The sequence below is a fragment of the Rhodococcus sp. GXMU-t2271 genome, assembly GCF_041414735.1.
In the GTDB taxonomy this organism is placed as follows: Bacteria; Actinomycetota; Actinomycetes; order Mycobacteriales; family Mycobacteriaceae; genus Rhodococcus; species Rhodococcus indonesiensis.
The window spans coordinates 1-115343 of record NZ_JAUIZP010000004.1; the positions used below are offsets into that span (position 1 = coordinate 1).

Sequence of the window (115343 nt, forward strand, 5' to 3'; positions counted from 1 at the left end):
CCGTGCGCGTTTCTGGTCGTCGGAGCTACCAGAAACGCGCACGGGCGGCGGGGGCGTCCTGGAGTTCGTCGGGCGCGCCGACCGGCAGGTCAAGATCCGCGGCTACCGCATCGAGCCCGGCGAGGTCGAGGCGGCGCTCACTGCGCTCGACGGCGTCGCCAACGCGGCCGTCGTCGTCCACGGCGACACCCTCGCGGCCTACGTCGTCGGCGACGTCGCGCCCGACGACGTGCACGCCCGCCTCGCCGAACGCCTGCCCGCCTACCTGCGGCCCGCGACGATCACCGTGCTCGACGCGCTGCCGCTCACCCCGGGCGGCAAGATCGACCGTCGTGCGCTGCCCGCCCCCGCCGTGGACACCGCCACCGACTCGCGGGCGCCCGCCGGGCCCACCGAGACCCTCGTCGCGCAGCTGATGTGCGAGATCGTCGGCGTCGAGACGGTCGGCGCCGACGCGAACTTCTTCGCCCTCGGCGGACATTCGCTCGGCGCGGCCCAGCTCGCCGCGCGCCTCGGGGCCGCCCTCGGCCGCGACGTGCACCTGCGCGACGTGTTCGACCATCCCACCGTCGCCGACCTCGCCGCCGCCGTCGACGCCGGACCGGCGGCGACCGTGCCGGCCCCGGTGCGCTCGGCCGACGACACGCCCGCCCCGCTCGCCCCCGCGCAGCGCCGGCTGTGGCTGCTCGCGCACGGCGACACCGCCGCCTACCACCTGCCGTTCGCGCTGCACCTCGACGGCACCCTCGACACGGCCGCGCTGCGCGCCGCGCTCGGCGACGCCCTCGACCGGCACGAGATCCTGCGGACGGTGTTCACCGAACCCGGCCCGCACCAACATGTCCGGCCCGTCGCCGAAGTGCTGCCCGACCTCGACGCCGAACCCGTCGACCCCGCTGACGTGGACGCCCTGATCGCCGAATGGGCCGCCGCGCCGTTCCACCTCACCACCGACATCCCGCTGCGGGCGCGGCTGCTGCGGGTGGGGCCGGATCGGCACGTGCTCGCCGTCGTCGCCCACCACATCGCCATGGACGGCGCGTCGTTCGTGCCGCTCACCCTCGACGTCGCCGCCGCCTACACCGCCCGCGCCGCCGGGCACGAGCCGCGGTGGGAACCGCTGCCGCTGCAGTACTCCGACTACGCCCGCTGGCACCACACCCTGCTCGGCGACGAGGACGACCCCGACAGCGTCGCCGCCCGCGAACTCGCGCACTGGACCACCGCGCTCGCCGGACTGGGCGAGGCCCCCACCGTGCCCACCGACCGTCCCCGCACCGGCAGCCCCGGACCGGCCGAGTCACTCGAATTCGCCGTCCCCGCCGCGCGGTTCGAGGAGCTGCGGCGCCTGGCCGCCGCGCACGACGCCACGGCGTTCATGGCGGTGCACGCCGCCGTCGCCGTGTGGCTGTCGACGTGGACCGGCGGGCGCGACGTCGCCGTCGGCTCCGGCACCGCCGGCCGCGAACACCCCGACCTCGACGCCCTCGTCGGCATGTTCGTCGGCACCGTCGCGCTGCGGCTCGACGTCGACCCGGCCGCGTCGTTCACCGACCTGCTCGCCGCGGCCCGTCGCACCGACCTCGACGCGTACGCGCACGCGACGGTGCCGTTCGACCGCGTCGTCGACACGCTCGGCTTCGCCCCGTTCCAGGTGATGCTCGCCTACGACAACGTCGCCGTGCCCGACCTCGACCTGCCCGGCCTGCGCGTGCGCGCCGAGGAAATCCCCTCCGGCCTCGCCCGATTCGACATCGAACTCGCGGTGCGGGAGCTGCCCGACGGCTCACTGACCGGGCGGGTGATCTACGACGGCGGACTGTTCGAGCGTGCGACGGTGGCCGCCGCGGTGGCCCGGCTGCACGCGGTGCTCGACGCGGCCGTCGCCGCGCCGAATGCCCCCGTCGGCGACCTCGACCTCGGCGCCCCCGACATCGTCATGGCGCCGTCTGGGCCGGTCGCGACGCTGCCGGAACTGCTCTCCGCGCATCCGCTGCACGTCGTCGCGCCGGACGGTGAGCCGATCGAGTTGATCCCGGCCGCAACACCGTTGGCGTGGCACCTGCTCGAGCATGGGCTCGGGCCGGAGGACCGCGTCGCGATCCTGCTGCCGCGGTCGGTGGACTCGGTGCGTGCGGTGGCGGCCGTCGCGCTGACCGGGGCGGCGTTCATGCCCGTCGACCCCGCCCAGCCCGCCGCACGCATCGCCCGTCTACTGGCCGACGCCGAGGTGCGGTATGCCGTCGCCCGGCCCGGCACGTCGCTGCCCGACGGCGTCGCCCGCATCGACCCGGACGCCGGATCCGCGCGGTCGGGGCCGATCACCGACGCCGACCGGGTGCGCCCGCTGCGACCCGACCACGCCGCGTACCTCGTCTACACCTCCGGCTCGACGGGCACGCCGAAGGGCGTCGTCGTGACCCACCGGGGGCTCGCACCGCTCGTCGCGGCGCTGCGTCGTCGCATGGACCTCGACGCGCAGGCGCGGGTGCTGCACTTCGCGTCGCCCGCGTTCGACGCGTCGGTGCTCGAATACCTGCTGGCCGCCGCGGCCGGCGGCGCCCTCGTCGTCGCGCCGGCCGACGTGTACGGCGGCGACGAGCTGCTGGAACTGCTGCGGCGCGAGCGGATCACGCACTGGTTCTCCACTCCCGCCGTGCCGACCCTGCTGGACCCGTCGGGTCTGGACGCGCTGCGGGTGCTCGCCGTCGGCGGGGAGGCGTGGCCGGCCGAGACCGCCGCCCGGTGGGCGCCCGGCCGGACCATGCTCAACGTGTATGGGCCCACCGAGACCACCGTCCTCGCCACCGCCAGCGCGCCGCTGGTGCCGGGGGAGCGGCTGACCATCGGCACCGGCCTCGACGGCGTGACCGCGATCGTCCTCGGTCCGCGGCTGCGGCCCGTGCCCGTCGGCGTCGTCGGGGAGCTGTACCTCCTCGGGCCGGGCGTCGCGCGCGGCTATCTCGGCATGCCGGGGCTGACGGCGAGCCGGTTCGTCGCGTCGCCGTTCGGCGGTGGGCGCATGTACCGCACGGGCGGCGGAGCCGCCCTGGACTTCGTGGGGCGGGTGGATCATCAGGTCAAGCTGCGCGGGTTCCGGATCGAGCTCGGCGAGATCGAGGCCACCCTCACCGGGCACCCGGCGGTCGCCGCGGCCGTCACCGTCGTGCGGGGCGACGCGCTCGCCGCGTATGTGCACGGACCCGACCCCGCCCGCCTCGACCCGGCCGAGCTGCGGGAGTTCGCGGCCGCGCGGCTGCCGCGGCACATGGTGCCCGCCACCGTCACCGTCCTCGACGCGCTGCCGCTCACCAGCACCGGCAAGATCGACCGCGCCGCGCTGCCCGAGCCCGTCGTCGCCCCCGGCGCCCCGGCCGGATACCGCAGCGCCACCGAGGAACTCGTCGCCGGGGTCGTCGCCGACCTGCTGGACCTGCCCGCCGTCGCCGCCGACGACGACTTCTTCGCGCTCGGCGGCAACTCGCTGCTCGCCACCCAGCTCGCCGCGCGGCTCGGCGCCGTCGCCGGTCACCGGGTGGGCGTGCGGGAGATCTTCGAACACCCCACCGTCGCCGGCCTCGCCGCCGCCGTCACCGATCCACTCACCGGCGAACGGCTGCCGCTGCTGCCGACCGGCGACACCGGGCCGGTGCCGCTCGCACCCGCCCAGCAGCGGATGTGGCTCGCCAACCGGTTCGACGTCGCCGACGCGGCCCCCGGCGACCACGTCGCGTTCGTCGTCGACCTGGACGCCGGCACCGACCTCGACGCCCTCGCGGCCGCCGCCGCGGACGTGATCGCCCGGCACGCCGTGCTGCGCACCGTCCACCCCGACGGCCCGGACGGACCTACTCAGCAGGTGCTGCCGCGCATCGACCTCGACCTCGAACCGCACGCGGCGCCCACCGACCTCGACGCCGCCGACTTCGCCCGCGCCGGTTTCGATCTCACCGTCGACCCGCCGCTGCGCACCCGCCTGTACCGCACCGCCACCGGCTACACCCTCGCGGTGGTGCTGCACCACGTCGCCGTCGACGGGCTGGCGCTGCTGCCGCTCGGCCGCGACCTCGCCGTCGCCTACGCCGCCCGGCGCGACGGACGCAGCCCCGCGTGGCCGCCGCTGCCGGTCACCTACCGCGACTTCGCCCGCTGGCAGCGCACCCTGCTCGGTGACCCCGCCGACCCCGAGAGCCTCGCCGCCCGGCAGCTCGCGCACTGGACCCGCACCCTCGCCGGCGCCCCGCCGCTGCTCGCCCTCCCCACCGACCGGCCCCGCGGCGACGGCGACTCCACCGCTGGACGCGTGCGCTTCTCGGTGCCCGCCGAACTGCACGCCGCCGTCGACAAACTCGCCCGCGCCCACGACGCGACGACGTTCATGGTCGTGCACGCCGCGCTGTCCGTGCTGCTCGCGACGCTCGCCGCCACCGAGGACGTCACCGTCGGCACCCCCGTCTCCGGGCGCATCGACCCCATGCTCGACGACGTGGTCGGCATGTTCGTCGGCACCGTCGCGCTACGGCTGCCCGTACCCGCCCGCGCGACGTTCGCGGAACTGCTCGCCGACGCCCGCCGCGTCGACCTCGACGCATTCGCCCACGCCGACGTGCCATTCGACCGGGTCGTCGACGCGCTCGGCGCCTCCACCGCCGGCCACCACCCGATCTTCCAGGTGATGCTCGCCTACGAGAGCTTCGCGCTGGACGGCCTCGACGTGCCCGACGTCACCGGTGTGCGCGAGCTGTCCACCGGCACCGCCCGATTCGACCTCGAGGTGACCGTCCGCGAGAACCGCTCCGACGCGGGCACCCCCACCGGGCTCGACGGCGTGCTGACCTACGACCGCGGCCTGTTCGACCACGACACCGTCGCGGGGTGGGCGCCGTTCCTGCTGCGCATCCTCGACGTCGTCACCGCCGACCCGGCCGCCGCCGTCGGCGACATCGACCTGCTCGGCCCCGACGGCGACACCTCCGTACCCTCGGCGGACCCGGCGACGGCCACGCTGCCCGCGCTCGTCGCCGAGCAGGCGCGGCGCCGGCCCGACGCGATCGCGCTCACCCACGGCGACGACACCCTGACCTACGGGCAGCTGCACGCCCGCTCCGGGGCGCTCGCCGCGCTGCTCGCCGAGCGCGGACTCGGCGTCGAGGACGTCGTCGCCGTCGCGCTGCCCCGCTCCCTCGACCTGGTGGTGGCGATCCTCGCCGTCGCCCGCGCCGGCGCGGTGTACCTGCCGCTGGACGTCACGCACCCGCCGGCGCGGCTGCGTGCCCTGCTCGACGACGCCGCCCCCGTTGCGGTGCTGTGCGACACAGACTTCGCGGTCGATGTGGAAGTACCTGCGCTGCAGATCGATTCGACGGAGATCCGGGAACGCCTGGACGCCGGCGGCGAATGCGACGCGGCAGTCCCGGCCGGGGCGGGCGCGTACCTGATCTACACCTCCGGGTCCACCGGCACCCCCAAGGGCGTGCTCGTCAGCCACGAGGCCGCCGCCGCGGTGTTCGCCGCCACCGCCGACTTCGGGTTCGGGCCGCGCGACGTGTGGACGCTGTTCCACTCCCCGGCCTTCGACTTCTCCGTGTGGGAGATGTGGGGTGCACTCACCACCGGCGGCCGGCTCGTCGTCGTCGACCACTACACCGCCCGCGACCCCGGCGCCTTCGCCGCGCTGCTCGACAGCGAGAATGTCACCGTCCTCAATCAGACCCCCACCGCGTTCCACCAGCTCGCCACCGTCGACACCCCGCTGGACACGGTGCGGCTGCTGATCTTCGGCGGCGAGGCCCTCGACCCCGAACAGGTCCGGCCGTGGCTCGCGGACCGGCCGCACGTGCGCGCGGTGAACATGTTCGGCATCACCGAGACCACCGTGCACGTCACCCGCGGACCCGCCGACCAGCCCGGCGTCGGCCGGCCCCTGCCCGGGCTGGACGTGCAGATCCTCGACCGGTCGCTGCGCCGCACCCCGCCCGGCACCGTCGGCGAACTCTACGTCGCCGGAACGCAACTCGCCCGTGGCTACCGCGACCGCCCTGCCCTGACCGCTGCGCGGTTCGTTGCCGCGCCCGGCGGCGCCCGCCGCTACCGCACCGGCGATCTCGGCCGTCGCGGCCGCGACGGCGTGCTGCACCACCGGGGCCGCGCGGACGACCAGCTCGAACTGCGCGGTTACCGCATCGAACCGGGCGAGATCGAGGCCGCGCTGCTGCGCTGCGACGGCGTCACCCAGGCCGCCGTGGTGCTGCGCGACGACCGGCTCGTCGCCTACCTCGTCGGCGGCACCCCCACGGCGGCGCTGCGCGAGCTGCGCCGCACCCTGCCCGACTACCTCGTCCCTGCCGCCGTCGTCGCGCTGGAGGCGCTGCCGCGCACCGCCAACGGCAAACTCGACCGGTCGGCGCTGCCCGCGCCCACCGTCGCACCCAGTAGTGGCCTCGCCCCGCACGGGCCGCTCGAGGAACTCGTCGCCGAGGTGTACCGGGAACTGCTCGCCGTCGGGTCCGTCGGCGCCGGCGACGACTTCTTCGACCTCGGCGGCAACTCGCTGCTCGCGACCCGTCTCGCCGGGCGCCTCGCCGACATCGCCGACGTCGACGTCACCGTCCGCGACGTGTTCGCCGCCCCCACCGTCACCGACCTCGCCGCCCTGCTCGCCGCCCGCGCCGGCACGCCCCGCCGCCGCGCCCCGCTCGTCGCGGCCGGCGACGACACTCCCGCGCCGCTGTCCCCGGCGCAGCAGCGGCTGTGGTTCGTCAACCGCCTCGACCCCGAATCCGGCAGCTACAACCTGCCGTTCGCGGTGCGTCTCGACGGCCGGCTCGACGTCGCGGCACTGACCACCGCCGTCGCCGACGTCCTCGGCCGGCACCGCACCCTGCGCACCGTCTACCCCGACCCCACCGCGCAGGTGGTGCGGCCCGTCGCGCGACCCGCCCTCGAACCCGTCGCCGTGCCCGCCGAGGGGCTCGACGAGTTCGTCCGCGAGTTCGCCGCCCCCGGATTCGATCTCACCGACGAGCCGCCCGTGCGGATGCGGTTGTACCGGCTCGGGCCGCAGCGGCACGTGCTCGCCGTGGTCGTGCACCACATCGCCGCCGACGAGTGGTCGCTCACCCCGCTGCTGCGCGACATCGTCGACGCCTACACCGCCCGGCTCGCCGGGCACGAGCCACGGTGGGCGCCGCTGCCCGTGCAGTACACCGACTTCAGCCGCTGGCAGCGTGCCGGCGCCGACGCGCAGCTCGAACACTGGACGGGCGTGCTCGCCGGCCTGCCCGACGAGGTGACCCTGCCCGGCGACCGGCCCCGGCCCGCCCGCCCCACGGGGCGCGGCGCCACCCATCGCACGACCGTGGACCCCGTCGTCGCCGAGGGTGTGTCGCGGCTAGCGCGGGAAGGTCGCGCGACGACGTTCATGGTGCTGCACGCGGCGCTGGCCGTGCTGCTGGCCCGGCACGGCGCCGGCGCCGACATCGCCGTGGGCACCGTCGTCGCCGGGCGCGGCGACCCGCAGCTCGACGACCTCGTCGGCATGTTCGCCGGCACCCTCGTCCTGCGCACCCCCGTCGACCCGGACGCCGGTTTCGCCGACCTGCTCGCCGACGTCCACGCCCGCGACCTGGCCGCCTACACCCACCCGGATGCGCCGTTCGAGACCCTCGTCGAGCGCCTCAACCCCGCCCGCAACCCGGCCCGGCACCCCCTGTTCCAGGTCGCGCTGTCGCTGCGGCGCCCCGCCGTCGACGCGTTCGAGCTGCCCGGCCTGACCGCGCGGGTGCTGCCGGTGGCCGACGAACACGCCAACTTCGACCTCCAGCTCGTCGTCACCGAGACCGGCACCGGCGTCGACCTCGAATTCGTCTACGCCACCGACCTGTACGACGCCGGCACCGTCGCCGCGTTCGCCGACCGCTACGTCGCGATCCTGCGCGCCGCCGTCGCCGACCCGGCCGTGCGGATCGGCGACATCGACCTGCTCACCGAGCCGGAACGGGCCGCGCTCGTCCCCGCCGCCGGACCCGAGCCCGCCCCGGCGCGGACGCTGTGGCAGTGGCTGGCCGACGGCGCCTCCCGCGGCGGCGGCGGTGTTGCCGTGCGCGAAGGCTCGACGGAATTGACATACCCGCAGCTGGTTTCGCGTGCCGACGCGCTCGCCGCCCGGCTCCACGCCGTCGGCGTGCGGCCCGGCACGGCCGTCGCGTGCGCCCTGCCCCGCTCGCTCGACGCCGTCGTCGCCGTGTGGGGGATCGCGCGGCTCGGGGCCGCGCCGATGCTCGTCGACCCGGCCCAGCCCGCCGCGCGGCTCGCCGCGATGCTCGCCGACACGAGCGTCGGCGTCACCGGCGCCGCGCACCTCGGGGCGCTGCCCGCCGCCGTGACCTGGCTCGACGTCGCCGACACCTGCGACGGCGCCGTCGCGGTGGCCGACCCGGATCCGGGCGCCCCCGCCTACCTGGTGTTCACCTCCGGCACCAGCGGAAACCCCAAGGGCGTCAGCATCACCCACCGCGGCGTCAGTGCCCTCGTCGCGGACCTGGCGGAACTGTTCGCCGCCGCGCCCGGCGACCGCATGCTGCACGTCGCGTCGCCGAGCTTCGACGCGGCGATGCTCGAGCTGCTCGTCGCCGGTGCGTCCGGCGCGACCCTCGTCGTCGCCGGGGCCGACGCCTACGGCGGCGACGCCCTCGCCGACCTGCTCGCGCGTGAACGCATCACTCACGCCTGCCTGACCCCGTCGGCGCTGGCGACGGTGCCGTCGCGCGCGCTGCCCGACCTGCGGGTGCTCATGCTCGGCGGGGAGGCCGTGCGCGACGAGCTCGTCGCGCGGTGGGGCGCGGGCCGTCGCCTCTACAACGGGTACGGTCCCGCCGAGGCGACCGTCTTCGCGACCTGTTCGTCGCCGCTGACGCCCGGCGCGGACGTCGTGATCGGCACCCCCGTGCGCGGGGTCGAGGCCGTCGTGCTCGACGAGCGGCTGCGGCCCGTGCCCCCCGGCGTCGCGGGGGAGCTGTACCTGGCGGGGGAGCGGCTCGCCGACGGCTACCGCGGCGATCCCGGCCGCACCGCAACCCGGTTCGTCGCCGCGCCCGGCGGCCGTCGCCGGTACCGCACGGGCGACCTGGCCCGCTGGGCCGGTGTGTCCTTTGGGCGGCCAGGGCAGCCCAAAGGACGCACCGGCGGCGGGGGCGCGTTGCGGTTCGTCGGGCGCGGCGACGATCAGGTCAAGCTGCGCGGGGTGCGGATCGAGCCGGGAGAGGTCGATGCCGCGCTGCGCGGGGTGGCCGGGGTGCAGCAGGCGGCGACCGTCGTGCGCGACGGGGCGCTCGTCTCCTACGTCGTGCCCGCGACCGTCGACGCCGACGACGCGCGACGGCAGCTGCGCCGCAGCCTGCCCGCCCACCTCGTGCCCGTCGCCGTCGTCCCGCTCTACGCGGTCCCGCGCACCGCGCACGGCAAACTCGACGTCGCGCGGCTGCCCGCACCCGACCTCGGCGGGCGCGACGAACCCGGCACCGAGACCGAGAGTCTCGTCGCGCGGATCTTCGGCGAACTGACCGGCACCGACCCGGGCCGCGGCGACGACTTCTTCGCCGTCGGCGGCAACTCGCTGCTCGCCACCGTCCTCGTCGGCCGGCTCCGCGAGGAGACCGGCACCGCGGTGCCGCTGCGGCTGATCTTCGAGCACCCCACCGTCGAGTCCCTCGCCGCCGCGCTCGACGCCGGCGGGCTCGACGCCGAGACCGGGCCGGTGCCCGTCCACCCGCGCCCCGGCCGGATCCCGCTGAGCCGGGCGCAACGTCGCCTGTGGGGACTGAGCCGCCTCGACCCCGACGCCTACCGGCTGCGCGCCGACGTGCACCTGACCGGGCCCCTCGACGTGCCCGCCCTCGAGGCGGCGCTCGACGACGTCGCGGCGCGGCACGAGATCCTGCGCACCCGCATCGTCGTCGACGAGCACGGCCCGCACCAGGTCCTCGCGGACCGTGTTGTCCACTGGGACCTCGAGGGGACCGACGGCACCCGGCGGCTGCGGCTCGCGGTCGACCATGCCGCGGCGGACGGGGCGTCGCTCGCGCCGCTGCTGCGCGACCTCGCCGTCGCCTACGCCGCCCGCGCGGCCGGGCAGCCGCCGCGGTGGGAGCCGCTGCCGCTGCAGTACACCGACTACGCGCTGTGGGAACAGGCCCGCGGGATCCCCGAGCCGGACGTCGCGCACTGGCGACGCGCCCTCGACGGCCTCGACCCCGTCGAACTACCCACGAGCACAGAGCCTTCCGAGGTCGTGGCGGAGACCGTCGCGTTCGAGGTGCCCGCGGACGTGCGCGCCGGGATCGCCGCCCTCGCCCGCGCCCACGGCGCCACCGAGTTCATGGTGCTGCACGCCGCCCTGTCGGTGCTGCTCGCCCGCGTCGGCGCCGGCCACGACGTCGCCGTCGCCGCCGTCGTCTCCGCCCGCCGCTGGGCGCAGGTCGAACAGCTCGTCGGCCCGTTCCTCGACACGCTCGTGCTGCGCGCCCGTGTGGAACCCGACATGCCGTTCGCCGGGCTGCTCGCGCAGGTCCGCGACTTCGACGTCGCCGCCCTCGACCACGCCGGGGTGCCCTACGAGCAGATCCTCGCCGGCCTGTCCGGCCGCGCCCCGCAGGTCGCGCTCGCCCTGCAAGACTTCGCCCTCGACCCCGTCCGGATCGGGGACCTCACCGTCGACGCGCAGGAAGTCCTCGCCGGCGCACCGAAGTTCGACCTGCAGTTCGCGCTCGCGCCCGCCGCGGACGGCTACACCGGCACCCTCGTGCACGACGCGTCCCGGTTCGCCGCATCCACGGCGCGCCGGCTCGCGGACCGGTTCGTCGCCGTCCTGCGGCACGTCGTCGCCGCACCCGACGCGCTCGTCGGCGACCTGCCCGTCGACCGGCCCGCCGCGCCGCTGACCGGAGCCGAACCCGCCCCCGCCCGCGCCCTGCCCGAGCTGCTGCGCGCCACCGCCGCGGCGCACCCGGACCGGGAAGCGCTGCGCGAGGGCGAGACCGCCCTGACCTACCGCGAACTCGACGCCCGCTCCGACGCGCTCGCCGACGAGCTGCGCGCCGCCGGCGCCGGCCCCGGCACCGTGATCCCGATCGACCGTCCCCGCGGCCTCGACCACGTGCTGCGGCTGTGGGCGATCACCAAGACCGGCGCCGCCTTCACCAGTTCCGACCTCTCCGGTGCCGCCGACGAGCCCGCCCCGGCGAACGTCGCGTACGTGGTGTCGACGTCCGGCTCGACCGGCGCTCCCAAACGCGTCGCCGTCACCCACAGCGGTCTCGCGCCGCTCGCCGCCGAGGCCGCCCGACGCTACCGCGTCGGACCCGGCGACCGCGTGCTGCAGGGCTACCACCCGGCGTTCGACGCGGCCCTGCTCGAGCTCCTCCTCGCCCACACCACCGGCGCGACCCTCGTCGTCGCCCCGCCGGAGGTGTACGCGGGCGCGGACCTGCAGCAGGTGCTGCGCGCCCAGCGCATCACCCACTACCTGTCCACCCCCGCGGTGCTCGGCACCCTCGACCCGCAGCAGCTGCCCGACCTGCGGGTCGTCGCCTCCGGCGGCGAAACCCTGCCGCCCGCGCTCGCCGCCCGCTGGACCCGGGGCTCGGGTGCGGCGGCCCGCCACATGCTCGACGCGTACGGACCCACCGAGGCCACCATCGTCGCGACCCTCGCCGACGTCGACGGCCGCGGCGGTATCGGCCGGCCCGTCCCCGGCACCGTCGCGCACGTCCTCGACGCCCGGCTGCGCCCGGTGCCCGACGACGCCGTCGGCGAGCTGTACCTGGCCGGGACGTCCGTGGCGCTCGGCTACCTCGGCGCCCCCGGCCTCACCGCGCAGCGGTTCGTCGCCGCCCCCGGTGGCACCCGCCGCTACCGCACGGGCGATCTCGTGCACCGCCGCCCCGACGGCACCCTCGCCTTCCGGGGCCGCACCGACCGGCAGCTCAAGGTCCGCGGCGTGCGCATCGAACCCGGGGAACTCGAGGCCGCCCTGCTCGCGCAACCGGGCATCCGGCACGCCGTCGTGCTGGCCTCGGACGGCGCGCTCGTCGCCTTCGCGGCCGCCGACGCGGACGTCGACGACACCCGCGTGCGTGCCGGACTCGCCGAAATCGTTCCGCCGCAGCGCATGCCGGCCCGGCTGCGGCTGCTGCCGGAGCTGCCGACCACCGTCAACGGCAAACTCGACGTCGCCGCCCTGCACGAGCTCGACACCGCCCGCGACGACGCCGCCGCCGACCGGCCCCTCACCGACGTCGAGGACCTCGTCGTCACCGTCGCCGAGGGCGTGCTCGGCGCCCGCCCCGACATCCACGCCGGGTTCTTCGCCGCGGGCGGTGACTCGCTGTCCGCCGTCGTCCTCGCCGCCCGCCTCGCCGACGCGTTCGGTGTCGACGTGCCCGCCCGCGCGGTGCTGCAGGCCCCCACGCTCGCGGCGCTCGCCGCGCACCTGCGCGACGGCGACACCACCCGGATCCCGTTGCGCCGCTACGACGACGACGCACCCACGCCGCTCGCCCCCGCGCAGCAGCGGCTGTGGCTGCTGGGCCGCGCCGAACCGCGCAGCGCCGCGTACACCGTGCCCGTCGCGCTGCACCTGAGCGGCGACCTGGACACGGCCGCGCTGGCCGCGGCGGTCGCCGACGTCGCCGACCGGCACGAGGTACTGCGCACCGCCTACCCCGACGGCATCGCCACGATTGTGGATCCGCCTGTGCTCGAGACGGTTCCGGGCACCGACGTGACCGCCGCCGTGACCGAGGTGCTCACCGCGCCGTTCGACCTCACCGCCGAGGCGCCGCTGCGGCTCCGGCTGATCGACCTCGGCGGCGGCGAACGGGTGCTCGCCACGGCCGTGCACCACATCGCGTTCGACGGCGGCTCGGTCGCGCCGCTGCTCACCGACCTGCAGCACGCCTACGCGGCCCGCGTCGCCGGTGCCGCACCGATCTGGTGGCCGCTGCCCGTGCGCTACCGCGACTACGCCCGCTGGCACCACGACCTGCTCGGCGACCCCGCCGACCCCGCCAGCCTCGCCGCCCGCCAACTCGACCACTGGGCAACGACTCTCGCGGGATTGCCCGACACGCCGCTGCCGCTGCCCACCGACCGGCCCCGGCCCGCGCGGCCCAGCCACGTCGGCGGCGCCGTCACCGCCCACCTCGACGCCGCCACCCACCGCCGCGTGCGCGACGTCGCGCGCGCCTACGACGCCACCGGCTTCATGGTGCTGCACGCCGCTCTCGCCGCGCTGCTCGCCCGTCGCAGCGGCCGCGCCGACATCGCCGTCGGCACCGCCGTCGCCGGCCGCGCCGACCCGCGTCTGCATGCCCTCGTCGGCATGTTCGTCGGCACCCTCACCCTGCGCACCACCGTCGACGGCGCCGAGCCGTTCGCGGACCTGCTGCGCCGCGTCCGCACCACCGACCTCGACGCCCTCGCCCACGCCGACGTCCCGTTCGATCAGGTCGTCGCGCGGGTCGCGCCGACCCGCGGCACCCACCACCCGCTGTTCCAGGTGCTGCTCGCCCACCGCACCGTGCCCGCGGGGCAGGACCTGCCGCAGCTGCCCGGGCTGCGCGTGCGCGAATTCGACGCCGGCACCCCGGCCGCCCAGTTCGACCTCACCGTCGACGTCACCGAACGCGGCGACGACGGCATCGACGTGCGCCTCGTGTACGCCACCGACCTGTTCGACGCCACCACCGCCGACGCGTTGCTGGCCGACTACCTCGCGCTGCTCGGCGCCGCGCTCGACGACCCCGCCGCCGCCGTCGGCGATCTCGCCGCCCCCGCGCCCGCGCCGCTGACCGCCCCCGCCGCGGCGCCGCGGACGCTGCCGCAGATCCTCGCCGCCACCGTCCGCGCCCACCCCGGCGCCATCGCCGTGCGCGCCGGAACCGTCGCGTGGACCTACGCCGGGCTCGACGCCCGCGCCGCCGCCGTCGCCGCGCGGCTGCGCGCCCGCGGGGTGACCGGCGTCGTCGCGGTAGCCGTGCCGCGCGGGGAGTACTGGCCGCTCGCGGTGTGGGCCGTCGCGAAGGCCGGCGCGGCATGGGTGTCCGTCGACCCGACGCAGCCGCCCGCCCGCATCGCGACCGTGCTGCGCGACAGCGGCGCCACCGTCGGCCTGACCGTGCCGGGCGTTGCTCCGGCAGGGGAGGGCATCGACTGGCTGGACCTGACCGCCGACGAGTCCGAAGACGACGCCCGCGATGTCACCGCGGAGCCGCACCCCGACGACACCGCGTACCTGATCTACACCTCCGGCAGCACCGGCGCACCCAAGGGCGTCGCCGTGCCGCACCGCGGCCTGACCGCCCTCACCGACGCACGCGTTCTCGGCGTCACGCCGGGCAGCCGGGTGCTGCACGCCGCGTCGCACACCTTCGACGCGTCGGTGTTCGAACTGCTCACCGCCCACGCGCACGGCGCAACCCTCGTCGTCGCACCCGACCATGTGTACGCGGGCGAGGCGCTGCAGGAGTTGATCGTCGCCGAGCACGTCACCCACGTCGTCGCCACCCCCTCCGTGCTCGCCACCCTCGATCCGGACACGCTGCCGCGCCCGGTCACCGTCCTGTCCGAGGGTGAGGCGCTCACCGCGCCCGTCGTCGAACGCTGGCAGCGGCACCGGCTGCTCAACGGGTACGGGCCCACCGAGTTCACGATCGCCGTGTCGTTCGGCGGGCCGTTCGCACCCGGCGCCCGGCCCACCGCCGGGACCGTCGTCGCCGGCGCCACCGCCCACGTCCTCGACGCGCGCCTGCACCCCGTCCCGGCCGGGGTCATCGGGGAGTTGTACGTGACCGGGCCGAGCCTGGCCCGCGGCTACCACAACCGAAGCGGGCTCACCGCAACACGATTCGTCGCCGACCCGTACGGCGCGCCGGGCGGGCGGCTGTACCGCACCGGCGACCTCGCCCGCGTCACCGCCGCCGGCGAACTCGACGTCCTCGGCCGCGTCGACGAGCAGATCCAGCTGCACGGCATCCGCGTCGAACCCGCCGAGATCGACGCCGTGCTCACCGCCGCCGACGACGTCGACGCCGCCGTCACCGTCGCCGTGCCCGGCCCCACGGGCGAGACCGTCCTCGTCTCCTACGTGCAGGGCAGCGCCGACGCCGCCGCGCTGCGGGCCCGCGCCGCCGCGCACCTGCCGCGGGCGCTGCGGCCCACCGCGATCACCGTCGTCGACGCGCTGCCACTGCTGCCGTCCGGCAAGGTCGACCGCGCCGCGCTGCCCCGAACCGACTTCACCGTCGCCGCAGATGATTTCGTTCCTCCCACCGGACCGACGGCCGAGGTGGTCGCCGAGGTGTTCGCCCGGCACCTCGGCCGGCCGGTGTCCGCCGACCAGGGGTTCTTCGACCTCGGCGGGACGTCGCTCGGCGCCGTCGCCGTCGCCGCCGACCTGCGGGCCGCGCTCGACCGCGACGTCCCGCTCGACTGGCTGCTCACCGCGCCGACCGTCGCCGACCTCGCCGACCGGATCGACCACGGCGGCGACGACACCGACCCCCTCGCCACCGTGGTGCCGCTCGCGGGACGCCCCGACGGCACCCCGCTGTTCTGCGTCCACCCCATCAGCGGAATGTCCTGGTGCTACACGGGACTCGCGCCGCACCTACCCGGCGTCGCGCTGTACGGGCTGCAGGCCACCCGGCTCGAGCCGCTGCCGCGCACCGTCGCCGAGTTCGCCGCCCGCTACCTCGACGAGGTCCGCGCCGTCGAGCCCGACGGCCCCTACCACCTGCTGGGCTGGTCCCTCGGCGGAACCATCGCGCACGAGATGGCCGTGCAACTGCACGAGGCGGGGGAGCAGGTGGCGTCGCTGATCCTGCTCGACACGCTCACCCCGGACACCCTCCCCGACGTCGCGGCCCTGCCGGACGAGCCCGTCGTCGAACTCGAGGTGCCCGGCCTGCCGTCGGCCTTCGTCGCCGAGATCCGGAAGCGGGCGCTCGCCGCGGGCGCCGCCCTGGAGGAGGCCGTCACCGCGCACACGCCCCGCGTCCTCGACGGCGACGCGCTGCTGTTCCGTGCCCGCCCCGGCGGACCGGCCGGACCCGACCTCGCGGCGAGCTGGCGCCGGCACGTCCGCGGCCGCGTCACCGCGCACGACGTGCCCTACCCGCACTCCGACCTGACCACCCCGGGCGCGCTGGCCGTGATCGGCCCCACGCTCGCCCGCCACCTGACCGAACGACAGATTTCCGCGCCCGTAGGGTGCACCGACAGTGTCACAGCAACGAGGGAGACACCGTAATGGAAGTACACGACTACCTACGCATTCTGCAGGCGCGATGGAAGATCGTTGCCGTGACGACCGTGGTGGCGGTACTCGGTGCGCTCGGCGCCTCCCTGCTCACCACCCCGATCTACCAGGCGAGCACCCGGCTGTTCGTCTCCACCTCGTCGGGGGCCTCGGTCAACGAGATCTACCAGGGCAACCTGTTCTCGCAGCAGCGCGTCGCCTCCTACACGAAGCTGCTCACCGGCACCACGCTGGCGCAGCGCACCCTCGACCGGCTGGGACTGTCCGACCTGACGCCGTCGCAGCTGGCGGAGAAGGTCACCGCCTCGTCGGCCCCCGACACCGTGCTCGTCGACGTCAAGGTCGACGACGCGTCGCCGGAACGGGCCCGGGACCTCGCCAACGCCCTCTCCGACGAGTTCGTCGTGATGGCCCGCGAGCTCGAGACCCCCGAGAACGGCGGTGAGCCCACCGCACGGGTCGTCGTCGAGCAGCACGCCGACACCCCGGCGACCCCGGTGTCGCCGAAGACGAAGCGCAACCTCGCGCTCGGCTTCGCCGTCGGCCTGCTCCTGGGCATCGCCCTCGCGGTGCTGCGCGACCGGCTCGACAACACGGTCAAGGACCGCAAGACGGTCGAGGAACTCGCCCACACCGGCCTCGTGGGCACCATCCCGCTCGACAAGGAACGGCAGGAGCACGCGGCGATCGCGTTCCAGGAGTCCAATTCCGGCAGCGCCGAGGCGTACCGGGAGATGCGCACCAACCTGAAGTTCCTCGACGTCGACAACCCGCCGCGCGTCATCGTCGTCACCAGCGCCCTGCCCGCCGAGGGCAAGACCACCACCGCCATCAACACCGCACTGGTGCTCGCCGAGGCCGGTCACTCCGTCGTGCTCGTCGAGGGTGACCTGCGCCGGCCGCGGGTGTCGAAGTACCTCGGCGTCGTCGGCGACGTCGGCTTCAGCACCGTGCTCTCGGGTCAAGCCGGTCTCGAGGACGTGCTGCAGCCCAGCCAGTACGAGGGCCTGTGGGTGCTGGCTTCCGGCGCGCTGCCGCCCAACCCCAGCGAGCTGCTCGGCTCCGACACCGCCAAGCACGTCATCGACGACCTGCGGGCGCGCTTCGAGTACGTCATCATCGACGGCTCGCCGGTCCTGCCCGTCACCGACTCCGTCGTGCTCGCCGCGGCCACCGACGGCGCCCTGCTCATCGCGCGCCACGGCAAGACCACCCGCGAGCAGCTCAGCCGCGCCGTCGGCAATCTCGGCAGCGCCGGCGCGCACCTGCTCGGCACCATCATGACGATGACACCGAACAAGGGCCGCGGCGCCTACGAGTACCGCTACTACTACGAGTCAGACGTGAAGAAGGACGCGCCGGCGCAGCAGCCCGCCGCGCAACCCACCGGCGGCCGTCGCCACCGCGGCGAGCCCACCCGGCCGGAACCGTACCGCCCGGAGCAGCCGAACCACGAGGATGCGCAGGCGGGACAGCACTACCGCGCCCCACAGGCGTACTCCGCCGAGCCCGCCTACCGCGAACAGTCGGTGCCGACGGCGGTGTCGCGACCCGTCGCGCCCTCGCCGCTGCCGGGCCCGCGCAACGGGTCAGTCGTGGATCCGGGCGAGCAGCGGTAGCAGCAGATCGGCGATCTCGGTCCCGACGGTGACGAACGTGTCCTCGTCGCGGCCGATCGGATCGGTCACGTCCTCCGGCCCGGGCGCGGGAAACTGCGCCCGGGCCGCTGCCAGTTCGGTGACCGTCTCGGCGCCGCTGAGCTGCTGCAGCCGAGCGGCCTCCCGCAGCGTGAACGTCCGCTTGAGCATCCGGGGTGCCGACTGCAGCACGGCCCCGCGGTGCGACTCGGCCATCGTGATCACCAGGTCGGCGTCCTGCGCGATGCGCGGCGACAGACGCCGGGCGACGAAGCCGTCGGGCTCGCCGCCGAGCTGACGCAGCACCAGCGCCGCCGTCGGTTCCATGGGCCGGCCCACCATGCCGCGGGTGCCGGCGCTGTGCGCCGACAGCTCACCCCGGCCCGCTTCCCGCGCGAACGCGGTGGTCAGCAGTTCGGCGGTGGGCGATCGGCAGATGTTCCCGGTACAGACGTACAGAACCCGCATCGCTCGATCCTAGGCAGCCCCCGGGCCGTTCGTCCGGTTGCCGGGCCGCATGTCCGATTCGCCAGGGGGTCTGTCCGGACCGTTCGGTAGCATCGGGCGGTCGGGATGCGCCGGGGGAGGCTGTGCGGCGCACAACACGATCAGAAGGCGGCTGATGAGTTCGGTTCTCGGGGTGACCGCAGGGACGAGTGCCGTCCGGATCGTTCGTCCGATCGATCCGGACGCACCTTCCGCGGGTTACCAGTTCCAGGTGGTCGAGACCAGGCGGGACGACCCGGCACGTCTCGCGGCGCAAACCGTGGGCGTGCTCGTACAGGCCGGCATCGCGGGCGAGAGCGTCGAGCGCGCGGGCCTGGTGTACCGCGACGCCGCCGAGGCCGGACGGCTCCGCGCCGCGATGGCCGAGCAGGGACTCGACCGGTACAGCCTCGTCGGCGAGTCCGAAGCGGCCCTGACGTACCTGCGGGCCACCGGCGAGCTCACCGCCGACGTCGCGGTCCTCTACGACCTCGGCGCGTCCGGACTCACCGTCACCGTCGCCGACCGCAGCACCGGCGCCGTGCACACCGAACGCACCGGGTCCGTGGCCGGGCGCCTGTTCGACGACGCGGTGCGCCTGCACCTGCTCGGCTCGGACGGCGTGTGGCGGCCCGACGACCCGCAGGACGAGGAGTTCGTCGCCCAGTGCCGCGCGGCGAAGGAACAGCTGTCCGGCAGCGACGCCGTCGCCGTGCCGGGCACCGCCGGCGTGATCCTGATGTCCCTGGAGACGTTCGAACCGCTGATCACCCCGCTCGTCGAGGCCTCGGCGCGGTTCGTGCGCGACGTCGTGCAGCGGTCCGGCGCCCGGCCCGAGACGATCGTGCTGCTCGGTGGGGGCGCCCACGTCCGCCTGGTGCGCCGGGTGCTCGAGACGTGGACGAAGCTGCCCGTCGTGGTTCCGCACGAACCCGAGCTCGTCCTGGCCAAGGGTGGCGCCCTGCGCGCCGTCGCCCCGGAACCGGCGGTCACCGAACTGCTCGTCGCGCCGGCCGTGACCGAACGCATCGTCCCGCCCGGTGGCACGGCGCCGCACCGCACCGAGCAGCTGTCGCGTGCCGAGACGCCCGCACCGGCCCCGTCCGGCGAGACCAGGACACCGAGGCGGAAGCGGGCGGCGACCGCTCACGAACCGCACGTGTCCAAACGGCAGATCAGCGGGGCCGGACTGGCCGGCACCGCCCTGGGCGTGGTCGCCATGATCGGCTTGGCGCTCGGCGCCCAGAACACCCTCGCCGGCGACGACGAGTCGGATATCCGGCAGACCGAGGTGATCGTGACGACGCCGTCGCCGACCCCGCAGCCGGCGCCCGCCGTCGCGCCGGCACCGGCACCGACAACGACCACGACCGTCCCGCCGGTCGAGGACCCCACGACCGCGCGCGTGGTGCCGCCTCCGCCGCCCCCCGCCACGGCACCGCCGCCGTTGATCCCCGGCCTGAACATCCCGGTGCCGACGCTGCCGCCGCTACCGCCGCTGCCGACGATCGAAGTGCCGCCGGAGCTGCGGTTACCCATCTGACGGACCCCCTCCGCCGCCGGGGACCCTCGAACCCGATGGCCCCCAACGCGACGGGTTAAAGTGAATGCGATGTTTTCGCCGCAGAACACCCCGCTGTGCGACTCGGTCACGCTTGCCTATCGGCGCGTGCGCGCCGAGCCCGGTCAGCTGACCGTGCTGCGACGAGCCCTGGAACGCTGGCTCGACGCGGTGCACGTGAGCCCCGAGCTGACCCGCGACGTGCTGCTGGCCAGCTACGAGGCCCTCGCCAACGCCGTCGAGCACGCCTACCGCGACGGTGCGTCGGGCACGCTCGACCTCGAGGCGACGCTGATCCCGGGCGACCGTCAGGTCGAGGTCGCCATCATCGACCGGGGCAGCTGGCTCGCGAACGACACCGACCCGAGCACGAGCTCGCGCGGGCACGGCCTCACCCTGATCAACTCCTTGGCGGACACGGCGACCGTGGCCCCGGCCGACACCGGGACCGTCGTCACCATGCGCTGGAGCATCTGACGCCGACCCGGCCGCCCGGGACTACTGGCGACGGCGGGGCAGCCGCACCACCTGGACGAAGAACTCGTCGATCTGCCGGACCGCCCCGATGAACTGGTCGAGATCCACCGGCTTGGTGACGTACGCGTTGGCGTGCAGCCGGTAGCTGCGCAGGATGTCCTCCTCGGCGGCCGAGGTGGTGAGCACCACGACCGGGATGTCGGACAGATCCGGGTCGGACTTGATCTTCTCGAGGACCTGCCGCCCGTCGTACTTGGGCAGGTTGAGGTCGAGCAGGATCAGATCGGGACGCGGCGCCTCGGTGTACGCGCCGCGCTGGTACAGGAAGTCCAGGGCCTCCTCACCGTCGCGGACCACGTGCAGCTCGTTGCCGATCTTGTTGTCCTCGAAGGCCTCGCGGGTCATCAGTTCGTCGCCCGGGTCGTCTTCGACCAGCAGGACGTCGATGGGCTCGGCGGGGGTCATGCGGGGGCTCCTTCGAGGTCGGCGTCGGCCGGGGCGGGCGCTTCGGGTTCTTCGTCGGGCAGGGAGGGGACCGTGAAGCAGAACCGGGTGCCCTCGGTGTGCTCGGTGTCGATCCAGATCCTGCCACCGTGGTACTCGACGATCTTCTTGCACACCGCCAGCCCGATGCCGGTGCCGGTGTAGACGTCGCGGCCGTGGAGACGCTGGAAGATGACGAACACCTTCTCGGCGAACTCGGCGTCGATGCCGATGCCGTTGTCCGTGACGCACAACGTCCAGGTTCCGGGCCCGTCCTGATCCCCCTCGTCCCGGTCGCAGGTGATCTGCACGGTGGGAGTGCGGTCGGGGTGGCGGAACTTGATCGCGTTGCCCACCAGATTCTGCCAGAGCATCGTCAGCAGGGTCGGATCGCCCGTGATCTCGGGAAGATTCTCGGGACGTTCGATGCGCACGCCGGACTCGTCGATCGCGGCGGCGAGATTGGCCACGGCCTTGTCCAGCGGCTGATCCAGGTCGACGCGCACGTGGTCGTCGCTGACCCGGCCGACGCGGGAGAAGGTCAGCAGGTCGTTGATGAGGACCTGCATGCGTTTGGCGCCGTCGACGGCGAACGCGATGTACTGGGCGCCGCGCTCGTCGAGCTTGTCGCCGTAGCGCTTCTCGAGCAGCTGACAGAACGACGCGACCTTGCGCAACGGCTCCTGCAGGTCGTGGGAGGCGACGTAGGCGAACTGCTCGAGCTCGGCGTTGGAGCGGCGCAGTTCCTCGGCCTGGGTGTCGAGGTCCGCCTTCTGCTGGGCGAGTTGCTCGTGCTGGGTGTGTGCTGCGGCCAGCGCGAACACGATGCGCCCGCGCATCGCTTCGACGTCCCGGGCCAGGATCCGGATGTCCTTCGGGCCCTGAGGGTGGATGTGCTGGTCGAAGTTGCCGTCTGCGACGACCCGCCGCGTCGCCGCGCGCAGGCTGACCAGGGGCAGCGCCACCAGGTTGTGCACGAGGACCACCATGAGCAGGCCGGTGATCAGGAAGCCCGCCACCATCGCCACCAGCACGGAGTTGCGGATCGTGCGGGCTTGCACGAGGTCGTCGAAGGCATCCGCGCGGGCCTGCGCGAGCTGGGCGTTCTGCTTCTCGAAGAGGGTGCGGACGGCGTCGAACGTCGCTCGGCCCCGATCGGTCGCTGCCTGGTCCTGAGGCTGCGGATCCCCGGGTACGACGCCTGCGACGAGGGGCTCGGCGTAGTCGGCACGCCACGCCTCCGCGGCAGCCTCGATCTCGTCGACATCAGCCAGCAACTCCGGATGACCGGCGGTCAGCTCGCGGATCTGCGCGACGGCCTCCTGTTCGACGCGCTTGCCCGACACGTACGGCTCGAGGAAGTCGAGGTCGGCGGTGAGGGCGTAGCCGCGAGCGCCGGTCTCCTGGTCCAGCAGCGCCGCCTGCAGCCGGTACGCCTCGGCGCGGGCCGGCTGGATCTGGTCGACCAGTTCGTCGGTGATCTGGACCGTGCGCTGGATGAAGTACCCCCCCACGATGGTGCCGAGCACGACGAACACTGCAAGGACCGCGAAGGCGACCTGGAACCAGCTCTGGACCGTCAGCCGCGAGCGCACCCGCTCGACCTTGGGTTCGGGCATCGACGGGTCTCTCATGTCTGCTCCGCTACTTTCTCGCTCCATCGCACGTGCACCACGGCCACGTCGTCGCCGAGTCCTCCGTGACTTTCCGCCAGGGCCTCGGCCCGGTCGATCAGGGTGTCGACGAAGGCCTCGGGCGCCAGGTGCCCTTCCTCGCGGGCCAGCCGCAGCAGCCCCTCCTCGCCGAGGCGTTCCCCGCCGTCGCCGACCCGGCCCTCGAACAGCCCGTCGGTGAACATCATGATGCCGCCGCCCTCCGGCAGCTCCAACTCGTGCACGGGCCACGTCGAGACACCGGGCAGCAACCCGAGCGCGGGTCCGCCGGGCGCCTCGACCCAGTCGACCCCCAGGGAGCTGTGCAGCAGCAGACCCGGATGCCCGGCGCGCATCACCTGCACCCGGCGCCGGTCCGGCGACATGACGAGAATGGTGAGGGTGGCGAAATGCCGTTCGTTCGCCCGCTCGGCGACCATGATCCGTTCGAGCTTCTGCAACTGGGCGACACCGGTGACGCCGGTGATAACGAGGGTGCGCCAGGCGATCCGCAGGCTCACCCCGAGGGCGGCCTCGTCGGGCCCGTGCCCGCTGACGTCGCCGATGAGCACGTGCACGGCGCCGTCCTCGGTCTGCACGACGTCGTAGAAATCGCCACCGAGCAGCGACTGGTCACTTCCGGGCCGGTAGCGCGCCACGATGTCCACGTCGCCGGCGTGGTGCAGCATCGGCGACGGCAGCAGTCCGCGTTCGAGGCGGGTGTTCTCCTGCGCCTGCAGCCGGCTGGCCTGCAACGCGACGGCGGCGTGTTCGGCCTGCTTGCGCTGGATGGCGTAGCGCACGGTCCGGCCGAACAGGTCCGGCTCCACGCGGCCCTTGACGAGATAGTCCTGGGCGCCGGCGGCGACCGCCGCCAGGCCCGTCTGCTCCTCGGCGAGGCCGGTGAGCACCACGACCGGGACGCCGGCGGCGTACTGCTGCACTCGCGCGAGGGCGTCCATGCCCTGGGCGTCGGGCAGATGCAGATCCAGCAGGATGCAGTCGGGCAGACCGGCGGCCAGTTCGGTGCGGGCCGCGGCCATCGTCTGGACCCATTCCAGGCGCATGCCCTGCGCGCTGTCCGCCACCAGCTCCTCGACGATGAGTGCGTCGCCGGCGTCGTCCTCGATCAGGAGGACCGACGGCTCCTCCCGGGCCCAGTCGGTGTCCAGAGCGACCGGCGAAGTGGTGGTGCCTATTCCTGGTGGTGCGCCGGCAGGCCTGTGCTGCTCGGAGAACATGGCCCCTGCCCTTCGATCTCGTGTGTCGTGACTCCGGTCCCTCGCACCGGACGACAACAGAGGAAGAATACCTATCGTTCGCACGTTCACCGACGCCCGCGGCCGTCGAACCGGTCACCGGGCATGCCGGCCCTTGCGGGCTGCGGGCTCGGGGGCGCCGGGGCGGGCCAGCAGCGCGGCGATGCCGGTGGTCAGCGGAACGGACAGCGCCAGTGCGATGCCGCCCACACACGCCCGCACCACCTCGATGGCGACGGCGTCGCCGGTGAGCACGTCCGACATGGACCGGCCGGCGACGCTGAACAGCAGCAACAGCGGCAGGGCGCCACCGGCGTACGCCAGCACGAGGGTGTAGACCGTGCTGGCAATGTGGTCGCGGCCGACCCGCATCGCGGAGGAGAACACCTTCCGGCGCGAAGCGGTGGGATCGAGCGCCGCCAGTTCGAAGGCCGAGGCTGCCTGGGTGATGGTCACGTCGTTGAGGACGCCGAGGGAGCCGATGATGAATCCGGCGAGCAGCAGACCGGTGATGCTGACCTGTTCGAGGTAGAGCTGGACGTCGGTGTTCTGTTCCTCGGACAGTCCCGTCAGATGGGTCATCCGGATCGTGACGTACGAGAGCACGGCGGCGAGCAACATCGACGCGAGGGTGCCGAGCAGGGCCGAGCTCGTGCGCAGGTTGACCCCGTGCGCGAGGTACAGCACGGCGTAGAGGATGATCGCGCCACCGACCAGGGCGACGGGCACGGCGGGTTTGCCGTCGAGCAACGCGGGGAGCATGAACACCACGAGCACACCGAACGCGATCAGCAGGCCGATCAGGGCGCGCAGGCCACGCCAGCGGGCGACGGCGACGATGACCACGGCGAAGGCGGTGATGATGAGCGCGATCGGGAGACCGCGGGCGTAGTCGTAGAACGAGTACTGGGTGGCGCCGGACGGGTCGACCTGCCGCACGAGCCGGATCTCCTCGCCGACGCGCAGGTCGGGCTGCCCCGGGCCGGGCCCGATCTCGAGCAGGGTGCGGGTGCCCTCGTTGGGGCCCGAATCGATCGTGACGATGCTGCGCTGGCACTGGTAGGCCTCGGTGGGAGGCGGGACGGGGTCGCCGGTGAAGGGGCGGCCGGCCGAACTGCTGCCGCACGCGCCGATGTCCTGTTCGACGACGGTGCCGGCTTCGGTGACGACGGCTCCGCCGCCGGTGGTCTGGAGCGGGGCCGGAATGTCGACGGCCTCCCGGCTCGGCCACAGGGCGACGGCGCCCGCGAGCACGGCGATGCCGATCGCGACGAGGAGTCCGACGACGACCTTCGCGGCGGTGGGTCCGACGGGGACGGGCCCGGAGAAGTGGCCGTGGCCGTGGCCGTGTCCGTGGCTGGGGCCGGTGGGCTCTGCTGGTGTCACTGCCACAGGGTAACGACGTGGTCGCGGCGAGGTCGCATCGCGGAATACGCGGTCGTTCGAGGGGAGAAGGGCTGGTGGTGGCGGGGAGCAGGGGGGGTGTCCCCGCCACCGTCGACCTGATCTCGCACAGGGGGGGTGGCGATGATCAGGGAGCCCAGCACGCTGAGGTGCCGTAGACAAACGTACTGCTTCTGTCGGGTCGCCGGGTAGTACCTACGGTGTGTCGGTCCTCACCGGAACCCGGCCGAACGCTCGTTCCCGGCCGCTCGGCCTGCGACGATGCGGTTTGTTCGCGGCAACATATACTTTCGACAACGCTCGGCGTGTCGCGCATCCCGGGCGTGTCGCAGCCGGCTCGTTGCCGGCCGCGATCACTGCTTGTAGCTGGACAGGAAGTTGCCGAACCGTTCGATGGCCACCGCGAGGTCGCGAGCCCAGGGCAGCGTCACGATCCGCAGATGGTCCGGATCCGGCCAGTTGAAACCGGTGCCCTGCACCATCAGGATCTTCTCCTGCAGCAACAGGTCCTGGACCAGCTTCTCGTCGTCGTGGATCTCGTATACGTCCGGATCGAGGCGCGGGAAGGCGTACAGGGCGCCGCGGGGCCTGACGCAGCTCACCCCGGGAATCGAGTTCAGGCGCTCCCACGCGACGTCGCGCTGCTCGAGCAGCCGGCCGCCGGGCAGGATCAGGTCTTCGATGCTCTGGTGCCCGCCGAGCGCGACCTGGATGGCGTGCTGAGCCGGCACGTTGGGGCACAGGCGGGTCGAGGCGAGCAGATCGATGCCCTCGAGGAAGCCGGCCGCGTGCTCCTTCGGACCGGTGATCGTCATCCACCCCGACCGGTATCCCGCCACCCGGTAGGCCTTCGACAGGCCGTTGTAGGTCAGGCACAGCAGGTCGGGGGCGAGGGTGGCCAGGGAGATGTGCTTGGCGTCGTCGTAGAGGATCTTGTCGTAGATCTCGTCGGCCAGGAGCAGCAGCTGGTGCCGGCGGGCCAGTTGCACCAGCTGTTCGAGCACCTCGAGCGAGTACACGGCGCCCGTCGGGTTGTTCGGATTGATGACCAGCAGGGCCTTGGTCTTGTCCGTGATCTTCGACTCGATGTCCTCGATATCGGGATTCCAGTCGTTGGACTCGTCGCACAGGTAGTGCACCGGCGTGCCCCCGGCCAGGGATGTCATCGCCGTCCACAGCGGGTAGTCCGGCGCCGGGATCAGCACCTCGTCGCCGTCGTCGAGCAGGGCCTGCATCGTCATCGTGATCAGTTCGGAGACGCCGTTGCCGAGGTAGACGTCGTTGATGTCGAGCTTCGGGAAGCCCGGCACGAGCTCGTAGCGGGTGACGATGGCCCGGCGCGCCGACGCGATGCCCTTCGACTCCGAGTAGCCCTGGGCGTGGGGCAGCGCGGCGATCATGTCCTGCACGATCGTCTCCGGTGCCTCGAACCCGAACGGCGCCGGGTTGCCGATGTTGAGCTTGAGGATGCGGTGCCCCTCCGCCTCGAGTCGCGCGGCGTGCGCGTGCACCGGCCCGCGGATCTCGTACAGCACGTTCTGCAGCTTCGCGGACTGCTCGAGCTTCCGGCTGATGCGGTGGTGAAGGTGGCCCTGTTCTCCTGTACTCACGGCGTCCATGGTGCCACCCGTCCGCAACCGGGTTTCAGCCGGATTTGGCGCGCATTGCCGCGTCCACCGCGACGTTCGGCCCGAAAAGTGCAATCATGACGACTTGTGACCGTTGCGTCGGGGTGACGCGCGGGTGGATTGAGGAGTCGTACGGTATGGCACAGGGAACTGTGAAGTGGTTCAACGCCGAAAAGGGTTTCGGCTTCATCGAGCAGGACGGCGGTGGGCCCGACGTGTTCGTTCACTACTCGGAGATCCAGGGTTCCGGCTTCAAGTCGCTGGACGAGGGTGCCCGGGTCGAGTTCGAGATCGGACAGGGACAGAAGGGTCCGCAGGCCCAGGGGGTTCGTCCCATCTGAGCGGGTTCGTCCCGACATCTCGGCGGCGCTGCACCTCGGGTGCGGCGCCGCTGCTGTTTTCCGGTCAGGTGGGTTCGGGCCGGGTCACAACGCCGTGGGCACTTCGTCTCTTTTGTCCTACCATTCGGTAACATTCCGGCGCGTCGCGGGCATATGAAGGTGAAAACCGTGATGTTCGGGGGACGACAGGTGAGACAACCAGGGGGTTGGTGCAGATGGTGGGGGACGGTGCCGCTGTGGCGCAGTGGCGGGACCGCAAACGGTACCTGTGGCTCTGCGGACTCGCCGTCCCGCTGAGCCCGTTCGTCGCGTGGGCGCTCGTGGAGTACCTGCACCTCGGGCTGTTCTGGGCGTTCGGGGCGCTGCTGATCGCGGTGATCGTGCCGCTCGTCGACCGGTTCACCGGCGTCGACAAGGCCAACCCGCCCGACGAGCTCGTGCGGGAGCTCGAGGAGGACCGGTACTACCGCTGGTGCACCTACCTCTACCTGCCGCTGCAGTACGCCGGACTCGTCTTCGCCTGCTGGGTATGGACCGTCGCACCGATGGGCTGGCCCGAGCGGTTCGCGATGGCCGCCACCGTCGGCGTGGTGGGCGGTGTCGGCATCAACGCCGCCCACGAACTCGGGCACAAGCGCACCGACCTCGAACGCCGGCTCGCCAAGATCGCCCTCGCCCAGTCCGGGTACGGGCACTTCTTCGTCGAACACAACCACGGTCACCATCTGCGCGTCGCCACGCCCGAGGACGCCGCGACGGCGCGGTTCGGCGAGTCGTACTGGAAGTTCCTGCCGCGCTCGGTGTTCGGGGGACTGCGGTCGGGCTGGCGGTACGAACGCGAACGCCTCGCCCGTCGCGGACTGCCCTGGTGGAGCCCGCGCAACAACGTCCTGAACGCCTGGGCGCTGACCGTCGCGCTGTACGCCGGGCTGATCGCGGTGTTCGGGTGGTCCGTCGCGCCGTGGCTGATCGTGCAGGCGGTTCTGGCGGTGATGTTCCTCGAGGCCGCCAACTACCTCGAGCACTACGGCCTGCTGCGGGAGCAGCGATCCGACGGTTCCTATGTGCGCGTGGCGCCGCGGCACAGCTGGAACAGCGACCACAGCTGCAGCAACCTGTTCCTCTACCACCTGCAGCGGCACAGCGACCACCACGCCAACCCGCTGCGGCGCTACCAGACGCTGCGCACGATGGAAGAGGCGCCGCAACTGCCCGCCGGTTACGCGGTCATGATCCTGCTGTCGTTCGTCCCGTCGTTGTGGCGCAAGGTGATGGATCCACGGCTGCTCGACCACTACGACGGGGACGTCTCACGCGCGAACCTCGATCCCGCACGTCGCGAGGAACTGATCGCCCGGCACAGCTGACACCGTGCATCCGCGGTCGCCCTCGAATTCAGGTGTCGGCACGTGGTTTCCGGTGCGGGCACGGTTGTCCACAACCGGGAGATCCATCCACAGATCGAGACGGTCCCGTCGTCGTCGCGGTGCGCGCCCGGGGTCGATACGGCACTGTGACCGCATGGGCGACGAACACGACATCATCCGGCGCGCCGCGGCACTCAAGCGGGGCGTCAGCGATCGCGAGATCCAGCGCCTGTGCGGGCGCGGTCACTGGCACCGCGTCCACCGTGGCTCCTACCTGCCGGCCGAGAGTTTCGCGCAGCTCGACGAATACGGCCGCCACCGGCGGCGGGCTGTCGCGGTGGCAGGCGGGATGCGGTCCGACGCCGCGCTCAGCCACGTCTCTGCCGCCGTCCTGCACGGCCTCGCCCTGTGGAACACCCCGCTCGACGACGTCCACCTGACCCGCAATCGCGCCGGGGGAGCGAAGCGCACGCCGGGACGGAACCTGCATGCGTCGCCGTTCGCTCCGGACGAGGTCACCGATGTCGACGGAGCGCGCGTGCTCACCGTCGCGCGCACGGTCGCCGACCTCGCCCGCACCCTTCCGTTCGAGCAGGCCGTCGTCACCGGGGATCACGCCCTGCGCACGTGCGGGATCTCCGTCGCCGACGTGACCGATGCGCTGGCGCGCAACGTCCGCCACCCCGGCCATGCGAAGGGCGTGCGCGCGGCGCAGTTCATGGACGGGCGGAGCGAGAGCGTCGGCGAGTCCCGCAGCCGCGTGCTGTTCGTCCGCGACGGCCTTCCGATGCCCCTGACCCAGGCGACGATCCTCGACGCCCGTGGACGGTGGCTGGCCCGGGTCGATTTCCTGCTCGCGGACCACGGGGTGATCGGTGAGTTCGACGGTCGTGTGAAGTACCGGGGCGACGGCGTGGCGCCGGAGGAGACGGTGTGGCGGGAGAAGCAGCGCGAAGACCGTCTGCGCGATGCCGGCTGGACCGTCGTGCGCTGGGTGTGGGACGAGCTGGCCACACCCGCCCTGGTCGCCGAGCGTGTCCGGGAGGCGATTGCGCGGGCCGCGCGAGGGCCGCGGCCCACCGGAACGTTCCGGCCCTGACGTCGAGCTTGCACCCGCTGTCGCGTGCTTGCCCCCGTTGCAGGGGGTGCAAGCACGGTAGAAACGGTGTCTGCTCAGGAAGACGACGACGCCCCCCACACGAGGTGGGGGGCGTCGCGGGTGTTACGAGCGCCGGCCGGGGGCCTTGGCGCCGGACCGGAAGCCCAGCGCGCCGGGCTTGGCCTGCGGCGGGGCCGGTGCCTCGGCGCCGTTGGCCGACGCTTCCGCTCCGTTGGTCGACGGCGTCTCCGGCTCTGGTGCCTTCTCCGGCGGGGCGTCCGGATCGGGTGCCTCACCCGGGGGTGCGTGCGCCGGTTCCGGTGCCTTCGCGGGGGCGGGCTTCTCAGCCGGCTCGGGCTTCTCCGCGGGCGGCTCGGACGTCGCGGCCGGAGCCGTCGGCGCGGCGGCCTTACGGGCGCCGGGAGCCTTTGCTCCACCCTTGAAGGCCAGGCCACCCGGCTTCGCCTTCGGCGGCTCGGGGGCCGCCGAAGGCTCGGCAGCGGGTGCCGCCGCAGCGGGTGCTTCCGTGGCGGGAACCTCGGCAGCGGGAGCCTCGGCCGCCGGGGCGGCCTTCTTGGCGCCCGGAGCCTTGAGCCCACCCTTCATCTGCAGCCCACCCGGCTTGGCCTTCGGGACCGACGGCGCGGCCGGTGCCTCGGCAGTGGGAGCCTCGGCGGCCGGAGCTGCCGGAGCGGCCTTCTTGGCGCCCGGGGCCTTGAGCCCGCCCTTCATCTGCAGCCCACCCGGCTTGGCCTTCGGTGCCGCCGGGGCCGATTCGCCCGTCGAGGCGGCGGCCGGAGCGGATTCGCCGGTGGGGGCGGCCTTCTTGGCGCCCGGAGCCTTGAGTCCGCCCTTCATCTGCAGTCCGCCGGGCTTGGCGGCGGGTGCAGCGGGAGCTTCGGCTGCGGCGCCGTCACCGGAAGCCTTCGCGCCCGGAGCCTTCAGGCCGCCCTTCATCTGCAGTCCGCCCGGCTTCGCGCCGGGAGCCTTGGCGGCGCCCTTCATCTGCAGACCGCCGGCCGGGGCCGTCTTGGAGGCTGCCGGCGTCGCGGCCGCCTCCTCGATCTCTTCGACGCGTTCCTTCTCCTCGGTCTCGGCGACGGCCTCGGACGCCACGGCGGCGCCCCTCGAGTCCGCGGCCGGTGCGGGAGCGGGCCGCTCCCGCGGGATCACCTCGAGGTTCTTGCCGAGCTGCGCCGGTTCGAGACGCGTGATCGAGTCGAGCATGAGCTGCGCGACGTCGACGACCTCGACGCCCTCACCCTCGCCCTTCTCCTGGCGAGCGGTGACACCGTCGTTGAGCATGACGCGGCAGAACGGGCAGCCGGTGGCGATCTTCGACGGACTCGTCGACAGCGCCTCGTCGACGCGGTCGATGTTGATCCGCTTGCCGATCTTCTCTTCCATCCACATGCGGGCACCACCAGCACCACAGCACATGGACCGCTCGCCGTGCCGCGGCATCTCGGTGAGCTTCGCACCGGACGCAGCCATCAGCTCGCGCGGCGCGTCGTACACCTTGTTGTGCCGGCCGAGGAAGCAGGGATCGTGGTAGGTCACGTCCTGGCTCACCGACGCCACCGGCACCAGCTTCTTCTGCCGCACGAGGCGGTTGAGCAGCTGGGTGTGGTGGACGACCTCGTAGTTGCCGCCGACCTGCGGGTACTCGTTGTTGAGCGCGTTGAAGCAGTGCGCACAGGTGACGACGATCTTGCGCTTGGAGTCCTCGACGCCCTCGAACACCGAATTCAGCGTCTCGATGTTCTGCATCGCGAGCTGCTGGAACAGGAACTCGTTGCCCGCGCGACGGGCCGAGTCACCGGTGCAGGTCTCCTCGGCGCCGAGCACCATGAACTTCACGCCGGCGGTTGCGAGCAACTCGGCGACGGCCTTGGTGGTCTTCTTGGCCCGGTCCTCGTAGGCACCGGCGCAACCGACCCAGAACAGGTACTCGTAGTCGGCGAAGCTGTCGGCGTCCTGGCCGAACACCGGAACGTCGAAGTCGAGCTCGGAGATCCAGTTGAGCCGGTCCTTGGCGTTCTGACCCCACGGGTTGCCCTTGTTCTCGAGGTTCTTGAACAGACCCGCGAGCTCGGACGGGAAGTCGGACTCGATGAGCACCTGGTAGCGGCGCATGTCGATGATGTGGTCGACGTGCTCGATGTCCACCGGGCACTGCTCGACGCAGGCACCGCAGTTGGTGCAGCTCCACAGCGTCTCCGTGTCGATGACGGGCGCGAGCTCGCCTTCGACGGTCTCACCGACGAGCCGGCGGTCGGTCTCGGCCAGCGCTGCGGCCGGGATCTTTCCGAGCTTGGCTTCGTCCGGGTTGCCCTCGGCGTCGACCAGTCCGATCTCGTCGCCACCGAGGTCCTTGCGGCCACCGGCGAGCAGGTAGGGAGCCTTGGCGAAGCCGTGGTCGCGCAGCGAGGTGATGAGCAGCTTGGGCGACAGCGGCTTGCCGGTGTTCCAGGCCGGGCACTGCGACTGGCAGCGGCCGCACTCGGTGCACGTGCTGAAGTCGAGCCAGCCCTTCCAGGAGAAGTCCTCGATCTTCCCGGCACCGAAGGTGTCGGTGTCCGGATCGGCCGTCTCCATGTCGATGGCCTTGCCCTTCGACGTCATCGGCTTCGCGGCGCCGAGGGCGACGCCACCGTCGTCCTCACGCTTGAAGTAGATGTTGAAGAACGCGGCGAAGCGGTGCCAGGCGACGCCCCACGTGATGTTGCGGCCGACGACGTACAGCCAGATCATGCCGGACATCAGCTTCACGAACGCGAAGATCGACACCATCACAGCACTCGCCGGCAGCAGCTTGGCGAGGTTCATCGTGAAGAAGTCGGTCCACGGGTTGGCGTGGCCGTAGGTCGCGATCTTGCCGGCCTTGACGAAGATCATGCCGAGGCCCTCGATGAGGACGACGGCCTCGACGAAGTACGCGGCCCGGAAGTCGGAGCCGGCGAAACGCGAGAGCCGCTCGGGCTTCCGCGGGTGGTTCAGCTGCCGGATGATGATCAGCGCGGTGATGCCGATCACGGTTCCGAGGCCGAGCAGTTCGTCGATCAGGTGGTAGACGGCGGTGTTGCCGATCAGCGGCCAGTGGAACGCCGGATCGAAGGTCTGGCCGTAGGCCTCGAACCAGACGATCGCGCCGAGCATGAAGCCGACCATCACCAGCCAGTGGGCCCAGCCCACGGTGCGGAACTTGCTCATCCGGGTGTGTGCGACGAACTCGACGAGCATCTGCTTGAAGCGCGGGAAGAACGGCTGCCACCGATCCGGAGCCGGCTGGCCGATCCGAACGACGTTCACCATCTTCATCGCGCCACCGATGAACGAGTACCAGCACACCAGACTGAGCAGCACGCCGATCGTGCCCAACGTGATCGTCAGGGCATTCATAGGTGGCCTTTCGTGTCGGGGGCGGCCGCGGCCGCCTGGTATAAGCCCACGCATCGTAACCCGAACTAAGTTACCAGCCGGTAGCTATAGGAAGTTACCGGCCGGTAGTCTAGTCTCGCGGTGCTGCGGCGCGGTGCTTGGTGGAGGTCGACCGCGTGGGGGGCGGCCGAATTGCCGCATCGCGCCGTAGCGTGAGTGTCCGCCTACGGTAAGCGTTAAACCTTTCGACTCATTGAGTCAGGCATACCTAACGTGCGGTAACCGGTCACGCTTCGATATCCCTACCGCCGAGTCGGGCAACGGACCGGCAACGGATTCGGCACATTCCGGACGCGACGATCCCTGTGATGTCGGTTATGATGCTGCGCGAGATGTGCTTCGCGCACCCGCGATCAGGGCCTACGGTGCGCAGGGGCGCATTGGTGTCATAACTTGGGGGGCGTCCGTCGGGGGCGTGCGCCGAAGTCACAGAACGGAATCGAATGAAGTTCAGGAAGCTCGCCGCCGTGGCGACGATGACCATCGCCGCCGTCGGCCTCACCGCCGGCACGTCCTACGCCGCACCCGCGGTCACGGCACCGGAGAAGATCAACTACGAGACCCAGGCGGAAGGCGACTCCGTCGTCACCGTCATCGACGCCGGTTCGTTCGCCGTGTCCGGCGACGGCAAAAGCGTGGAACTGCAGGACAGCGACGGCAACGCCGTCGTCAGCCTGCCGCTGGCCATCCAGCTCGGTGACCTGCAGCTGCCCTTCGAGCGGGAGATCAGCGAGGACGGCAAGACCCTGACCCTGACGCCGGTCGTCGACCCGTCGAAGGCCACTCCGGTCGACCCCGAGGACAAGGTTGCTCCGGGCCTCAACCCCGTCAGCCTGAAGCTGAACGACGTCGCGTCGCCCGAGGAGAACCTGAAGGCGCAGCAGAACTTCGCGTCGCAGCTGGGCATCGCCACCGCCGTCGGCGGACTGGTGGGCACCATCATCGGTGCGATCGCGGGTTGCATCGTGGGAGTCGGCGTCGGTTGCATCCCGGGTGCCACCATCGGCGGCATCATCGGCACCATCGTTGCCGGTGGTCCGACCCTGGTCGTCGCCGGTATCGGCCTGATCAACACCCTCATGGCGCCCCCGGGCACCACGGAGTGGGCCGAGAAGTAGTTCTCGCGCCGACAAGCCCCTGCGGCCCCGTCACCGTTCCGGTGGCGGGGCCGCAGTCGTTTTCTCTCGGCATCCTCAGGAGTTGAGGGTGATCAGCCGGAAAAGGTGCACCACAAGTTCGGCGGCATAGACCACCACATCGACCCCGACCAGCAACAGATCTGTTGACACCGGCCACTCACCTTCTGTCGAACCGGCCGTCGACGGACGCCGGGATATACAACAGTCCGGCTGCGGAGCACTCCACAGCCGGACCTCGGGACGCTCAGGATCCTAAACCGGTCGGATGGTTTCCGGGCGTCGCGAACGGCGCGACACGCCGCACAGCACGAGGGCCCACCTCCGGATCGGAGGCGGGCCCTCGTCAGGCTCTCAGCGTGAAGCTCTCACCCAGTGACGATCACCAGGTACGCACGCGCAGGCCGGGGTTCTCGGCGAGGATCGCGGAGATCGGCGTCGCGAACAATTCCGGCGACTCGCCGAGCAGTCCGCTGACCACGCCGGCGATCTCGCACATGCCGTACTGGCCGACGTTCGAGGCGCTGGAGATGCCCAGGGCGAGGGTGCCGGTGACGATCGTGCCGCCGCTGTCGCCCTGCAGGGCGCACAGGTTGGTGGAGAAGCCGTCCCGCAGCACGCGGTGGCCGACCTCGACGGTCTGACCCGACGCGGTCACGACACCGCAGCTGTAGCCCGAGCGGACGCCGGACTTGCACGCGGGGGCGCCGACGACGGGCTCGGCGATACCGGTGATCGGCAGCGGCGCCGCGAGCGGCACCCGCACCCCGTTGTTCTCGAACCGTCCCTGTGCCTCGCCGGTGGGCCGGATCAGGGCGTAGTCGTGACCGTCCAGGCTGGTCTTCTCGAAGGTGCCGACCTGCTGGCCGAGCTCCTCGCCGATCAGGTGGTACACCTTCGACGCGAACTCGGTGCCGGCCGACGGCCGGTTCGGGTCGCAGTGCCCGGCGGTGATGTTGACCGGCCGGTCCGAGCCGTCGACGGCGTTGAAGCCGAGCGAGCAGCGCAGACCCTCGCCGGCACCGAGAGCGGCATAGGCGTCGCCGCCGAACAGGGCCGTCGGGGCCGCGAGATCGGCGACGGGCTGCAGGTCTCCTGCGGCCGGCTCCGGGACGAGCGGTGCGGGCGCGAACAGCACCCGGGCGCCCTGCAGGAAGTCGGGCAGCTGGATCCCGGCGACGTTCTCGGTGCGCAGCACGACATCGTTGTGCACGACGTCGATGGCGACGCCGCGAACCAGGTCGGCGACGGCGGGCGGCTGGGTGGCCAGCCAGTCGTTCAGCGCCTTCAGCTCGTCGCGCAGCTCCGTCTCGGTCTGGTCGGTGTCCGCGACGGTGAATCCGGCGTCCTCGGCGGCCTCGCGGGCAGCGTCGTAGCCCTCACCTTCGGTCAGCCCCACCTTCGGCGTGCCGTCCTGCTCGAGCCACACCCCGGAGAACACGGCAGCGAACTTCTCCCGCGCCGTCTCGGCGAAGCGGGCCAGCTCCTGGCTGCGGGCAGCGTCCGTCAGGTACCGCTCGGGGCTCATCTGCAGGTCCCGGGCCAGCGCCTCCACGAGTTCGTTCGGCAGCGCCGTCGCCTCGATCGGGGCCGGTTCGGCCTGGGCGATGGCAGCGGCAGGGCCGAACAGCATGAGCGCTGCCGAACCGTAGACCGCTGCTCGACGGGCGAAGGAGCGTCGCATGGATGCCTTCCTCGTTGATCTCCGCGACGGTGCGTGGAGATACCGGCCCCGGGCGGGCCGGTGCTGGATGGGACGATCATATGGGGTCGGCCGCGCGAACACCCAGCCGTGCGGCGTGGCGCGGGACCGGTCAGGCCGCGGCGCCGGTGCGCACCCGCGCACCGGTCTCGGCCTCGATGTCCTGGATCGCGATGCCGAGGCTGGAGGTGCCGCCCTGCGGCGCGAGGACGAGGTTGGCTTCTACGCAGTCCGGGGCGCCGGAGCTGTTGGAGCCGCTGATCACCCCGAGTGCGAGGGTGCCGGTGACGATGGCACCGCCGCTGTCGCCGGAGAGGGTGCAGACGGTGGTCGCGAAGCCCCGGATCGTGGTGCTCGTGCCGTCGGCGCGGACCAGCTGGGTCTCGATCCGGTCGGCGGCGACGATGCCGCACGTGAAGTACGACGACTGCCCGGACTTGCACACCGGGGCACCGGCCACGGGCGCCGCGGTGCCGGTGACGGTGAGCGTCGAGCCGTTGCCGCCGCGGATCACGGGCCGGTTCAGGCCGACGTCCACGCCCGCCTGGTCGAGGCCGATGATGCCGTAGTCCAGGGTGCTGCCCTCGCCGACGGTCGAGCGGGTGAACGCGCCGATCTTCACGCTCTCGTCGATGTTCTCCCGGTTGGGCAGGTAGACGGTGGAGCCGCCCTCCTCGCGGGCGACCGCGTCGCAGTGACCGGCGGTGATGTTGACGGCCGATCCGTCGGCGTCGACGGCGTTGAAGCCGAACGAGCACACACCGATGCGGTCGAGCGGCGTCGAGCGGACGTCACCGTCGGCGGTGATGTAGGTGTCGCCTCCGAGCGGGCCCGGCTCGTTCGGCGGCTGGCCGGGGGTGAGCATGACCTGGACGTTGGCGATCAGCGTCGGCAGGTTCAGGGCGCGGCCGGCGGGGCTGTTGGCGATGTCGACGATCAGACGGTTGTTGAACACGTCGATCGACGTGGAGTTCACCTGGGAGGCCAGTTCGCGGGGCAGCGCGGCGACCCAGCGGTTCAGCTCGGCGAGGGACTGCTCGAGCCCGTCCGCGGACACCGGCGCGACGGTGGCGTGGTAGCCGTCGTTCTCGGCCTGCCGGGCCGCGTCGGGGTTGGTGACCGCGACGACAGGCCGGCCGTCGGTGCCCAGCCATGCCCCTGCGAAGTCGTCCGGCCGTTCGGCGCGGAAGGTGCGCGCGTAGTCCGCCAGTTCCTGGGCGCGCTCGGACCGCTCGAGGTACTCGTCGGCGCTGATCTTCAGGTCCCGGCTGATGGCCTCGACGAGTTCGGCGGGCAGCTGATCCGCGGGCAGCTGGTCGGCGTGAGCGGTCGCGGCGAGCGGCCCCGCCAGCAGCAGTGCCGACGCCGCAGCGACGACGACACGGCGGACGGTGGTACGAGCAGCGGCGCGCGACGCCGACGAGTAACGCATGGGGGCCCTTCGAGAATGAGTTGACGGGTTTCGTGCGTGATCGTGTCGCGGGAGCGAGCACGACCGTGTGACAGCGTACGGGACGGTGGGTATCACTCCGGCGCCTCCGAACTGGTGGTGTCCGTTGGGTCCGGTTCCGTGGTTCCGGTGGGGGTCGACGTGGACGTCGTGGTCGGCGCGACGGTCGTGGTGGCGGTGGGGGTCGTCGTCCGGGAGGGCCGGTTCCGGTCGCGGGTGGCCTCGCTCGTGGTGGGTTCGGTAGTGGTCGAGCGCGTGGTGGGCGCCGGGCGGGACGTGGTGGGCCGGACCGACGGTGCGACCGCGGCGGTGGATAGCGGTTCGGTGACGACGGGCCCGGAATCGACGGGGCCGGAGTCGACGTCGACCGGCACCGCGTCGGGGGTGGCCGCCGGGGCGGCGGTGGTGCCGGTCGGTGTCCCGGTGGTCGACGGCACCTGCACGGCGCTCGACAGCGACTCGTAGGCGGCGCCCGCCTCCCGTACCGGGGTGCCGGCCGGGGTGTCCCGCAGCGAGAACACCAGGGCACCCAGTCCCACGAGCAGCGCGACGGCTGCCGCGACGGCGCCGCTCACGACGAGCCGGTTGCGCGGGGCCCGGTCCGGCTCGGCGGGCGCCGTGACAGTCGCCGCGACGGCGGGGACGGCGTCGACCGGGGGCTCGGCGGCGACGGGCTCGAGCGGTGTGCGTGCGGCGGCGCCCGAGCGGACCGCCGGGATGATCCGGGTGGCGCCGACCATCTCCGCCGATCCGGCCGCGGCGGCGAGCGCCGCGCCCCGCACCACCGTGTGCTGCGGCTGCGGCGGCAGCACGCACCGCACGCCCATCCCGGCCTTCACGGCCTGCGCGACGAGCTGGGCCGCCGACGGGTCCACGGGGTCCTCGGTGCTGATCACGACGGCGTCGAGGTTGCTGACGAGCCAGCCGAACGCACCGAGCGCGGCCGACAGCTGCGAGGGCACCGACGGGGCGTCGCCCTCGGGATAGCGGAACGCGCGGCCCGCGGCGACACCGGAACGCACGAGCGTCACCGTCGATCCGCCGGCGTCCAGGTGATAGACGGCGACGAGCCGGCCGCTCTGCTGCGCGACCCGCGCCTCGAACCACGCCGCGACGGCCTCGGCGTCCGACACCAGGGCGACGTGCCGCAACCCGACGTAGTCGAGGGCGTTGCGCAGCACTGCGACGGTGGCCGGCGACCATTCGGTGGGATGCGCGGCGGCCACCGTCGCCGGGGCGTCGCCGACCAGGGGTGCGGCGTCGGCGAGGAGGCACTCCATCGCGGTCGCCACGAGGTCCTCGGCGCGGGAGAGCGCCCCGTCCTCGGCGCGCACCCCGGCCGAGTCGCCCACCCGGTCGACGAAGCCCGAGAAGGAGCTGCACCCGCCGGCGCCGGGATCGTTGGCACCGAGCGTCGCCGTGCCGTCGGAGTGCAGGTGCAGGCGGGTGAGGCGTTCGACCGGTTCGGGGTCGGGACGGATGCCCTCGGCGGAGGTGACGGCCACGGCGGACACGACGGTGCCGACTCTCAGGCCCACGCCTACGGACATGCGGAAGTCCCCCCGTTCCCACTGGTTGCCGGTTGCCGAGCCTCGGCCCCGTGCCCGAGCGCACGGAGCATCGAGATGAGCTCCGATCGCGAGCCGGCGCCGAGCCGCCGCCGGATGCGCGCGACGTGATGCTCGACAGTCTTCGCGGAAATGTACAGGCGGGACCCTACTTCGCGGTAGGTCAGTCCGGCGACGACGAGGTCGGCGACCTCCGCCTCCCGATCCGACAGGGGACTCGAGGCCGTCGGCGCCTCGGCCGCGGGTGCCGGTGCGGCGGTGCGCGGCCCGGCGGACGGGTGCCGCACGGCCCGCGCGACCTGCAGCAGGGCCGTCGCCGCCGCGGTGTCGTCCACCCGCAACGCGGCCTCGCCGGCCAGTCGTGCTCCGTCCCAGGGCAGGCCGATCGCGGCGAGCGACTCCGCGGCCGCCTGCACCCGCACGGGGTCGACGTCGCCCTGCAGCACCCGCAGCCACGCCTGACCGGCCCGCGCCAGGGCGGACGCGTAGGCGGTGGACTCCGCCGCCGCCCCGAGCGCGCGGGCGTGTGGCAACAGTTCCGCGGGCCGGTCCGCGGCGATGGCCGCCTGCACCCCGTACCAGTGCAGCGTCGCGCCCCACAGCGGCGGTTCGGCGAGGGTCGACAGGAGATCCTGCGCCTGAGCGATCAGATGGGCGATGCGGTCGGCCTCGCCGAGCCGGACCGCCGCGAGCCACAACTCGCCGAGGGGCAGCAGGCTCAGCAGGTCCACCGAGTACTCGGCCACCACGCCCTGCGCCGCGGTCCAGGCGGCGGTCAGCGCGCCGACGTCGCCGCCGCGGCGGGCCAGGCCCACCCGCAGCCCGTGCAGGAACAGCTGGTCCCGCTGCTCGGTGACCGCGGGGGCGAGGTCGTCGGCGGCGGCCGTGGCGACCGGCAGATCGCCGCCGACCAGCGCCGTCCAGGCCGCGAGCAGGCGGTGCCGCACGGAGGGCGCGGTGGTGGCGCGGCCGAGCACGGCGGCGGCATGGGCGAGTTCGCCGGAGTGCAGGCACAGCAGTGCCGTGACCGCCTCCGGGGTGTCCGGCAGCAGCCGTGTCCGGTCGCCGGCGCCGTGCACGGACAGGGCCCGCGTGAGGCTGTTCATCGCGACGCGCCCGTCGCCGCCGACGGACTCGCGCAGGCCGGCAGCCAGCAGCTGCGCGGCCGCCGCGGACGACGTCGGTGCCGGCGCAGCCGTGCCGAACCGGGCAGCGGCGCCGGGACGGCCCGCGGCGAGCAGCACCGTCGCGGCGATCGGCGCATCGGCACCCGCGCGTTCGGGACCGAGCCACTCGTACAGATCCGCGCTGCGGCCGAGCATGCCGCGGCGCGCGGCGACGGTCGCGGCGATGCGGGTCGCGGCGGTCAACTCGTCGCCGGGCACGGTCGCGGCGCGGTCGAGCAGCCGGTCGGTGAGCTGGGCGGCAGTAACGAGATCACCTGCGAGCCCGGCGGTCTCGGCGCGGCGCACCTCGAGCGCGTCGGCGTCGGCCCCGGCGCGGATCGCGGCGTCGTACAGCGCGAGGGCCTGCGCGGGCGCGGCCTCGGCGGCGAGCATCACGAGAAGGTCCGCGAGGCGGGCGTCGGTCACGCCCGCCTCGGCGAGGGCTCGGGCGGCGTCCGCGGACAGCAGCCCCGCGTCGAGACGCAGCGTCGCCAGCCGGTGCGCGAGCGTGCGGACGCCGTGGGACCCGAGGACGGTGGCGGGCACCGCGGCGGCCGCGGGGATCGGGACGTCGCCGTCGACGGTGAGCAGACCGCTGGCCCGCGCGGCGTCGACGAGTTCACGCGCGCGGTCCGCCTCGACGCCGAGGACGGGGGCGACCTCGAGCGGATCGAGGGTGCCGCCGAGGGCGGCGAGCACCAGTATTCGAGGCAGGTCCGGGTCGCCGCCGGCGAGCCGGTCCCGGACGCGGGCCGCGGCGGCCCGTCGGGGATCGGTGCCGTCGCGCAGTGCGACGAGAGCCGCGTCCACGACGTCGCGGGTCCCGCCGGTCAGGCGGTGCACCGCGCGGATCGGTTCCGGGCGTGGCGTGAGTCCGAGAGTTGCTGCCCGACCGGCGATTTCGCGAGGGCTGAGGGGACGCAGTTCGACGAGCGCCGAATACGCGCCGAACGCGGACGACAACGCGCGCAGATCGCTGCGGTGCGGCCGCGGCTCCGTCGCGACGACCACCGCCCGCTCGCCACGCCGCACCTGCTCGGCGAGCGCGAGGACGGACTCGGCGGGCAGGGTGTGCGCGTCGTCGACCACCAGCGCCGACGTCGCAGGCGAATCCGGATCGGTGCCGACGGTGAGGCCCCGATCGGCGAGCGTCTGCCGCACCGAGGACAGCAACGCGGACTTGCCGCTGCCGGCGGGACCGGTGAGCAGCAGCCGGGGTGGGCTCGCGGCGACGGCCTGCGCGACGTCGCGCGGCAGGGAAACAGGTTGCGGCATCGGTCAGTTGCCGAGGAGTCCGCCGACACCATCGACGACGCCACCGACGGCACCCCCGACCCCGTCGACGACACCGCCGACCGCGTTGCCGGCGCCGCCGACGACCGCACCGGCACCCTGACCGGCACCGCCGAGGGCGTCACCGACCTGCGAACCGTAGTTCGGCGCGGGCGCCGGGGCCGGGGCCGGTGCCGGAGCGGGTGCGGGAGCCGGAGCGGGGACGACCGTGGTCGTGGGGACGGGGGCACCCGGAGCGACGGTTCCGGGAGCAGGGGCTCCCGGCGCCGGCGCTGCCGGCGCCGCACCGGGTGCGGAGGTGCCGGCAGGAACAGACCCGGCAGGGGCGACGGTGCCCGGCGCCCCGGGCGTCGCCGCCGTGGCCGCGGCCCGGGTACCCGGTGTCGTCCCGGGCACGGCACTGCTCGTGCCGGACCCGGTGGTCGCGGTCGTCGCCGGCCCCTCGGCCGAGGCGGGGGTCGCGCCCGGGACGGTCGCGGAGGTGGAGACGCCCGCGCCGGCCTCCGAGGCGTCGGAGGTGCCGAGCGTTCCCACCGCGAGGCCACCCGCACCGAGCACGACGAGCGCAGCGGCCGCGGCCCCCGCGAGCACGTAGCGCCGCGACCGGGAGGGGGCTGGAGCCGCGGCGGCCGGAGTCGCGGTGGGGACGACTGCCGGGCGAACCGGCGAGATCGCTTCGGTCGGCCGGTCCGTCGTCACGGGCAGCACGGTGGTGGGCACATCGTCGTCCGCCGGGGCGGCGACCGCGGCTCCCGCCCGCGGCTGAGCAGCCCCGAGGGCTGCGGTGTGGGCCGGATGCGGCCCGGCCGCCACCGCGACGCCCAGCTCCGCCGAGAGCAGCTCGGCGACCAGGGGGATGGCGCCGCCGCCCCCGGTGAGCAGCACCCGCCCCACATCCGACGGCTCGACCCCGGCCCCGCGCAGGGCCTCGTGCACCAGCGCCATCGACTCCTGCAGCGGGCCGCGAGCCAGTTCCTCGAACTCGTCGCGGACTAGACGCACGTCCCGCCGCACACCGGGCAGATCGATCGCGACGACGGTCTCGGTGTCGGTCGACAGCTGCTCCTTCGCGGCCCTCGACCGGGTACGCAGCTCCGCCAGCGCCGCCGTCATCGGCGCGGCGAACGGATCGAAGTCGGGGACGTCGTCGCGCACGGTGTCGAGCAGATGGGTGGTGACCAGATGGTCGAGGTGGCCGCCGCACACGTCCTCGCTCGCGATCGGGCGGCCGAGAAGAACCGGTTCGGCGCCGGTGCGTACCACCGAGACGTCGAGAGTGCGGGCGCCCAGGTCGTAGACGACGACCACACCGTCGCCGAGGGAACCCTGGGTGGACTCGAGCCAGCGCACCGCGGCGATCGGCTCGGGCATCAGCGTCACGTCCGCGAGCCCGGCCTGCGCCAGGGCCTCGCGCAGCGCGTCGACGGTGTAGCCGGCCCAGGTCGCCGGATGCGCCACCGTGATCGTGGGGACCTCCGGCAGGTCGAGCGAGGCCTCGTGCACCAGGCAGCCGATCGCCGTCGCGGTCAGGTCCGCCCCGGAGTACGACGCTCCGTTGTCGGCGAGCACACCGACCGGATCTCCGACGCGGCTCACGAAGTCGGTGAACACCAGTGCACCCGGTGCGGCCGGACGGCGACCGAGGTGCGGCGCGTCGTCGGGGGGGAGGTGCAGTTCGCTGGCACGGGAGAGGACGACCGGGCGGTACGTGTCGGCGCGATCGAACGCGGTGGCCGCCACCGACTCCGCCGAACCGATCGTGACTCCGAGCCCTGCTGCCATGTCGTTTCGCTCCCTGTTCGGGGCGGACGTGTCCGCCGTGTCGCGTTGAATGTCGTCATCGGACACGATCTCGTTAGCCCGATACGAGACCTTCGACCCTGGTGCGGGGGCGATCCCCCTGTCCGCCCCGATCCCCTAACGCGCACCCCCGTACGGGCCCCGGACCGATGGGGGTCTCGGCCCCCTTGGGCGGGGGACCGGCCGTTCGTAGCGTGAATCGCAGAACACCGACCCCAGGAGATGCGATGTCCACCAACGCTGTGCTCGACTTCATTCTCAGCCTGCTGCGCGACGAGGAGGCCCTCGCCCGCTACTGCGCGAACCCCGACGCCGCCCTGGCCCAGGCCGGACTGGCCGACGTGTGCCACGCCGACATCGTCGCCGTCGCACCCCTGGTCGCCGACAGCGGACTGTTCGCGGGCACGGCCGCCGAACTCACCGCGGCACTCGGCGGGGCGGCGGGCGCGGCCGGCGCCATCGGTGCCGGTGCGGCCGGAGGTCTCGCCGGGGGTCTGGCCGGCGGTGCGGGCCTCGGTCTCGCCGGCGGTGCCGGCCTCGGTCTCGCCGGTGCCGTCGGCGGTGGACTCGGCGGCGGGCTCGGCATCGACACCGACTTCGCGGCCGAGCTGGCCGCCGGCCTCACCGGCACGCTGGGCGCGGCCCTGGAACTCGGCGGCGAACTCGGTGCCGCACTCGGCGCGGCGTTCGGCGCGGCCCTCGGTGCGGGCGGTGCCCTCGGCGGCATCGGTTCCGGTGCCCTCGACCTGGCGGGCGACCTCGACCTGGGCGCGGTGCTCTCCGGTGCACTCGCCGGCGGCCTCGGACTCGATGCCGCAACCGGCGTCGTCGCCGATCTGGGCGCGGCGCTCGATGCCGCGCTCGGGGCGACGGCGGGGACGGCGCTCGACCTGTCCGGTGCGCTCGAAGCCGCCTTCGGGGTCGGTGGCGAGCTCGGTGGCCAGCTCGGTGGGGCGCTGGGCGGGGTGCTCGACACGGCACTCGCCGCGGGCGGTGACTTCTCCGCCGCCGTCGAGGCGGCACTCGCCGGGGGCGCGGATCTCGCGACGGCCGTCGGCGCGACCCTCGGCGGCGCGCTCGGCCTGGGCACCGAACTCACCGCCCAGCTCGGTGGCGCCCTCGACTCCGTCCTCGAGCTCGGAACCGGCCTCGCCGGTGGTCTGGACCTCGACGCTCTCACCGGCGTCACCGCCGGACTCGGTGCCTCGCTGTCTGCGCTGCTCGAGGCCGGCGGCTCCGTCGCCGGTGATCTCGGCGGCACGCTCGGTGCCGTGCTCGAGGCCGGCGCCGACGGAGGGCTCGTCGGGGGCATCGACCTCGGGGCCCTCCTCGGCGGCGACGCCACCGGCGGCCTGGACCTCGGCACCGCGGTCGGCGGGCTGCTCGGCGGCGCACTCGGCCTCGAGAACTCTGCCACCCTCGAACTCGGCAACGCCCTCGACGTCGCGCTCGACCTGTCCGCATCCGTCGAATCGAGTGCCGACGGCACCCTGTCCGCGGTGCTCGGCTCCGCGTTCTCCGTCGGCGGGGAGGCCGGCGCGAACCTCGGTTCCGCGCTCGGTGGCGTGCTCGAGGCGGGCCTCGGTGGCACCGTCGACTCCACCGCGGACCTCGGTTCGCAGCTGGCCACCGCTATCGGCGGCGGTCTGGGCGTCGACGCCGACCTGACGGGTCAGCTCGGTTACGCCCTCGACGGTGCGCTCGACCTCGGCGGGCAGCTCGCCGGCGGCGGCGAGGCGGCGGGCGATCTCGCCGGTGGTCTGAGCGGTGGCCTGGATACCGTCGCCGACCTCGGCGCCGGACTCGGTGGGGGCCTGACCGGTGGTCTCGGCGGGGCGGCCGACCTGGGCGGGGAGCTGGCCGGTGGACTGACCGGTGGACTCGACAGCGCCGCGGATCTGGGAGCGGGTCTCGGTGGGGGCCTGACCGGGGGTCTCGGCGGGGCGGCCGACCTGGGCGGGGAGCTGGCCGGTGGACTGACCGGTGGCCGCGACAGCGCCGCGGATCTGGGAGCGGGTCTCGGTGGGGGCCTGACCGGTGGTCTCGACAGCGCCGCGGATCTGGGTGCGGGTCTCGGTGGGGGCCTGGCCGGTGGTCTCGACAGTGCCGCGGATCTGGGTGCGGGTCTTGGTGGGGGCCTGACCGGTCGTCTCGGCGGGGCGACCGACCTGGGTGGCGAGCTCACCGGTGGCCTGGACAGCGCGACCGACCTGGGCGGCAGCCTCGGCGCCGGCCTCGAAGGCGCCGCGGGCGGCGCGTCGCAGCTCGGGGGCGCCGTCACCGGCGGTGTCGAGGGCGCCGTCACCGGCGGTATCGAGGGCGCGGCCGACGCCGGCGGCTCGCTCGGTGCCGGCCTCGGCGGTGCGGTCGAGAGCACCTCGCAGCTCGGCGGCCAGCTCTCGGGCACCGCCGACGGCGCGACCGGTGCCTGGTCGTCGATCGACGCCGGCGACGTCTTCGGCAGCGCCGGCGGCACCGGCGGCCTGTTCGGTTCCGCCGAAACCGGCGCCGACTTGCACGGTGGGATCGACGCCGGCGCCGGCGCGGACACCGACCCGGACTTCGACACCTTCCTCGGCTGACTCACTGCACGGACCCCGATGCCGGCCCCGCGTGCACCACGCGGGGCCGGCGTTCTTCGCAGAGGACATAATCTCGGTGCAGCCCGCACTCCGACAGAAGGCGAGTCGAAGCGATCACCATGCACACGTCCTCCGCAGATGCCGCCGCTCGCCGCGCGGCCCTCGTCGACCTGATCGACGCGGCCGCCGAACACATCCGCGCCGCCGAGCGCGGAGACCTCGCCGCCAGGCTCGAGGCGGCGCGCACCCGCGTCGTCGACCCACGCCTGCGGGTCGTCGTCGTCGGCCAGCTCAAACAGGGCAAGAGCCAATTCGTGAACTCGCTCCTCAACCTCGAGGTGTGCTCGGTCGGCGACGACGAGACCACCGCCGTCCCCACCGTCGTGCAGAACGCGGACCGCACCTTCGCCGAACTCGTGCTCGCCGAGCCCGGCCGTGATCCCGTCCGGGTGGACCTGCCCGTCGACGAGCTGCAGCGCGTCACGCCCGCCACGCCGCGCGCGGGTGGCCGCGAGGTGCTCCGCCTCGAGGTGAACGTGCCGAGCCCGCTGCTCGCCGACGGACTCGTCCTCGTCGACACGCCCGGTGTCGGTGGGCACGGAAACCCGCACGCCGCAGCGACATTGGGACTGCTGCCGGCGGCCGACGCGGTGTTCGTCGTCTCCGACGCCAGTCAGGAGTTCACCGAGCCGGAACTGAGCTTCCTGCGGCAGGTGCTGCAGCTGTGCCCGGCCGCGGCAGTGTTGATCACCAAGACGGACCTGTACCCGCACTGGCGCGAGATCGTCGCCGCGGACCGTGGGCACCTGCAGCGCGCGGACCTCGATGTGCCCCTGCTGCCCGTCTCGTCGCTGCTGCGCAGTCACGCCCTGCGCCTCGACGACGCGTCGCTGCACGAGGAGTCGGGCTTCGAATCGGTCTACGGGTTCCTCCGCGAGCGGGTCGTCGCGCGCGGGGCCGACGTCGCCCGGCGTTCCGTCGCGCTGGACGTGAAGTCGGTCGTCGAGCACGTCGCCCTGAGTCTGGGCAGCGAGCTCGCGGCGCTGCGCGATCCCGAGACCGGTGCGGCGGCCGTCGCGGAACTGCAGCGGGCCAAGGCCGCCGCGGAGGCGCTGCGTACGCGGGCCGCCCAGTGGCAGCAGACCCTGGCCGACGGGATCGCCGACCTCGCCGCCGACATCGACCACGACCTGCGGGACCGGCTGCGCCGCGTCACCCGCGAGGCCGAAGCCACCGTCGACGAATGCGACCCGGGCGAGGAGTGGCCCCGGATCGGGGAATGGCTCGGGGATCAGGTCGCCGAGTCCGTCGGCGACAACTTCGTGTGGGCCCACGAGCGTTCGGTGTGGCTCGCCGAGGTCGTCGCGGGGCACTTCGCCGACAGCGGTGCCGTGGACCTGCCCGATCTGCACCTCGGCGACCTCGAGGGACTGCTCGAGCCCGTCTCCCGGCTCTCGGACCTCGAATCGGGCCGCATCGGTGTCGGCCAGAAGATGCTGGTGGGAATGAAGGGCTCCTACGGCGGCGTGCTCATGTTCGGGCTGATCACCACGCTCATGGGTATGGCCCTGGTCAACCCGATCTCCGTCGGCGCGGGAGTTGTGCTCGGCACCAAGGCCTATCGCGACGACAAACAGGCACGCATCGCCAAGCGCCGCGCGGACGCCAAGGTCGCCGTTCGCAAGTTCACCGACGACGTCGGGTTCCAGGTGGGCAAGGAGTCGAAGGACCGGCTCCGGCTGATCCAGCGCCAGCTGCGCGACCACTTCACCGAGCTGGCCGAGCAGACGTTGCGGTCGCTGTCGGAGTCGCTGCGCGCCGCGCAGGAGGCCGCGACGGTCGAGGAAGCGCAGCGGCAGCGTCGCGTCGCCGAACTCGAGACGCACGTGCGGGCGTTGACCACGCTGCGCGAACGGGCCGCACAGCTGGCCGGGGTCGACGCGTGAGTGTCGAGCAGGCCCGCGAACTCGTCGCGGCCGCGCGTGCCCGGTACGGAAGCGACCCACGCGCCGCCGAGCAGCTTGCGCTGTGCGCGGCGCGGCTCGAACAGCCACTGCGCGTCGCGCTCGCCGGATCCCTCAAGGCCGGCAAGTCGACGCTGCTCAACGCCCTCGTCGGGCAGGACATCGCCCCCACCGATGCCACCGAGTGCACACGCGTCGTCACGTGGTACCGCAGCGGCTCGACCCCCTCGGTCACCGCGCACTACGACGGCGACCGGATCCTGCCGGTGCCGGTGCAGCGCCGCGACGGCCGGCTCACCTTCGATCTCGGTGAGCTGACCGCGGACCGGGTGGACCGGATCGACGTCGAATGGCCGGCCAGTGCGCTGTCCCAGACCACGATCATCGACACGCCGGGCACGTCGTCGCTGTCCCAGGACGTCTCGGCCCGGACGTTCGAGCTGCTGACCCCCGACGACGACGCCTCCGGCGCCGACGCCGTCGTCTACCTCATGCGCACTCTCGGGGCCGCCGACGTGCAGTTCCTCGGCCGGATCGGCCAGCACGTGGGCGGCGAATCCGGCCCGCTCGGCGTGATCGGTGTGGTCTCGCGTGCCGACGAGGTCGGCGCGGGCCGGATGGACGCGATGATGTCGGCCAAGGAGGTTGCGGCCCGGTTCGCCGGCGAGCTCGAGCGCACCGGACTGTGCCAGGCCGTGGTGCCGGTCGCGGGGCTGCTCGCGCTGGGCGCGCGGACGTTGCGGCAGAGCGAGTTCGCCGCGTTCGAGGCGCTCGCGCGGGTGCCGTCGCAGGACCTCCAGGTGGCGATGCTGTCGGCGGATCGGTTCGCTCGTCCCGACATCGCGCTGCCCGTCGACCCGGGCACCCGGGCGCACCTCGTCGACCGGTTCGGCCTGTTCGGGATTCGCATGGCCGTCACGCTGATCGGTCTCGGCGTGCGGGACTCGCCGACGCTGGCCGCGGAACTGGTGGCGCGCAGCGGGCTCGACGAGCTGCGCCAGGTGATCGACGTGCAGTTCGGCCAGCGCGCCGATCAGCTCAAGGCCCATTCGGCGCTGATGTCGCTCGAACGGGTCCTGCGCGCCCACCACGACGGCCCTCTGCTCGCCTCCGTGCAGCGGCTGCTCGCCGACGTCCACGGTTTCACCGAGCTGCGCCTGCTCGGCCGTCTGCGCTCGACCCGGGTCACGCTGAGCGAGGACGACGTGCTCGAACTGCAGCGGCTGATCGGTGGTTTCGGTATCGGCCCGGCCCAGCGCCTTGGTCTCGCGCCGGATGCGACCGTCGCCGAGATCCACGCCGCGGGTGTCGCCGCCGTCCGCACCTGGCGCGCCCGCGCCGAGCACCCCCTGCTCGACCGGTTCACCGCGAACGCGTGCAGCGTGGCGGCCCGCAGCGGCGAGGGCATCCTCGCCGACGTCGCAGGCTGATGCGCGCGTCGGTGCCTCTTGCGCGCGTAAGAACCCGCGCAAGAGACACTTTCGCGCGCAAGGCTCGTGGGCTTCAACGTCGCGCCCGCTGTGCCGCCTGTTCGAACCGCGCCTGCACGATATGGAAACGGAACAGATCCGGCCACGTCCACCGGATCACCTCCAAGCCGAGCTGCCGGATGGCGTCCTCCCGCAGCTTTTCCCGGCGGACGATCTCGGCGGTCGCACCGGGCTCGTCGGCACCGTACTTTCCCATGCCGTCGAACTCGCCGGCGATTCCCTCCCAGTAGAAGTCGGTGCGCGCGACGAACTGGCCTTCGCCGGTCCGCAGCTCGTGCTGCAACTGCGGCCGGGGCATCCCGATTTCGAGCATCCGCAGCCGGCTGAGGGATTCACCCGGGCTTTCGCTACGTCCGTCCAGGAAGGGCACCACCCGCCGGGCGGAGGCGACGCCGGCCTTCGACCCCGCGGATGCCACCGCGGCGGACAGGGCGCCGGGGTCGACACGGCGCAGGCGCAGTGCCGAGTCGCCGATCACCGTGGCGCGGTCCGCGGGCAGGGTGCGGGCCAGATCGACGACGGTGCGGGCGGCGGAGGTGACCGGCAGTCCGTCGCACGTGGCGATCTCGTCGGCGGCACAGCCACCGACGTGGACGTGCAGGTGGGGGGTCCGGCGGCCCCCCGACGTGCGTCCACGGGTGACGTGCACGCGGGAGAGGTCCACGTTCCACAGGTCGAAGCCGTGGAGGACGGCGGCCGAGACGTGGCTGAAGACCGCGTCGGCGTCCAGCGTGGGAGCCACGGCCTCCAGGCGCAGCCGATGCCGGTCCACGTCGTCGAGGCCGTCGGTCTCGTCCCGGCGAAGATAGATGCCCGGAGCGATCTTCCGTAGTCGTCCCGTTCGCAGGGCGTGGCGTAGTTCGGCAGGTGTGTGTCCGGAGGCGATCAGGGCCGCGCGCCGTAGTGGAGTCGGGTTGTTCATACCGCTCAGCGTGCGGTCTACCTCCGTCCGTGATGCGCGCTCAGCGCGCGTGCGGGCGGGATCTGTGGACGAAGGCGCCGGTTGTGGACAACTCCTTGCGCGCGTCGGTGCCTCTTGCGCGCGTAAGAACGAGCGCAAACGGCACTTTCGCGCGCCACGAGAGGTGAGGTCAGCGACGCCAGGCCGCGACGGCGCCGACGACGGTGAGCCCGGCCCACAGCAGGGGAGCCCACAGCAGGACGCCGGCGGTGGCGTCGCCGGCGTCGGCGAGGACGCTGCGGGCGGCGACGGCCGTGGCGACGGTGGCGGCGGAGACGACGGCGAGCGCGGGGCGGGCCCAGGGCCGGCCGCGGCGCAGCAGTTCGAGGAAGACGGCGGCGAGCGCGACGAGGAGCAGGCCGGCGGCGGCGAAGCCGGCGAGGGTGAGGGTGACGGTGTCGGCGATGCTCTCGGCGGTGGTGCCGGGGTTGGCGCTGCGCAGGGACTGCTCGAGGGCGTCCCGGACGGATTCGCGGTCGAGGTAGACGGCGCCGAGGAGACCGGCGAAGACGACGAACGACAGGACCCAGGCCGAGACCGCGGCGCCGATGCGCGGGCCGGGTGTGTCGGCGGTGCGGAGCGGGGTGACCGAGAACTCCGGGCGCGGCGGCTGCGGACGTGTGCTCACCCCGGGATCGTAGCTTCCGGCATTTCGTGTGATGCGAATCACGATGGGAACAACCTGCGGTGGTGTGCCGTTGGAGAAGGCAGACAACTTGAGCGACTGCGACTCAACTTTGACTTGACTGGGGATTCCCAGCGGGTGCAAGCTTGAGTCGACTGCGCTCAGCTGAGTCGGATCGGCTCAGGTTGTGCATGAACACCCATGTGGCACGGACGTGCCGCAGCGAAGAATGGAGAAGCACTATGGCTCGTGCGGTCGGTATCGACCTCGGAACCACCAACTCCGTCGTTTCCGTGCTGGAGGGCGGCGAGCCCGTAGTCGTCGCGAACTCCGAGGGATCGCGCACCACCCCGTCGGTCGTGGCCTTCGCCAAGAACGGCGAGGTGCTGGTCGGCCAGCCCGCCAAGAACCAGGCGGTCACCAACGTCGATCGCACCATCCGTTCGGTCAAGCGCCACATCGGCACCGACTGGAGCGTGGAGATCGACGGCAAGAAGTACACCTCCCAGGAGATCAGCGCGCGCACGCTCATGAAGCTCAAGCGCGACGCCGAGGCCTACCTCGGTGAGGAGATCACCGACGCCGTCATCACCGTCCCCGCCTACTTCGAGGACGCGCAGCGCCAGGCCACCAAGGAGGCCGGGCAGATCGCCGGTCTGAACGTGCTGCGCATCGTCAACGAGCCCACGGCTGCCGCCCTCGCCTACGGCCTGGACAAGGGTGAGAAGGAACAGACCATCCTGGTCTTCGACCTCGGCGGCGGCACCTTCGACGTGTCCCTGCTCGAGATCGGCGACGGCGTCGTCGAGGTCCGCGCGACCTCCGGCGACAACCACCTCGGCGGCGACGACTGGGATCAGCGCGTCGTCGACTGGCTGGTCGAGAAGTTCAAGGCGCAGCACGGCGTCGACCTGACCAAGGACAAGATGGCACTGCAGCGTCTGCGCGAGGCCGCGGAGAAGGCGAAGATCGAGCTGTCGAGCTCGCAGTCGACGTCGATCAACCTCCCGTACATCACGGTCGACGCGGACAAGAACCCGCTGTTCCTCGACGAGCAGCTCTCGCGCAGCGAGTTCCAGAAGATCACCTCCGATCTCCTCGACCGCACCCGCGCGCCGTTCCAGCAGGTCATCAAGGACGCCGGCATCTCCGTCAAGGACATCGACCACGTCGTCCTGGTCGGCGGCTCGACCCGTATGCCCGCCGTCACCGACCTGGTACGCGAGCTGACCGGTGGCCGTGAGCCCAACAAGGGCGTGAACCCGGACGAGGTCGTCGCCGTCGGCGCCGCCCTCCAGGCCGGCGTCCTCAAGGGCGAGGTCAAGGACGTGCTGCTGCTCGACGTCACCCCGCTGTCCCTCGGCATCGAGACCAAGGGCGGCGTGATGACCAAGCTCATCGAGCGCAACACCACCATCCCGACCAAGCGGTCGGAGACCTTCACCACGGCCGACGACAACCAGCCGTCGGTGCAGATCCAGGTCTTCCAGGGTGAGCGCGAGATCGCGGCGCACAACAAGCTGCTCGGCTCGTTCGAACTCGGAGGCATCGCCCCGGCTCCGCGCGGCGTCCCCCAGATCGAGGTGACCTTCGACATCGACGCCAACGGCATCGTGCACGTCACCGCGAAGGACAAGGGCACCGGCAAGGAGAACACGATCAAGATCCAGGAGGGCTCCGGCCTCTCCAAGGAGGAGATCGACCGGATGATCAAGGACGCCGAGGCGCACGCCGAGGAGGACCGCAAGCGTCGCGAGGAGGCCGAGGTCCGCAACCAGGCCGAGTCGCTCGTGCACCAGACCGAGAAGTTCCTGCAGGAGAACGCGGACAAGGTCGCTGCCGACGCCAAGGGCAAGGTCGAGGCCGCGATCAAGGAGACCAAGGACGCCCTCGCCGGCACCGACATCGGTGCGGTGAAGACCGCCGTCGAGAAGCTCGCGACGGAGTCGCAGGCCCTCGGTCAGTCCCTGTACGAGTCGCAGGCCGCCGACGCGGGTGCTGCCGCCGGTGACGGCGCGGCTGCGGGCTCGGACGACGTCGTCGACGCCGAGGTCGTCGACGAGCCGACCGACTCGGAGAAGAAGTGACGGCGGGGCAGCCCGAGCAGGAGCCGGTGACCGTCACCGACAAGCGTCGGATCGACCCCGACACCTTCGAGGTGCGCGACCCGGACGCCGGGTCGCAGCCTGTGGAGGAGGCGGACACCGAAGCTCCGGCTGCGGGAGAACACGAGGAGGCCGCGCTCGCGGCCGAGCCGTCGCCCGAATCGGCTCAGCTGGCCGAGCGCACCGCGGACCTGCAGCGCCTCACCGCCGAGTACGCCAACTACCGGCGTCGGGTGGAGCGCGAGCGGGTGGCCACGACCGAGGCGGCCAAGGCCTCGGTGGTCACCCAGCTGCTCGACGTCGTGGACGACCTCGACCGGGCCCGCGCGCACGGCGACCTCGAGCAGGGGCCGCTGAAGTCGGTGGCGGACAAGCTGACCGGCGTCCTGTCGGGCCTGGGGCTCCAGGCCTTCGGTGACCCGGGCGACGCCTTCGACCCGGAGATCCACGAGGCCGTGCACATGGAGGGCGACGGCGCCAATCCGGTGCTCGACACGGTGCTGCGCAAGGGATACCGGCTCGGTGAGCGGATCCTGCGGCACGCGATGGTGACCGTGACGGACACGGTCCCCTCGGGCGACGCACCGGCCGAAAAGCCGGATTCCGGTGCGGACAACGAGTAAGTACAGAGAAGAAGCGAGAGGAGGAGACACCCGGTGAGCCAGAGGGAGTGGATCGAGAAGGACTTCTACAAGGAGCTGGGTGTCTCCTCCGACGCGTCGGCCGACGACATCAAGAAGGCCTACCGCAAGCTGGCACGGGACCTGCATCCCGACGCCAACCCCGGGGACACCAAGACGGAGGAGCGCTTCAAGGCGGTCAGCGAGGCGTACGCCGTGCTGTCCGATCCGGCCAGGCGCAAGGAGTACGACGAGACCCGCCAGATGTTCGCCTCCGGCGGCTTCGGCGGCGGATTCCGTCCCGGTGCCGGTAGCGGAGGGTTCTCCGGCGGCACCACCACCTTCGATCTCGGCGACCTGTTCGGCGGCGGGGGAGGTGGGGCCGGCGACCCCGGTCTCGGCGATCTGTTCGGCGGTCTGTTCAACCGCGGCGGCGGTGGAGGCGCGCGCACCACGTCGCGACCCCGTCGCGGGTCGGACGTGGACGCGGAGACGACGCTGGACTTCCGCGACGCAGCGCTCGGGGTGACCGTCCCGCTGCGGCTGACCAACCCGGCGCCGTGCACCACCTGCCACGGCAGCGGTGCCCGTCCCGGCACCAGCCCGCGGGTGTGCCCGCGCTGCAACGGAAGTGGCATCGTCTCGCGCAACCAGGGTGCGTTCGGATTCTCCGAACCGTGCGACGACTGCCGGGGCACCGGTTCGATCATCGACGAGCCGTGCACCGACTGCCGGGGGTCCGGTGTCCAGAACCGCACCCGCACCATCACGGTGCGGATCCCACCCGGGGTCCGGGACGGCCAGCGCATCCGGCTGGCCGGCCAGGGCGAGGCGGGACTGCGCGGCGCCCCGTCCGGTGACCTGTTCGTCACCGTGCACGTCCGCGCCGACAAGGTCTTCGGCCGCGACGGCGACGACCTGACGCTGGTCCTGCCGGTCAGCTACGGCGAACTGGTGCTCGGCACCACCGTCTCGGTTCCCACGTTGGAGGGACGGGTCGGGCTGAAGATCCCGGCCGGCACCGCCGACGGGCGGGTGCTGCGGGTGCGCGGGCGCGGCGTCCCGAAGCGCGGGGGCGGCGCCGGTGATCTGCTGGTGACGGTCAAGGTGGCCGTGCCCCAGCATCTGGACGATCAGGCGATCGAAGCGCTGCGGGCGTACATGCACGCGGAGCAGGCGAACGGCTTCGATCCACGGGCGGGCTGGGCAGGTGCATGATGAGCGAGAACCGCAACCGGAACGATTCGCCGATGGACCCCGACGCCCGGGTCTACGTGATCTCGGTGGCGGCGGAACTGGCCGGCATGCACGCGCAGACACTGCGCAACTACGACCGGCTCGGTCTGGTCACCCCGCACCGCACCCGCGGTGGTGGACGCCGTTACTCGCCCCGCGACGTGGCGCTGCTGCGTGAGGTGCAGCGCCTGTCGCAGGACGAGGGCGTGAACCTCGCGGGTATCAAGCGGATCATCGAGCTGACCAATCAGGTCGAGGCCCTGCAGCAGCGGGTGACGGAAATGGCAGCCGAGATCGCGCAGCTGCACGCGTCGCGCCGGGCGCTGGTGCCGATACCGCGCAGCAACGCGCTGGTGGTCTGGAAGCCGAAGCACCAGCGCGACAGGTAGCCCCGGTCAGCCCCTGCATTCACCCGATACCGTTGTGGCCGAATGTCACATCGCGTCGATTCGATCGACGCGATGTGACATTCGGTCGTTACGCGGTGCGGCCGTTCGGCTGTCAGGTGGGGTCCGGAAGCGACACCGAGTAGTGCGCGCACATGTGCGGGAAGCGCCGGTCGATCTGCGTGTGGACGACGTATCCCTCGTCCGGTTCGATGCGGGTGCCGTCGACGCTGCTGTCGCCGTATCGGTACGTCTGGGCGAGGAAGATCGCGCGGGCGCCGCCGGGTAGTGAATACGTCAGCCGGATCCCGATCCCGAGGTCGTCGCCGGTGCTCGCGGCGACGGTCGCGGCTTCGCCGGGCCGCAGCGACGGCGGCGGTGGAAGAATCCACCGGCCCTCGGGCAACGCGCTGTCGCGCAGCACCATCGGCTCGCTCGTGTCGTTCCTGATGGTGAGTGCGATGCTGGGGCACGCGACCGGGTTGCGGGTGTGCATCGGATGCTCGGGACCCTCCTGCTCGGGGATGCCCCAACTATGCGCCGCTTCCCGGCGCCGGTCTGTCCCCCGACGGGATGCGGCGAGGAGGAATTCCCGTGTCCCCCGACCGGGGGACACGGAAAGCGTGCCCGTGCCACGATGAGGTATGCCCGTGCGCGTGGTGGTCGGCGACGACCACCCCCTGTTCCGCGACGGGGTGGTGCGGGCATTGTCCGGCAGCGAACGGATCGAGGTGATCGGCGAGTCCGGGGACGGTGCCGCCGCCCTGGATCTGATCCGCACCCGTCGGCCGGACGTGGCCCTGCTCGACTACCGCATGCCGCACCTCGACGGTGCCGCGGTGGCCGCCGCCGTCCGGCGCGACGGGTTGCCCACGCGGGTGCTGCTGCTGTCCGCGCACGACGACGCCGCGATCGTCTATCACGCGTTGCAGGAGGGCGCGTGCGGATTCCTGCCCAAGGAGTCGACGCGCGCCGAGATCGTCGCGGCGGTGCTCGACTGCGCGGACGGCCGGGACGTGCTTCCCCCGGAGCTGGCCTCCGGACTGGTCGCGGAGGTGCGCCGGCGCAGCGAACCGTCCGGGCCTGTTCTCAGCGACCGGGAACGGCAGGTGTTGACGATGATCGCCCAGGGCCGGTCCGTTCCGTCGATCGCGGCGCAGCTGTACCTGGCGCCGTCGACGGTGAAGACACACGTGCAGCGCCTCTATGAAAAGCTCGGGGTGTCCGATCGGGCCGCGGCGGTCGCGGAGGCGATGCGCCGGGGAATGCTCGAGTGAGCGACCGGGACGCCGCGGTCGGGGACTACTCCGGCGACACGGTCCGCTGGGTGGCGATGCTGCGGTTGCCGCTGATCGCACTCATGGCCCTGGTGGGCCCGGTGATCGTGGTGGCGCACTGGCTGCCCGTCCTGTTCCTGACCGTCCTCACCGGCTACGCCCTCGCGGCGCTCGGGTGGCTCGTTCTGGTGCTCCGCGGGCCCGTCCGGCACTCGTGGTGGGCTCCCACGCTGGTCGACATCGTCGCGCTGCTCGGCCTGTGTGCCGCCTCCGGCGGTGCGACGTCGGTGCTCCTGCCGGTGTTCTTCCTGCTGCCCGTCACCGTCACGTTCCTGCACCGGCCCTGGTGGACGGCGGCGGTCGGCGTCGCCACCGCCACAGGCTTCCTGCTCGTGTGGTTGTTCTACGCGGTCCGGGACGACGGTGTCGATCTGCCCGCGGTGGTGTACCTCTACTTCGGTTTCATGGTGTGGCTGGCTGCCGCGATGACCGGTCTGTCCGTGGTGCTCGCGCACCGGGCGGACGCGGTTGCCGCGCTGCTGGCTACGCGGCGACGGCTCGTCACCGAGGCCCTCGACGCGGAGAGCCGCGAACGGCAGTTGCTCGCCGAACAATTGCACGACGGTCCGCTGCAGAACGTGCTCGCCGCCCGCCTGGACGTGGAGGAAGCCGGCGAGCGGCGTCCCGACGACGCGCTGCTCGCCGCGGACACCGCGCTGCGCGAGGCCGCCCGGCAGTTGCGCTCGACCGTGACGACGCTGCACCCGCAGGTGCTGTCGCAGCTCGGGCTCGCCACTGCGCTGCGCGAGCTGGCCGAGCAGAGCGCGCGACGCGGCGGGTTCGCCGTCGACGTCGTCGTCGACGGGTCCTTCCCGCGCGAGGAGGCGCTGCTGTTCTCCGTGGCGAGGGAGTTGCTCGGAAACGTCGTCAAGCATGCGAAGGCGACGTCGGTGCGGGTGCGGCTGGTGCGCCGCGGCCCCGACATGGTGCTCGAGGTGGCCGACGACGGCTGCGGGTTCGACCCGGCGACGCTTCCCGACCGGGTCGGGCAGGGACACATCGGACTGGCGTCGCACGTGCTGCGCGTCGAGTCCGTCGGCGGTACCGCCGTGGTGCGGTCGGCGCCCGGCGACGGGACGACGGTGATCGTCACCGTCCCGGCCGCCGAGCCCGACGGAACGGCCCTCAGGCCGGGACGAGCCCGCTGACCTGGGCCAGCAGTTCGAGCGAGCGCAGCCACGCCTTGCGGCCCGGCGCCGACGACACGACGATCAGTTCGTCGGCCTGCGCGCGCTCGGTGAAGCGGTCGAGATAGTCGCGCACCTCACCCGGGGTACCGACGGCGGTGTAGCGCAGCATCTGCAGCACCTGCTGCCCGGCGGGGGCGTCGAGCAGCATCTCGACTTCCTCGTCGGTGAACGTGCGGCCCCGGCCGAGCATCTGCCGGATGCGCTGCCGCTTGGTGGCCTCGAACAGGGCGTCCGCCTCGTCCGTGGTGTCCGCGGCGATCACGCCGACGCCCGCGACGACGTACGGCTCGGACAGTTGCTCGGACGGCTGGAACTCGCGCCGGTACAGCGCGACGGCGTCCTCGAGCGCCTGCGGCGCGAAGTGCGACGCGAACGCGTACGGAAGGCCGAGCAGCGCGGCGAGTTTCGCCCCGAACAGCGAGGAGCCGAGGATGTACAGCGGCACGTTCGTGCCCTTGCCGGGGACGGCGTCGACGCCCGGGATGCGGGACTGCCCGCGCAGGTAGGCCTGCAGCTCGAGCACGTCCTGCGGGAAGCTGTCGGCCGACGACGGGTCGCGGCGCAACGCCCGCAGCGTGTTCTGGTCGCTGCCGGGGGCGCGACCGAGACCGAGGTCGATGCGGCCCGGGTGCAGCGTCTCGAGGGTGCCGAACTGTTCGGCGATGGTCAGCGGCGAATGGTTGGGCAGCATGATGCCCCCGGCGCCGAGCCGGATGGTGGAGGTGTGCGCGGCGACGTGCGCGATCAGCACGCTGGTGGCCGACGACGCGATGGTCGGCATGTTGTGGTGTTCGGCGTACCAGATGCGGTGGTAGCCCCACTGCTCGGCGCGCTGCGCCATGTCCACGCTCGCGGCGAAGCTGTCGCGCGCGGTTTCGCCACGGCCGATGTGAGCCAGGTCGAGAATCGATAGTGGTGTGGTCACCGGGATCCTTCGCGTGTCCGGGGCCCGGTGTCGGGATCCGGGCACACGATCGGTCCAACCACCCCGGCCGGTCCGCTATTCCGTGACGTGCGCCTCGTCGCCGGTCACCGCACCGGGTTCACGTCGGTGGCGGTCTCCTCGTCGAGGATCGCCTCGGTCGTGTACCGCCCGAAGCCGCCGCGGTAGAACAGCAGCGGGCCGTCGTCGTGCAGCGCGGTGAGCCCGGTGACGCGGGCGACGACGATGGTGTGGTCCCCGGCGTCGTGCTCGGCCTCGACCACCGCCTCGATCCGGGCCAGGGCGCCCGCGAGCGCGGGTGCGCCGTTGTCCCCGCGCGTCCAGTCCACGCCGGTGAACTTGTCGCCGCCGCTGACGGCGAACGCCATGCACGTATCGCGCTGGTCGTGGGACAGGACGTTGATCGCGAGGGTGCCGATCTCCCGGATTTTCGGCCAGGTCTGCGACGTGCGGGCGGGGCAGAACGACACGAGCGGTGGATCCAGCGACACCGACGCGAACGACTGGCACGCGAATCCCAGCGGTTCACGGCCGTCGTGGCCGGTCACGACGGTGACGCCGGTGCAGAAGTTGCCCAGCACGTCGCGCATGGTCCGGGGATCGAGCACCGTGTGTTCCGCGGCCATCGAGGCTCCTCTCGGGTAGGTCTGTGTCCAGTGTCCGTCATGCCGGTGCGTGCGATGCAAATGCTCCCGGTCGGCGGGAGCGCGACGGCGGTGACCGGTCGGGTTCGGACGACGCGGTCAGTCGAGCCGGCCGGGCGTGGGGCAGCTGCGAGCGGTGATCGGCAGTTCACCGCGGTCGGCGAGCTCGTCGACGGTCTCGCGCAGGTCGGCGCAGGTGTGGAGTGCGGCGCGACCGTGCTCGGCGTCGGCGCGGAAGCGCGCGCACGACCGTGCGGCGTCGGTGAGCCACTGGATGCTCGTGTGGACGGGACTGTACTTCTCGGCGAGGACGCGGTTGCCGCAGGTGCGGCAGGTGACGGGGTGCACGACGGACCCTCTCAGTTCCGGCGCATGTCGGCCGGGGCCCAGAAGGCCCGCATGCTCGTGACGAGGCCGTTCTCGTCGAACGTCATGACATCGATGGGTTCGATCTCGTAGCGCTGCCCGTCGGCTTCGGTGACCACCCGGAAGTGGAAGGCGGCGCCGGCGTCGGTGATGCGGAGCGTCAGCAGCTCCGTTTCGTTCCGGGTCTTCTCCACCGCGCGGTAGAACGCCCGGATGGCCTCGTGACCCACCTTCGGTTCGCTGCCGGCCGGATCCTCGACGGTGGCGTCGGGCGCGTAGAGGGCGGTGATCTCGTCGGCGGTGCCGTTCGCGACGGCGGCGAGGTAGGCCGTGACGGTGGCGCGGATGTGGTCCGTACGGGTGGCGAGGTCGGTCATCGTGGACGCTCCTGTCGGTTCTCGCGGCTGCTCTCCCGGACGCTAACGGCGCGGCCGCCGCAGTGGGGGCTCGTCTCCCGCGGAGCGGGACATCGGCGCAGCCCGCGGAGCGGGAGGTCGGCGCAGCCCGCGGAGCGGGAGATCGGTGCAGCCCGCGGAGCGGGAGATCGGTGCAGCCCGCGGAGCGGGAGATCGGTGCAGCCCGCGGAGCGGGAGATCGGCGCAGGTGGTCGAGGGTGGCGGGGTTGTTAGGCTCGCGGGGTGTCCGATTCCGCTCCTGCCGCGTATCCCGGTCTACCCGCGACGAGTTGGGCGGTGCTGGGGGTTCTGGCACTGGGGGAGGAGATGACGGGCAACGACGTGAAGAAGTGGGCGGATTGGAGCCTGAGCTTCTTCTACTGGAGTCCGTCGGTCAGCCAGGTGTACGGGGAGCTGAAGAAACTCGAGAAGCTGGGATTCGTGCGGTCGCGATCGATCTCCGAGCCCGGGGCCCGCAGCCGGCGTGTCTACTCGATCACGCCGACCGGCGTGGGGGCGGTCCGGGCATGGTCGCGGGAGGCTCCGGTCGAGGCTCCGGTGCTCAAGCACGGGGTGATGCTGCGTATGTACCTGGGTCACCTCAACGAACCCGAGAAGCTGAAGTCGATCGTGCGGGATCACATCGCCAATCTCGAGGAGAACCTCGGGCGCGTCCGGAACTACGCGGACCATTCGGACGTCGAACCGAGCTGGGCGTTCCCGTTGCTGAGCCTGCGCTGGTCCGAGCGCTACTTTCGTACGGAGATCGCGCTGTTCGAGGAGCTGCTCGACGAGATCGACGAGGCGGCAGCGCGATTCGCGCGCAGCGACATCGACGAGAACGGTGTTCCGCAGCCGCGGCGGCGAGGTAGCTGGCGCACCGTGGAGCAGACGCTGAGCGCTCACGACGAGGACGGCGGTGACGGACCGGCTCCCGCCGAATAGCGGTCGGGCGCCGGGGGTTGGTCAGGCGCCGGGGGTCGGTCGGGCGCCGGGGGTGGGTTGGGCGCCGGGGTTTGGTCAGGCGCCGGGGTTTGGTCAGGCAGAGTGCAGCCGGGGGCGCCGGGATGCGGCAGCGAAGCGCTGCCGGTCGTACCCGCGCCAGGTCGCGGTGGCTGCCATGCGCACGCGTCCGCTGAGCCGGTGGTCGAACGGCATGTGCTGCAACGGCCCGCACACGGAGACCGCGGCGGGAGCGGAGCCGACGGGACCGACGGGAACGGCGATGCACCCGAGCCCCGGCACGGCCTGTCCGCGTTCGTACGCAACCCCCGTCTCCCGGATGCGTTCGAACTCGGCGCCCTGGGCGCCGGCGTACGCGAGCAGCGCCTTACCCAGGGCGGCGTGCGGTGCGGGCCGGCGCCCCCCGACGCGGGTCGGGACGGCGCTGTCGAGGCGTCCCCCGAGTTTGTCGAGATAGACGACGTCGGTGCCGTCGAGGACCGCGAGGTGGACGACCAGTCCGGTGGCGCGGTGCAGCTCGTGCAGGTGGGGGCGTGCGGCGGCACACAGGCCGTCCTGGTGCACGGCGAGGGATCCCAGTTCCATCAGCCGCAGCCCGAGTGCGTACTCGCGGCCCTCGCGCCGCAACCATCGCAGTTCGACCAGGCGCTCGAGGATGCGGTGCACCGACGAACGGGGGAGACCGGTGCGGCGGACGATCTGGGCGAGCGTCAGCCGTCCGGTCTCGTCGAACGTGTCGAGGACGAGACCCACCCGGTCGATGACGGCACTGGGGGTGGCGGGGGTGGCGGGAATCGTCACGGAGGCTCCTCACTCACATGCGCGGATGAGCTGGCTATTTCGATTAGAAATAGTGTCACATCACGGACGCGTTGTGAAGTGCGTCACCGATCCGGGCGTGGCGAGGCCCCGCACGGCGGTCGTGCGGGGCCCGGCCGTCGCGGCGATCAGGACATCACGCCGAGTGGCTCGCTGCCGGACCAGTCGTGTCCCCAGTAGCTGTCGGCGGTGATCTCCTCCGCGGTGTAGTACCGCTCGTCGACCGCCATCCCGTCGGTGCCGTACTCGATGTCCCAACCCCCGGGAGCGCGGACGTAGAAGGACACCATCTTGTCGTTGGTGTGCCGACCCAGCGTCGACGAGACGGAATACCCCTCACGCGTCACCCGGTCGAGGGCCCGGCCGACGGCATCGAGGGTGTCGACCTCCACCATGATGTGGATCAGGCCGGGGTCCTTGCCTGCGGGGACGGGCATGAGCGCCAGGCTGTGGTGTCGCTGGTTCACGCCGAGGAACCGGATGCGCATCGGCCCGACCTCGGGAGGCGTCGGCAGGCGGAAGGCGCCGCGGGGCAGGAAGCCGAGCACCTCGGTGTAGAACCCGAACGTGGCTTCGGGATCGGTGACCGGAAGTACGACGTGCCCGAGACCCTGTGCGCCCGTGACGAATCGATCACCGTACGGCGTCACCACCGGACTGTGGTCGAGGACGGGACCGTGGAACACCTCGACGGAGGTGCCGGAGGGGTCCTGGAAGGCGATCACCTCCTCGGCGCGCCGAGCGTCCGCCTCTTCGGCCGAGAGCACCTTCACGGCGACGCCGGCGGCCTCCACGGAGCGTCGCACCCGCGCCAGCGCCGCATGATCGCGCACCTCCCAACCGACGTCGACCACCCGGTCGCTGTCGCCGGGGGCGACCACGATGCGTGCCGTGCGCTCGTCCATGCGCAGGTACAGGGCATCGGGTTCCGGTCCCGACCCCTCGGCGAACCCGAGGACGTCGAACGCGAAGGTCCGCCACCGGTCCATGTCGTCGGTCTGAATCTTGATGTAGCCCAAACTCTTGATGTCGGACACTGTCGTCTCCCGGCTGAACTCGAATCGGTCAGATCATCGCCCGCAGCGGACCCTGCGGGTCCGCGCCGAGGCGGCTGAGGGTCGCGGCGTGCAGCACCGTCCCCGGCTGGTGGATCGCGTGGTGCAGGCCGGCGTGGGCGTCGCGCCAGAACCGCTGCAGGGGCTTGTCCATCCGCAGCGCGTTCCCACCGCAGCGCGGGTAGATGCGGTCGATCGCGTTCACCGCCCGCCACGCCGCCTGGACCTGCGTCTGCCGGCTCGCGGCGCGCTGCTCGAACGTCGGGGTCTGCCCCGAGTCGACGAGATCCCAGATCCGGTCGACGTTCGACAGCAGCGAATCGCGTGCGGCCCGCAGATCGGCGACGGCCTCACCGAACACGTACATCGTGTACGGATCGTCCTTGACTGCGGTGCCCTGCGCGTTGATCCGGTCGGCCTGGTAGACGTCCGCGTGCAGCACCAGTCCCTCGCAGATGCCGATCGTGGCGGCGGTGATGCCCAGCGGGAAGGCCGTCGACCAGGGCAGCTTGTAGAGAGTCTCGGTGCGGCCGTAGCGGGCCACCGCACTGCCGTCGATCAGGTCGTCGTAGTACATGACGCGGTACTCGGGAACGAACGCGTCCTCGACCACCACGTCCTTCGACCCGGTACCCCGCAGGCCCACCACATCCCAGGAGTCCTCGACGATCCGGTAGTCGGTGCGCGGGATGATGACGTGCGCCATCTTCGGAGGCTGCGCCACCGAGCCGTCCGGGTTACCGACGAAGGCGCCGAGGAAGGCCCAGTCGCAATGGTCCGTGCCGGAGGAGAACTGCCAGTTGCCCGAGAACCGGAAGCCGCCGTCGACCGGGGTGACGATGCCACCCGGCATGTAGGGCGACGCCATCCAGGTGTCCGGATCCTCACCCCAGATCTCCTGCTGCACGCGGGGATCCGCGAAGGCGAGCTGCCAGGGATGCACACCCACGATGCCGTGTACCCATCCCGCGGAGGGGTTCAGCGCGGCCGTGCGCATCACGGTCTCCGCGAATTCCCTCGGGTGCGACTCGAAACCGCCGAACTCGCGGGGCTGGAGCATGCGGATCGAGCCGGCCTCCTTCATCTTCTCGGCGGTCCCGTCCGCGAGACGGCCGAGCCGCTCGGCTTCCACACCTTCGGCGAACAGATCGTCCGCCATCGCGTCGATGTGCTTCAGGACTTCGTAACTCATGGTGTCTCCTCGACTCTGACGGCGGACGCTCAGGCGACCGGTTCGGGGGCGGACTGCGCACGGGCAGCGAGATTCTCGGCGATCTGCTGTTCCCACCGTGCGGCCGGTTTCGCGGTGTCGATCGCGAACTCGTAGCGGTTGGTCATGTCCGGGGTGATGTCCGCGACGTCGACGTAGAACTGCTGGTACCAGCGGCGCAGCTGGTAGACCGGACCGTCCTCGTCGCACAGCAGCGGATTGTCGATCTTGGCCTTGTTCTTCCAGATCTCGATGTCCTGCTCGAACGTCTTCTCGGTGCCCCCGCCGAAGTGGGCGGCCATGGCATTCGCCTCCTCGGCGGACATGCCCGGCAGGCGCTTGACGATCACGCCGTACTGCAGCACGAACGAGGTGGGCGTGACGGGGTAGTGGCAGTTGATGAGAACCGTCTCGATCGTGGCCTCGCCGGTCTCCGTCCACAGCTTGTCGATCATGTAGGAGGGGCCGTGGTACGACGCCTCGGAGCGCGAGAAGTTGTCCGCACCGAAGTCGATGTCCAGCTCGACGTCGGTGCGCTGGTTGAACGACATGATCTGCGTGGCGACGTGGCCCTCGAAGATGTTCTCGAACGACCGCGGGACGCTGTAGTGGACGTAGAAGAAGTGCGCCATGTCCACGACGTTGTCGACGATCTCGCGACAGTGCGAGCCCTCGATGAGCACCGAGTTCCACGTCCAGTCGGACCACTCGTCGGTGCCGGCGCCCTCGATCTCGGGGATCGTCACGTCCGCCGGCGGCGGGTTGCCTTCGGGATCGTGCCAGACGAACAGTTGCTGGTTGCGCTCCAGGGTGGTCCACGACCGCGTCCGCGCGAGCGGGGGGACGCGGCGCGCGTACGGAATGCCGGTGCACCGGCCGTTGCCGCCCCAGCGCCAGTCGTGGAACGGGCAGGCCACCGAGTCGCCCTTGATCTCGCCCTGTGCGAGATTGCCGCCCATGTGCCGGCAGTAGGCGTCGAGGACCTGCAGTTCGCCCGTGCTGTCGGCGAAGACGACGAGGCTGGTGCCGAACGCGTCGACCTGGTGGGGCTTGCCGTCCCGGTAGGTGCGGGCCAGCCCGAGACAGTGCCAGCCGCGCGCGAAGCGGGTCGGTTCCGCGTCGGCCTCGATGGTGCGGACTTCGTCGTCGGGTGTGGTGGGGGGTGCGCTCTGCGTCATCGTGTCCTCCGGAGCCGGTGGGTGCTGCGCCCGAAACAGGCATCGAGGCCATGCTGGGCGGCGTCGTGAGCGGCACAGAAGGGGTTCTCCCGCTGGGCGGACCGTTCGTCCGGGGGCGTCCCGGTGGGCGGGACACCTCCCGATGGGCGGTGTCGACGTGACCTAGCCTCGCTCCGAGGTCCGCACCGCCCTCCGGCGTCGACGACCTATCGTCCCCCAGCGGCAATGACGTGAAGGAGCAGATCGATGGCGACGAATTCCGTACCGGTGACCCCCGCCCACGACACCACCGTGGACCTGCTCGTGATCGGGTCCGGCACCGGCATGGCCGCCGCGCTCACCGCGCACGAGCTGGGGTTGTCCACCCTGATCGTCGAGAAGACGGAGTACGTCGGCGGCTCCACGGCGCGCTCCGGCGGGGCCTTCTGGGTGCCCGCGAATCCCGTGCTCCGCAAGGCCGGTTCCGGTGACACGCTCGACCGGGCCGGCACCTACATCCGGTCCGTGGTCGGCGAGTCCGCACCGGCGGAGCGGGGTGCGGCGTTCCTCGATCACGGCTCCGCCACCGTCGAGATGCTGCAGCGCACCACCCCCATGCGGTTGTTCTGGGCCAAGGGGTATTCCGACTACCATCCCGAGCTGCCCGGCGGGTCCGCCGTCGGCCGCACGTGCGAGTGCCGTCCCTTCGACGTGTCCGTCCTCGGGCCCGAACGCGAGCGGCTGCGGCCGGGACTGATGAAGGCCGGCCTGCCGATGCCGGTGACCGGCGCCGACTACAAGTGGATGAACCTCATGGCGCGGAAGCCGTCGAAGGCGTTCCCGCGCATCTTCCGTCGCCTCGCACAGGGTGTCGCCGGGCTCGCCCTCAAGCGCGAGTACGTCGCCGGGGGCCAGGCACTCGCGGCCGGCCTGTTCGCCGGCGTGGTCCGGGCCGGGATCCCGGTGTGGACCGAGACCACGCTCGTGCGGCTGCTCACCGAGGGTGATCGGGTCACCGGTGCCGTCGTCGCGTGCGACGGGCGGGAGGTGACCGTGACCGCGCGGCGCGGTGTCGTGCTCGCGGCGGGCGGCTTCGACCACGACATGGCGCTGCGGCACAAGTACCAGTCCGAACGGCTCGGCGAGCACGAGAGTCTCGGCGCCGAGGGCAACACGGGCGACGGCATCCGCGCCGCGCTCGACGTGGGCGCCGCGACGGACCTGATGGACCAGGCCTGGTGGTTCCCCGCCGTCGCCGCAATGAAGGGGCGCCCGCCGATGGTGATGCTCGCCGAGCGGGCACTGCCCGGCTCCTTCATCGTCGACCACACCGGTCGCCGGTTCGTCAACGAGGCGACCGACTACATGTCGTTCGGCCAGCTCGTGCTCGACCGGGAACGCGCCGGTGACCCGGTCGAATCGATGTGGATCGTGTTCGACCAGCGCTACCGCAACAGCTACATCTTCGGCGGCGGGCTGTTCCCGCGGCAGCCCATCCCGGAGGCGTGGATCCGGGCCGGAATCGCGCACCGGGCGGACGATCCGGCGGCGCTGGCCCGCGCGGCCGGCCTGCCGGAGGGGGCGTTCACCGAGACCTTCCGCCGGTTCAACGATGCCGCGGCCGCCGGCACGGACGCCGACTTCCGCCGTGGTGCGAGTGCCTACGACCGGTACTACGGTGACCCCACCGTCGAGCCCAATCCCAACCTGCGGCCGCTGACGGACGGGCCCCTCTATGCGGTGAAGATGACGCTGAGCGATCTCGGCACGTGCGGTGGTGTGAAGGCCGACGAGCGGGCGCGGGTGCTGCGCGAGGACGGCAGCGTCGTCGACGGCCTGTACGCGATCGGCAACACTGCCGCCAACGCCTTCGGCAACACGTACCCCGGTGCGGGGGCGACGATCGGTCAGGGCCTGGTGTACGGCTACATCGCCGCGCAGGACGCCGCGAAGGCGGCCGTTCCCGCGAACGGATGACTCGGCAACGGCGTTACCGCTCGCATTCGTCGATCACTGCCCGCACCACGGCGGGCAGTGCCGCGGCGGTGGCGGGCGTCAGGCCGACGCCGTAACCGACCTCGGCCACCTCGAGGGTGTAGACCACGACCCGACCGGGGTCGACGCCCAGGGTCCGGCTCAGCGCCCACGCCTCGGCGGGGCCGAGGCTGTGCGAGCCGGCGTGTCGCGGGCGGCGGGCGAGACTCGCATCCCCGATCTCGTGCCGCCGGATCGCGCCGGGCGGACCGGTGCCGACGGTGGCGTCGACGACGACCGCCAACCGCGTCCCGGCCCACGCGTCCAGCATTGCCGTCGGCTCGCCGTCGGAGATCAGGACGCGCCATCCGGGCCGGGACCGGCCGACGGCCCGGGCCACCGCGGGCCCGACGCCGTCGTCGCGGCGGTACTCGTTGCCGACGCCGATCACCACGAAGTTCGTCGCGATCACCCGCGGTCGATCGTGAGGTCGAGGAAGTGTGTGGCACACGAGATGCACGGGTCGTAGTTGCGGATCACCCGTTCGCACAGCGATGTCAGATCGGCATCGGACAGTTCCAGATGACCGGCGATCAGCGTGCGCAGATCGTGTTCGACGGCAGCCTGGTTCTGGGAGGTCGGGGGAACGATCACGGCCGAGCGGATCAGTCCGTCGCCGCCGAGCTCGTAACGGTGGTACAGCAGTCCCCGCGGTGCCTCGCTGACGCCGTGCCCTGTCGCGGCGCGGGCGGCGACCTGGGTGCCGGGCCGACCGGGACGCTCGTATCCGGCGATCAGGCGGAGCGCCTCCTCCACCGCATAGACGGTTTCGACGGCGCGAACAACGATGCTGCGAAACGGGTTACGGCATCCCGCTCCCAGTCCGGCTGCGTGTGCCGACTGTCGTGCGGTGTCCGACAGCTGCGCGGAGTTCAGGGTGTATCGGGCCAGGGGTCCGGTCAGGTACCGGCGCCCGTCGAGCCGCGCGTACAGGGCCGTCGAGTGCGGGACCTGGTGTTCGACCACATGGTCCGGGAACTGTGCTGCGGCGAAGGAGGATCCGGTCGACGAACGGATCTGCCCGTCCTCGATGGCGTAGCGGTCCGGCCGGTGCAGGGCGAGCAGGTCGTGATCGAGATCGATATCGGGAAAGTCGAACCCGGCCACCCAGCGGACCGTGTCGAGCGCGTCGTCGAGGGCGCGGCGCAGTCGCTCGGCGAGCGGCGCGAGCTCCGCGCGGGTGGGCGCGCGATGGAAACCCCCGATCCGCACGTTGACCGGGTGGATGGGTCGCCCGCCGACCTGCTCGAGGATCGCGTTGCCGGCCTTCTTCAGGGCCAGCCCGCGTTCGAGCGCGCTCCGGTGACGCTCGGCGAGGGCGATCGCGTCGGGCAGGCCGAGGAAGTCGGGGGCATGCAGGAAGTAGATGTGCAGCACGTGGCTGGCGATCCACTCGCCGCAGTAGAGCAGGCGGCGCAGGTTCAGCACCGGCTCGTCGAGCTCGACCCCGCAGGCCTGCTCCAGCGCATTGCAGGCGCTGACCTGGTAGGCGACGGGGCAGATCCCGCAGATCCGGGAGGTGATGTCCGGAGGCTCGCGGAAATCCCTTCCCCGCAGAAACGACTCGAAGAACCGGGGCGGCTCGTAGATGTTCAGCTCCGCGCGCTGCACCTGCCCGTCGCGCACCGACACGTTCAGTCTGCCCTCGCCCTCGACGCGGGCGAGAGCACGGACCGTCAGCTCTCTACGGCTTCCGCTCACGGCAGTGCCTCTCGGCGAGTGCGGGTGCGCCGACGTTGAATGTCGCGAAGGCGCGGTCGATGTCGTCGTCGCTCATGCCGCACGTGCGCAGCCACCCGGCGAGCGACGCGATGTTGGGGTCGGTCGTCGGCCCGAAACAGCCGTAGCAGCCGCGCGACTGCGCCGGGCACAGGGCGCCGCAGCCGGAGTGGGTCACCGGTCCCAGGCAGGGCGTGCCGTCGGCGACCATCACACAGGTCAAACCCCGGCGCTTGCATTCGGTGCACACACTGGTGTTCGGGATGTTCGGCCGGCGGCCGGCCAGGAACGCGGTGATCACCTCGAGCAACTGGCGCCGATCGATCGGGCAGCCGCGCAACTCGAAGTCGACCGGCACGTGCGCCGCGATCGCCGTCGACGTCGCCAGCGTCTCGATGTACTCCGGGTGGGCGTAGACCATCGAGGTGAACTCGGCGACGTCGGCGAAGTTGCGCAACGCCTGGATGCCGCCGGCGGTTGCACACGCGCCGATCGTGACGAGGGTCCGGGACTGCTCCCGGACCCGGTGGATGCGCGTGACGTCCGCGGCGGTGGTGATCGAGCCCTCGACCAGCGACAGGTCGTACGGACCGTCGTCGACGGCGCTCGACAGTTCGAGGAAATGGGCGATCTGCACCGCACCCGACAAGGCGAGCAGTTCGTCCTCGCAGTCCAGCACGGACAGCTGACATCCGTCGCACGACGCGAACTTCCACACCGCGAGCTTCGGCCTGTCCATTACAGCTCCCGTACGTGCAGCAGCGGTCCGGCCACCGCGTAATCCAGCACGGGGCCGTCCCGGCAGAGCAGGATCTCGCCGAGCTGGCAGTGCCCGCACAGTCCGATCCCGCACTGCATGTTCCGTTCGAGCGAGACCCGGATGTCCGGGGGCCGAATCCCTTTGCCCAGCAACACCCGGGCCGAGAACCGCATCATCGCCTCCGGCCCGCACAGCAGTGCCGTCGTCCGCCCGGGATCGAGGTCGAGCCGGGCCAGCGGTTCGGTGACGAATCCGACCGACCCGGACCAGCCCTGGACCGGCTGGTCGATCGTCAGCCGGACCTCCACGCCGCCGTCGGCCCAGTCCTGTAGCTCGCGCCGATACAGGATCTCGGCCGGCCGGCGTGCTCCGACCACGAGCACGACGCGCCGGAAGTCACCGCGCGCGGCCACCGCGCCGAGAACGGCGGCCCGCACCGCGGCCAAACCCACTCCGCCGGCGACGATCACCAGGTCCCGGCCCGTGCACGACTCGAGGTCCCAGCCTGCCCCGAACGGGCCGCGCACGCCGACGATCGCGCCCGGCGCGGCGTCGTGCAGGGCCCGGCTCACCGCACCCACCTTCCGTACGGTGTGGACCAGCTCCCCGGTCGTGTCGGTGGGATCCCCGCTGATCGAGATCGCGATCTCGCCGACCCCGGGGGCGTAGAGCATCATGAACTGGCCGGGCCGGAACCGCGGTCGCGGCGCCCCCAGCGGGGCCAGCGACAGTGTCACCGCATCGGCGGTCTCGACGGTCCGCGCGCGAACCCGGTGGGCGCTCGGCAGCATCGGCGCGTCCGGCGCCGCTGCGGTGTCTTGCGCGAGGTCACCGAACATCGGAACCCGCATACAGGTCCAGCAGTCGCGCCCGGGTGGCCTGCAACCGCTCCAGGAGGGCCCCGAACAGGGCCCGCATCACCGTGTATCCGAACTCGGCGTCGGTCTCGCTCAGCGCCTGCAGCGCCGCGGCGTCCACCTCCAGAGCCGAGGTCGCTGTGGCCGCGACGGCCCCGTAGTGCCAGCGGTGGGGCGGCGTCAGCCACGACCATCCCAGGACGTCGCCCTCGACGAACGTGTCGAGGGTGACCTGGCCGCGGCCGGGCACCACCGTGTACAGATCCACCCGGCCCTCCTGCAGCAGCCAGCAACTGCGCGCCTCCCCGCCCTCGTGGAAGACGTGCTCCCCCGCGGCGAAGCGGACCGGGTGGGCGAGCGCGGCGATCCGATCCCGCGCCTCCCGGTCCAGCCCCGCCAGGGGCCGGATGCCGTCGAGCGGTGGGGTCGTCATCGGTGCCCGTCCGGTTCGTCGTCGTGGGTGGCGAGCGCGCCGGTGAGGCGGGCCGCCTCCGCGGTGATGTCGATGCCGACCGGGCACCAGTCGATGCAACGGCCGCAGCCGACACATCCCGAGCTGCCGAACTGGTCGTGCCAGGTGCCGAGCTTGTGCGAGATCCACTGCCGGTACCGGCTCCGGCCGGACGCCCGGACGTCACCGCCGTGGATGTAGGAGAAGTCCGGTTCGAAACAGGACGCCCAGTGCTGCCACCTGCCGGCGTGCCCGTCGGCGAGGTCGGTGACGTCCTCCGTCGACGTACAGAAGCAGGTGGGGCACACCATCGTGCAGTTTCCGCAGGTAAGGCAGCGATCGGCGACATCGTCCCAGACGTCCGCCTCGCGGGCGTCGCGGAGCATCGCCCGCAGGTCGACCTCGGGCATGCTCCGTCCCATCCGGTCGCCGGCCGCCGCCACCGCGTCGCGGGCTTCAGTGGCCTCGTCTGCGGTGGCGTCGCGGTGGGGGAGCAGGTCCAGGATGCGGGCGCCCTCGTCGGTCCCGACGTCCACGAGAAAACGGTGTCCCTGCTCGTCGACGCGCTCGGTCAGACCCAGGTCGTACCCCGGGCCCGCGGCGGGACCGGTGGCCATCGAGGCGCAGAAGCAGACCTCGCCGGGTTCGGTGCAGTTGACCGCGACGACGAACAGCCCGCGGAACCGTCGCGCGGTGGCCCCGTCGGGATGGGCGCCGCGGGTCAGCACTGTGCCCAGGATGCCGATCGCAGCCAGGTCGCAGCCGCGGACGCCGAGGAAGGCGTACCGGGTCTCGTCCGCCGGTGGGGGCCGGTAACTGCCGTCCGGAGCGGTCGACCACAGTTGCTGTCGTGCGGGGTGCAGGAACTGCTTCCACGACTGCGGACCCGCGGAATGGCCGAACACGGCGGTGTCGTCGCGCCGCCGCAGCCGATACCGCCCGGGTGCGGTCGACACGCCCCACCCGTCGGGCAGTTCTCGTCCCGACCCGAGCTCGTCGAGCACGATGGCGTCGTCGCGGACGGTGGGGCCGACGACGCGATATCCCTCGGTCTGCAGCACCTCGATCAGCCGGTCGAGGTGGGCGCGGGACAGGATTGCCGGCGTCGGGGGGTCAGGGTGCGAATCCGCAATACCCATGGCAGCTCCCGTGATTCGAACGGTCACGACCCGGCGCAGCCCTCATTCGTCGCGCTGGTGGCCCCCTCGAGTATCGTCGCGGGCGTACCGCCCGGTCAACCGGCCGGCCGTTGCGGCCCGGTCAGTACGGGTCGAACCGGATGTTCCCGGCCGGCGTCCCGGTCCGGGTGAGCTCGCGCAGGGTTGCGCGGACCATCGCCGCCGACCCACACACGAGCACCTGGTGGTCGCCGAACGCCCCGTAGGAGGTGACCACCTCGTCGAGGCTGCCCTCGAGCAGTTCGTCGGGGTGGAACCCGGGGTCGCCGACGTGGGCGACGATGCGCTCGTACCACTCGTCGCCGAACTCCGGGTCCTCGACCGATTCGACGACCGGCACCACCGTCAGCCACGGCAGCGCCTCGGCGAGCAGGATCAGCATGTCCGCGGCGTACAGGTCGCGGGGCGTGCGGCCGCCGACGAACAGGAAGGTCTGCGGCGGGTCCGGCCGGCGCGCGACGTCGAGGAGCAGGGCGCGCAGCGGGGCCAGGCCGGTGCCGCCGGCCACCATGATCACGGTGCGGCCGGAGTCGTCGACGTGCAGGGTGCCGCCCTGCGGCGCGCCGATCGTCCACACGTCGCCGGGGCGGGTGCCGGCGACGATCGTGCCGCTGACCCAGCCGCCCGGCACGGTGCGCACGTGGAATTCGAGCTTGCCGTCCAGCGACGGCGGCAGGGCGGGGGAGAGGCGGCGCGGCAGCCGTGGATGCGGCGGCACCGTGACGTCGAGGTACTGCCCGGGCGCGAACGGCACCATCGTGTCGGCTTCGAGACGCACCACGGCGACGTCGTGGCGCAGGCGGTGGTGTTCGACGACGGTCGCCGAACAGGTGGGGGCGTGCAGGGACTGTCCGGCCGGCTGCATGGTGTGACTCCCGGGACTCGAGCGTGAAGGTGGCCCCACTCTAGGGGAGGCCCGCGCCGCACCCGAAATGAAACATGTTCCAATTCTGCCGCCGATGCGGTTATGGTGACGAAGGGTGATCCCTGCCACGTCGAGCCGTCACCACGCCGCCCCCACGACCGGAAGGACGACCATGACCGACGAGTACGCCGACCTGCATCGTCCCGTGTTCACCGCGGACCTGCTCATCACCGCCCTCGAACGCAGCGCGGACAAGCCGGCCCTGTACCTCGGCGACGTGGTGCTCACCGGCGGGGAGATGCGCGACGAGATCAGCCGGTTCGGTCAGGCGCTCGCGTCGGTGGGGGTCGGGCAGGGCTCGTCGGTGGCGATGCTGTCGAAGAACCGTCCCGAGGTGCTCATCTCGATGGGCGCGACGATGGTCGCCGGGTGCCGCAACAGTGCGCTCAACCCCATGGGCTCGCTGTCGGACCACCTGTACATCGTCGGCGACGCCGCGATCGAGACGCTGATCTTCGATCCGAACCACTTCGAGGAACGCGCCGCCGAACTGAAGGCGCAGGTTCCGACGCTGAAGAACGTCTTCTCCCTCGGTCCGTCGCGGGTCGGCACCGACATCCTCGCTCTCGCGGCACAGTTCACGCCGCAGCGGCTCGTCGCCGCGCCCGTGGCGGCCGAGGACACCTCGTCCGTCGTCTACACCGGTGGCACCACCGGAAAGCCCAAAGGCGTCATGGGGTCGTTCCGCTCGGGCGCGACGCTCACCCAGATCCAGATGGCCGAGTGGGAATGGCCCCACGAGCCGCGCTTCCTGATCTGCACGCCCCTCTCGCACGCCGGGGCGGCGTTCTTCGTCCCCACCCTGCTGCGCGGCGGATCCCTCTACGTGCTGCCGTATTTCGAACCCGGCCTGGTGCTCGAGACGATCGAGAAGCACCGCATCAACGCGACCATGCTCGTGCCGACCATGATCTACCTGCTGCTCGACCACCCCGACTTCGACATCCGCGACCTGTCCAGCCTCGAGACGCTGTTCTACGGTGCGTCGGCGATGTCGCCGGCGCGGCTGCGTGAGGGCATCGAGCGGCTAGGCCCGGTTTTCTTCCAGTTCTACGGGCAGAGCGAGTGCGGGATGACGATCTCCGTGCTGCGCAAGGAGGATCACCTCGCCGACGATCCCGAACGCCTCGCCACCTGTGGCCGGCCCGTGCCGTGGCTCGACGTGCGGCTGCTCGACGACGACCTGAACGAGGTGCCTCGTGGCGAACTCGGCGAGATCTGCGTACGCGGACCGCTCGTGATGAAGGGATACCTGAACAAGCCCGCCGAGACGGCCGAGGCGCTGCGCGGCGGCTGGTTGCACACCGGCGACGTCGCGCGGGCCGACAAGAACGGCTTCCTGACGATCGTCGACCGCAAGAAGGACATGATCGTCACGGGCGGCTTCAACGTCTTTCCCCGCGAGATCGAGGACGTCATCTCGTCGCACCCGGCCGTCGCGTCCGTCGCGGTCGTCGGCGTGCCCGACGCCAAGTGGGGCGAGGCCGTCAAGGCGTGCGTCGTGCTGCGGGAGAACCAGTCCGTTCCGGCGGAGGAACTGATCGAGAAGGTTCGTGCCGCAAAGGGTTCGGTGCATGCCCCCAAGTCGGTGGACTTCCTCGACGCTCTGCCGCTCACCCCGCTGGGCAAGCTGGACAAGAAGACCCTGCGCGCGTCGTACCGATAGGCGGCTTCCCCGCCGGTGTGTCCTTTGGGCGGTCAGGGCAACCCAAAGGACACACCGGTAGCGCAACTGCACCTGTTGTCGGTGCTGCGTCGCCACCCGAGGCGGGTGAGGACGGCTTCGATCTCTGCGGCCACGCCGCACGGGTCACGGCTGACCTCGTCGTACCCGTACACCAGGCGGGAGCGGCCGGCGAGTTCGGCGGCGTTGTCACGGCGACGGTCCCGGAAGGCGACCTCCGCCATCGAGTGGAACCTGCGTCCGTCGAGCCGGACGGTCAACGCGGCGCCGTGAACGTCGTAGGTGCAGTCCTCGTACAGCGTTCGCCCGTCCACGACCGTCGGCGTCTGCCGATGCGCCGGGGGAAGACCGTGTCGTTGCTCCACCTCGGTCGCATAGCGGAGTTCGAGCATCGACTGGACGCCGTCGGCGAGCAATCGGACCGCATCCTCGAGCGCTTTCCGGTAGCGGTACGGGGTCCGTTCCTGCATTCGGCGTCGGATCTCCGAGAGGGGAATGCGACTGTCGGTGACGACCCGGATCAACCGGACGTAGCCGTCGTGCGGGGTGGGGGCGGCTGTTGCCAGGTCGAGCGCCGTGTCGGCCCGGCCGGTGCGCGGAGGCATCGTCGGCACCCCGATGTGTGCGTGGGCCTTGCTGCGGTGGACGATCACACCCGGATGGAGCATTTCTCCGAGATGTGGCAACCGAATGCCGCGCGGCCTCGCCGTTGCGAAGGTCGCAGACTGCCCTTTCGCCGACGATCCCACCGGCACGGTGACATGGACCGGTTCGAGTGGATCGTGGGACAGCATTCCCCATTCCTCGGCGGCCGTGCCGTGACTGAGGACGGCGGCCTCACCGGAGAACGCGACGGCCGCGGCCAGCGCCGCGGGCCGGGACAGTGGACCGGTCGTCACCGAGTACACGCCTCGGAGCACCTGCTGCCACCGCCCGCTCTCGAGACGGTGCCGGATCCACGGCCAGGTACGTCCGTAATGTTCGAGCTGGGCACGGGTGACGATCCCGTGCTGGAACATGACGATGCGATCGAGTTCGGGGAGGTCCGGGAGAAACCGCATGGCAGACATGATTCGGCGCGCGAGGCTCTTCGGGAACCGGCAGCCGGCCGATCGCCGCAATCTGTGGAGGAACTGGGCGGCTGGGGATAACTCGGCGGTGCGTCCTTTGGGCGGTCGGGGCAACCCAAAGGACACACCGGCGGCGTCAGCCGCCTAGAGCGGGTCGAAGCTGATGTTCTGCCGCGGGGTGCCGCCGGCGGACAGCGCGTAGAGCGTCGTGCGGATCATCGACGGGGAGCCGGCGATCTGGATCTGCCGATCGGCCCAGGAGCCGAACTGCGACACCACCTTGCCGAGCTTGCCGTGCAGGGGCCGGTGCAGGCCCGGTGGGGGATCCTCGACGGGAACCGGGTGCCACCACGGGTTCTCGGTCTCCTCCACGACGGGCACGACCGTGAGCCACGGATTGGTGGTGGCCAGCTGCCACAGCGTCTGCAGGTCGTAGAGGTCGCAGGGGTACTTGCCGCCGAAGAACAGGTGCACGCGCGGATTGTCGCCCCGCATGCCCATCTCCATCAGTTGCGCCCGCAGCGGCGCGAGGCCCGTGCCGGAAGCGATCATCAGCACGTCCTCGCCGCTGTCGCGGTCGACGTGCAGCCCCCCGAGCGGGGGTCCGATCACCCAGCGGTCGCCGACGGCGGTCTCGCCGACGAGCGCGGGACTGACCCAGCCACCCGACACGCGACGGACGTGGAATTCGATCTGGCCGTAGGGATTCGGAGGAATCGCCGCCGACAGGTACCGCCACATGTGCGGGCGCTGCGGGATCTGCACGCTCATGTACTGACCGGCGTGGTACGGGATCGGCGAGTCCGTCTCGAGCCGGATGATCGCCAGGTCGGGCAGCACCCGTTCGTGGCCGACGACGGTGGCGCCCCACGCGGCGGGCAGCTCGTCGTCGGCCACGGCGTCGGCCATGGTCCCGACGAGCAGGTCGATCACCCGGGCCCAGGTGCGGTCGAGCGCGTCGGTCCACAGGATCGGCGGGGTGCACTCGCGCACGGCGGTGTGCAGCGCCCGGCCCGCGGACCGGAAGTGCTCGGGCCGGACTCCGTACTTGCGGTGGTCACGCCCGAGTTGGGTGAGGAATGCGGTGACGGTGTCGGGCTCGCCGAGCCGGTTGACCGCCCAGCCGACCGCGGTCGCGAACCGTTGCCGCATCGTCTCCATGCCCGCGGGGAAAAGCTCGCGGATCCCGACGGTGTCGCTCCACAGGGCGGTGTAGAAGGCGGTGGCGAAGCGCTCGGCGCCGCCGGGGGTCGCGACGATCGACGCGAAGCTGAGCTGGACGCGGGCGACGGCGAAGGCCTCCACGCACCCTCCTGCTCGCCGTCTCTGCTGGTCGCCGCCACTGTAGTCCCGTGGCGGTGTTTCGGCCACAATCGACGGCGGGCAGCTCGACGACCCCGGTATGTGCCGCACATCACATCGCCGGATAAAGTTGAGCGGAACAAACTCAAGTTTGGTGCCGTTGAAGCTTGCGAATGCCCGCGACGGGAGGCTTGCGGGTGCAGAATTGATACCGGCTCGCTCAATGAAGGGAAGGGGTTCGCAGTGGACTCGTTCAATCCCACCACCAAGACCCAGGCGGCGATGACGGCTGCCATGCAGTCCGCGTCCGCTGCGGGCAACCCGGAGATCCGTCCGGCCCACCTGCTCGTCGCGTTGCTCGACCAGACAGACGGCATCGCCGCGCCGCTCCTCAAGGCGGTCGGCGTGGACCCGACCGTCGTGCACCGGGAGGCGCAGACGCTCGTCGAGCGGCTGCCCCGTGCCACGGGCGCCACCCAGACACCGCAACTCGGCCGCGAAGCCGTCGCCGCCCTGACCGCCGCCCAGCACCTCGCCACCGAACTCGACGACGAGTACGTCTCGACCGAGCACGTCCTCGTCGGCCTGGCCGGCGGCGATTCCGACGTCGCCAAGCTCCTCGTCGGGCACGGTGCCACCCCGGCCGCGCTGCGCGACGCGTTCACCACCGTCCGCGGCAGCGCCCGCGTGACCAGCCCGGACCCCGAGGGCACCTACCAGGCGCTCGAGAAGTACTCGACCGACCTCACCGCCCGCGCCCGCGAGGGCAAGCTCGACCCGGTCATCGGCCGTGACAACGAGATCCGCCGCGTCGTACAGGTGCTGAGCCGGCGCACCAAGAACAACCCCGTGCTCATCGGCGAGCCCGGCGTCGGCAAGACCGCGATCGTCGAGGGTCTCGCGCAGCGCATCGTCGCCGGCGACGTCCCCGAGTCGCTGCGCGGCAAGACCGTCATCGCGCTCGACCTCGGCTCGATGGTGGCCGGCGCCAAGTACCGCGGCGAATTCGAGGAACGCCTCAAGGCCGTGCTCGACGAGATCAAGGAATCGGCCGGCCAGGTCATCACCTTCATCGACGAGCTGCACACCATCGTCGGCGCCGGTGCGACCGGCGAATCGGCGATGGACGCCGGCAACATGATCAAGCCCATGCTCGCCCGCGGCGAGCTGCGCCTCGTCGGCGCGACCACCCTCGACGAGTACCGCAAGTACATCGAGAAGGACGCCGCCCTCGAACGCCGTTTCCAGCAGGTGCTCGTCGGCGAGCCGAGCGTCGAGGACACCGTCGGCATCCTGCGCGGCCTCAAGGAGCGGTACGAGGTGCACCACGGCGTGCGCATCACCGACTCCGCGCTCGTCGCCGCCGCCACCCTCTCCGACCGGTACATCACGTCCCGGTTCCTGCCGGACAAGGCCATCGACCTCGTCGACGAGGCCGCGTCCCGGCTGCGCATGGAGATCGACTCGCGTCCCGAGGAGATCGACTCGGTCGAGCGCATCGTCCGTCGCCTCGAGATCGAGGAGATGGCGCTGCAGAAGGAGACCGACGAGGCCTCCAAGGAGCGCCTCGAGAAGCTGCGTGCCGAACTCGCCGACGAGCGCGAGAAGCTGAACCAGCTCACCACCCGCTGGCAGAACGAGAAGACCGCCATCGATTCGGTGCGTGGCATCAAGGAACAGCTCGAGGCGCTGCGCGGCGAGGAGGAACGCGCCGAGCGCGACGGTGATCTCGGCAAGGCCGCGGAGCTGCGCTACGGCCGCATCCCGCAGCTGGAGAAGGAACTGGAGCGGGCGGCCGCCGCATCCGGAGCCGCCGCCGACGGCGACGTCATGCTCAAGGAGGAGGTCGGCCCGGACGACGTCGCCGACGTCGTCGCCGCGTGGACCGGCATCCCGGCCGGCCGCATGATGGAAGGCGAGACCGCCAAGCTGCTGCGCATGGAGTCCGAGCTCGGCAAGCGCGTCGTCGGCCAGGACGAGGCCGTGCAGTCCGTGTCGGACGCGGTGCGCCGCTCCCGGGCGGGCGTCGCCGACCCGAACCGGCCCACCGGCTCGTTCCTGTTCCTCGGCCCCACCGGCGTCGGCAAGACCGAGCTGGCGAAGGCGCTCGCGGACTTCCTGTTCGACGACGAGCGCGCGATGGTGCGGATCGACATGTCCGAGTACAGCGAGAAGCACTCCGTCGCACGGCTCGTCGGTGCCCCTCCGGGCTACGTCGGCTACGAGTCGGGTGGTCAGCTCACCGAGGCGGTGCGTCGCCGGCCCTACTCGGTGGTGTTGTTCGACGAGGTCGAGAAGGCCCACCCGGACGTGTTCGACACGCTGCTGCAGGTGCTCGACGACGGCCGGCTCACCGACGGGCAGGGCCGCACCGTCGACTTCCGCAACACCATCCTCATCCTCACTTCGAACCTGGGTGCGGGTGGCGACCGGGAGCACATCATGGCGGCGGTGCGCGCGGCGTTCAAGCCGGAGTTCATCAACCGGCTCGACGACGTGGTGGTCTTCCACTCGCTCACGGAGGAGCAACTCGAGCAGATCGTCGACATCCAGCTCGAGCAGCTGGCCGGGCGCCTGGCGGCCCGCCGGCTCACGCTCGACGTGTCGAGTTCGGCCCGGTTCTGGCTCGCCGTGCGGGGCTACGACCCGCAGTACGGTGCGCGTCCCCTGCGCCGGCTCATCCAGCAGTCGATCGGCGACCAGCTCGCCAAGAAGCTGCTGGCCGGGGACATCAAGGACGGTGACACCGTCTCGGTGGGCGTCAGCGACGACGGCGACCACCTGGTCATAGGCGCATAGCGCCCGGTGCGTCTTTCGGGCTGCTCCAGCAGCCCGAAAGACGCACCGGCGCGGAGCGCCTACCCTTGGTGGGACCATGACGAACCCGCACGATCCGCGCACTCCCCAGGAGCGCGCCTACTCGCTCGACGAGGGGCGCGACGACGACGCGCGCGCGACGGACGACGACACCCGGGTCCTGCACACCGCCGACCCGACCGAGGCGTACGGCCGGCCCGTCGACCCCACCCTGGTCTACCCGTCGTACGACCCGCGGTTCGATCCGACGGCGGCGCCCCCGAACCCGACCCAGGCGTTCGAGCAGCCCGGCCCCTACGGTCCGCAACCCCAGTACGCCCCGACCCAGCAGTACGCCCCGACCCAGCAGTACGCCCCCACGCAGCAGTACACCCCCACACAGCAGTACACAGGGGCGCAGCAGTACCCACATGCCCAGGACTACGCGGCGCCACCGACCCCGCCGCACGCCGGTGAGTACCCGCCGCTCGATGCGAAGCCGCCCCGCCGCCGCTGGGGCCTGATCCTGCTCGCCGCGGTGGCGTCGATCGTGCTGGCCGGTTTCGGCGGCTACCTGCTCAGCGGCGGCAGCGGCGACGACCCGCAGCAGCGCAGCGTCGCGGCCCCGACCACGACGACCACGGTGCCCCGGCCTGCCCCCACGACGCCCGCGCCGACCACCGACCCGGCCGTGCCCGGCCTGCCGTTCGAGCAGCTGCCCGGCGGGCTCGGCGACGTCATCGGCTCCGCAGGCGCCGTCGTCGGCACCATCACCGCCAACGACGGCACGTCCCTCACGCTCAGCGGCATGGGCGGCTCGATCGTCACGGTGCGGCTCACCCCCGACACACAGATCATGTCGCTCGCCGGTTCGGACCCGTCGGCGCTGCGGGTCGGCGACTCGGTGGTCGCGCAGGGGTCGCCGCTGCGGAACGGGGAGATGATCGCCGACACGGTGGTCAGCGCGTCCCTGCCGTCCTTCGGCGGTCCGGGCAACTAGAACGCGATAGGCTGGCGCGCGATGACGGTGATGTGGTTCGGACTGGCGGCGATCGCACTCGCGGGTGCGTTGGCGCTGCTCTACGTCGACCGCACGCGGCGTGAACAATCCGGTCGCGTGCGGGAGATCTGGGCGCGCGCCCAGGGCTACAAGTACAGCGCCGCCGACGACTCCCTGCCCGGGCACTGGCACCGGGCGGCCCTGGCCAAGCAGGAGTATCTCGGCGCGGTGGACGTCGTCCACGGCATCCGCCGCGGCGAGGAGTTCATCCTCTTCGACATCGAGGAGACCGCGACGATCGTCGCGGTGCGCCGCAAGGTCGGCTCCGACGTCGACATCGACCTGCGCCTCAAGTCGACGCCGCCGCCGAAGGACCCGGACATGAACCTGCTCGGCGCCATCGGGCCGCGCATCGTGTTCGCCACCGACCTCGAGATCGCCCGCCGCATCTGTGACCAGCGCATGGTCGCGTACACCGAGTCGATCCCCCCGCACGTGCAGATGCTGTGGAGCGAGGGCGAATGGACCCTCGGCTCGATTCCCGTGGGCAGCACCGGCCGCGAATGGGACTCGGCCATCGAGACCGTCGCCCGGCTCTCCGGAATCCTGCACGTGCTGCCGCCGATCGTGGAGCCGCAGGAACTCGACCGGGTCGCGCACGATCCCGGCCGCCCCTCCGCGCGGCGCTGAGCGCACGTCGCCGGAAACGGCCGGCGCGCTGCGCTAGCTTTACCCCATGACTTCCGCTGCCACCCGGCCCGTCGCCCTGGTCACCGGCCCCACCTCGGGCATCGGCGCAGGCTTTGCGCGCGCACTCGCCGGCAAGGGGTACGACCTCGTGCTCGTCGCCCGTCGCGAGGAGAGCCTGCGGTCCCTCGCCGACGAACTGGCCTCCCGGTTCGGCACCACCTCCGAGATCCTCGCCGCCGACCTGGCCACCGAGGACGGCCGCGCGGCCGTCGCCCGCCGCCTCGCCGAGGGCGTGGAGATGCTCGTCAACAATGCCGGTTTCGGCACCTCCGGTGAGTTCTGGACGGCCGACCCGGCGGTGCTGCAGGCACAGCTCGACGTCAACGTCACCGCCGTGATGCAGCTGACCCGGGCCGCGTTGCCGCCGATGATCGCCGCCGGCAAGGGCAGCATCGTCAACGTCGCCAGCGTCGCCGGTCTGCTCTCCGGACGTGGGTCGACGTACTCGGCGAGCAAGGCCTACGTCGTTTCGTTCACCGAGGGATTGTCCGGTGGGCTCGCCGGCACCGGGGTGAAGGTGCAGGCGCTGTGCCCCGGCTTCGTGCACACCGAGTTCCACGAGCGGGCCGGGATCGAGATGAGCTCGATTCCGGAACTGATGTGGCTCGACGTGGACACCGTGGTGCGGACCTCCCTCGCCGACCTCGAGGCGGGCAAGGTGATCAGCATCCCGGGCCTGCAGTACAAGGTGCTCACGACGGTGGGCCGGCTCGTCCCGAAGAACCTGGTGCGCCGGGCGACCAACCTGGTCGGCCGGGGCCGGGGCCGGACGTAGGCCGCACCGGATAACGGTCCGGACACGGCGCCACGACACGGCGCGTCGCGCTCCGGGTGTCGCCGCGGCTGCGCGGTAGATTCCGGCCTGTGACGTCTGTGGCTCTTGTGATTGTCGTTGCGGTCGTGGTGATCGTGCTGCTGTGGACGCGTGCCGCCGTCCGCCGCCTCCGGGTGCTGAAGATGCGCCACCGCGACAGCCTGCGCCTGCTGACCAACGAACTCGACGACCGCTACGACCAGGTACCCGCACTCGTCGCGGCGTCCGCCGGGGCAGGCATGGACCGCAGCCGGCTCAGCTCCGTCGTCGGGGCGCGATCCCTGGCGATCGCCATGCGCGACCAGCGGCTGTCCCTGGGGGAGCGGGCCGCCGCGGAGAACACCCTGTCGGCGGCCCTGCACGAGCTGATCGGCGTCCTCGACGGCGTCAACCACTGGCCGTTCATCCGTGTCGCCCGCGAACTGCGGACCCGCGAGCAGCGCATCGCCGGGGCCGCCCGCGTCTACAACGATCTCGGCCGCACCATCAACACCGCGGCCACCACCTTCCCGACCTCGGTGTTCGCACGCATCGCCGCGGTCGGGCCCGTCCCGCTGTTCGAGGTCGCCGCCCCGCTCGCCCCCGTCGCCGTCGCCCCGCCGGCGTCGGCGCCGACCGCCTCCGCGGACGCGCCGACCGGCGGATCGGACACCGTCGCCGCCTGACCGCCGGACCCCGGCTAGGCTCGTCGTCGCCGGCGCCCGCGGGCGCGGCGTGGAACGAGAGACGGTAAGGGGTTGCGATGAGTGATCGCGAGGAGTTGGCTGCGCTGGTCCGAGAACTGGCGGTGGTGCACGGCAAGGTGACCTTGTCGTCCGGCAAGGAGGCCGACTACTACGTGGATCTTCGCCGTGCCACCCTGCACCACCGGGCCGGGCCCCTGATCGGCAAGCTCATCCGGGAACTGGTCGCCGACTGGGACTTCGACGCCGTCGGCGGACTCACCATGGGTGCCGACCCGGTCGCGCTCGCGGTCATGCACGCACCGGGCCGTCCGATCGACGCGTTCGTCGTCCGTAAGGCCGCCAAGGCGCACGGGATGCAGCGTCAGATCGAGGGCCCCGACGTGCTCGGCAAGCGGGTCCTGGTGGTCGAGGACACGACCACCACCGGCAACTCCCCGCTCACCGCCGTCAAGGCCCTGCGCGACGCCGGCGCGACGGTCGTGGGTGTCGCCACCGTCGTCGACCGGGCCACCGGCGCCGGCGAGGTGATCGCCGCGGAGGGCGTGGAGTACCGCTACCTGCTGGGCCTGCAGGACCTGGGACTGCAGGACGCCTAGGGCCGGTCGGGTGCGACGGACCGCGGCCCGTCTCGCGGACGGCCGGGCACTGTTCTACTTCGACGACACCGAGCCGTACGCCGGGGGCGGCGCGGTGCGGGAACGGCACGACACGCGGCGGCTGCCGCCGGCCGGGGCGGCCTCCGAACTGCGCTTCGACCCGCTCACGGGGGAGTGGGTGGTCTCGGCGTCGCACCGCATGGACCGCACCTTCCTGCCGGACCCCGCGGACTGCCCGCTGTGCCCCACCCGGCCGGGCCGGGCCGCCACCGAGATCCCCGCCGACGACTACGACGTGGTGGTGTTCGAGAACCGTTTTCCGGCGCTCGGATCCGGTAGCGCCGACGCCGGTCCGGTGGACGGCGACCCGCTGTGGCCGCGACGGCCCGCGGCGGGACGCTGCGAGGTGGTCGCGTTCACCGCCGACCACGAGGCCCGGTTCGCCGACCTGAGCCTCGAACGGGTCCGCACGGTGTTCGACGCACTGGCCGACCGCACCGCCGAGCACTCGGCCACCCCCGACGTGCGGCAGGTGTTCTGCTTCGAGAACCGCGGCGCGGAAATCGGTGTGACACTGCAACATCCGCACGGCCAGATCTACGCCTACCCGTTCCTGCCGCCCCGCTCGCAGGTACTGCTGCAGCGTGCCCGCGCGCACCACGCGGCGACGGGCCGGCTGCTGCAACGCGACGTGCTCGACGCGGAACGCCGGGCGGGCACCCGCGTCGTGTGGTCCGGACGACGGTGGACCGCCTACGTTCCGGCCGCGGCGCGCTGGCCCGTCGAGGTGCACCTCGCCCCGCATCGCGACGTTCCGGACCTCGTCGCCCTCGACGACGCCGAGCGCGACGAACTGGCGGTGGCCTACCGGGAGTTGCTGCGTCGCGTCGACCTGTTCTTCGACGGCGTGCAGCGCGTCCCCTACATCGCGGCCTGGCACCAGGCACCGGTCGGCGACGAGCGACCGTACGGCCGTCTGTTCTGCCAGATATTCTCGCTGCGACGCGCTGCCGACAAGCTCAAGTACCTGGCCGGATCGGAGTCCGCGATGGGCGTGTGGATCAGCGACACCTCCGCCGAACGCATCGCGGTGCGGCTGCGGGAACTCGCCGGATGACCGTGGCCGCGGCCGCCGCAGCCGGGTTCGCGCGGGCGTTCGGCGCGGCCCCGGAGGGGGTGTGGTGCGCGCCGGGCCGGGTGAACCTGATCGGTGAGCACGTCGACTACGCGGGTGGGCTGTGCCTGCCCCTGGCGCTGTCGCGAGTGACGGCCGCCGCCGTCCGGCGCCGCGACGACGGCACGCTCCGGCTGGTGAGCGAGGGCTTCGGCGGTGTGTCCTTCGGGCGGCTGGGGCAGCCCGAAGGACACACCGGCGGCTGGGGCGCCTATGTCGTCGGGCTGATCGGCGCGCTCGACCCGCCCGGATTCGCGGGGGCCGACATCGCGATCGCCTCCGACGTGCCGATCGGCGCGGGCCTGTCGAGTTCGGCCGCGCTCGAGGCGGCCGTCGCTCTCGCCCTGGCCGAGCTGTCCGGGCTGCCGGTCGACGATCCGGGCCGGGCCGCCCTCGCCGCCGCCTGCATGCGGGCCGAGAACGACTACGTCGGCGTCCCCACCGGCGGTATGGACCAGCAGATCGCGTTGCGCGGGCGGGCCGGGCACGCGCTTCTGCTGGACTGCGCCACCGGCGTGGTCGAGCACGTCCCGATCGACCTCGAATCGCACGGCCTGGCACTGCTCGTCGTCGACACCGACGCCCCGCACCGCCTCGTCGACGGACAGTACGGGCAGCGGCGCCGCGACGTCGAGGAGGCCACGCGACGGCTCGGGAGCCTGCGCGACGTCGGCACCGTCGCTGCGCTCGGCGCGCTGACCGACCCGGTGCTGCGGCGCCGGGCCGGGCACGTCGTCACCGAGATCGCCCGGGTCCGCGCCGCCGTCGCCGCACTGCGCGACGACGCCCCGGAACGGCTCGGGCCGATCCTCGACGCCGCGCACCGGTCGCTGCGGGACGACTTCGAGGTCAGCTCCGTCGAACTCGACAGCGCCGTCGACGCTGCGCGCGCCGCCGGTGCGCTGGGTGCGCGCATGGTGGGTGGCGGATTCGGCGGCTCGGCGATCGCATTGTGCCGGGCGACGGACGTCGACGCGGTAGCACAGGCCGTCACGGTGGCCGCCCGCGAGCGGGACCTGCCGCGCCCGAAATTCCTGCTGGCGACGGCGTCGGCGGGCGCCCGCCGCTGCGCCTGAGGAAAGCCGGGCGGGTGACGCCGCGCGGATCGGTACGCTGCCGGGCATGGGATGGTTCAGCCGGGACAGGTGGAACGCCGAGCACGCGGTGTTCGCCGCAGCCGCGACGGCGACGGTCGTGGGCGGGGTGCTCGGCAACGAGCGGCTGCAGCGGGTCGCGAAGCCGCTGATCGGGCCGGCGCTGGCGGTACGGGTGTTGCGGCACGCCCCGCACACCGACCGGTCGGACACCGCCCTGCTGCTGCTCGCCCTGACCGGCGCGACGGTCGGAGACGTATTCATGATCGACCCGGACGACGACGCGCGGCTGCTGCGCGGTGCGTCCTCGTTCGCCGTGATGCAGGTCTGCTACTCGGCGCTGCTGGCCCGGCGCGGTGCCCGCCCGACCCGGTCGGCGGCGGTGCCGCGGGCGGTCGCGGCACTCGGCGCCGCCGGTCTGCTCGGCGCGAAGGCGCCCCGGGTGGCGGCCCCGCTGACGGGCTACGGTGCGCTGCTCGGTACCACCGCGACACTCGCCGCGGACCCGTCGCTCGCCCCCGGAGCCCGCCGGCTGGCCGACCTGCCGATCCCGGGCGGGGACCGGCGCAGCTGGCTGGGTTTCGGCGGCCTGGTGTTCACCCTGTCGGACGGCACCATCGTCGCGCGACGGGTGCTGCTGCGGTCGGAGCGGGCGCGCGCCGCGGCGGAGGGGTTCGTGCTCGCGACCTATGCGCTGGCGCAGCTGCTCCTCGTCGAAGGCAAGCTCGCGCTCGGCCGGGAGACCGCCCCCGCAGCCCGGCCGTCGGTATAGACGACACGCTCGCAGGGCACGTCGACTACGGGCAGAGGACGATGCGGTCCCGGTCGTGCGGGTCGACGCGGATGCCCACGACCCGGCCCGGCTCGAACCGGTCGAGATCCTCACGGGCGATCTCGTAGAGCACCCGTCCGTGGTACGGCTGGGAACCCGGCACCGTCAGGTCGAGATCCAGCTCGGTGAGCTCACCGTTGTCCACGGTGTGCCCGAGGTGCCGGGCCGAGGTGATGGTCGCCCAGCCCTCGAGTCCGCGGCGGGCGAGGCGGCGGTCGGCGCGCGGCGGCCGTCCGGCGAGCATCATGGCGATGCCCAGCGCCGAGCCGTACGCGGCCAGCAGGAACATGATCTGGTAGGGGACGGTGCCCTCGGGAGAGTCGCCGACGAACAGCCCCAGCCACAGGGCCAGGACGACGAGGTAGCCGGCGGTGACGAACGCGACGGCACGAACGACTCGAACGTGGTTCATTGCTCCTCCGATGCCAGGATAGTCCGTGACCTGCGCCACGTTCGGCGTCGCTACGCTGCAACCATGGATTCGCCCACTGCGTTCGTCACCGGTGCCGCCTCGGGAATCGGCCGCGCCACCGCCCTGCTCCTCGCCCGCCGCGGCTACCGGGTCGCCGCCGTCGACGTCGACGCCGCCGGCCTCGAGGCGCTCGCCGCCGAGCAACCCGGCGTCGTCACCGCGGTCCTCGACGTCACCGACGCGACGGGCTGGGAGCACGCACTGAAGGCGTTCTGCACCGACGGCACCCTGGACCTGCTCGTCAACAACGCGGGCGTCCTGGCCTCGGGACCGTTCGAGACGACCCCGCTCGAGCGGCACCGGCAGATGGTCGACGTCAACGTCGCCGGGACGATCACCGGCTGCCACAGCGCGTTCGAGTACCTGCGTCGCACGCCCGGCGCCCAGGTGGTCAACCTCTGCTCGGCGTCGGCGCTGTACGGACAGCCGGAGCTCGTCACCTACAGCGCCACCAAGTTCGCCGTGCGCGGGCTGACCGAGGCCCTCGATCTGGAATGGGCTCCGCACGGAATCCGGGTGGTCGCGTTGTGGCCGCTGTTCGTCGACACGGCGATGACCCGGGACATGAACGTCGGGGCCTCGCGGCGGCTGGGGATCCGGCTCGACGCCGACGACGTCGCGCGAGCCCTGTACGAGCTGACCCGTCCGGGCCGGCGTCCGGCAGGTGTCCACCACGCCGTGGGCTGGCAGGCGAAGGCGTTCGCCGCCTTCGCCCAGGTCACGCCCGCCCGGCTCAATCGCCTGGTCAACCGGTGGGTGACCGGCAGCTGACGCGGTCTCGCTAGAGTGGCGTGCGGATCAGCGACGGAAGGGAGTCGGGTGAACGTGCGTCGGATGTCGTCGATCGGTGCGGCCGCGGTGGCGGTGCTGGCACTGGCCGGGTGCGGAAGTTCTTCGGAGGACGCGGGGGAGCCGGCTGCCGCGTCGTCGACGAGCGCGGCCGTCACGACCACCACGACCACGACGGTGGCCCCCGCCCCGACGACCACCGAGACCACGTCGACCACCTCGGTCCCCGAGAGCGCTCCGACGACCCCCGCCGACGTGCAGTACGAGCGCAACGAGTCGTACTACTTCACCAGCCCGGACGGCGGGTTCCGGTGCGGCATCGTCAAGCTGCCCTCCCGCACCGAGGCGGGTTGCGAGGGCGTCACGGATCCGGTGCCGCCGCAGCCCGAGAACTGCATGGTCAACTGGGGTAACGGTATTCGTGTGCAGGATACGGGACCCGCGGAGTTCATGTGCTCGGGTGGGTCGGTCTACACCTCCGGCGGCGACGATCCGGTCCTGCCGATCGGGTCGAAGTTGAGCAGGCTCGGCTACACGTGCGAGAGCACCGCCGCCGACGTCTCCTGCGTCAACGACGCCACCGGGCACGGTTTCACGATCGCTGCCACCTCGAACACGACGTTCTGACCGTGCAACCCGACGACGTTCCGGGTCCCACCGAGTGGGGGGAGCACCCGCACGGGTACGGTCCGTGGGTCGAGGAGTACGGCACCGAACCCCCGCGGGATCCGCGCTACGACCCGGAGCTGCTCGCCCACGGTGACCGGCGCAACGTCGTCGACGCGTACCGCTACTGGACGCGCGAGGCGATCGTCGCCGACATCGACACCCGCCGCCATCCGCTGCACGTGGCGATCGAGAATTTCGGGCACGACGCGAACATCGGCACCGTGGTGCGCACGGCGAACGCGTTCGCGGCGGCCGCCGTGCACATCGTCGGCCGCCGGCGTTGGAATCGTCGCGGCGCGATGGTGACCGATCGGTACCAGCATCTCGTGCACCACCCCGATGTCGACTCCCTCTTCGACTGGGCGGCCGGACAGGGACTGACGATCGTCGCGGTGGACAACACACCCGGGTCGGTGCCGCTGGAAACCGCGCAGCTGCCCCGCGCGTGCCTGCTGCTGTTCGGCCAGGAGGGCCCCGGTGTGACGGCGCGAGCGCGGGAGGTCGCCGCGACGACCGTGTCCATCGCCCAGTTCGGCTCGACCCGCAGCATCAACGCCGGCGTCGCCGCCGGGATCGCCATGCACGCCTGGATCCGGCAGCACGCCGACCTCGACCGCGCCTGGTGAGGAAACATTCGACGAGGTGCGGCCGATAGGGGAAAGCTGGTAGCGGTAGCGACGGTGAGACGAGGTTGGCGACGACATGTCGGATTTGTGGGCCGAGCGGGCGGATCTCGCGGAGGCTGCAGTCACGTCGCGGCACGTGCGGCGGTTGTGGGCGCTGCCCGGCACCGCGCTCGCAGTCGTCGGATGGCCGGCGGTGCGCCGCGAGCGGCTCTTCCTCACCTGGCACTACTGGTGGCAGGCCCACCTGATCGATCTCGCGGTCGACGCCGCCGAGCGGGAGGCGACGCCGCGGCGCCGGCGCCGGGTGGTGCGGCTGACGCGCTCGCACCGGATCCGCAACCTTCTCGGCTGGACCAACAACTACTTCGACGACATGGCCTGGCTCGGCCTCGCTCTCGAGCGCGCGCAGCGGCACCTGTACGTCGACCGCCGCGACGCCATCGCCGTCCTCGAGAAGGAGTTGTTCGAGGCGTGGGCACCCGAGCGGGGCGGGGGCATCCCCTGGCGGCGCCGTGACGACTTCTACAACACACCGGCCAACGGCCCGGCGGGGCTGCTGCTCGCCCGCACCGGCAAGCTGCTGCGGGCCCAGGAGATGGCGGACTGGATCCACGAGACGCTGCGCGATCCGGAGACCGGCCTGATCTTCGACGGGATCCGCGGTGACCGGGTCGAGCGCGCGGTCTACACGTACTGCCAGGGTGTCGTGCTCGGCCTGGAGACCGAGCTGGCGGTGCAGATGGGCGAGCCGCGGCACCGGGAGCGGGTGCACGCCCTCGTCGAGGCCGTCGACACCCAGTTGGCCGAGCGTGGGGTGATCACCGGCGGTGGCGGTGGGGACGGGGGACTGTTCAACGGCATCCTCGTCCGGTACCTCGCGATGGTCGCGACGACGCTGCCGGTCGTCGACGCGGAGGACGAGCGCGCTCGCCGGCTCGCGGCGCGGATCGTGCTCGCGTCCGCGCAGGCCGCGTGGGCGAACCGCCTGCAGATCGAGGGGCTGCCGTTGTTCGGGCGGGACTGGTCCGTGCAGGCCCGGCTGCCCGGCACGGCCCCCGGGATCGCGCGCTTCTCCGGTGGCACGGTGCGCAGCTCGGGAGTGGCGGAACGGGATCTGTCGGTGCAGCTGAGCGGGTGGATGCTGATGGAATCGGCGTACGCCGTCGCTGCCGAGCGGGCGCCGGGGCCGAGTTCTGCGCGACCCGACGGCACCCGTTTTGAAAACGGTTATCGATAACAGTTATCGTCGACGGCATGACCGCCGCGACCCCACTGCCCGTCACCGTGCTCTCCGGCTTCCTCGGCGCAGGCAAGACCACGCTGCTCAACCACATCCTCGCCAACCGCGACGGCGCGCGCATCGCGGTCGTCGTCAACGACATGAGCGAGATCAACATCGACGCCGCGCTCGTCGACGGCAGCCTCGACCGCACCACCGAGAAGCTCGTCGAGCTCACCAACGGCTGCATCTGCTGCACGCTCCGCGAGGACCTGATCGAGACGGTCGCGCGGCTCGCCCGGGAGAACCGGTTCGACCACCTCGTGATCGAGTCGACCGGCATCTCCGAGCCGATGCCCGTCGCCGCGACGTTCGACTGGGAGTTCGACGACGGCTTCCGCCTCGGGCAGCTCGCGTGCCTCGACACGATGGTCACCGTCGTCGACGCCACCACGTTCCTCGCCGAGCTCGCGCGCGGCGACCGACTCGACGAGCGCGCACTCGAGGCCGGCGAGGGCGACGAGCGCAGCATCTCCGACCTGCTCGTCGACCAGGTCGAATTCGCCGACGTGCTGCTGCTCAACAAGACCGACCTGGTGAGCGACGCCGTCGCCGGGGCCGTCGAGGCCACCCTGCGCCGGCTCAACCCGACGGCGCGGCTGCTGCGCACCGTCCACGGCGCCGTCCCGATCGGCGAGGTCGTCGGCACCGGACGCTACGATCCGGAGGCGGCGGCACTCGCCCCGGGCTGGGCCGAGGAACTCGCCGGCGGCCACACCCCCGAGACCGAGGAGTACGGCATCCGCAGCGTCGTCTACCGCGCCGACCGCCCCTTCGACCGCGCCCGGCTCGAGGCGGCCGTGGAGAATCTGCACGGGGTGCTGCGCAGCAAGGGCTTCTGCTGGTTCGCCGACGACCCGGACACCGCGGCGATCTGGTCGCAGGCCGGCCCCAACCTGGTGCTCGAACCGGCACAGCCGTGGTCCCGGACCGGCGAGACGCCGGGTCAGGAGATCGTCTTCATCGGGGTGCGCCTGGACCCGGACACTCCGCGCCGCATCCTGGACCCCGCCCTCGCCTGAACGCGCATCCACCCACCTTCAGGACATCGACAACGGTCGCGACCGCTGTCGACGTCCGGGAGCGTTCAGGCCGTGTCGGACCTCGCGTACGGCCGACGGTCAGTCGGGGTCGACGTCCGCGATCTCCACGTCCACCGCCGGCCGCGCCATCTCGATCCGGTACTGCCGGACGCCGAGCACAGTGCCCACGACGAGGACGGCGGCCATCACGGCGAGGACCGTCGGCAGCAGCCACGAAACCCGCTCGAGGTACTCGCCGAAGTAGAACCCGACGAGCAGCAGGACCGGCGCCCACAGGATCGCACCGATCGTGGACGCGATCGTGTACCGGGTGTGGTTCATCCGCGCGGCCCCGGCCACCAGCGGCGACAGCGTCCGCACCCATGGGATCCAGCGGGCGATCAGCACCGCCCAGAACCCGTACCGGTCGAGCAGGGCATTGACCTTCCGCAGGTTCGCCACGTTGAGGTACCGGCCGTTGCGGCGGGCGATGAGGTGGTGACCCCGCCGGTGGCCGATCACGTAACCCACCTGGTTCCCGGCGATCGCGGCCACCATCGCCCCGACCGACAGGGCCCACACCTGCGCCGCACCGGAGTGGTGGGCGGCCAGCACGACCCCGGCGGTCAGCAGCATGGAGTCCCCGGGCAGGAACAGGCCGAGGATGATGGCGCATTCGACGAACACGAACGTCACGACGACGAGCCACACCAGAGCGGGCCCGGCGGTTTCGAGCGGACCGAAGGTCTCCGCGGCGAGAATCATGGAGGACGCGTTCGCGCGCGTGCTCAGGGCGTGGTGTCGCGACGCGTCGTCGGCACCGGCACCGTGTCCGCAGTGGCCTCGGCCTCGACGGCGGTGGCCTCGGCCTCGACGACGGCGGCGGCCCTGCGCTTGGCGATCAGGTGCTTGCCGACCTCGAGGATGATCGGGACGACGGAGACGAACACGATGAGCAGGAAGATGATGTCGATGTTGTCGCGGATGAAGGCGATCTGACCGAGCAGATAGCCCAGCAGCGTCACGCCGGCACCCCACACGATGCCGCCCACGATGTTGTAGGTGAGGAACACCGGGTACTTCATGCGGGACGCGCCGGCGACGACCGGCGCGAAGGTGCGCACGATGGGCACGAACCGGGCGAGGACGATCGTGATCGGACCGTGCCGCTGGAAGAAGTCCTCGGACTGGTCGATGTAGCCCTTGTTGAAGATCTTCGAGTCGTAGCCCTTGAACAGGCGCGTACCGCCCTTGGCGCCGATCCAGTAGCCCACCTGGTCGCCCAGGATCGCCGCGATCGGGATCGTCACCATCAGCACCCACAGCGGCGCGAACGGCGGGATCTCCTCGGATTTCGAGGCGGCGATCAGACCCGCGGTGAAGAGCAGCGAGTCGCCCGGCAGCAACGGGAACAGCAGACCCGACTCTATGAACACCACGAGCAGCAGGCCGATGAGCACCCAGGTGCCGAAGGAGTTGAGCAGATTCACCGGGTCCAGGAATCCCGGCAGTAACGCCAGATTCGTCACGGTCTCCGGGACGACGGTCACGGACTCCAGGCCTCCGAGCACACTCACGGCCACCAGAGTACCGGTGGGAGGCCGGTGACCCGAATCATGGCGGGCACCCGACTGTGTCCCCGCGCCGACAGTTGACATACTGCAGGGACAACCCTGGAGCCCTCCCGCACCCCCGGGAAGGCACCCATCGACTCTCATCTGGAGGACAGCCGCCGTGCCAATCGCGACTCCCGAGGTCTACGCCGAGATGATCGCCCGCGCCAAGGATCACTCCTTCGCGTTCCCGGCCATCAACTGCACCTCGTCCGAAACCATCAACGCCGCGATCAAGGGCTTCGCGGACGCCGGCAGCGACGGCATCATCCAGTTCTCGACGGGTGGCGCCGAGTTCGGCTCCGGCCTCGGTGTCAAGGACATGGTGACCGGCGCCGTCGCGCTCGCCGAATTCGCGCACGTCATCGCCGCGAAGTACGACGTCACCATCGCGCTGCACACCGACCACTGCCCGAAGGACAAGCTGGACGGGTTCGTGCGCCCGCTGCTCGCCATCTCGCAGGAGCGGGTGAAGAACGGCGAGAACCCGCTGTTCCAGTCGCACATGTGGGACGGGTCGGCCATCCCGATCGACGAGAACCTGCAGATCGCCCAGGAGCTGCTCGCCCTGTCCAAGGACGCGAACATCATCCTCGAGGTCGAGATCGGTGTCGTCGGCGGTGAAGAGGACGGCGTGGAGAACGCCATCAACGAGAAGCTGTACACCTCGATCGAGGACTTCGAGAAGACGGTCGACGCGCTCGGCGCCGGCGAGAAGGGCAAGTACCTGCTCGCCGCGACGTTCGGCAACGTCCACGGCGTCTACAAGCCGGGCAACGTGAAGCTGAAGCCGTCCGTGCTGGCCGACGGCCAGGCTGCCGCGTCGAAGAAGCTGGGCCTGGCGGCCGGCTCGAAGCCGTTCGACCTGGTCTTCCACGGCGGCTCCGGCTCGCTGAAGTCCGAGATCGACGAGGCGCTGAGCTACGGCGTGGTGAAGATGAACGTCGACACCGACACCCAGTACGCGTTCACCCGGCCGATCGCCGGGCACATGTTCGCCAACTACGACGGCGTGCTGAAGATCGACGGCGAGGTCGGCAACAAGAAGACCTACGATCCGCGCAGCTACCTGAAGAAGGCCGAGGCGTCGATGAGCGCTCGGGTCGTCGAGGCCTGCAACGACCTCAAGTCCGCGGGTCGCTCGGTGTCCGCCGGCTGATCCTCCCCGCGCAGTAGTCCGACGCGAGCGGTGACACGGGCCCCGGCCCGCGTCACCGCTCGCGTCGTGTCGTTCCGCCGCTACCGTTCGCCCTCTACCGTTTGCCGCGTCATTCGCCGCAGACCTTCCAGTCCTCGCCCTCGCGGGCCAGGTCGAAGGTGCGCTGGGTGATGTCGGTCGGGGTCCCGGCGGGGTGCGCCGTGACCTGGGCGATGGCCTGTCCGTCGGTGATCTGCACCTTGTCGACGCCGGTGACGACGGGCACGGTGCCCTGGTCGACGGCGGTGCGGTGGATGTCGGCGAACTGCTCGGGCGGTACCGAGGCGTAGAACTCCTGCAGTCCGCCGCACGTCGTGGTGCGCAGCGTCGTCAGGTCGCCGGTGGCGAGCGCACCGACGAAGGTCTCGACGGTGGCGCGGATCCGGGCCTCCGGGGAATTCGCCGCCCGGTCGTCCAGGTAGACCTTCACGGCCGCGGCCGCCACTGCGGCGCCGACGAGCAGACCCGCGACGAGCGCGGCGATCACCCAGCCTCGCCGGCCCCGCCGGGCGGGTGCGACGGGGTCGATGCGCTGCGGCCCCGGGACCGGCTGGACGCGCTGGGGTTCGACACGCTGGGGTTCGACGCGCCGGGGTTCGATGCGCTGGGGCTCCACCCGCCGGGCCTCGGGTCGGTGCGGCTCCGGCTCCGCCGGCGGGACCCGCTGCGGTTCGGCGCGCTGGGGCACGATCCGCTGCGGCGCCTGCTTGGGGGTGTGCGTGGTGACGGCGATGCGGGCGGTGGGCGCGTCGGCGGGGGAGGACGCCGGCTCGGCGCGACGCGCGGCCGGGATGGCCACCGTCTCCGCCTCACTCGCCGAGGCCGGCTCGTCGGCGGGATCCGTGGCCGGCATGCTGCCTTCCGAGGCTGCGCGCGGTGCCGGGTCCTCGCCGTCGTCGGGTGCTGCGGAGGTACGGGGTGTGCCCGTGGCCGGTGTGCCGTCCTGCGAGCCTACGTGGCCCTCGGTGTCGGGCGCTGCGGAGGAACCGGGGGTGCCCGTCGCCGGTTCGGGGGACGTGGTGGTGTCTTCGTTCTTCGGATCCGGCACGCGATCCCCCTTGCTGAGCGGACGGCTGTTCTCCCGGGCAGCCTAACGACCGTCGTCCGGTGGTGGGCACAATGGTGGCCATGACGTCTTTCGGTGATCTTCTCGGACCCCAACCCACCCTGTTGCCCGGCGACGACGAAGCGGAATCGGCGCTGCTGAACCGCGAGGATCCGGCGAAGGTGGCAGCCGACCACCCGACCGCGTCGATCGCGTGGGCCTACCTGGCCGAAGCCGCCCTCGAGCGCGGCGAGACGATCGCGGCCTACGCCTACGCCCGCACCGGCTACCACCGCGGTCTCGACCAGCTGCGCCGCAACGGCTGGAAGGGCTTCGGTCCCGTGCCGTACGAGCACGAACCCAACCGCGGCTTCCTGCGGTGCGTCGCCACGCTGGCCCGCGCGGCGAAGGAGATCGGCGAGGCCGACGAGCACGCCCGCTGCCTCGACCTGCTCGAGGACTGCGATCCCCGCGCAGCCGAAGCGCTTGGCGTCGATTAGTCCCCGGCTGCCTACCAGGGCTGGCATCCGCCGGCGGCTGCGCACGTCGGGGCGCCGGCTGCGGTCCTCGGCGCTGCCCATCCTGCAGTGCGCGCTCGCGGCGGGCATCGCCTGGTGGGTGGCCACGGGACCGGTCGGTCACGAGCAGCCGTTCTTCGCGCCCATCGCGGCGGTGGTGTCGCTGGGGCTGTCTCTGGGGGCGCGGCTGCGCCGGTCGGTCGAACTCGTCTGCGGGGTCACCGTGGGCATCGGTGTCGGCGACCTGATCATCTCGTTCATCGGCAGCGGTCCGTGGCAGATCGGGCTCGTCGTCGCGATGGCGATGGGCACGGCGGTGGCCCTGAACAGCGGTCCGATCTTCTCCATGCAGGCCGGGAACTCCGCGGTGCTGGTGGCGACGCTGATCCCGCCCGGCGGGTCCGGGGGTGTCGACCGGATGGTCGACGCCCTCGTCGGCGGACTGGTCGGCATCGCCGTGGTCGCCGTGATCCCCACGCATCCGGTCCGCCGGGCGCGCCGGGAGGCGGCGAACGTGCTGGCCACGGCGGCGGACGTGCTGCGCAAGGTCGAGACCGGCCTGGTCGAGAACAATCCGAAGCCGATCGAGGCGGCCCTGCGCGAGGCCCGGGCCACGCAGTCGGCGATCGACGCGATGCGCACCAACATCTCCGGCGGCAAGGAGATCAGTCGCATCTCGCCGCTGTACTGGAACAGCCGGCCGCGGCTCGAACGACTCACGGCCGCGGCGGACCCGATCGACAACGCCATGCGCAACACGCGCGTGCTGGCGCGCCGGTCGCTCTCGCTCGTGCGCGACGACGAGATCCTCGATCCGCGGCTGGTGCGGCGCATCGACGAACTGGCCGACGCGGTGGACGTGCTGAGGGCGATGGTCCTCGCCGAGCCGGGGGAGAAGCCGGACCAGGCGGAGGCGGCCCGGGTGCTGCGAAGTGTCGCCCGGGAGATGAAGCCGGACCAGGTACAGGGTGCGGGTCTGTCGGCCACGGTGGTGTTCGCGCAGATCCGCTCGCTGATCGTCGACCTGCTCCAGGTGGCGGGGCTGAAACGGATCTCGGCCATCGCGACCCTGCCGCCGACGGTGGAGCATCCGGCGTACCCGCCCGAGTCCTGACGCGCACCCCTCCGTTGAACATATGCGTATGTCTGCATATGATGTCCGAAACTTCGGAGGGAGGATCATGGGGGTCGGACACGGTCATTCGCACGGTCACGCCGGAGCCGGGGTGCCCGGTGAGGCGGGACCGTCGCGGGGGCGGCTGCGGCGGATGTCGATCGCCCTCGCGATCCTGGTGGCGTTCCTGCTCCTCGAAGCCGGCGTCGCGCTGTGGATCGACTCGCTCGCCCTGCTCGCCGACGCCGGACACATGCTCACCGACGTGGTGGGCATGTCCATGGGGATGGCCGCCCTGATCCTCGCGCGACGCGGCAGCACCGCCGCCGCCCGCACCTTCGGCTGGCACCGCGCCGAGGTGCTCGCCGCCATGGCGAACGCCGCACTCCTGTTCGCCGTGGCGGTCTGGGTGTTCTACGAGGCGGTCCGCCGCATCGGCGACGCTCCCGACATCCCCGGAACGGCCCTCGTGCTCACCGCGACGGCCGGTCTGGCCGCCAACCTCGTCGTCATGCTGCTCCTGCGCGCCGACGCGAAGGACAGTCTCGCGGTCCGCGGTGCGTACCTCGAGGTCCTCGCCGACGCGGTCGGAAGCGTCGGAGTCCTCGTCGCCGGCGCGCTGGTCCTGCTGTTCGACTGGACCCTGGCCGACGTCGTCGTCGGCGTCCTCATCTCGCTGTGGGTGGTGCCGCGGGCGGTGCGGCTGGCCGCGGCGTCGCTGCGCATCCTCACCCAGGCGTCGCCCGCCCATCTCGACGTCGACGGGGTCCGCGCCGACCTGTCCGCCCTGCCCGGCGTCACCGGCGTCCACGACCTGCACGTGTGGACCCTGACGACCGGCATGGACGTCGCCACCGTGCACCTGATCAGCGACCACGACTCGCAGTGGGTGCTCGAATCGGCCCGCGCCGTCCTCACCTCGCACGGCCTCGAACACGCCACCGTGCAGGTCGAGACGACCGTCAACGGGCGGCGCTGCGAGGAGAACGTCACCTGGTAGCGCGGCTCAGTCCAGCCGCAGCGACCACCGGCCCGCGCGTCCGTGCAGCCGGACCCGGGCGAGTGGGCGCACGTCGATCCGCCAGAACACCCGCGGTTCCGCGCCCAGTGCGTACCCGGTCGCGGCGCGGATCACCGCCGGGTGGGTCACCGCGACGACCCGTCCCGGCGCCAGGCCGTCGAGCCATCGGGCCACCCGGTCGCCCAGCGCCGCGACGGACTCACCGCCGTGCGGTGCCGCGTGCGGATCGGTCAGCCACTCGTGCAGTCCCGCGGCCGGCACCTCGTCCATGGCCAGCCCCGCCCAGTCGCCGTAGTCCAGGTCCCGCAGCGCGGGATCGACGGCGGCCGTCGCACCCAGCGCGGCCGCGGTCTCGGTGGTGCGGCGCTCCGGCGCCACGACGACGCGGTCGGCCACCGGCGTCACCGCACGCCCGAGTTCGCGTCTGCCGCGCTGCGACAGCGGCTCGTCGGCGGGGAACCGGACGGCGCGCTGCGCCTCAGTCGAGGCGTGGGCCAGCAGGGTGAGGCGAACCACGGCGACATCGAACCACACCCCGCACGTTCGTCTTGACAGGGGACGGTGGGGGTGCGAATGTTCCTTCGTTACCCGTGCCGAGGTGCAGGCAATCCGGTGCAAGTCCGGAGCGGTCGCGCCACTGTGACCGGATGTGAAGTCCGGGAGTCAGAAAACTCCCTCGGTGCAAGGATTTTCGACGGGACGCGTTATCCCAGGAGGATGCTTTGGCTACTGTCCACACCCCCGAGTCCACGATGGGCTCGGCAGCTCTGGCTGCCGCGATCACCGCCGTCGTGCTGCTCGCCTTCGTCACCCTCTACCTGGTCGGGTTCGACCAGGGTGCCGTGTCGCGCACCGGCATGTTCATGCACGAACTGATGCACGACGGCCGGCACCTGCTCGGCCTGCCGTGTCACTGAGCGCGGGGGCCGTCTCGTCGCACCCGGCCGCTGCCGCCTCGGACAGCAGCCCGTTGACCGGCCCCTACACCCGGATCCTGCTGCGCGGCCTGCTCGCCGGTCTCCTCGCCGGCCTGCTCGCCGGCGCCGTCGCGTTCGTGGTCGGCGAGCCGCACATCGAGGCCGCGATCGCGCTCGAGGAGTCCGCCGCCGAGCACGCCGCCACCGGCGCGCACACCCACACGCACGAGGCCGGATCCGCCGGCCACAGCCACGGCGAGGACGCCCTCGTCAGCCGCACCGGGCAGCAGGCGGGCCTGATCCTCGCCACCACCCTAGGCGGGCTGGCGCTCGGTGCGCTGTACGCCTCGGTGCTGCACTTCGCGCGGCGCCACACCAGGCTGACGGGCCCGGTGCTCGGCCTGCTCGGCGCCGGGGCGGGCTGGCTCGCCGTCGCCGCGGTGCCGTTCCTGAAGTACCCGGCCAATCCGCCCGCTGTGGGGGACCCGGACACCATCGACCAGCGCACGCTCCTGTGGGTCGCGACGGTCGTGCTCGGCCTCGCCGCGCTCGCGGTGGCGGTCGTCGTCTCGAAGGCCCTCGCGCGCCAGGAGATGCGTACCGTCCGGCTCGCCGGACCGGTCCTGGCCTTCCTCGTCGTGGTGGGCCTCGGATACGTGGTGCTGCCGACGATCGACGAGGTCGGGGCGGACTTCCCGGCGACGCTGCTGTGGGACTTCCGCATTGCCTCCGTGGTCATCCAGACCACGCTGTGGTTCGCCCTGGGGGTGGCGTTCGCGTTCCTCACCGAACGCGCCGATCGACGCGCATCCGTCCGCGTGGCGTAGCCGGCGTGGGACAGGGCCTGCTCGTCGCCGGAACCACCTCCGACGCCGGGAAAACCGTGGTGACCACCGGGATCTGCCGGGCGCTGGCCCGACGCGGCTTGTCGGTCGCGCCGTTCAAGGCGCAGAACATGTCCAACAACTCGATGGTGGCTCTCGACCCGGACACCGGTGCGGGCGTGGAAATCGGACGCGCGCAGTGGATCCAGGCGGTGGCGGCACGGGCGGTGCCCGAGGCTGCGATGAATCCGGTGCTGCTCAAACCGGGCAGTGATCGTCGCAGCCACGTCGTCGTGCTCGGCCGCCCCGCGGGGCACCTCGAGGCCGGCGAGTTCGCGGGCGGGCGACGGCATCTCGCCGACGCCGCGTTCGCCGCGTTCGACGATCTGCGCGACCGCTTCGACGTCGTGGTCTGCGAGGGGGCCGGCAGCGCCGCCGAGATCAACCTGCGGGCCCACGACTACGTCAACATGGGTCTGGCCCGGCACGGCGACCTGCCGACGGTGCTCGTCGGCGACATCGACCGCGGCGGGGTGTTCGCCGCCATGTACGGCACCCTCGCCCTGCTCGACGCGCCCGACCAGGCCCTCGTCCGCGGCTTCGTGATCAACAAGTTCCGCGGCGACGTCGGACTGCTGCGACCGGGCCTCGACTCGCTCGAAAAGCTCACCGGCAGGCCGGTTCTCGGTGTCCTGCCGTGGCAGCGCGACCTGTGGCTGGACTCGGAGGACTCGCTGGCCCTCTCGTCGCGGCCCGCCCACGACGGCGCCGGCGCACTCACCGTCGCGGTGGTGATGCTGCCCCGGATCAGCAACTTCACCGACGTCGACGCCCTGTGTCTCGAGCCGGACGTGCGGGTGCGGTTCGTCGACGACCCCCGCGCCCTCGCCGGCGCCGACGTGGTGATCCTGCCCGGTACCCGCGCCACCCTCGCCGACCTCGCGTGGCTGCGCGGCCGCGGCCTCGACACCGCCGTCGCCGACCACGCCCGCCGTGGGGGCGTGGTGCTCGGTATCTGCGGCGGATTCCAGATGCTCGGCCGGCGGATCTCCGATCCGCACGGTGTCGAAGGCACGCCGGGTGCGTGCGTGGCCGGGCTCGGATTACTGGACGTGCACACCGATTTCGAACCGGAGAAGGTGCTGCGTCTGCCGACCGGGACGGCACTCGGCGTCCCCGCCTCGGGTTACGAGATCCACCACGGCCGCATCGCCCGCGGCGGCGACGACGAGTTCCTCGGCGGCGCCCGCGCGGGGACGGTGTTCGGCACCATGTGGCACGGCAGCCTCGAGGGCGACGCCCTGCGCACCGCCTGGCTCTGCGAGGTCGCCGACCTCACCGGCCGCGACGTCGCCACCGGCACCGTCGGCTTCCACGACGCGCGCGACGCCCGCCTCGAGGTGCTCGCCGACATGATCGAGGAGCACCTCGACGTCGACACCCTGCTCGGGATGCTGGGGGACCGGCCCGCGCTGCCCACGCTGACCGGCGGCCTGGCATGACGGTGCTCGTTCTCGGCGGCACCGGCGAGGCCCGGGCGCTCGCCGCTCGTCTGGAGACCGCGGGGGTGGCCTACCTGTCGTCGCTCGCGGGACGGGTACGTAACCCGCGGCTGCCGGTCGGCGAGGTGCGGATCGGCGGTTTCGGTGGCGCCGAGGGGCTGCAACAGTACCTGCGCGGCAACGGAATCGACCGGGTCGTCGATGCGACGCACCCGTTCGCCGCGCGGATCAGCGGCAACGCCGCGACCGCGTGCGCGGCGGCCGGGGTGCCGCTGCTGCGCCTGGCGCGGCCGGGCTGGACCGGCGCCGCCGACTGGACGTGGGTCGACGACCACGACGCCGCCGCCGTGGCAGCGGCCGCGGGCACGAGCGTGTTCCTGAGCACGGGACGCCAGACCCTCGACCGCTTCGTCGGCCCTCTGGCGCGGCACCGTGTCCTCGTGCGGGTCGTCGAGCCGTTGGACCTCGACGTGCCGGCCTCGTGGACGGTGCTGCTCGCCCGGGGCCCCTACACCGTCGACGGCGAGCGGGCGCTGCTCGCCGGCCACGACGTCGACGTGCTCGTCACGAAGGACTCCGGCGGGGACCTGACCCGCGCCAAGCTCGACGCCGCGGCCGAACTCGGCGTGCGGGTCGTCGTCGTGCGCCGACCGCCGTCGCCGCCGGGGGTGCCGACGGTGCCGACGGTTGCCGAGGCCGTCGCCTGGGCCACCGAGCCGCTGACGAAATAGACAGCGACGCGCCGGATCTCGCGCGCGCGGCCATAAGGATCTGCGGCGTCAGACCTGCGGGCCTTCGGCGCGCAGGTCGTCGACCTTGCGCATCGCCTCCCGGAGTTCGGCGAGCCACTGCTCGCTGTGCGTGCCGACGAGCTTGATGCACCAGGCGAGCGCGTCGGAGCGCGACCGGGCGACGCCGGCGTCGACGAGGGTGTCGAGGACCTTGCGCTCGGGCTGGCGCAGCCGGGTCATCACCGGAACGGCCAAGTGGGTGAACAACACCCGGCGATCGCCGAGGGTGACTCCCCAGGCGACCTTCCGGCCGTAGCGGGCCTCGGCCTCGTCGGCGATCCGCATCCGGTCCGGACGGGTGCTCTCCCGGAAGCGGGCGATGCGCCCGTCGACGGCCGCGGCGCCGGTGTCCTCGGGCGGGGGGAGCTCCCCGACGACGACGATCTCCTCGCGGTCGACCTCGATGGTGGCGGGGCCGGTGAACCAGTCGTCGGGCAGCCGTCCGGAGAACCACTCGGCGGCGTCGCTTGCGTCGGGGATGTCGGCCTGCTGCCAGCCGCCGGGGCGGCCGAAGCGGGGTCCGTGCATGTGTGGGGTGTGTCGCATGTCGTCCTCCTCGGGACGAGGGGTGTATCACTGATTACAGTGTTACACCTCTTACGTGATGCGCGCCACATTCCTGGTCGCGAACGTGAGGGCCGTGCACACCGCCAGCGCGCCCACGCCGACCCGCGCGGCGAGCTGCACCGCACGCCTCAGGTCCGCCGGCTGGGGCGGGGGACCGTCACCGAGGGTGCCGCGGTCCTCCACCACACCGTGATAGACGTTCACCCCGCCCAGCGTGACCCCCAGCGCCCCGGCGAACGCCGCCTCCACCGGGCCCGCATTCGGGCTCGGATGCCGGTGGGCGTCCCGGCGCCAGGCCCGCAGAGCCGCACCCGGCCGGCCGCCCAGACCCGCCGCGAGCAGCGCCGAGAGCCGTGCCGGTGCCAGATTGAGCACGTCGTCGAACCGGGCCGAGGCCCAGCCGAACCGCTCGTGACGGGGCGTGCGGTGGCCCACGCGGGCGTCGAGGGTGTTCGCGGCCCGGTAGCCGAGCAGGCCCGCCGGCCCCGCCACCGCCCCCCAGAGCAGCGGCGCGACCACCGCATCGGACGTGTTCTCCGCGAGCGACTCGAGCGTGGCGCGGGCGACGCCGGCGGCGTCGAGCTGCGACGGGTCGCGGCCGACGAGGTGGGTGACCTGCCGTCGCGCGGCGGGCAGATCCCCACGGCGCAGCTGGCCGTCGATGGTCGTGGCCTCCCGCGCCAGGGAGCGGCCGCCGAGCACGGTCCACGTCGCGGCCGCGGTCACCGCCGTCCGCAGCAGCGGGCGCCGCCGGGTGAGTCGGTCCGCGCCGTAGCCGAGCCCGGTGGCGCCGCCGACCAGCACCACGGTGAACAGCGTCCCGGCCGCCCGGTGGTCCGCGTACAGCGCCCGCTCGGTCGCGCGCGCGATCCGGCCGAAACCGCTCACCGGATGGAACCGGCGGGGGTCGCCGAACGCCCGGTCGGCGGCATAGCCCAGGACGAGGCCGGCGGCGTGGGGATTCACGTCGGCCACGCCGCGAGCAGCGCCGCGGTGGTCTGCGGGTCGCGCACCGCGATGCGCACCCAGTCGGTGCCGAGACCGGGGAACGTGTCGCCGCGGCGTACCGCGAACCCCCGGCCCCGCAGGCGTTCCCGCGTGCCGATCGGGACGCGGGCCAGCACGAACGGCGCCGCGGACGGTCCGGCCACCTCGACGCCGAGGGCGATCAGGCCGTCCACGAGGACGGCGCGGTCGGCCGCGATCTGCACGGCGGCGCGCTCGGCTTCGACCGTGGCCGCCGCCGACGCGCACGCGCTCATCGCTGCCGCCGCCGGGGTGGACACCGACCACGGTGGCTGGTGCGCCGCCAGCTCGGCGACGATCGACTCGTCGCCGAGCACGTATCCGGCGCGGATCCCGGGAATCGCCCACGTCTTGGTGAGCGAGCGGATCACCACGACTCCGGGAATCGACTCCCCGGCAATCGATTCGGTTTCTCCCGGTACCGCATCCATGAATGCCTCGTCCACCACGAGCACCCGCCCGGGTCGCGCCAGGGCCCGCAGTGCGGCAGCCGGGTGCAGCACCCCGGTCGGGTTCGTCGGGTTGCCGACGACGACGAGGTCGGCGTCGTCGGGCACCCGCGCCGCGTCGAGGACGAACCCGTCCTCGGCCCGCAACAGCACCCGCGTCACCTCGTGCCCGGCGACACGCAGCGCCGCCTCCGGCTCGGTGAACTGCGGATGGATCACCGCCGGTCGCGCCCAGCGGCGGGCGCGGGCGACGAGGGTGAACGCCTCCGCGCCGCCGGCGGTGGGGAGCACCTCGAGCGGATCGCGGCCGTGCCGCGCGGCCAGGGCCGCGCGCGCCGCCCGCGGATCGGGATACCGGTCCAGTTCGGCCAGCGAGCCCGTCAGTGCCGCGTCGAGCCAGTCCGGGCGTGGCCGGCGCGCGACGTTGACGGCCAGGTCCACCAGACCCGGGGTCGCCTCCCGGTCACCGTGGTGCTGCAGGTCCGGCGCGGTGGCCGGGGGCGTGCGCGGCGGCGGGGGGACCGGCCTCGCGGCCCGCACCGCGTCGGCGAACCGCTGGGCGAGGACCGGATGCCCGGCCCAGTGGGTGTGCAGATAGGAGGCGTGCACGGTGGCGGAGGCGAACCCGTCGGGCCGGCCGGCCAGCAGCCACGCCGGCTCACCGGTGGAATCGACGGTGGTGCGGTGGAATTCGTGCCCGGTCACCCGAGCGCCCGCCGGGGTGAGCAGCGTGTCGCAGGGCGTGACGGCGGTGCGGTAGCCGAGGGTGAGCCGCGGGGTCATCCGCGCGGACGCGTCGACCGCGCCGACCATCGGAGCGCCGTCCACGTCGCGGCACAGGTACAGCAGACCCGCGCACTCGGCGACGGTGGGCGTGCCGGCCGCGATCGCGGCCCGCAGATGCTCGCGCAGCGGCGTGTTCGCAGCCAGGTCGGCGGCGTGTACCTCCGGGAACCCGCCGCCGAGGTAGATTCCGGCGGTGCCGTCCGGCAGGCGTTCGTCGCGCAGCGGGTCGAAGACGACGGTGCGGCACCCGGCGGCGCGCAGCATCTCCTCGGTCTCGGCGTAGCGGAACGTGAAGGCGCGACCCCCGGCGATCGCGACGACCGGTCCGTCCTCGGCCGACTCGCCCGGCTCCCACGGTTCCGTGACGAGAGCCGGTGCGCTGCGGGCGATCCGCATCACCTCGGCGAGATCGACGCGCGCGGCGATCTGCGCGGCCAGCCGGTCGAGCTGGGCGGCCGCCCCGGCCCGCTCCTGCGCCGGCACCAGCCCCAGGTGCCGCGACGGCGCCGAGATCCCGTCGTCGCGCTGCAGCACCCCGAGCACCGGAACGCCCGTCGCGGCCAGGGCCTCGACCACCTCGTCGGAATGCCGCACCGAGCCGGCCTTGTTCAGGATCACCCCGGCGATGCGGACACCGCGGTCGAAGGTGGCCATGCCGTGCACCACCGCCGCGATCGAACGGGAGGCGTGCGAGACGTCGACGACGAGGATCACCGGGGCGCCGAGCACCGTCGCGGTGTGGGCGGTGGACGCGAAACCGTCGGTGCCGAGCATCCCGTCGTACAGGCCCATCACGCCCTCGACGATCGCGACGTCCGCGCCGCGGGCACCGTGCGCGAGCAGCGGTGCGAGCAGGTCGGTGCCGACGAGGTGCGCGTCGAGGTTGCGTCCCGGCCGGCCCGTCGCGAGGGCGTGGTAGCCGGGGTCGATGTAGTCCGGGCCGACCTTGTGCCCCGACACCGTGTGCCCGGCCGACCGCAGGGCGGCCATGAGACCCGTTGCGACCGTGGTCTTCCCGTGTCCGGACGCCGGCGCGGCGATCACCAGCCGCGGCAGTGTCAGCACGCCGCCACCCCGAGTGTCACCACGCTGGCACCCCCGAGTGTCACCACGCTGGCACCCCCGAGTGTCACCACTCGATGCCCTTCTGGCCCTTCTGGCCCGCGTCCATCGGGTGCTTGATCTTGGTCATCTCGGTCACAAGATCCGCGGCCTCGATCAATGCCGGATGCGCCCGGCGGCCGGTGATCACGACGTGCTGGTGGCCGGGGCGCGTGGCGAGCGTCTGCACCACCTCGTCGGCGTCGATCCAGCCCCAGCCGATCGGGTAGGTGAATTCGTCGAGCACGTACAGCCCGTGCCGCTCGGCGGCGAGCCGGCGCTGGATCTCCCGCCACCCGGCGAGTGCCGCGGCGGCATGGTCCTCCTCGGTGCCGTCCTTGCGGGACCACGACCACCCGGAGCCCATCTTGTGCCACTCGATGGGGCCGCCGGTGCCGCGTTCGGTGTGCAGGTCGCCGAGGGTCTCGAAGGCGGTCTGCTCGCCGAGGCGCCACTTGGCGGACTTGACGAATTGGAACACCGCGACCGACCAGCCCTGGTTCCAGCCGCGCAGTGCCAGCCCGAACGCGGCGGTCGACTTGCCCTTGCCGTCGCCGGTGTGGACCATCAGCAGCGGCCGGTTGCGGCGCTGACGGGTGGTGAGACCGTCGTCCGGCACGGTGGCCGGTTGTCCCTTCGGCATCTACGCGGCCCTTCCTCGGACGACGGTGGTGAGCGCGTCGGCGTGGACCTCGCCGACGGGAACGTGTTCGGCGCCGAGCCGTTCGGCGAGCCGGGCCGCGAGACCCATGCGGAACCGGCCGGTCTCGGAATCCACGACGACCGCGTCGATCCCGGCGGTGGCGATGCGGTCGGCGGCCGCGAGGGACCGGGCCACCGCGTCCGCACCTGCGGTGGCGCGACCGTCGGTGACCACGACGAGCAACGCCCGCCGGTCGGGTTCGCGCAGCCGGTGCCGCCGGATCGTCTCGGCCGCCTCGAGCAGTCCCTCGGCGAGCGGGGTGCGCCCGCCCGCCGGCAGCTCCCGCAGCCGGGCCGCGGCCACGTCCACGGAATTGGTCGGCGGCAGGGCGAGCACGGCGCGATCGCCGCGGAAGGTCACCAGGCCGACGGTGTCGCGGCGCCGGTAGGCGTCGAGCAGCAGCGACAGGATCGCCGTCTTGACCTGGGTCATCCGCTGCCGCGCCGCCATGGAGCCGGAGGCGTCGACGCACAGCAGCACCAGGTTGGCCTCACGCCCCTCGACGACCTTCCGCCGCACCTGCCACCCGTGCGCGTTTCCGGTAGTTCCCGCTACCGGAAACGCGCACGGGTGGGCGGCGGTGGCGCGGATGGTGGCGGGCAGGTGGACGGGGCCGGTGTCGGCGCGACGCTCGCCGACCGTGCGGCCGACCGTCGTGCGCGCCCGGGAGCGCCGGCCCGCGGTGCCGCGGCCCGTGCGGTCGACGGTGAACAGGCGGGTCCGGTAGGGCTCGGCCGGGGCCGCGACGGACGTCGCCGCGCCGGAGCCCTCCGCGCGGTCGTCCCGGCCCGGCGTCGCTTCGCCGCCACCGGGACCGTCGGGTCCGGGGTCGTCCGGACCGGGGTCGTCGGGTCCGGGATCGTCGGGTCCGTCCGGATCGGGTTCGGGGGACCGGTCGCCGAGCAGCTCGTCGAGCAGCGTCTCGTCCATGCCGGGCTCGTCGAAGGGGTTGCGGCGACGACGGTGCGGCAACGCGAGCCGCGCCGCCACCGCGATGTCCTCCCGCGTGACCTCGTCGCGGCCCGCCCAGGCCGCGTGCGCGACGGCGGTCTTGGCGGTGACCAGGTCGGCGCGCATCCCGTCGACGTCGAACGCCGCGCACACCTCCGCGATCGCGACGAGCGCGTCGTCGCCGAGCCGCACGTGCGGCAGCCGCTCGCGGGCCCCGGCGAGCCGCCGGGCCAGCTCGGACTCGGCGTCGGCCCAGCCCGCGACGAACGCCGCGGGGTCGGCATCGAACGCCAGGCGCCGCCGCACGATCTCCGCCCGCACCTGCGGATCGCGCGGCGCGGCCACCTCGACGGTGAGCCCGAAGCGGTCGAGCAGCTGCGGACGCAGCTCGCCCTCCTCCGGGTTCATCGTCCCGACCAGCACGAACCGGGCGGCATGCGAGACCGACACCCCGTCGCGCTCGACGGAGCAGCGGCCCATCGCCGCGGCGTCGAGCAGCAGGTCCACGAGATGGTCGTGCAGCAGGTTGACCTCGTCGACGTAGAGCACCCCGCGGTGCGCCCGGGCGAGGAGGCCGGGCTCGTACTCGGCGGTGCCCGCCGACAGCGCCTTCTGCAGGTGCAGGGAGCCGGTGACCCGGTCCTCGGTGGCGCCGACGGGCAGTTCCACCAGCCGTGCCGGCCGGGTCTGCGCCGCCGCGCCGTGCGGGTGCGGGCCGTCGGGACAGGACGGGTCGGGGGCGGCGGGGTCGCACGCGAACCGGCAGTCGGCGACCTCGGTGACCTGCGGCAACAGCGCGGCCTGGGCGCGCACCGTGGTCGACTTGGCGGTGCCCTTCTCCCCGCGCACGAGCACCCCGCCGATCGACGGCGACACCGCGCACAGGGACAGGGCCAGCGCCAGGTCGTCGGAGCCGACGACGGCACTGAACGGATACACGTGCACTCTCAACCTCCACAGGCTCCCGCTGGGATGTCTTCTCGGCAAACGGAATCGAGGCCGGTATTCGGACTTCCCGGTCGGACGCCGTGCGATCGCCTTCCCGGACCGGACGGTCCAGTGGCTGCGCGTGGTGCGCATGATCGACGACTCCCGGGTCACCGCAGCGGGCCTGTGCCGGATTCTCACCGGCTTCCCGATTATCCCCGTGAGGGGCACCTCGATTGTCTTGCCGGCGCCGAGTCTAGCCGCACCGGCTAGGGTTCGACGCCATGGGCTCACACATCACCGTCGTCGGCATGGGCGCCGACGGCTGGGACGGCCTGCCGCCCCCCGCCCGCGACGCGGTGCTCGGCGCGCAGGTCCTGCTCGGGGGACGGCGCCACCTGGCGCTGCTGCCCGAGACCGGGGCCGTCCGCGAGCCGTGGCCGTCCCCGCTGCGCGACGGGCTCGACGCGCTGCTCGCGCGGCACCGCGGCCGCACGATCGTGGCGGTCGCGTCGGGCGATCCGCTCGTCTCCGGGATCGGGACCACCCTGATCGACCGGCTCGGCGCCGACGCCGTGACGGTGCTGCCCGCCGTGTCGTCGGTGGCGCTGGCCCGCGCCCGCATGGGGTGGAGCGCCGAATCGGTGGACGTGGTGACCCTGGTGGGCCGCGACGTGCACGCGGTCCGCCGCGCCTTCGGGCCGGGCCGTCGGCTGATCGTGCTCTCCTCCGACGGGTCCACCCCGGCGCGGGTCGCCGACCTGCTGCGTCGCGACGGGTTCGGTGCGAGCGTGCTGACCGTGCTGTCGGACCTCGGCGCACCCGAGGAGGCGCGGCGCACCGCCACCGCCGACGTCTGGTCGGGCGACGCGCCCGCCCTCAACGTCGTCTGCATCGAATGCTGCGGAGCCGAGGGGTATCCCACGACGCCCGGCCTGCCCGACGACGCGTTCGAGCACGACGGTCAGATCTCCAAACGACCGATCCGGCTCGCCGCGGTGTGCGCGCTCGCGCCGCGGCCGGGGCAACTGCTGTGGGACGTCGGGGCCGGCGCCGGGTCGGTGGGCATCGAATGGGCCCGCACCGATCCGCGCTGCCGCACGATCGCGATCGAACGCGACGCGGCGCGCGCCGAACGGATCGGACGCAACGCCGCGCAGCTCGGCGTCCCGTCGGTCGTGGTGGTGCGCGGCCCCGCCCCCGACGCACTCACCGGCCTCGACGCTCCCGATGCCGTCTTCGTCGGCGGCGGCGGGACGATTCCGGGGGTGCTCGAAACATGCTGGGACAGGCTGCGTCCGGGCGGGCGCCTGGTCGCGCATGCGGTGACCCTCGAGACCGAGGCGACGTTGACGCAGTGGTGGAAGAGCCACGGCGGGGAACTGACCCGGCTGACCGTGGAGCAGGCCGCGCCGCTCGGCGGGTTCAGCGGGTGGCAGGCGCTGCGCCCGGTGGTGCAGTGGCAGGTGACGAAAGGCGAGAGATGACAGTTCACTTCGTGGGATCCGGCCCCGGTGCGGCCGACCTGCTGACGCTGCGGGCGGCGCGGCTGCTGAGCGAGGCGCCGGTGGTGCTCTACGCCGGCACCTATCTCGACGGCGAGGTGCTCGCGCACTGCCGTCCCGATGCCCGGCTCGTCGACACCCAGCACCTGGACCTGGACGAGATCACCGCGCACCTCGTCGACGCCCACCGGCGCGGCCTCGACGTCGTCCGCTTGTGTTCCGGTGACCCGTCGCTGTATTCGGCCCTGACCGAGCAGACGCGCCGGCTCGATGCCGCGGGGGTGCCGTGGGACGTCACGCCCGGTGTGCCGGCCTACGCGGCGGCCGCGGCGACCCTCGGTGCGGAGCTGACCGTGCCCGAGCTGGTGCAGACCGTCGTGCTGACCCGCACGCAGGCCCGCTCGACGGCGATGCCCGACACCGAGGCCCTGGCCCGCGTCGCGGGACTGCGCGCGAGCCTCGTGCTGCACCTGGCGATCACCCGGATCCGGGTCCTCGCCGAGGAACTGAGCGTCGAGTACGGCGCCGACTGTCCGGCCGCGGTGGTGGCGTTCGCGTCCCGCCCGGACGAGCTGGTGCTGCGCGGGACGCTCGCCGACATCGCCGACCAGGTCGAGGCGGCGGGACTGCGGCACACCGCGGTGATCGTCGTCGGACGGGCTCTGGGCGTGCGGTCGGCGGACGTCGCGTGCTCGCATCTGTACGACCCGGCGCGGGACCGCAGCGGCTTCACGCGCTGAATCGGGATCCGCGCATGCCGTGACGTGCGCGGATCCCTGCGAATGTTCAGGGCCGCACCGAGCGCGACGTCCACACCGCGCCGGTCGCGGTGACGGCGGTGCCGGACGAGCCCACGACGATCAGGCACTTCATGTCGATCGCGTCCGGGTCGAGCTTCTCGAGGGTGGTCACCTCGAGCGACTCGCCGGGGCGGCCGACGTCGCGGCCGATCACCACGACGGTGTCGGCGGGGCGGTGCCGCAGCAGCACGGCCCGCGCCTGCGCGACCTGCGTGGTCCGCGACCGCGACGCCGGGTTGTAGATGCCCAGCACCAGGTCGGCCTGCGCGACGGCCGTGAGCCGCTGCTCGATCACCTCCCACGGCTTGAGCCGGTCCGACAGGCTCAGCACCGCGAAGTCGCCGCCGATCGGGGCGCCCGCCCGCGCGGCGACGGCCTGGATCGCCGACACGCCGGGCAGCACCCGCACCGGGATCTCGGCGAAGCGCGGATCCTGTGCGGCCTCGAACACCGCCGAGGCCATCCCGAACACTCCGGCGTCGCCGCCCGAGACGACGGCCACCCGTTCGCCGGACAGCGCCAGCTCGAGGGCGAAGCGGGCCCGGTCCACCTCGACGGTGTTGCCGCTGGCGTGCCGCTGCTGTCCCGGCCGGACCGGCACGCGGTCTACGTAGGGTCCGTACCCGACGATGTGGTCGGCGGACGCCAGCGCGGCGGCGGCCTCGGGGGTGAGCCACTTCTCGTCGGCGGGCCCGAGACCGACGACGAGCAGCTCATGGGTAGCGACCGTGTCCGGAACCTCGGCGACGACGGGCCGGGACCGGTCGGTGATGTCCCGGTTGCGCGGTGCGCGGTCGCCGGGGGTGAGGATCACCGAGAAGTACGGCACCGCATCGGCGTCGACGTCGGCGACGGGGACGATGCGCTGCCCGCCCATCGACGCGCGCTCGACATAGACCGCGTCGTCGAGCCGGCCCGCCTGGGCGAGCGCGGAGCGGACCGCGGGGAAGGTGCGGCCCAGCTTCATGATCGCGGCGCCGTCGGTGTCGGCGAGACGGCGCGCCAGTTCCGGCTCGGGCAGCGTGCCGGGCAGCACGGTGAGCACGTCGGTGCGCCGCACCAGCGGTTCCGCCGCGGCCGCCGCGGCCGCGGACACCGACGTCACGCCCGGAACCACCTCGGTCGCATAGCGGTTCGCGAGGCGGTCGTGCAGGTACATGTAGGAGCCGTAGAACAGCGGGTCGCCCTCGCACAGCACGACGACGGTGCGGCCGGCGTCGAGGTGCACGGCCAGGCGCGCCGCGCACTCGTCGTAGAAGTCGGCGATGGCCCCGTCGTAGCCGCCGGGGTGGTCGGTGGTGCCGGTGGTGACCGGGTAGATCAGCGCCTCCTCGTGCACCCCCTCCCGGATCAGTTCGGCCGCGATGCCCCTCGCGATGGACCGGCCGTGAGTGCCCGAGTGGTAGGCGATCACGTCGGCCTGCTCGATCAGCCGGGCCGCCTTGCGGGTGATCAGCTCGGGATCGCCGGGGCCGAGGCCCACGCCGTAGAACCGTCCGGTGTCGTTCACTCCGCCTCCTGGGCCAGGGCATTGATCGCGGACGACGCCATCGCCGAGCCGCCGCGCCGTCCCCGCACGACCAGGTACGGGATCTGCAGCGGATGCGCGGCGAGCGCCTCCTTGGATTCGGCGGCGCCGATGAACCCGACCGGCACCCCGACGATCGCGGCGGGCCGGGGGCCGCCGGCGTCGATGAGCTCGAGCAGGTGGAACAGCGCGGTGGGTGCGTTGCCGATCGCGACGACGGCGCCGTCGAGGCGGTCCTCCCACAGCGACACCGCCGCGGCCGAGCGGGTGGTGCCCCACGCCGACGCGAGATCGGGTACCTGCGGGTCGCGCAGGAAGCACAGCACCTCGTTGTCCGCCGGCAGCCGGGTGCGGGTCACCCCGGACGCGACCATGTGCGCGTCGGTGAGGATCGGCGCGCCGGAGCGCAGCGCCCTGCGCGCCGCGGACACCAGGTCCGGGTGGATCGCGAGGTCGCGGGTCAGGTCGGTCTGCCCGCAGGCGTGCACCATGCGCACCGCGACCTTCTCGGCGTCCGCCGGGATCGCGGACAGGTCGGCTTCGGCGCGGATCGTCGCGAACGACCGGACGTAGATGTCGGCGCCGTCGGTGACGTAGTCGTAGCGCCGGGGTGGGGGGGACAGGGTCATGCCGGGTTCCTCGCGAGCAGAAGCGTGTGGGGGAAATTCGGTGCGCCGCAGGATCGTTCGCACCCCACGACGTGCAGGTGGCCCGGTGGCGGCGTATCGGCGACGGTGCGACGGGCCGTGGCACGGGTGTCGCCCTCGGCGAGGCTACACCGCGGCGCGCCGGTGCATGCGGTGGTGCGGGTCCACGGCGACGTGCCGTCGAGGACGAACCCGGCGTCGCGCAGCGGCTGCGGATCGTGCTCGCCGGGCAGGACCAGGCCGCGCCACGGGGTGACGATCACGTCCCGTGTGGGCAGCGCCGCCACCATCGCGGGGGCGAGGATGCCCAGCGGGACCAGGGCCGAGACCGCTCCGGGCAGGGGGCCGTACGGCACGGTGTACTGCGCGGGCGGCGGCAGCGGGGCACCACCGCCGAGTTCGGCGCCGGCCTCCGGCAGTCGGTGCACGTGCCAGCTGGTGTCGCGGATCGCCGCGAACCGTTGTGCGAGGTCGACCAGGGTCCCGACGACCCGCCCGGCCGGCACCACCGGGCCGGAGCGCCGGCCGATCGTGACGCGGAACAGTCCGGGTTCGACGGCCACCGCGGCGAGGTCGCAGCGCAGGGTGGTGACGTCGCCGCGGCCGTCGTCGAGCCCGAACAGGAACCGCCCCGGCAGCTGCGCGAGGGTGGGCTCGGCGCACAGGGCGGCGTCGAGCGCGCCGATCAGCGGGCGGATGTCGACGCGGCCGCCGGTGATCCCGGACAGCGGCGAGGCGACGATGTTGCGGACCCGTTCGTGCGACGGCGCCGGCAGGAACCCGGCCGCGGTCACCGCCTCGACGAGGCCGGCGGGCACCCCGCCGCACTCGTCCACTGCGACGCCCCTGAGCTGCAGGTTTCCGCGTGAGGTGAGGTGCACGTCGCCGTCCGCGAAGGCGACCGACGCATCCGACAGCGCCTGCAGGCCGCCGTCCGGGAGCCGGCCGCCGGACGCGCGCAGCCGCACCAGCGCGCCGTCGGCGGCGAGGTGGGGGCGCAGCAGACCGGGACACCGATCCTGGGCCGGCGCCGGGGGAAGGTCGACCATGGGGGCACATGGTTGCACACGTGCGCTACGCTCCACCTGCCGTGGTGCTCGGGAAGCCGGTGTGAGACCGGCGCGGCCCTCGCCACTGTGAGCGGGTAGTTGCTCGCCCTCGTCCGGACCGGTCCGCCGGTCCGGAGACCACTGGACGCACGTCCGGGAAGGTCGGCGCAGCAGCGACGATCCGTCAGCCAGGAGACCGGCCACGGCACGGGAAGTCCACGAGGGTTTGGAGACTGAACATGACCGAATTCGTGCTGCGCGGAATCGAACTGCGCAGGACCCGGCCGTGACGCGGCTCGCGCTGCTGTCCACGTCCGACACCGACCTGCTGTCGGCGCTGAGCTCCGACGCCGAGTACGCGCTGGGCAATCCGTCGCGCCTCGACGTCGGCACCGAGCTGCCGCGCCTGCTCGACGGCGCCGACCTGGTGATCGTCCGCATCCTCGGCTCGGTGCGGTCCTGGCAGCACGGCATCGACGCGGTCCTGGCGCACGGCGCACCCGTCGTCGTGCTCGGCGGCGAGCAGCTGCCCGACGCCGAGCTGATGAGCCACTCCACGGTCCCCGTCGGCATCGCCACCGAAGCCCACGCCTACCTGGCGCAGGGTGGACCGGCCAACCTGGCCCAGCTGCACGCCTTCCTGTCCGACACCGTCCTGCTCACCGGCGAGGGCTTCGATCCGCCGGCCGCGCTGCCCGAGTGGGGCAGCCACGCGCCCGCCGCGGCCGATCCCGCCCTGCCGAGGGTGGGCATCCTGTACTACCGCGCCCACGAGACCAGCGGAAACACCCGCTTCGTCCGTGATCTCGCGCAGGCGGTCGACGCCACCGGCCGCGCCGTGGCCGTGCCGATCTTCTGCTCCACCCTGC

At 72.4% G+C, this 115343-nt stretch carries 90 protein-coding genes and 3 riboswitches (1 of these 93 running past the window's edge); of the genes, 45 read left to right on the forward strand and 45 right to left on the reverse strand.

Annotation, left to right across the window (positions count from 1 at the left end; genetic code table 11):
- The first annotated feature begins 109 nt into the window (after positions 1 to 109).
- Together QYS60_RS02615 and QYS60_RS02620 are read left to right on the forward strand one after the other, a co-directional pair.
- Entirely contained in the window at positions 110 to 16306 is a 16197-nt protein-coding gene (locus tag QYS60_RS02615) for an amino acid adenylation domain-containing protein (protein ID WP_371382422.1), read from the forward strand.
- On the forward strand, positions 16306 to 17934 hold the full coding sequence (locus QYS60_RS02620; RefSeq protein WP_371382362.1) for a polysaccharide biosynthesis tyrosine autokinase: 1629 nt from the start codon (positions 16306 to 16308) through the stop codon (positions 17932 to 17934). The genes QYS60_RS02615 and QYS60_RS02620 overlap by 1 nt, the downstream gene beginning before the upstream one ends.
- On the opposite strand, the gene QYS60_RS02625 is transcribed toward QYS60_RS02620, so the two are convergent.
- Positions 17905 to 18420 (reverse strand): protein tyrosine phosphatase, encoded by a 516-nt coding sequence (locus QYS60_RS02625; RefSeq protein WP_371382363.1) that lies wholly within the window; start codon positions 18418 to 18420, stop codon positions 17905 to 17907. The two genes, QYS60_RS02620 and QYS60_RS02625, sit on opposite strands and share 30 nt — an antisense overlap.
- 154 nt (positions 18421 to 18574) lie before the next feature.
- Between QYS60_RS02625 and QYS60_RS02630 the strand changes: the two genes are divergently transcribed.
- Together QYS60_RS02630 and QYS60_RS02635 are read left to right on the forward strand one after the other, a co-directional pair.
- On the forward strand, positions 18575 to 19981 hold the full coding sequence (locus QYS60_RS02630) for an Hsp70 family protein (protein WP_289382308.1): 1407 nt from the start codon (positions 18575 to 18577) through the stop codon (positions 19979 to 19981).
- Between the two features lie 69 nt (positions 19982 to 20050).
- Positions 20051 to 20476, forward strand: coding sequence for an ATP-binding protein (locus QYS60_RS02635; protein ID WP_289382306.1), 426 nt, complete (start codon positions 20051 to 20053; stop codon positions 20474 to 20476).
- 21 nt (positions 20477 to 20497) lie between these two features.
- Here the strand turns inward: QYS60_RS02635 and QYS60_RS02640 are convergent, their stop codons facing one another.
- The 5 genes from QYS60_RS02640 to QYS60_RS02660 form a co-directional block, all read right to left on the reverse strand.
- Positions 20498 to 20941, reverse strand: coding sequence for a response regulator (locus QYS60_RS02640; protein ID WP_003938889.1), 444 nt, complete (start codon positions 20939 to 20941; stop codon positions 20498 to 20500).
- Positions 20938 to 22593, reverse strand: a complete 1656-nt coding sequence (locus tag QYS60_RS02645) for a CHASE3 domain-containing protein (protein ID WP_371382364.1) — start codon at positions 22591 to 22593, stop codon at positions 20938 to 20940. Before QYS60_RS02645 ends, QYS60_RS02640 begins: the two co-directional genes overlap by 4 nt.
- Positions 22590 to 23852: a PP2C family protein-serine/threonine phosphatase gene (locus tag QYS60_RS02650; protein WP_371382365.1), complete on the reverse strand. Its 1263-nt coding sequence runs from the start codon at positions 23850 to 23852 to the stop codon at positions 22590 to 22592. Before QYS60_RS02650 ends, QYS60_RS02645 begins: the two co-directional genes overlap by 4 nt.
- Before the next feature lie 114 nt (positions 23853 to 23966).
- Positions 23967 to 25262 (reverse strand): YibE/F family protein, encoded by a 1296-nt coding sequence (locus QYS60_RS02655; protein WP_371382366.1) that lies wholly within the window; start codon positions 25260 to 25262, stop codon positions 23967 to 23969.
- A 365-nt stretch (positions 25263 to 25627) separates the two neighbouring features.
- Positions 25628 to 26893: a pyridoxal phosphate-dependent aminotransferase gene (locus tag QYS60_RS02660; protein WP_289382421.1), complete on the reverse strand. Its 1266-nt coding sequence runs from the start codon at positions 26891 to 26893 to the stop codon at positions 25628 to 25630.
- A 146-nt stretch (positions 26894 to 27039) separates the two neighbouring features.
- On the opposite strand from QYS60_RS02660, the gene QYS60_RS02665 reads away from it, so the two are divergent.
- The 3 genes from QYS60_RS02665 to QYS60_RS02675 all read left to right on the forward strand — a co-directional run bounded on the left by QYS60_RS02665 (position 27040) and on the right by QYS60_RS02675 (position 29709).
- Positions 27040 to 27243: a cold-shock protein gene (locus tag QYS60_RS02665; RefSeq protein WP_003938894.1), complete on the forward strand. Its 204-nt coding sequence runs from the start codon at positions 27040 to 27042 to the stop codon at positions 27241 to 27243.
- Between the two features lie 215 nt (positions 27244 to 27458).
- Positions 27459 to 28610, forward strand: coding sequence for an alkane 1-monooxygenase (locus QYS60_RS02670; RefSeq protein ID WP_371382423.1), 1152 nt, complete (start codon positions 27459 to 27461; stop codon positions 28608 to 28610).
- Positions 28611 to 28764: 154 nt separating this feature from the next.
- Entirely contained in the window at positions 28765 to 29709 is a 945-nt protein-coding gene (locus tag QYS60_RS02675; RefSeq protein WP_371382367.1) for a hypothetical protein, read from the forward strand.
- A gap of 123 nt (positions 29710 to 29832) precedes the next feature.
- Here QYS60_RS02675 and QYS60_RS02680 read toward each other — a convergent pair whose 3' ends face one another.
- The gene (locus tag QYS60_RS02680; RefSeq protein WP_371382368.1) at positions 29833 to 33111 is read right to left on the reverse strand and encodes a heterodisulfide reductase-related iron-sulfur binding cluster; all 3279 of its coding nucleotides are present in this window, start codon (positions 33109 to 33111) and stop codon (positions 29833 to 29835) included.
- 482 nt (positions 33112 to 33593) lie between these two features.
- Between QYS60_RS02680 and QYS60_RS02685 the strand changes: the two genes are divergently transcribed.
- Complete coding sequence (locus tag QYS60_RS02685; RefSeq protein WP_371382369.1) at positions 33594 to 34268, forward strand: ammonium transporter; 675 nt, start codon at positions 33594 to 33596, stop codon at positions 34266 to 34268.
- 400 nt (positions 34269 to 34668) lie between these two features.
- On the opposite strand, the gene QYS60_RS02690 is transcribed toward QYS60_RS02685, so the two are convergent.
- The 5 genes from QYS60_RS02690 to QYS60_RS02710 all read right to left on the reverse strand — a co-directional run bounded on the left by QYS60_RS02690 (position 34669) and on the right by QYS60_RS02710 (position 43247).
- Complete coding sequence (locus QYS60_RS02690) at positions 34669 to 35970, reverse strand: S1 family peptidase (protein ID WP_371382370.1); 1302 nt, start codon at positions 35968 to 35970, stop codon at positions 34669 to 34671.
- 130 nt (positions 35971 to 36100) lie between these two features.
- Positions 36101 to 37420, reverse strand: a complete 1320-nt coding sequence (locus QYS60_RS02695; RefSeq protein ID WP_054373986.1) for a S1 family peptidase — start codon at positions 37418 to 37420, stop codon at positions 36101 to 36103.
- Between the two features lie 92 nt (positions 37421 to 37512).
- Entirely contained in the window at positions 37513 to 38988 is a 1476-nt protein-coding gene (locus QYS60_RS02700) for a hypothetical protein (protein ID WP_371382371.1), read from the reverse strand.
- On the reverse strand, positions 38979 to 41447 hold the full coding sequence (locus QYS60_RS02705) for a LuxR C-terminal-related transcriptional regulator (protein WP_371382372.1): 2469 nt from the start codon (positions 41445 to 41447) through the stop codon (positions 38979 to 38981). The genes QYS60_RS02700 and QYS60_RS02705 overlap by 10 nt, the downstream gene beginning before the upstream one ends.
- Positions 41448 to 41450: 3 nt before the next feature.
- Positions 41451 to 43247 carry an Hsp70 family protein gene (locus tag QYS60_RS02710; RefSeq protein ID WP_371382373.1) on the reverse strand — a complete coding sequence of 599 codons (1797 nt, stop codon included), beginning with the start codon at positions 43245 to 43247 and terminating at the stop codon, positions 41451 to 41453.
- A gap of 245 nt (positions 43248 to 43492) precedes the next feature.
- Between QYS60_RS02710 and QYS60_RS02715 the strand changes: the two genes are divergently transcribed.
- The 3 genes from QYS60_RS02715 to QYS60_RS02725 all read left to right on the forward strand — a co-directional run bounded on the left by QYS60_RS02715 (position 43493) and on the right by QYS60_RS02725 (position 49241).
- A complete protein-coding gene (locus QYS60_RS02715) occupies positions 43493 to 45847 on the forward strand; it encodes an IniB N-terminal domain-containing protein (RefSeq protein WP_371382374.1) in 2355 nt (784 codons plus the stop codon).
- A gap of 119 nt (positions 45848 to 45966) precedes the next feature.
- A complete protein-coding gene (locus QYS60_RS02720) occupies positions 45967 to 47793 on the forward strand; it encodes a dynamin family protein (RefSeq protein ID WP_371382375.1) in 1827 nt (608 codons plus the stop codon).
- Positions 47790 to 49241 carry a dynamin family protein gene (locus tag QYS60_RS02725; RefSeq protein WP_371382376.1) on the forward strand — a complete coding sequence of 484 codons (1452 nt, stop codon included), beginning with the start codon at positions 47790 to 47792 and terminating at the stop codon, positions 49239 to 49241. Before QYS60_RS02720 ends, QYS60_RS02725 begins: the two co-directional genes overlap by 4 nt.
- A gap of 73 nt (positions 49242 to 49314) precedes the next feature.
- Here QYS60_RS02725 and QYS60_RS02730 read toward each other — a convergent pair whose 3' ends face one another.
- Together QYS60_RS02730 and QYS60_RS02735 are read right to left on the reverse strand one after the other, a co-directional pair.
- Entirely contained in the window at positions 49315 to 50223 is a 909-nt protein-coding gene (locus QYS60_RS02730; protein ID WP_371382377.1) for a hypothetical protein, read from the reverse strand.
- Between the two features lie 169 nt (positions 50224 to 50392).
- A complete protein-coding gene (locus QYS60_RS02735) occupies positions 50393 to 50890 on the reverse strand; it encodes a hypothetical protein (RefSeq protein WP_371382378.1) in 498 nt (165 codons plus the stop codon).
- 239 nt (positions 50891 to 51129) lie between these two features.
- On the opposite strand from QYS60_RS02735, the gene dnaK reads away from it, so the two are divergent.
- The 4 genes from dnaK to QYS60_RS02755 are packed head-to-tail and all read left to right on the forward strand — an operon-like array spanning position 51130 to position 55237.
- A complete protein-coding gene (gene dnaK, locus QYS60_RS02740; protein ID WP_003938409.1) occupies positions 51130 to 52974 on the forward strand; it encodes a molecular chaperone DnaK in 1845 nt (614 codons plus the stop codon).
- Entirely contained in the window at positions 52971 to 53615 is a 645-nt protein-coding gene (gene grpE / locus QYS60_RS02745; RefSeq protein ID WP_289379443.1) for a nucleotide exchange factor GrpE, read from the forward strand. Before dnaK ends, grpE begins: the two co-directional genes overlap by 4 nt.
- A 33-nt stretch (positions 53616 to 53648) precedes the next feature.
- Positions 53649 to 54830, forward strand: coding sequence for a molecular chaperone DnaJ (dnaJ, locus tag QYS60_RS02750; RefSeq protein ID WP_371382379.1), 1182 nt, complete (start codon positions 53649 to 53651; stop codon positions 54828 to 54830).
- Positions 54830 to 55237, forward strand: coding sequence for a heat shock protein transcriptional repressor HspR (locus tag QYS60_RS02755; protein WP_003938406.1), 408 nt, complete (start codon positions 54830 to 54832; stop codon positions 55235 to 55237). Before dnaJ ends, QYS60_RS02755 begins: the two co-directional genes overlap by 1 nt.
- Before the next feature lie 112 nt (positions 55238 to 55349).
- On the opposite strand, the gene QYS60_RS02760 is transcribed toward QYS60_RS02755, so the two are convergent.
- Complete coding sequence (locus QYS60_RS02760) at positions 55350 to 55730, reverse strand: hypothetical protein (protein ID WP_371382380.1); 381 nt, start codon at positions 55728 to 55730, stop codon at positions 55350 to 55352.
- Positions 55731 to 55878: 148 nt separating this feature from the next.
- Here QYS60_RS02760 and QYS60_RS02765 point away from each other — a divergent pair, with 148 nt between their 5' ends.
- Positions 55879 to 56511, forward strand: coding sequence for a response regulator (locus tag QYS60_RS02765; protein WP_371382381.1), 633 nt, complete (start codon positions 55879 to 55881; stop codon positions 56509 to 56511).
- Positions 56508 to 57719 carry a sensor histidine kinase gene (locus QYS60_RS02770; protein ID WP_371382382.1) on the forward strand — a complete coding sequence of 404 codons (1212 nt, stop codon included), beginning with the start codon at positions 56508 to 56510 and terminating at the stop codon, positions 57717 to 57719. The genes QYS60_RS02765 and QYS60_RS02770 overlap by 4 nt, the downstream gene beginning before the upstream one ends.
- Here QYS60_RS02770 and QYS60_RS02775 read toward each other — a convergent pair.
- From QYS60_RS02775 to QYS60_RS02790, 4 genes are all read right to left on the reverse strand, one after another.
- Positions 57697 to 58686, reverse strand: coding sequence for an LLM class flavin-dependent oxidoreductase (locus QYS60_RS02775; RefSeq protein ID WP_054372660.1), 990 nt, complete (start codon positions 58684 to 58686; stop codon positions 57697 to 57699). The two genes, QYS60_RS02770 and QYS60_RS02775, sit on opposite strands and share 23 nt — an antisense overlap.
- 104 nt (positions 58687 to 58790) lie before the next feature.
- Positions 58791 to 59330 (reverse strand): flavin reductase family protein, encoded by a 540-nt coding sequence (locus tag QYS60_RS02780; protein WP_371382383.1) that lies wholly within the window; start codon positions 59328 to 59330, stop codon positions 58791 to 58793.
- Positions 59331 to 59447: 117 nt separating this feature from the next.
- Positions 59448 to 59696, reverse strand: coding sequence for a hypothetical protein (locus QYS60_RS02785; RefSeq protein WP_054372661.1), 249 nt, complete (start codon positions 59694 to 59696; stop codon positions 59448 to 59450).
- Positions 59697 to 59707: 11 nt separating this feature from the next.
- Positions 59708 to 60091, reverse strand: coding sequence for a nuclear transport factor 2 family protein (locus QYS60_RS02790; RefSeq protein WP_003938399.1), 384 nt, complete (start codon positions 60089 to 60091; stop codon positions 59708 to 59710).
- A gap of 315 nt (positions 60092 to 60406) precedes the next feature.
- Between QYS60_RS02790 and QYS60_RS02795 the strand changes: the two genes are divergently transcribed.
- Positions 60407 to 61054, forward strand: coding sequence for a PadR family transcriptional regulator (locus QYS60_RS02795; protein WP_371382424.1), 648 nt, complete (start codon positions 60407 to 60409; stop codon positions 61052 to 61054).
- A gap of 93 nt (positions 61055 to 61147) precedes the next feature.
- On the opposite strand, the gene QYS60_RS02800 is transcribed toward QYS60_RS02795, so the two are convergent.
- The 4 genes from QYS60_RS02800 to QYS60_RS02815 all read right to left on the reverse strand — a co-directional run bounded on the left by QYS60_RS02800 (position 61148) and on the right by QYS60_RS02815 (position 65334).
- Positions 61148 to 61873 carry an IclR family transcriptional regulator gene (locus QYS60_RS02800; protein ID WP_371382384.1) on the reverse strand — a complete coding sequence of 242 codons (726 nt, stop codon included), beginning with the start codon at positions 61871 to 61873 and terminating at the stop codon, positions 61148 to 61150.
- Positions 61874 to 62019: 146 nt separating this feature from the next.
- Entirely contained in the window at positions 62020 to 62928 is a 909-nt protein-coding gene (gene bphC, locus QYS60_RS02805; protein WP_371382385.1) for a biphenyl-2,3-diol 1,2-dioxygenase, read from the reverse strand.
- Positions 62929 to 62956: 28 nt separating this feature from the next.
- Positions 62957 to 64138, reverse strand: coding sequence for a hydroxylase (locus QYS60_RS02810; protein WP_371382386.1), 1182 nt, complete (start codon positions 64136 to 64138; stop codon positions 62957 to 62959).
- A gap of 29 nt (positions 64139 to 64167) precedes the next feature.
- A complete protein-coding gene (locus tag QYS60_RS02815; RefSeq protein WP_003938394.1) occupies positions 64168 to 65334 on the reverse strand; it encodes a Rieske 2Fe-2S domain-containing protein in 1167 nt (388 codons plus the stop codon).
- Positions 65335 to 65580: 246 nt separating this feature from the next.
- Here QYS60_RS02815 and QYS60_RS02820 point away from each other — a divergent pair, with 246 nt between their 5' ends.
- Positions 65581 to 67290: a 3-ketosteroid-delta-1-dehydrogenase gene (locus QYS60_RS02820; RefSeq protein ID WP_371382387.1), complete on the forward strand. Its 1710-nt coding sequence runs from the start codon at positions 65581 to 65583 to the stop codon at positions 67288 to 67290.
- 13 nt (positions 67291 to 67303) lie between these two features.
- Here the strand turns inward: QYS60_RS02820 and QYS60_RS02825 are convergent, their stop codons facing one another.
- The 7 genes from QYS60_RS02825 to QYS60_RS02855 all read right to left on the reverse strand — a co-directional run bounded on the left by QYS60_RS02825 (position 67304) and on the right by QYS60_RS02855 (position 73177).
- On the reverse strand, positions 67304 to 67759 hold the full coding sequence (locus QYS60_RS02825) for a hydrogenase maturation protease (RefSeq protein WP_371382388.1): 456 nt from the start codon (positions 67757 to 67759) through the stop codon (positions 67304 to 67306).
- A complete protein-coding gene (locus QYS60_RS02830; protein ID WP_371382389.1) occupies positions 67756 to 69048 on the reverse strand; it encodes a Ni/Fe hydrogenase subunit alpha in 1293 nt (430 codons plus the stop codon). The genes QYS60_RS02825 and QYS60_RS02830 overlap by 4 nt, the downstream gene beginning before the upstream one ends.
- Positions 69032 to 69805 carry an oxidoreductase gene (locus QYS60_RS02835; protein WP_371382390.1) on the reverse strand — a complete coding sequence of 258 codons (774 nt, stop codon included), beginning with the start codon at positions 69803 to 69805 and terminating at the stop codon, positions 69032 to 69034. Before QYS60_RS02835 ends, QYS60_RS02830 begins: the two co-directional genes overlap by 17 nt.
- The gene (locus QYS60_RS02840) at positions 69805 to 70665 is read right to left on the reverse strand and encodes an FAD/NAD(P)-binding protein (protein ID WP_371382391.1); all 861 of its coding nucleotides are present in this window, start codon (positions 70663 to 70665) and stop codon (positions 69805 to 69807) included. Before QYS60_RS02840 ends, QYS60_RS02835 begins: the two co-directional genes overlap by 1 nt.
- Positions 70655 to 71116 (reverse strand): Crp/Fnr family transcriptional regulator, encoded by a 462-nt coding sequence (locus QYS60_RS02845; RefSeq protein ID WP_371382392.1) that lies wholly within the window; start codon positions 71114 to 71116, stop codon positions 70655 to 70657. The genes QYS60_RS02840 and QYS60_RS02845 overlap by 11 nt, the downstream gene beginning before the upstream one ends.
- Positions 71113 to 72273 carry a 4Fe-4S dicluster domain-containing protein gene (locus QYS60_RS02850; protein WP_003938387.1) on the reverse strand — a complete coding sequence of 387 codons (1161 nt, stop codon included), beginning with the start codon at positions 72271 to 72273 and terminating at the stop codon, positions 71113 to 71115. The genes QYS60_RS02845 and QYS60_RS02850 overlap by 4 nt, the downstream gene beginning before the upstream one ends.
- Before the next feature lie 121 nt (positions 72274 to 72394).
- Entirely contained in the window at positions 72395 to 73177 is a 783-nt protein-coding gene (locus QYS60_RS02855; protein WP_289379457.1) for an FAD-binding oxidoreductase, read from the reverse strand.
- Between the two features lie 172 nt (positions 73178 to 73349).
- Between QYS60_RS02855 and QYS60_RS02860 the strand changes: the two genes are divergently transcribed.
- Positions 73350 to 74903, forward strand: a complete 1554-nt coding sequence (locus QYS60_RS02860; protein WP_289379458.1) for an AMP-binding protein — start codon at positions 73350 to 73352, stop codon at positions 74901 to 74903.
- A gap of 32 nt (positions 74904 to 74935) precedes the next feature.
- On the opposite strand, the gene QYS60_RS02865 is transcribed toward QYS60_RS02860, so the two are convergent.
- On the reverse strand, positions 74936 to 75982 hold the full coding sequence (locus tag QYS60_RS02865) for a type IV toxin-antitoxin system AbiEi family antitoxin domain-containing protein (protein ID WP_003938384.1): 1047 nt from the start codon (positions 75980 to 75982) through the stop codon (positions 74936 to 74938).
- Between the two features lie 153 nt (positions 75983 to 76135).
- Positions 76136 to 77296 (reverse strand): FAD-binding oxidoreductase, encoded by a 1161-nt coding sequence (locus QYS60_RS02870; RefSeq protein WP_003938383.1) that lies wholly within the window; start codon positions 77294 to 77296, stop codon positions 76136 to 76138.
- A gap of 240 nt (positions 77297 to 77536) precedes the next feature.
- On the opposite strand from QYS60_RS02870, the gene clpB reads away from it, so the two are divergent.
- The 9 genes from clpB to QYS60_RS02915 all read left to right on the forward strand — a co-directional run bounded on the left by clpB (position 77537) and on the right by QYS60_RS02915 (position 86975).
- Positions 77537 to 80092: an ATP-dependent chaperone ClpB gene (clpB, locus tag QYS60_RS02875; protein ID WP_003938382.1), complete on the forward strand. Its 2556-nt coding sequence runs from the start codon at positions 77537 to 77539 to the stop codon at positions 80090 to 80092.
- Between the two features lie 76 nt (positions 80093 to 80168).
- Positions 80169 to 81089 carry a hypothetical protein gene (locus QYS60_RS02880; RefSeq protein WP_371382393.1) on the forward strand — a complete coding sequence of 307 codons (921 nt, stop codon included), beginning with the start codon at positions 80169 to 80171 and terminating at the stop codon, positions 81087 to 81089.
- Positions 81090 to 81119: 30 nt separating this feature from the next.
- The gene (locus tag QYS60_RS02885) at positions 81120 to 81779 is read left to right on the forward strand and encodes a hypothetical protein (protein WP_040783650.1); all 660 of its coding nucleotides are present in this window, start codon (positions 81120 to 81122) and stop codon (positions 81777 to 81779) included.
- 46 nt (positions 81780 to 81825) lie between these two features.
- Positions 81826 to 82614 (forward strand): SDR family oxidoreductase, encoded by a 789-nt coding sequence (locus QYS60_RS02890; RefSeq protein WP_289381522.1) that lies wholly within the window; start codon positions 81826 to 81828, stop codon positions 82612 to 82614.
- Between the two features lie 107 nt (positions 82615 to 82721).
- Positions 82722 to 83318 (forward strand): LemA family protein, encoded by a 597-nt coding sequence (locus QYS60_RS02895; RefSeq protein ID WP_371382425.1) that lies wholly within the window; start codon positions 82722 to 82724, stop codon positions 83316 to 83318.
- 77 nt (positions 83319 to 83395) lie between these two features.
- Complete coding sequence (gene pyrE / locus QYS60_RS02900) at positions 83396 to 83935, forward strand: orotate phosphoribosyltransferase (protein WP_010593229.1); 540 nt, start codon at positions 83396 to 83398, stop codon at positions 83933 to 83935.
- Positions 83936 to 83945: 10 nt separating this feature from the next.
- Entirely contained in the window at positions 83946 to 85052 is a 1107-nt protein-coding gene (gene galT / locus QYS60_RS02905) for a galactose-1-phosphate uridylyltransferase (protein WP_371382394.1), read from the forward strand.
- A complete protein-coding gene (galK, locus tag QYS60_RS02910) occupies positions 85049 to 86185 on the forward strand; it encodes a galactokinase (RefSeq protein WP_371382395.1) in 1137 nt (378 codons plus the stop codon). Before galT ends, galK begins: the two co-directional genes overlap by 4 nt.
- Before the next feature lie 46 nt (positions 86186 to 86231).
- The gene (locus QYS60_RS02915) at positions 86232 to 86975 is read left to right on the forward strand and encodes a lysoplasmalogenase family protein (RefSeq protein ID WP_289381533.1); all 744 of its coding nucleotides are present in this window, start codon (positions 86232 to 86234) and stop codon (positions 86973 to 86975) included.
- Between the two features lie 25 nt (positions 86976 to 87000).
- Here the strand turns inward: QYS60_RS02915 and QYS60_RS02920 are convergent, their stop codons facing one another.
- Positions 87001 to 87447 (reverse strand): hypothetical protein, encoded by a 447-nt coding sequence (locus tag QYS60_RS02920; RefSeq protein WP_289381535.1) that lies wholly within the window; start codon positions 87445 to 87447, stop codon positions 87001 to 87003.
- 63 nt (positions 87448 to 87510) lie between these two features.
- Here QYS60_RS02920 and QYS60_RS02925 point away from each other — a divergent pair, with 63 nt between their 5' ends.
- The 5 genes from QYS60_RS02925 (at position 87511) to QYS60_RS02945 (ending at position 91892) form a co-directional block, all read left to right on the forward strand.
- Positions 87511 to 88278, forward strand: a complete 768-nt coding sequence (locus tag QYS60_RS02925) for an SDR family oxidoreductase (protein WP_289381537.1) — start codon at positions 87511 to 87513, stop codon at positions 88276 to 88278.
- Positions 88279 to 88341: 63 nt separating this feature from the next.
- Positions 88342 to 88923, forward strand: coding sequence for a hypothetical protein (locus QYS60_RS02930; protein ID WP_371382396.1), 582 nt, complete (start codon positions 88342 to 88344; stop codon positions 88921 to 88923).
- 2 nt (positions 88924 to 88925) lie between these two features.
- Entirely contained in the window at positions 88926 to 89591 is a 666-nt protein-coding gene (locus QYS60_RS02935; protein WP_289381541.1) for a TrmH family RNA methyltransferase, read from the forward strand.
- Between the two features lie 76 nt (positions 89592 to 89667).
- The gene (locus tag QYS60_RS02940) at positions 89668 to 90828 is read left to right on the forward strand and encodes a glycoside hydrolase family 76 protein (RefSeq protein ID WP_289381543.1); all 1161 of its coding nucleotides are present in this window, start codon (positions 89668 to 89670) and stop codon (positions 90826 to 90828) included.
- A 17-nt stretch (positions 90829 to 90845) separates the two neighbouring features.
- Entirely contained in the window at positions 90846 to 91892 is a 1047-nt protein-coding gene (locus tag QYS60_RS02945) for a GTP-binding protein (protein WP_289381544.1), read from the forward strand.
- 99 nt (positions 91893 to 91991) lie between these two features.
- Here QYS60_RS02945 and QYS60_RS02950 read toward each other — a convergent pair whose 3' ends face one another.
- Both QYS60_RS02950 and QYS60_RS02955 read right to left on the reverse strand, forming a co-directional pair.
- A complete protein-coding gene (locus QYS60_RS02950) occupies positions 91992 to 92657 on the reverse strand; it encodes a DedA family protein (protein ID WP_289381545.1) in 666 nt (221 codons plus the stop codon).
- Positions 92658 to 92680: 23 nt separating this feature from the next.
- Positions 92681 to 93475 (reverse strand): DedA family protein, encoded by a 795-nt coding sequence (locus QYS60_RS02955; protein WP_289381546.1) that lies wholly within the window; start codon positions 93473 to 93475, stop codon positions 92681 to 92683.
- A 151-nt stretch (positions 93476 to 93626) separates the two neighbouring features.
- On the opposite strand from QYS60_RS02955, the gene fbaA reads away from it, so the two are divergent.
- Positions 93627 to 94664, forward strand: coding sequence for a class II fructose-bisphosphate aldolase (gene fbaA / locus QYS60_RS02960; protein WP_371382397.1), 1038 nt, complete (start codon positions 93627 to 93629; stop codon positions 94662 to 94664).
- A 109-nt stretch (positions 94665 to 94773) separates the two neighbouring features.
- Here fbaA and QYS60_RS02965 read toward each other — a convergent pair whose 3' ends face one another.
- Positions 94774 to 95751, reverse strand: coding sequence for a hypothetical protein (locus QYS60_RS02965; protein ID WP_371382398.1), 978 nt, complete (start codon positions 95749 to 95751; stop codon positions 94774 to 94776).
- A gap of 80 nt (positions 95752 to 95831) precedes the next feature.
- On the opposite strand from QYS60_RS02965, the gene QYS60_RS02970 reads away from it, so the two are divergent.
- From QYS60_RS02970 to QYS60_RS02980, 3 genes are all read left to right on the forward strand, one after another.
- A complete protein-coding gene (locus QYS60_RS02970) occupies positions 95832 to 96248 on the forward strand; it encodes a DUF3151 domain-containing protein (protein ID WP_003938363.1) in 417 nt (138 codons plus the stop codon).
- Entirely contained in the window at positions 96235 to 97380 is a 1146-nt protein-coding gene (locus tag QYS60_RS02975) for an aromatic acid exporter family protein (protein WP_289381234.1), read from the forward strand. The genes QYS60_RS02970 and QYS60_RS02975 overlap by 14 nt, the downstream gene beginning before the upstream one ends.
- 67 nt (positions 97381 to 97447) lie before the next feature.
- On the forward strand, positions 97448 to 98380 hold the full coding sequence (locus tag QYS60_RS02980; RefSeq protein ID WP_371382399.1) for a cation diffusion facilitator family transporter: 933 nt from the start codon (positions 97448 to 97450) through the stop codon (positions 98378 to 98380).
- A 6-nt stretch (positions 98381 to 98386) separates the two neighbouring features.
- Here the strand turns inward: QYS60_RS02980 and QYS60_RS02985 are convergent, their stop codons facing one another.
- Positions 98387 to 98917 (reverse strand): histidine phosphatase family protein, encoded by a 531-nt coding sequence (locus tag QYS60_RS02985; RefSeq protein ID WP_289381237.1) that lies wholly within the window; start codon positions 98915 to 98917, stop codon positions 98387 to 98389.
- A gap of 62 nt (positions 98918 to 98979) precedes the next feature.
- Positions 98980 to 99096: riboswitch (cobalamin riboswitch) on the forward strand.
- 57 nt (positions 99097 to 99153) lie between these two features.
- Here QYS60_RS02985 and QYS60_RS02990 point away from each other — a divergent pair.
- Genes QYS60_RS02990 through QYS60_RS03005 form a run of 4 tightly spaced genes read left to right on the forward strand, consistent with a single transcriptional unit; the run spans position 99154 to position 102375 of the window.
- On the forward strand, positions 99154 to 99318 hold the full coding sequence (locus QYS60_RS02990) for a CbtB domain-containing protein (protein ID WP_003938359.1): 165 nt from the start codon (positions 99154 to 99156) through the stop codon (positions 99316 to 99318).
- A gap of 53 nt (positions 99319 to 99371) precedes the next feature.
- Complete coding sequence (locus QYS60_RS02995) at positions 99372 to 100145, forward strand: CbtA family protein (RefSeq protein ID WP_289381239.1); 774 nt, start codon at positions 99372 to 99374, stop codon at positions 100143 to 100145.
- 5 nt (positions 100146 to 100150) lie between these two features.
- Entirely contained in the window at positions 100151 to 101644 is a 1494-nt protein-coding gene (locus QYS60_RS03000) for a cobyric acid synthase (RefSeq protein WP_289381241.1), read from the forward strand.
- Entirely contained in the window at positions 101641 to 102375 is a 735-nt protein-coding gene (locus tag QYS60_RS03005; protein ID WP_289381243.1) for a cobalt-precorrin-6A reductase, read from the forward strand. Before QYS60_RS03000 ends, QYS60_RS03005 begins: the two co-directional genes overlap by 4 nt.
- Before the next feature lie 48 nt (positions 102376 to 102423).
- Here the strand turns inward: QYS60_RS03005 and QYS60_RS03010 are convergent, their stop codons facing one another.
- From QYS60_RS03010 to QYS60_RS03030, 5 genes are all read right to left on the reverse strand, one after another.
- On the reverse strand, positions 102424 to 102981 hold the full coding sequence (locus QYS60_RS03010) for a hypothetical protein (RefSeq protein WP_054372691.1): 558 nt from the start codon (positions 102979 to 102981) through the stop codon (positions 102424 to 102426).
- A gap of 51 nt (positions 102982 to 103032) precedes the next feature.
- Positions 103033 to 103977 (reverse strand): cobalamin biosynthesis protein, encoded by a 945-nt coding sequence (locus QYS60_RS03015; protein WP_289381246.1) that lies wholly within the window; start codon positions 103975 to 103977, stop codon positions 103033 to 103035.
- Positions 103965 to 106325 (reverse strand): cobyrinate a,c-diamide synthase, encoded by a 2361-nt coding sequence (locus QYS60_RS03020; protein ID WP_371382426.1) that lies wholly within the window; start codon positions 106323 to 106325, stop codon positions 103965 to 103967. Before QYS60_RS03020 ends, QYS60_RS03015 begins: the two co-directional genes overlap by 13 nt.
- A 67-nt stretch (positions 106326 to 106392) precedes the next feature.
- Positions 106393 to 107007, reverse strand: coding sequence for a cob(I)yrinic acid a,c-diamide adenosyltransferase (cobO, locus tag QYS60_RS03025; protein WP_371382400.1), 615 nt, complete (start codon positions 107005 to 107007; stop codon positions 106393 to 106395).
- Entirely contained in the window at positions 107008 to 108963 is a 1956-nt protein-coding gene (locus tag QYS60_RS03030; protein ID WP_371382401.1) for a magnesium chelatase subunit D family protein, read from the reverse strand. It abuts the gene before it with no gap.
- A 34-nt stretch (positions 108964 to 108997) separates the two neighbouring features.
- Positions 108998 to 109195: riboswitch (cobalamin riboswitch) on the reverse strand.
- 34 nt (positions 109196 to 109229) lie between these two features.
- Here QYS60_RS03030 and cbiE point away from each other — a divergent pair.
- Together cbiE and cobM are read left to right on the forward strand one after the other, a co-directional pair.
- Complete coding sequence (gene cbiE, locus QYS60_RS03035) at positions 109230 to 110432, forward strand: precorrin-6y C5,15-methyltransferase (decarboxylating) subunit CbiE (RefSeq protein WP_371382402.1); 1203 nt, start codon at positions 109230 to 109232, stop codon at positions 110430 to 110432.
- The gene (gene cobM, locus QYS60_RS03040; RefSeq protein ID WP_371382403.1) at positions 110429 to 111190 is read left to right on the forward strand and encodes a precorrin-4 C(11)-methyltransferase; all 762 of its coding nucleotides are present in this window, start codon (positions 110429 to 110431) and stop codon (positions 111188 to 111190) included. Before cbiE ends, cobM begins: the two co-directional genes overlap by 4 nt.
- A gap of 46 nt (positions 111191 to 111236) precedes the next feature.
- Here the strand turns inward: cobM and QYS60_RS03045 are convergent, their stop codons facing one another.
- From QYS60_RS03045 to QYS60_RS03055, 3 genes are all read right to left on the reverse strand, one after another.
- Positions 111237 to 112760 (reverse strand): precorrin-2 C(20)-methyltransferase, encoded by a 1524-nt coding sequence (locus QYS60_RS03045; RefSeq protein WP_371382404.1) that lies wholly within the window; start codon positions 112758 to 112760, stop codon positions 111237 to 111239.
- A complete protein-coding gene (locus QYS60_RS03050; protein WP_003938347.1) occupies positions 112757 to 113407 on the reverse strand; it encodes a precorrin-8X methylmutase in 651 nt (216 codons plus the stop codon). The genes QYS60_RS03045 and QYS60_RS03050 overlap by 4 nt, the downstream gene beginning before the upstream one ends.
- On the reverse strand, positions 113404 to 114474 hold the full coding sequence (locus QYS60_RS03055) for a cobalamin biosynthesis protein CobG (protein ID WP_371382405.1): 1071 nt from the start codon (positions 114472 to 114474) through the stop codon (positions 113404 to 113406). The genes QYS60_RS03050 and QYS60_RS03055 overlap by 4 nt, the downstream gene beginning before the upstream one ends.
- A riboswitch (cobalamin riboswitch) is annotated at positions 114467 to 114694 on the forward strand. It overlaps the preceding gene by 8 nt.
- A gap of 66 nt (positions 114695 to 114760) precedes the next feature.
- Here QYS60_RS03055 and cobN point away from each other — a divergent pair.
- Positions 114761 to 115343, forward strand: partial view of a cobaltochelatase subunit CobN gene (gene cobN / locus QYS60_RS03060; protein WP_371382406.1) — the start only. The gene runs 3026 nt beyond the window's last position; 583 of the gene's 3609 nt are visible here — the first part of the coding sequence; it begins with the start codon at positions 114761 to 114763; its stop codon lies off the right edge, out of view.

Excerpts from the sequence above, each read along its gene's own strand:
- QYS60_RS03055 (WP_371382405.1), bottom strand. The coding sequence starts at position 114,474 with ATGGTCGACCTTCCCCCGGCGCCGGCCCAGGATCGGTGTCCCGGTCTG.
- QYS60_RS02930 (WP_371382396.1), top strand. The coding sequence starts at position 88,342 with ATGTCGTCGATCGGTGCGGCCGCGGTGGCGGTGCTGGCACTGGCCGGG.
- QYS60_RS03005 (WP_289381243.1), top strand. The coding sequence starts at position 101,641 with ATGACGGTGCTCGTTCTCGGCGGCACCGGCGAGGCCCGGGCGCTCGCC.
- QYS60_RS02850 (WP_003938387.1), bottom strand. The coding sequence starts at position 72,273 with ATGGGTATTGCGGATTCGCACCCTGACCCCCCGACGCCGGCAATCCTG.
- QYS60_RS02890 (WP_289381522.1), top strand. The coding sequence starts at position 81,826 with ATGACTTCCGCTGCCACCCGGCCCGTCGCCCTGGTCACCGGCCCCACC.
- QYS60_RS02730 (WP_371382377.1), bottom strand. The coding sequence starts at position 50,223 with ATGAACAACCCGACTCCACTACGGCGCGCGGCCCTGATCGCCTCCGGA.
- cbiE (WP_371382402.1), top strand. The coding sequence starts at position 109,230 with ATGGGCTCACACATCACCGTCGTCGGCATGGGCGCCGACGGCTGGGAC.
- cobO (WP_371382400.1), bottom strand. The coding sequence starts at position 107,007 with ATGCCGAAGGGACAACCGGCCACCGTGCCGGACGACGGTCTCACCACC.
- QYS60_RS02840 (WP_371382391.1), bottom strand. The coding sequence starts at position 70,665 with ATGTTCGGTGACCTCGCGCAAGACACCGCAGCGGCGCCGGACGCGCCG.
- QYS60_RS02920 (WP_289381535.1), bottom strand. The coding sequence starts at position 87,447 with ATGAACCACGTTCGAGTCGTTCGTGCCGTCGCGTTCGTCACCGCCGGC.
- QYS60_RS02865 (WP_003938384.1), bottom strand. The coding sequence starts at position 75,982 with ATGCGGTTTCTCCCGGACCTCCCCGAACTCGATCGCATCGTCATGTTC.
- QYS60_RS02820 (WP_371382387.1), top strand. The coding sequence starts at position 65,581 with ATGGCGACGAATTCCGTACCGGTGACCCCCGCCCACGACACCACCGTG.
- QYS60_RS02855 (WP_289379457.1), bottom strand. The coding sequence starts at position 73,177 with ATGCAGCCGGCCGGACAGTCCCTGCACGCCCCCACCTGTTCGGCGACC.
- QYS60_RS02640 (WP_003938889.1), bottom strand. The coding sequence starts at position 20,941 with ATGACCCCCGCCGAGCCCATCGACGTCCTGCTGGTCGAAGACGACCCG.
- QYS60_RS02675 (WP_371382367.1), top strand. The coding sequence starts at position 28,765 with ATGGGCGACGAACACGACATCATCCGGCGCGCCGCGGCACTCAAGCGG.
- QYS60_RS03010 (WP_054372691.1), bottom strand. The coding sequence starts at position 102,981 with ATGCGACACACCCCACACATGCACGGACCCCGCTTCGGCCGCCCCGGC.
- dnaK (WP_003938409.1), top strand. The coding sequence starts at position 51,130 with ATGGCTCGTGCGGTCGGTATCGACCTCGGAACCACCAACTCCGTCGTT.
- QYS60_RS03050 (WP_003938347.1), bottom strand. The coding sequence starts at position 113,407 with ATGACCCTGTCCCCCCCACCCCGGCGCTACGACTACGTCACCGACGGC.
- QYS60_RS02660 (WP_289382421.1), bottom strand. The coding sequence starts at position 26,893 with ATGGACGCCGTGAGTACAGGAGAACAGGGCCACCTTCACCACCGCATC.
- QYS60_RS02925 (WP_289381537.1), top strand. The coding sequence starts at position 87,511 with ATGGATTCGCCCACTGCGTTCGTCACCGGTGCCGCCTCGGGAATCGGC.
- galK (WP_371382395.1), top strand. The coding sequence starts at position 85,049 with ATGACCGTGGCCGCGGCCGCCGCAGCCGGGTTCGCGCGGGCGTTCGGC.
- QYS60_RS02625 (WP_371382363.1), bottom strand. The coding sequence starts at position 18,420 with ATGCGGGTTCTGTACGTCTGTACCGGGAACATCTGCCGATCGCCCACC.
- QYS60_RS02810 (WP_371382386.1), bottom strand. The coding sequence starts at position 64,138 with ATGAGTTACGAAGTCCTGAAGCACATCGACGCGATGGCGGACGATCTG.
- QYS60_RS02940 (WP_289381543.1), top strand. The coding sequence starts at position 89,668 with ATGTCGGATTTGTGGGCCGAGCGGGCGGATCTCGCGGAGGCTGCAGTC.
- QYS60_RS02645 (WP_371382364.1), bottom strand. The coding sequence starts at position 22,593 with ATGAGAGACCCGTCGATGCCCGAACCCAAGGTCGAGCGGGTGCGCTCG.
- QYS60_RS02845 (WP_371382392.1), bottom strand. The coding sequence starts at position 71,116 with ATGACGACCCCACCGCTCGACGGCATCCGGCCCCTGGCGGGGCTGGAC.
- QYS60_RS02690 (WP_371382370.1), bottom strand. The coding sequence starts at position 35,970 with ATGCGACGCTCCTTCGCCCGTCGAGCAGCGGTCTACGGTTCGGCAGCG.
- QYS60_RS02630 (WP_289382308.1), top strand. The coding sequence starts at position 18,575 with ATGAGTTCGGTTCTCGGGGTGACCGCAGGGACGAGTGCCGTCCGGATC.
- QYS60_RS02790 (WP_003938399.1), bottom strand. The coding sequence starts at position 60,091 with ATGACCGACCTCGCCACCCGTACGGACCACATCCGCGCCACCGTCACG.
- QYS60_RS02860 (WP_289379458.1), top strand. The coding sequence starts at position 73,350 with ATGACCGACGAGTACGCCGACCTGCATCGTCCCGTGTTCACCGCGGAC.
- QYS60_RS02705 (WP_371382372.1), bottom strand. The coding sequence starts at position 41,447 with ATGCCGCAACCTGTTTCCCTGCCGCGCGACGTCGCGCAGGCCGTCGCC.
- QYS60_RS02945 (WP_289381544.1), top strand. The coding sequence starts at position 90,846 with ATGACCGCCGCGACCCCACTGCCCGTCACCGTGCTCTCCGGCTTCCTC.
- QYS60_RS02695 (WP_054373986.1), bottom strand. The coding sequence starts at position 37,420 with ATGCGTTACTCGTCGGCGTCGCGCGCCGCTGCTCGTACCACCGTCCGC.
- QYS60_RS02780 (WP_371382383.1), bottom strand. The coding sequence starts at position 59,330 with ATGGCCGCGGAACACACGGTGCTCGATCCCCGGACCATGCGCGACGTG.
- QYS60_RS02670 (WP_371382423.1), top strand. The coding sequence starts at position 27,459 with ATGGTGGGGGACGGTGCCGCTGTGGCGCAGTGGCGGGACCGCAAACGG.
- QYS60_RS02760 (WP_371382380.1), bottom strand. The coding sequence starts at position 55,730 with ATGCACACCCGCAACCCGGTCGCGTGCCCCAGCATCGCACTCACCATC.
- QYS60_RS02885 (WP_040783650.1), top strand. The coding sequence starts at position 81,120 with ATGTGGTTCGGACTGGCGGCGATCGCACTCGCGGGTGCGTTGGCGCTG.
- QYS60_RS02650 (WP_371382365.1), bottom strand. The coding sequence starts at position 23,852 with ATGTTCTCCGAGCAGCACAGGCCTGCCGGCGCACCACCAGGAATAGGC.
- QYS60_RS02720 (WP_371382375.1), top strand. The coding sequence starts at position 45,967 with ATGCACACGTCCTCCGCAGATGCCGCCGCTCGCCGCGCGGCCCTCGTC.
- QYS60_RS02915 (WP_289381533.1), top strand. The coding sequence starts at position 86,232 with ATGGGATGGTTCAGCCGGGACAGGTGGAACGCCGAGCACGCGGTGTTC.
- QYS60_RS02755 (WP_003938406.1), top strand. The coding sequence starts at position 54,830 with ATGAGCGAGAACCGCAACCGGAACGATTCGCCGATGGACCCCGACGCC.
- pyrE (WP_010593229.1), top strand. The coding sequence starts at position 83,396 with ATGAGTGATCGCGAGGAGTTGGCTGCGCTGGTCCGAGAACTGGCGGTG.
- QYS60_RS02635 (WP_289382306.1), top strand. The coding sequence starts at position 20,051 with ATGTTTTCGCCGCAGAACACCCCGCTGTGCGACTCGGTCACGCTTGCC.
- QYS60_RS02835 (WP_371382390.1), bottom strand. The coding sequence starts at position 69,805 with ATGGACAGGCCGAAGCTCGCGGTGTGGAAGTTCGCGTCGTGCGACGGA.
- QYS60_RS02685 (WP_371382369.1), top strand. The coding sequence starts at position 33,594 with ATGAAGTTCAGGAAGCTCGCCGCCGTGGCGACGATGACCATCGCCGCC.
- QYS60_RS02680 (WP_371382368.1), bottom strand. The coding sequence starts at position 33,111 with ATGAATGCCCTGACGATCACGTTGGGCACGATCGGCGTGCTGCTCAGT.
- QYS60_RS02765 (WP_371382381.1), top strand. The coding sequence starts at position 55,879 with ATGCCCGTGCGCGTGGTGGTCGGCGACGACCACCCCCTGTTCCGCGAC.
- QYS60_RS02990 (WP_003938359.1), top strand. The coding sequence starts at position 99,154 with ATGGGCTCGGCAGCTCTGGCTGCCGCGATCACCGCCGTCGTGCTGCTC.
- QYS60_RS02715 (WP_371382374.1), top strand. The coding sequence starts at position 43,493 with ATGTCCACCAACGCTGTGCTCGACTTCATTCTCAGCCTGCTGCGCGAC.
- cobM (WP_371382403.1), top strand. The coding sequence starts at position 110,429 with ATGACAGTTCACTTCGTGGGATCCGGCCCCGGTGCGGCCGACCTGCTG.
- QYS60_RS02950 (WP_289381545.1), bottom strand. The coding sequence starts at position 92,657 with ATGATTCTCGCCGCGGAGACCTTCGGTCCGCTCGAAACCGCCGGGCCC.
- QYS60_RS02665 (WP_003938894.1), top strand. The coding sequence starts at position 27,040 with ATGGCACAGGGAACTGTGAAGTGGTTCAACGCCGAAAAGGGTTTCGGC.
- QYS60_RS02980 (WP_371382399.1), top strand. The coding sequence starts at position 97,448 with ATGGGGGTCGGACACGGTCATTCGCACGGTCACGCCGGAGCCGGGGTG.
- QYS60_RS02970 (WP_003938363.1), top strand. The coding sequence starts at position 95,832 with ATGACGTCTTTCGGTGATCTTCTCGGACCCCAACCCACCCTGTTGCCC.
- QYS60_RS02815 (WP_003938394.1), bottom strand. The coding sequence starts at position 65,334 with ATGACGCAGAGCGCACCCCCCACCACACCCGACGACGAAGTCCGCACC.
- QYS60_RS02700 (WP_371382371.1), bottom strand. The coding sequence starts at position 38,988 with ATGTCCGTAGGCGTGGGCCTGAGAGTCGGCACCGTCGTGTCCGCCGTG.
- QYS60_RS02710 (WP_371382373.1), bottom strand. The coding sequence starts at position 43,247 with ATGGCAGCAGGGCTCGGAGTCACGATCGGTTCGGCGGAGTCGGTGGCG.
- QYS60_RS02620 (WP_371382362.1), top strand. The coding sequence starts at position 16,306 with ATGGAAGTACACGACTACCTACGCATTCTGCAGGCGCGATGGAAGATC.
- QYS60_RS02880 (WP_371382393.1), top strand. The coding sequence starts at position 80,169 with ATGACGAACCCGCACGATCCGCGCACTCCCCAGGAGCGCGCCTACTCG.